At 68.8% G+C, this 114,982-nt stretch carries 104 protein-coding genes and 1 pseudogene (2 of these 105 cut by a window edge); 48 read left to right on the top strand and 57 right to left on the bottom strand.

Translation table 11 applies throughout. The features are described 5' to 3' along the window. Positions 1-87 carry the 3' portion of an arylamine N-acetyltransferase gene (locus tag AB0K11_RS14340; protein ID WP_364977492.1) on the top strand. Its footprint begins 780 nt before the window's first position, so only the last 87 of its 867 coding nucleotides appear in the window; its start codon lies off the left edge, out of view; its stop codon occupies positions 85-87. On the opposite strand, the gene AB0K11_RS14335 is transcribed toward AB0K11_RS14340, so the two are convergent. Both AB0K11_RS14335 and AB0K11_RS14330 read right to left on the bottom strand, forming a co-directional pair. After that, entirely contained in the window at positions 88-1,095 is a 1,008-nt protein-coding gene (locus AB0K11_RS14335) for an acyl-CoA dehydrogenase family protein (protein WP_364977490.1), read from the bottom strand. It abuts the gene before it with no gap. After that, on the bottom strand, positions 1,092-2,258 hold the full coding sequence (locus AB0K11_RS14330) for an acyl-CoA dehydrogenase family protein (RefSeq protein ID WP_364977488.1): 1,167 nt from the start codon (positions 2,256-2,258) through the stop codon (positions 1,092-1,094). The genes AB0K11_RS14335 and AB0K11_RS14330 overlap by 4 nt, the downstream gene beginning before the upstream one ends. Before the next feature lie 69 nt (positions 2,259-2,327). On the opposite strand from AB0K11_RS14330, the gene AB0K11_RS14325 reads away from it, so the two are divergent. Both AB0K11_RS14325 and AB0K11_RS14320 read left to right on the top strand, forming a co-directional pair. Then, positions 2,328-3,257 (top strand): helix-turn-helix domain-containing protein, encoded by a 930-nt coding sequence (locus AB0K11_RS14325; protein WP_364977486.1) that lies wholly within the window; start codon positions 2,328-2,330, stop codon positions 3,255-3,257. Next, entirely contained in the window at positions 3,257-3,778 is a 522-nt protein-coding gene (locus AB0K11_RS14320; protein ID WP_364978462.1) for a dihydrofolate reductase family protein, read from the top strand. Before AB0K11_RS14325 ends, AB0K11_RS14320 begins: the two co-directional genes overlap by 1 nt. Positions 3,779-3,861: 83 nt before the next feature. Here the strand turns inward: AB0K11_RS14320 and AB0K11_RS14315 are convergent, their stop codons facing one another. Then, the gene (locus tag AB0K11_RS14315; RefSeq protein WP_364977484.1) at positions 3,862-5,343 is read right to left on the bottom strand and encodes an aldehyde dehydrogenase; all 1,482 of its coding nucleotides are present in this window, start codon (positions 5,341-5,343) and stop codon (positions 3,862-3,864) included. 46 nt (positions 5,344-5,389) lie between these two features. Next, the gene (locus tag AB0K11_RS14310) at positions 5,390-6,181 is read right to left on the bottom strand and encodes a class I SAM-dependent methyltransferase (RefSeq protein ID WP_364977482.1); all 792 of its coding nucleotides are present in this window, start codon (positions 6,179-6,181) and stop codon (positions 5,390-5,392) included. Positions 6,182-6,308: 127 nt separating this feature from the next. On the opposite strand from AB0K11_RS14310, the gene AB0K11_RS14305 reads away from it, so the two are divergent. The 3 genes from AB0K11_RS14305 to AB0K11_RS14295 are packed head-to-tail and all read left to right on the top strand — an operon-like array spanning position 6,309 to position 8,750. Then, positions 6,309-7,118 carry a hypothetical protein gene (locus AB0K11_RS14305; protein WP_364977480.1) on the top strand — a complete coding sequence of 270 codons (810 nt, stop codon included), beginning with the start codon at positions 6,309-6,311 and terminating at the stop codon, positions 7,116-7,118. A gap of 11 nt (positions 7,119-7,129) precedes the next feature. Beyond that, a complete protein-coding gene (locus AB0K11_RS14300) occupies positions 7,130-8,287 on the top strand; it encodes a glycosyltransferase family 4 protein (RefSeq protein WP_364977478.1) in 1,158 nt (385 codons plus the stop codon). 43 nt (positions 8,288-8,330) lie between these two features. Beyond that, positions 8,331-8,750, top strand: coding sequence for a hypothetical protein (locus AB0K11_RS14295; protein ID WP_364977476.1), 420 nt, complete (start codon positions 8,331-8,333; stop codon positions 8,748-8,750). On the opposite strand, the gene AB0K11_RS14290 is transcribed toward AB0K11_RS14295, so the two are convergent. Next, a complete protein-coding gene (locus AB0K11_RS14290; RefSeq protein WP_364977474.1) occupies positions 8,747-10,390 on the bottom strand; it encodes a hypothetical protein in 1,644 nt (547 codons plus the stop codon). The two genes, AB0K11_RS14295 and AB0K11_RS14290, sit on opposite strands and share 4 nt — an antisense overlap. A gap of 11 nt (positions 10,391-10,401) precedes the next feature. Beyond that, a complete protein-coding gene (locus tag AB0K11_RS14285; RefSeq protein ID WP_364977472.1) occupies positions 10,402-11,598 on the bottom strand; it encodes a DUF3068 domain-containing protein in 1,197 nt (398 codons plus the stop codon). Positions 11,599-11,826: 228 nt separating this feature from the next. On the opposite strand from AB0K11_RS14285, the gene AB0K11_RS14280 reads away from it, so the two are divergent. Further along, a complete protein-coding gene (locus AB0K11_RS14280; RefSeq protein ID WP_364978459.1) occupies positions 11,827-12,939 on the top strand; it encodes an acyltransferase in 1,113 nt (370 codons plus the stop codon). A gap of 4 nt (positions 12,940-12,943) precedes the next feature. On the opposite strand, the gene bla is transcribed toward AB0K11_RS14280, so the two are convergent. Genes bla through AB0K11_RS14255 form a run of 5 tightly spaced genes read right to left on the bottom strand, consistent with a single transcriptional unit; the run spans position 12,944 to position 20,777 of the window. Then, positions 12,944-13,840, bottom strand: coding sequence for a class A beta-lactamase (gene bla, locus AB0K11_RS14275; protein ID WP_364977470.1), 897 nt, complete (start codon positions 13,838-13,840; stop codon positions 12,944-12,946). Between the two features lie 44 nt (positions 13,841-13,884). Continuing rightward, the gene (locus tag AB0K11_RS14270) at positions 13,885-15,348 is read right to left on the bottom strand and encodes an AMP-binding protein (protein ID WP_364977468.1); all 1,464 of its coding nucleotides are present in this window, start codon (positions 15,346-15,348) and stop codon (positions 13,885-13,887) included. Further along, the gene (locus AB0K11_RS14265) at positions 15,348-16,325 is read right to left on the bottom strand and encodes a phosphotriesterase-related protein (RefSeq protein ID WP_364977466.1); all 978 of its coding nucleotides are present in this window, start codon (positions 16,323-16,325) and stop codon (positions 15,348-15,350) included. Before AB0K11_RS14265 ends, AB0K11_RS14270 begins: the two co-directional genes overlap by 1 nt. Before the next feature lie 11 nt (positions 16,326-16,336). Further along, positions 16,337-20,548, bottom strand: a complete 4,212-nt coding sequence (locus AB0K11_RS14260; RefSeq protein WP_364978457.1) for a DUF3367 domain-containing protein — start codon at positions 20,546-20,548, stop codon at positions 16,337-16,339. 55 nt (positions 20,549-20,603) lie between these two features. Next, positions 20,604-20,777 (bottom strand): DUF2613 domain-containing protein, encoded by a 174-nt coding sequence (locus tag AB0K11_RS14255; RefSeq protein ID WP_264011484.1) that lies wholly within the window; start codon positions 20,775-20,777, stop codon positions 20,604-20,606. Positions 20,778-20,908: 131 nt separating this feature from the next. On the opposite strand from AB0K11_RS14255, the gene AB0K11_RS14250 reads away from it, so the two are divergent. Next, positions 20,909-22,090 (top strand): glycoside hydrolase family 3 N-terminal domain-containing protein, encoded by a 1,182-nt coding sequence (locus AB0K11_RS14250; RefSeq protein ID WP_364977464.1) that lies wholly within the window; start codon positions 20,909-20,911, stop codon positions 22,088-22,090. A 1-nt stretch (position 22,091) separates the two neighbouring features. On the opposite strand, the gene AB0K11_RS14245 is transcribed toward AB0K11_RS14250, so the two are convergent. After that, positions 22,092-23,258 carry an amidohydrolase family protein gene (locus AB0K11_RS14245; RefSeq protein WP_364977462.1) on the bottom strand — a complete coding sequence of 389 codons (1,167 nt, stop codon included), beginning with the start codon at positions 23,256-23,258 and terminating at the stop codon, positions 22,092-22,094. 67 nt (positions 23,259-23,325) lie between these two features. Here AB0K11_RS14245 and AB0K11_RS14240 point away from each other — a divergent pair, with 67 nt between their 5' ends. Beyond that, a complete protein-coding gene (locus tag AB0K11_RS14240) occupies positions 23,326-23,955 on the top strand; it encodes a TetR/AcrR family transcriptional regulator (protein ID WP_364977460.1) in 630 nt (209 codons plus the stop codon). Positions 23,956-24,027: 72 nt separating this feature from the next. Here the strand turns inward: AB0K11_RS14240 and AB0K11_RS14235 are convergent, their stop codons facing one another. After that, a complete protein-coding gene (locus tag AB0K11_RS14235) occupies positions 24,028-24,876 on the bottom strand; it encodes a MaoC/PaaZ C-terminal domain-containing protein (protein ID WP_364977458.1) in 849 nt (282 codons plus the stop codon). Positions 24,877-24,879: 3 nt separating this feature from the next. After that, on the bottom strand, positions 24,880-26,232 hold the full coding sequence (locus AB0K11_RS14230; RefSeq protein ID WP_364977456.1) for a 3-oxoacyl-ACP reductase: 1,353 nt from the start codon (positions 26,230-26,232) through the stop codon (positions 24,880-24,882). 87 nt (positions 26,233-26,319) lie between these two features. Between AB0K11_RS14230 and AB0K11_RS14225 the strand changes: the two genes are divergently transcribed. Next, positions 26,320-27,621 carry an acetyl-CoA C-acetyltransferase gene (locus AB0K11_RS14225; protein ID WP_364977454.1) on the top strand — a complete coding sequence of 434 codons (1,302 nt, stop codon included), beginning with the start codon at positions 26,320-26,322 and terminating at the stop codon, positions 27,619-27,621. A gap of 410 nt (positions 27,622-28,031) precedes the next feature. Here the strand turns inward: AB0K11_RS14225 and AB0K11_RS14220 are convergent, their stop codons facing one another. Continuing rightward, on the bottom strand, positions 28,032-29,867 hold the full coding sequence (locus tag AB0K11_RS14220; protein ID WP_364978454.1) for an acyl-CoA dehydrogenase: 1,836 nt from the start codon (positions 29,865-29,867) through the stop codon (positions 28,032-28,034). Positions 29,868-30,105: 238 nt separating this feature from the next. Between AB0K11_RS14220 and AB0K11_RS14215 the strand changes: the two genes are divergently transcribed. Further along, positions 30,106-31,188 (top strand): dihydrodipicolinate reductase, encoded by a 1,083-nt coding sequence (locus AB0K11_RS14215; protein ID WP_364977452.1) that lies wholly within the window; start codon positions 30,106-30,108, stop codon positions 31,186-31,188. 9 nt (positions 31,189-31,197) lie between these two features. Here the strand turns inward: AB0K11_RS14215 and AB0K11_RS14210 are convergent, their stop codons facing one another. Further along, positions 31,198-42,258: an SDR family NAD(P)-dependent oxidoreductase gene (locus AB0K11_RS14210; RefSeq protein WP_364977450.1), complete on the bottom strand. Its 11,061-nt coding sequence runs from the start codon at positions 42,256-42,258 to the stop codon at positions 31,198-31,200. Between the two features lie 262 nt (positions 42,259-42,520). On the opposite strand from AB0K11_RS14210, the gene AB0K11_RS14205 reads away from it, so the two are divergent. The 4 genes from AB0K11_RS14205 to pe all read left to right on the top strand — a co-directional run bounded on the left by AB0K11_RS14205 (position 42,521) and on the right by pe (position 50,074). Beyond that, positions 42,521-43,942: a condensation domain-containing protein gene (locus AB0K11_RS14205; protein WP_364977448.1), complete on the top strand. Its 1,422-nt coding sequence runs from the start codon at positions 42,521-42,523 to the stop codon at positions 43,940-43,942. 65 nt (positions 43,943-44,007) lie between these two features. Continuing rightward, a complete protein-coding gene (locus tag AB0K11_RS14200; protein WP_364977446.1) occupies positions 44,008-47,004 on the top strand; it encodes an RND family transporter in 2,997 nt (998 codons plus the stop codon). A gap of 71 nt (positions 47,005-47,075) precedes the next feature. Then, the gene (locus AB0K11_RS14195) at positions 47,076-48,851 is read left to right on the top strand and encodes an AMP-binding protein (RefSeq protein WP_364977444.1); all 1,776 of its coding nucleotides are present in this window, start codon (positions 47,076-47,078) and stop codon (positions 48,849-48,851) included. A gap of 53 nt (positions 48,852-48,904) precedes the next feature. After that, positions 48,905-50,074 (top strand): acyltransferase PE, encoded by a 1,170-nt coding sequence (gene pe / locus AB0K11_RS14190; protein WP_364978451.1) that lies wholly within the window; start codon positions 48,905-48,907, stop codon positions 50,072-50,074. A gap of 4 nt (positions 50,075-50,078) precedes the next feature. Here the strand turns inward: pe and AB0K11_RS14185 are convergent, their stop codons facing one another. Then, complete coding sequence (locus tag AB0K11_RS14185; RefSeq protein ID WP_364977442.1) at positions 50,079-50,744, bottom strand: GAP family protein; 666 nt, start codon at positions 50,742-50,744, stop codon at positions 50,079-50,081. A 143-nt stretch (positions 50,745-50,887) separates the two neighbouring features. On the opposite strand from AB0K11_RS14185, the gene AB0K11_RS14180 reads away from it, so the two are divergent. Continuing rightward, positions 50,888-51,373: a flavin reductase family protein gene (locus AB0K11_RS14180; RefSeq protein ID WP_364977440.1), complete on the top strand. Its 486-nt coding sequence runs from the start codon at positions 50,888-50,890 to the stop codon at positions 51,371-51,373. Between the two features lie 21 nt (positions 51,374-51,394). Here the strand turns inward: AB0K11_RS14180 and AB0K11_RS14175 are convergent, their stop codons facing one another. The 5 genes from AB0K11_RS14175 to AB0K11_RS14155 all read right to left on the bottom strand — a co-directional run bounded on the left by AB0K11_RS14175 (position 51,395) and on the right by AB0K11_RS14155 (position 55,710). After that, entirely contained in the window at positions 51,395-51,550 is a 156-nt protein-coding gene (locus tag AB0K11_RS14175) for a hypothetical protein (RefSeq protein ID WP_364977438.1), read from the bottom strand. 143 nt (positions 51,551-51,693) lie between these two features. Then, positions 51,694-52,446, bottom strand: a complete 753-nt coding sequence (locus tag AB0K11_RS14170) for a succinate dehydrogenase/fumarate reductase iron-sulfur subunit (protein ID WP_302913776.1) — start codon at positions 52,444-52,446, stop codon at positions 51,694-51,696. A 2-nt stretch (positions 52,447-52,448) separates the two neighbouring features. Then, a complete protein-coding gene (locus AB0K11_RS14165) occupies positions 52,449-54,434 on the bottom strand; it encodes a fumarate reductase/succinate dehydrogenase flavoprotein subunit (RefSeq protein WP_364977436.1) in 1,986 nt (661 codons plus the stop codon). 60 nt (positions 54,435-54,494) lie between these two features. Beyond that, on the bottom strand, positions 54,495-55,316 hold the full coding sequence (locus tag AB0K11_RS14160) for a hypothetical protein (protein WP_264011465.1): 822 nt from the start codon (positions 55,314-55,316) through the stop codon (positions 54,495-54,497). 97 nt (positions 55,317-55,413) lie between these two features. Beyond that, on the bottom strand, positions 55,414-55,710 hold the full coding sequence (locus AB0K11_RS14155; protein ID WP_264011464.1) for a hypothetical protein: 297 nt from the start codon (positions 55,708-55,710) through the stop codon (positions 55,414-55,416). A gap of 108 nt (positions 55,711-55,818) precedes the next feature. On the opposite strand from AB0K11_RS14155, the gene AB0K11_RS14150 reads away from it, so the two are divergent. From AB0K11_RS14150 to AB0K11_RS14135, 4 genes are all read left to right on the top strand, one after another. Continuing rightward, the gene (locus AB0K11_RS14150) at positions 55,819-56,577 is read left to right on the top strand and encodes an isocitrate lyase/phosphoenolpyruvate mutase family protein (RefSeq protein ID WP_364977433.1); all 759 of its coding nucleotides are present in this window, start codon (positions 55,819-55,821) and stop codon (positions 56,575-56,577) included. Positions 56,578-56,683: 106 nt separating this feature from the next. After that, on the top strand, positions 56,684-59,257 hold the full coding sequence (gene nirB / locus AB0K11_RS14145) for a nitrite reductase large subunit NirB (protein WP_364977431.1): 2,574 nt from the start codon (positions 56,684-56,686) through the stop codon (positions 59,255-59,257). Then, complete coding sequence (gene nirD / locus AB0K11_RS14140) at positions 59,254-59,628, top strand: nitrite reductase small subunit NirD (RefSeq protein ID WP_364977429.1); 375 nt, start codon at positions 59,254-59,256, stop codon at positions 59,626-59,628. Before nirB ends, nirD begins: the two co-directional genes overlap by 4 nt. Before the next feature lie 57 nt (positions 59,629-59,685). Further along, positions 59,686-60,414: an ANTAR domain-containing protein gene (locus AB0K11_RS14135; RefSeq protein ID WP_364977427.1), complete on the top strand. Its 729-nt coding sequence runs from the start codon at positions 59,686-59,688 to the stop codon at positions 60,412-60,414. A gap of 21 nt (positions 60,415-60,435) precedes the next feature. On the opposite strand, the gene AB0K11_RS14130 is transcribed toward AB0K11_RS14135, so the two are convergent. The 9 genes from AB0K11_RS14130 to AB0K11_RS14090 form a co-directional block, all read right to left on the bottom strand. Further along, positions 60,436-61,131 (bottom strand): sirohydrochlorin chelatase, encoded by a 696-nt coding sequence (locus tag AB0K11_RS14130; protein ID WP_364977425.1) that lies wholly within the window; start codon positions 61,129-61,131, stop codon positions 60,436-60,438. Beyond that, positions 61,128-62,276, bottom strand: a complete 1,149-nt coding sequence (locus AB0K11_RS14125) for a uroporphyrinogen-III synthase (RefSeq protein WP_364977423.1) — start codon at positions 62,274-62,276, stop codon at positions 61,128-61,130. The genes AB0K11_RS14130 and AB0K11_RS14125 overlap by 4 nt, the downstream gene beginning before the upstream one ends. A 34-nt stretch (positions 62,277-62,310) precedes the next feature. Then, positions 62,311-63,711, bottom strand: a complete 1,401-nt coding sequence (locus AB0K11_RS14120) for a nitrate/nitrite transporter (protein ID WP_364977421.1) — start codon at positions 63,709-63,711, stop codon at positions 62,311-62,313. A gap of 104 nt (positions 63,712-63,815) precedes the next feature. Then, on the bottom strand, positions 63,816-64,355 hold the full coding sequence (locus AB0K11_RS14115; RefSeq protein ID WP_364977419.1) for a GNAT family N-acetyltransferase: 540 nt from the start codon (positions 64,353-64,355) through the stop codon (positions 63,816-63,818). 50 nt (positions 64,356-64,405) lie between these two features. After that, the gene (locus tag AB0K11_RS14110) at positions 64,406-65,293 is read right to left on the bottom strand and encodes a biotin-dependent carboxyltransferase family protein (RefSeq protein ID WP_364977417.1); all 888 of its coding nucleotides are present in this window, start codon (positions 65,291-65,293) and stop codon (positions 64,406-64,408) included. A gap of 11 nt (positions 65,294-65,304) precedes the next feature. Continuing rightward, positions 65,305-65,976, bottom strand: coding sequence for an allophanate hydrolase subunit 1 (locus AB0K11_RS14105; protein ID WP_364977415.1), 672 nt, complete (start codon positions 65,974-65,976; stop codon positions 65,305-65,307). Between the two features lie 74 nt (positions 65,977-66,050). Beyond that, positions 66,051-66,731, bottom strand: a complete 681-nt coding sequence (locus AB0K11_RS14100; RefSeq protein WP_364977413.1) for a queuosine precursor transporter — start codon at positions 66,729-66,731, stop codon at positions 66,051-66,053. Between the two features lie 12 nt (positions 66,732-66,743). Further along, positions 66,744-67,694: an ABC transporter substrate-binding protein gene (locus AB0K11_RS14095; RefSeq protein ID WP_364977411.1), complete on the bottom strand. Its 951-nt coding sequence runs from the start codon at positions 67,692-67,694 to the stop codon at positions 66,744-66,746. Positions 67,695-67,710: 16 nt separating this feature from the next. After that, positions 67,711-68,835: a putative sulfate exporter family transporter gene (locus AB0K11_RS14090; RefSeq protein ID WP_364977409.1), complete on the bottom strand. Its 1,125-nt coding sequence runs from the start codon at positions 68,833-68,835 to the stop codon at positions 67,711-67,713. 450 nt (positions 68,836-69,285) lie between these two features. Between AB0K11_RS14090 and AB0K11_RS14085 the strand changes: the two genes are divergently transcribed. Then, positions 69,286-69,741, top strand: a complete 456-nt coding sequence (locus AB0K11_RS14085) for an STAS domain-containing protein (RefSeq protein WP_364977407.1) — start codon at positions 69,286-69,288, stop codon at positions 69,739-69,741. A gap of 10 nt (positions 69,742-69,751) precedes the next feature. Here AB0K11_RS14085 and AB0K11_RS14080 read toward each other — a convergent pair whose 3' ends face one another. The 3 genes from AB0K11_RS14080 to lysE form a co-directional block, all read right to left on the bottom strand. After that, positions 69,752-70,549, bottom strand: a complete 798-nt coding sequence (locus AB0K11_RS14080; protein WP_364977405.1) for an SDR family oxidoreductase — start codon at positions 70,547-70,549, stop codon at positions 69,752-69,754. Positions 70,550-70,721: 172 nt separating this feature from the next. Next, complete coding sequence (locus AB0K11_RS14075) at positions 70,722-71,654, bottom strand: LysR family transcriptional regulator (RefSeq protein WP_364977403.1); 933 nt, start codon at positions 71,652-71,654, stop codon at positions 70,722-70,724. Positions 71,655-71,826: 172 nt separating this feature from the next. Next, complete coding sequence (lysE, locus tag AB0K11_RS14070) at positions 71,827-72,426, bottom strand: L-lysine exporter (RefSeq protein WP_364977401.1); 600 nt, start codon at positions 72,424-72,426, stop codon at positions 71,827-71,829. 220 nt (positions 72,427-72,646) lie between these two features. Between lysE and AB0K11_RS14065 the strand changes: the two genes are divergently transcribed. Then, positions 72,647-72,952, top strand: coding sequence for a hypothetical protein (locus tag AB0K11_RS14065; protein ID WP_364977399.1), 306 nt, complete (start codon positions 72,647-72,649; stop codon positions 72,950-72,952). 66 nt (positions 72,953-73,018) lie between these two features. On the opposite strand, the gene AB0K11_RS14060 is transcribed toward AB0K11_RS14065, so the two are convergent. Then, complete coding sequence (locus tag AB0K11_RS14060; RefSeq protein WP_364977397.1) at positions 73,019-73,372, bottom strand: VOC family protein; 354 nt, start codon at positions 73,370-73,372, stop codon at positions 73,019-73,021. Positions 73,373-73,462: 90 nt separating this feature from the next. Then, positions 73,463-73,942, bottom strand: coding sequence for a DUF3237 domain-containing protein (locus AB0K11_RS14055; RefSeq protein WP_364977395.1), 480 nt, complete (start codon positions 73,940-73,942; stop codon positions 73,463-73,465). A gap of 128 nt (positions 73,943-74,070) precedes the next feature. Here AB0K11_RS14055 and AB0K11_RS14050 point away from each other — a divergent pair, with 128 nt between their 5' ends. Next, positions 74,071-74,697: a helix-turn-helix domain-containing protein gene (locus AB0K11_RS14050; protein ID WP_364977393.1), complete on the top strand. Its 627-nt coding sequence runs from the start codon at positions 74,071-74,073 to the stop codon at positions 74,695-74,697. 28 nt (positions 74,698-74,725) lie between these two features. Here AB0K11_RS14050 and AB0K11_RS14045 read toward each other — a convergent pair whose 3' ends face one another. From AB0K11_RS14045 to AB0K11_RS14035, 3 genes are all read right to left on the bottom strand, one after another. Then, the gene (locus tag AB0K11_RS14045; RefSeq protein ID WP_364977391.1) at positions 74,726-75,001 is read right to left on the bottom strand and encodes a hypothetical protein; all 276 of its coding nucleotides are present in this window, start codon (positions 74,999-75,001) and stop codon (positions 74,726-74,728) included. A 147-nt stretch (positions 75,002-75,148) separates the two neighbouring features. Next, entirely contained in the window at positions 75,149-75,643 is a 495-nt protein-coding gene (locus tag AB0K11_RS14040) for a nuclear transport factor 2 family protein (protein WP_364977389.1), read from the bottom strand. 48 nt (positions 75,644-75,691) lie between these two features. After that, a complete protein-coding gene (locus AB0K11_RS14035) occupies positions 75,692-76,249 on the bottom strand; it encodes a nuclear transport factor 2 family protein (protein WP_364978448.1) in 558 nt (185 codons plus the stop codon). Positions 76,250-76,269: 20 nt separating this feature from the next. Between AB0K11_RS14035 and AB0K11_RS14030 the strand changes: the two genes are divergently transcribed. The 4 genes from AB0K11_RS14030 (at position 76,270) to AB0K11_RS14015 (ending at position 79,969) form a co-directional block, all read left to right on the top strand. Further along, positions 76,270-77,205 (top strand): SDR family NAD(P)-dependent oxidoreductase, encoded by a 936-nt coding sequence (locus tag AB0K11_RS14030; RefSeq protein ID WP_364977387.1) that lies wholly within the window; start codon positions 76,270-76,272, stop codon positions 77,203-77,205. After that, positions 77,202-78,203 (top strand): helix-turn-helix domain-containing protein, encoded by a 1,002-nt coding sequence (locus tag AB0K11_RS14025; protein WP_364977385.1) that lies wholly within the window; start codon positions 77,202-77,204, stop codon positions 78,201-78,203. Before AB0K11_RS14030 ends, AB0K11_RS14025 begins: the two co-directional genes overlap by 4 nt. Before the next feature lie 215 nt (positions 78,204-78,418). Then, a complete protein-coding gene (locus AB0K11_RS14020; protein ID WP_364977383.1) occupies positions 78,419-79,126 on the top strand; it encodes a GAF and ANTAR domain-containing protein in 708 nt (235 codons plus the stop codon). Between the two features lie 156 nt (positions 79,127-79,282). Further along, on the top strand, positions 79,283-79,969 hold the full coding sequence (locus AB0K11_RS14015; RefSeq protein WP_364977381.1) for a GAF and ANTAR domain-containing protein: 687 nt from the start codon (positions 79,283-79,285) through the stop codon (positions 79,967-79,969). Between the two features lie 15 nt (positions 79,970-79,984). Here the strand turns inward: AB0K11_RS14015 and AB0K11_RS14010 are convergent, their stop codons facing one another. Beyond that, a complete protein-coding gene (locus tag AB0K11_RS14010; protein ID WP_364977379.1) occupies positions 79,985-81,109 on the bottom strand; it encodes a GGDEF domain-containing protein in 1,125 nt (374 codons plus the stop codon). A 178-nt stretch (positions 81,110-81,287) separates the two neighbouring features. Beyond that, positions 81,288-82,250, bottom strand: a complete 963-nt coding sequence (locus tag AB0K11_RS14005; protein WP_364977377.1) for a ferritin-like domain-containing protein — start codon at positions 82,248-82,250, stop codon at positions 81,288-81,290. 268 nt (positions 82,251-82,518) lie between these two features. Here AB0K11_RS14005 and AB0K11_RS14000 point away from each other — a divergent pair. Further along, positions 82,519-85,069 (top strand): annotated as a pseudogene (locus tag AB0K11_RS14000) (SpoIIE family protein phosphatase). Beyond that, positions 85,069-85,386 (top strand): STAS domain-containing protein, encoded by a 318-nt coding sequence (locus tag AB0K11_RS13995; protein WP_364977375.1) that lies wholly within the window; start codon positions 85,069-85,071, stop codon positions 85,384-85,386. The pseudogene AB0K11_RS14000 and the gene AB0K11_RS13995 overlap by 1 nt, the downstream one beginning before the upstream one ends. A 22-nt stretch (positions 85,387-85,408) precedes the next feature. Here AB0K11_RS13995 and arr read toward each other — a convergent pair whose 3' ends face one another. The 3 genes from arr to AB0K11_RS13980 all read right to left on the bottom strand — a co-directional run bounded on the left by arr (position 85,409) and on the right by AB0K11_RS13980 (position 87,756). Next, on the bottom strand, positions 85,409-85,831 hold the full coding sequence (arr, locus tag AB0K11_RS13990) for an NAD(+)--rifampin ADP-ribosyltransferase (protein WP_364978445.1): 423 nt from the start codon (positions 85,829-85,831) through the stop codon (positions 85,409-85,411). A 195-nt stretch (positions 85,832-86,026) separates the two neighbouring features. Continuing rightward, positions 86,027-86,971, bottom strand: a complete 945-nt coding sequence (locus AB0K11_RS13985) for a DUF5996 family protein (protein WP_364977373.1) — start codon at positions 86,969-86,971, stop codon at positions 86,027-86,029. 92 nt (positions 86,972-87,063) lie between these two features. After that, entirely contained in the window at positions 87,064-87,756 is a 693-nt protein-coding gene (locus tag AB0K11_RS13980) for a GntR family transcriptional regulator (RefSeq protein WP_364977371.1), read from the bottom strand. A 137-nt stretch (positions 87,757-87,893) separates the two neighbouring features. Here AB0K11_RS13980 and AB0K11_RS13975 point away from each other — a divergent pair, with 137 nt between their 5' ends. From AB0K11_RS13975 to AB0K11_RS13960, 4 genes are all read left to right on the top strand, one after another. Then, the gene (locus tag AB0K11_RS13975; protein WP_364977369.1) at positions 87,894-89,060 is read left to right on the top strand and encodes a mandelate racemase/muconate lactonizing enzyme family protein; all 1,167 of its coding nucleotides are present in this window, start codon (positions 87,894-87,896) and stop codon (positions 89,058-89,060) included. A gap of 100 nt (positions 89,061-89,160) precedes the next feature. After that, positions 89,161-90,591 carry a cation:dicarboxylase symporter family transporter gene (locus AB0K11_RS13970; RefSeq protein ID WP_364977367.1) on the top strand — a complete coding sequence of 477 codons (1,431 nt, stop codon included), beginning with the start codon at positions 89,161-89,163 and terminating at the stop codon, positions 90,589-90,591. Between the two features lie 5 nt (positions 90,592-90,596). After that, the gene (locus AB0K11_RS13965; RefSeq protein WP_364977365.1) at positions 90,597-91,538 is read left to right on the top strand and encodes a phosphoglycerate dehydrogenase; all 942 of its coding nucleotides are present in this window, start codon (positions 90,597-90,599) and stop codon (positions 91,536-91,538) included. A gap of 29 nt (positions 91,539-91,567) precedes the next feature. Further along, positions 91,568-92,647 (top strand): tartrate dehydrogenase, encoded by a 1,080-nt coding sequence (locus AB0K11_RS13960; RefSeq protein WP_364977363.1) that lies wholly within the window; start codon positions 91,568-91,570, stop codon positions 92,645-92,647. A 1-nt stretch (position 92,648) separates the two neighbouring features. Here AB0K11_RS13960 and AB0K11_RS13955 read toward each other — a convergent pair whose 3' ends face one another. From AB0K11_RS13955 to AB0K11_RS13945, 3 genes are read right to left on the bottom strand one after another with little or no spacing between them, the layout of a single operon-like run. After that, positions 92,649-93,548, bottom strand: a complete 900-nt coding sequence (locus AB0K11_RS13955; protein ID WP_364978442.1) for an LLM class F420-dependent oxidoreductase — start codon at positions 93,546-93,548, stop codon at positions 92,649-92,651. Between the two features lie 43 nt (positions 93,549-93,591). Next, entirely contained in the window at positions 93,592-94,338 is a 747-nt protein-coding gene (locus AB0K11_RS13950) for an NAD(P)-binding domain-containing protein (RefSeq protein WP_364977361.1), read from the bottom strand. Positions 94,339-94,362: 24 nt separating this feature from the next. After that, the gene (locus AB0K11_RS13945; protein WP_364977359.1) at positions 94,363-94,773 is read right to left on the bottom strand and encodes a MarR family transcriptional regulator; all 411 of its coding nucleotides are present in this window, start codon (positions 94,771-94,773) and stop codon (positions 94,363-94,365) included. Positions 94,774-94,956: 183 nt separating this feature from the next. Here AB0K11_RS13945 and AB0K11_RS13940 point away from each other — a divergent pair, with 183 nt between their 5' ends. Then, positions 94,957-95,892, top strand: a complete 936-nt coding sequence (locus AB0K11_RS13940) for a lysophospholipid acyltransferase family protein (protein WP_364977357.1) — start codon at positions 94,957-94,959, stop codon at positions 95,890-95,892. A 24-nt stretch (positions 95,893-95,916) separates the two neighbouring features. On the opposite strand, the gene AB0K11_RS13935 is transcribed toward AB0K11_RS13940, so the two are convergent. The 7 genes from AB0K11_RS13935 to AB0K11_RS13905 form a co-directional block, all read right to left on the bottom strand. Beyond that, a complete protein-coding gene (locus AB0K11_RS13935; protein ID WP_364977355.1) occupies positions 95,917-96,603 on the bottom strand; it encodes an alpha/beta hydrolase in 687 nt (228 codons plus the stop codon). 28 nt (positions 96,604-96,631) lie between these two features. Next, positions 96,632-97,078 carry a cupin domain-containing protein gene (locus AB0K11_RS13930; protein ID WP_364977353.1) on the bottom strand — a complete coding sequence of 149 codons (447 nt, stop codon included), beginning with the start codon at positions 97,076-97,078 and terminating at the stop codon, positions 96,632-96,634. Beyond that, the gene (locus AB0K11_RS13925; RefSeq protein ID WP_364977351.1) at positions 97,075-98,010 is read right to left on the bottom strand and encodes an NADP-dependent oxidoreductase; all 936 of its coding nucleotides are present in this window, start codon (positions 98,008-98,010) and stop codon (positions 97,075-97,077) included. Before AB0K11_RS13925 ends, AB0K11_RS13930 begins: the two co-directional genes overlap by 4 nt. Positions 98,011-98,024: 14 nt before the next feature. Next, positions 98,025-98,663 (bottom strand): HD domain-containing protein, encoded by a 639-nt coding sequence (locus AB0K11_RS13920; RefSeq protein ID WP_364977349.1) that lies wholly within the window; start codon positions 98,661-98,663, stop codon positions 98,025-98,027. A gap of 117 nt (positions 98,664-98,780) precedes the next feature. Further along, positions 98,781-99,698 carry an SDR family NAD(P)-dependent oxidoreductase gene (locus tag AB0K11_RS13915; RefSeq protein WP_364977347.1) on the bottom strand — a complete coding sequence of 306 codons (918 nt, stop codon included), beginning with the start codon at positions 99,696-99,698 and terminating at the stop codon, positions 98,781-98,783. 40 nt (positions 99,699-99,738) lie between these two features. Continuing rightward, positions 99,739-100,626, bottom strand: a complete 888-nt coding sequence (locus AB0K11_RS13910) for an alpha/beta hydrolase (RefSeq protein ID WP_364977345.1) — start codon at positions 100,624-100,626, stop codon at positions 99,739-99,741. Positions 100,627-100,772: 146 nt separating this feature from the next. Continuing rightward, entirely contained in the window at positions 100,773-101,297 is a 525-nt protein-coding gene (locus AB0K11_RS13905; protein ID WP_364977343.1) for a hemerythrin domain-containing protein, read from the bottom strand. Between the two features lie 159 nt (positions 101,298-101,456). Here AB0K11_RS13905 and AB0K11_RS13900 point away from each other — a divergent pair, with 159 nt between their 5' ends. Continuing rightward, positions 101,457-104,336 (top strand): AAA family ATPase, encoded by a 2,880-nt coding sequence (locus AB0K11_RS13900; protein WP_364977341.1) that lies wholly within the window; start codon positions 101,457-101,459, stop codon positions 104,334-104,336. Here AB0K11_RS13900 and AB0K11_RS13895 read toward each other — a convergent pair. After that, positions 104,273-104,743 (bottom strand): nuclear transport factor 2 family protein, encoded by a 471-nt coding sequence (locus AB0K11_RS13895; protein WP_364978439.1) that lies wholly within the window; start codon positions 104,741-104,743, stop codon positions 104,273-104,275. The two genes, AB0K11_RS13900 and AB0K11_RS13895, sit on opposite strands and share 64 nt — an antisense overlap. 224 nt (positions 104,744-104,967) lie before the next feature. Here AB0K11_RS13895 and AB0K11_RS13890 point away from each other — a divergent pair, with 224 nt between their 5' ends. The 3 genes from AB0K11_RS13890 (at position 104,968) to AB0K11_RS13880 (ending at position 106,445) form a co-directional block, all read left to right on the top strand. Next, positions 104,968-105,498, top strand: coding sequence for a hypothetical protein (locus AB0K11_RS13890; protein WP_364977339.1), 531 nt, complete (start codon positions 104,968-104,970; stop codon positions 105,496-105,498). Then, positions 105,498-105,737: a hypothetical protein gene (locus tag AB0K11_RS13885; protein ID WP_364977337.1), complete on the top strand. Its 240-nt coding sequence runs from the start codon at positions 105,498-105,500 to the stop codon at positions 105,735-105,737. Before AB0K11_RS13890 ends, AB0K11_RS13885 begins: the two co-directional genes overlap by 1 nt. A 258-nt stretch (positions 105,738-105,995) precedes the next feature. Further along, complete coding sequence (locus tag AB0K11_RS13880) at positions 105,996-106,445, top strand: TetR family transcriptional regulator C-terminal domain-containing protein (protein WP_364977336.1); 450 nt, start codon at positions 105,996-105,998, stop codon at positions 106,443-106,445. Here the strand turns inward: AB0K11_RS13880 and AB0K11_RS13875 are convergent. Then, on the bottom strand, positions 106,393-107,367 hold the full coding sequence (locus AB0K11_RS13875; protein WP_364977334.1) for an oxygenase MpaB family protein: 975 nt from the start codon (positions 107,365-107,367) through the stop codon (positions 106,393-106,395). The two genes, AB0K11_RS13880 and AB0K11_RS13875, sit on opposite strands and share 53 nt — an antisense overlap. A 178-nt stretch (positions 107,368-107,545) precedes the next feature. Between AB0K11_RS13875 and AB0K11_RS13870 the strand changes: the two genes are divergently transcribed. From AB0K11_RS13870 to AB0K11_RS13825, 10 genes are all read left to right on the top strand, one after another. Then, positions 107,546-108,298, top strand: a complete 753-nt coding sequence (locus AB0K11_RS13870; RefSeq protein WP_364977332.1) for a glycoside hydrolase family 16 protein — start codon at positions 107,546-107,548, stop codon at positions 108,296-108,298. Positions 108,299-108,390: 92 nt separating this feature from the next. Continuing rightward, complete coding sequence (locus tag AB0K11_RS13865) at positions 108,391-109,002, top strand: maleylpyruvate isomerase family mycothiol-dependent enzyme (RefSeq protein ID WP_364977330.1); 612 nt, start codon at positions 108,391-108,393, stop codon at positions 109,000-109,002. A gap of 52 nt (positions 109,003-109,054) precedes the next feature. Next, positions 109,055-109,873, top strand: a complete 819-nt coding sequence (locus tag AB0K11_RS13860; RefSeq protein WP_364977328.1) for an SDR family NAD(P)-dependent oxidoreductase — start codon at positions 109,055-109,057, stop codon at positions 109,871-109,873. Positions 109,874-109,913: 40 nt separating this feature from the next. After that, a complete protein-coding gene (locus AB0K11_RS13855; RefSeq protein WP_364977326.1) occupies positions 109,914-110,870 on the top strand; it encodes a hypothetical protein in 957 nt (318 codons plus the stop codon). 30 nt (positions 110,871-110,900) lie between these two features. Further along, positions 110,901-111,401, top strand: coding sequence for an SRPBCC family protein (locus tag AB0K11_RS13850; RefSeq protein ID WP_364977324.1), 501 nt, complete (start codon positions 110,901-110,903; stop codon positions 111,399-111,401). Beyond that, entirely contained in the window at positions 111,398-112,414 is a 1,017-nt protein-coding gene (locus tag AB0K11_RS13845; RefSeq protein WP_364977322.1) for an LLM class flavin-dependent oxidoreductase, read from the top strand. Before AB0K11_RS13850 ends, AB0K11_RS13845 begins: the two co-directional genes overlap by 4 nt. 234 nt (positions 112,415-112,648) lie before the next feature. Further along, the gene (locus AB0K11_RS13840) at positions 112,649-112,921 is read left to right on the top strand and encodes a WGxxGxxG family protein (RefSeq protein WP_364977320.1); all 273 of its coding nucleotides are present in this window, start codon (positions 112,649-112,651) and stop codon (positions 112,919-112,921) included. 153 nt (positions 112,922-113,074) lie between these two features. Beyond that, the gene (locus tag AB0K11_RS13835) at positions 113,075-113,926 is read left to right on the top strand and encodes an SDR family oxidoreductase (protein WP_364977318.1); all 852 of its coding nucleotides are present in this window, start codon (positions 113,075-113,077) and stop codon (positions 113,924-113,926) included. Positions 113,927-114,046: 120 nt separating this feature from the next. Next, the gene (locus tag AB0K11_RS13830; protein WP_364977316.1) at positions 114,047-114,304 is read left to right on the top strand and encodes a hypothetical protein; all 258 of its coding nucleotides are present in this window, start codon (positions 114,047-114,049) and stop codon (positions 114,302-114,304) included. A 162-nt stretch (positions 114,305-114,466) separates the two neighbouring features. Further along, the gene (locus AB0K11_RS13825) at positions 114,467-114,754 is read left to right on the top strand and encodes a hypothetical protein (protein ID WP_364977314.1); all 288 of its coding nucleotides are present in this window, start codon (positions 114,467-114,469) and stop codon (positions 114,752-114,754) included. 45 nt (positions 114,755-114,799) lie between these two features. On the opposite strand, the gene AB0K11_RS13820 is transcribed toward AB0K11_RS13825, so the two are convergent. Next, on the bottom strand, positions 114,800-114,982 hold the end of the coding sequence (locus AB0K11_RS13820; RefSeq protein WP_364977312.1) for a trypsin-like peptidase domain-containing protein. 1,260 nt of this gene lie beyond the right edge of the window; only the last 183 of its 1,443 coding nucleotides appear in the window; the start codon falls outside the window, past its right edge — the gene reads right to left on this strand; it ends in the stop codon at positions 114,800-114,802.

Genomic DNA, 114,982 nt, shown 5'->3' with positions numbered 1-114,982 from the left:
CTGACCGACCGCTTCGGCATCGACCTCGCCGATCTCGGCGACCGCGTCGACGTCGAGGCCCGTGTGCACGAGGTCCTCGACCGCTGATCAGGGACCGACGACGACGTCCCACGGGTCGCCGGTGAGCGCGGCGCGGCCCAGTTGCCTAGCGTACGAGGCGGTGTCGCCGAATTCGTCGGCCCAGCTGCGCGCCCGCATCGTGACCGACCACAGCGGGTGCTCGATCGTCACCCCGATCGCCCCGTGCAGCTGATGCGCGGTGGTGGTCACCGGCCCGACCGCGCGGCCGACGGTGACCTTGGCCACCGCCACCGCGTATTTCGTTGCGGCACTGTCGAAGCCGTGTTCCTGTGCGGCGGCGACGGCCAAAGTCACGGTGGCGCGCGCACGCTCGATCTCACCGGACATCCCGGCCAGCGCGTGCTGCACCGCCTGGAACGCACTCAGCGGCCTGCCGAACTGGACGCGACCGCGGGTGTGCTCGACGGTCAGGGCAGCGGCGGCGTCGAGGGCCCCGACGATCTGCACGCACCGCGCCCATGCGCCGCGCCGTACCAACTCCTCGCCGACCTCGGACGGCATCCGCAGGCAATCGGCTACCGCGACGTCCACAGCGACCGCGCCGCGGGGTTCGCCTGCGAGGTTCTGGCCGTCGGTCACCGATGTGTCCGTCAGGTGAGTCACGTACAGCGCGTCCGCGGTGCGCCCGGCCAGCACCATCGCCGCGTCATCGGGCCAGGGCACGTCACGCGCGACGCCGGTGATACGCCCGCCGGATACCCGCACGTCGGCCAGCGCCACGGTCATCGGGCCCGCCGCGGGCACCGGCACGCCGGCCCGGGCGGCCAGCCAGGCGGCCAGCAGGTCGGTCTCGGCGACGGGGACGGCGGCCGCATGCCGGGCCAGCCCGTCGAGCACGATCGCCGCGTCGGCGGGCCCGGCGTCCTCTGCGCTGGTCAGTCGGCTCAGCCCGGTCTCCTCAAGGTGGCGCCACAGCGCGCCGTCGAACCCGTCGGGGCGGCGACGCCTGCCTGCGCGCGCGTCGTGTGATCGCTGTCCGAGTTCGTCGACCAACTGCCGCAGTTCGTCGCTCATCGCACTCCCAGGCCCTTGGCGACGACGCCGCGCAGCACCTCGTTCGTCCCGCCGCGCAGCGTGAACAGCGGGGCCTGCAGTCGCGCCGTGGCCAGCATGGCGCGCAGCCGGGCGGCGTCAACACCCTCGGGATCGAGGCGGGTCAGCAGGTCGGCCACCAGGTCGACGGACTCCTGCTCGAACCGGGTGCCGAGGTCCTTGACCAGCGCGGCGCGGGAGTTGGCGTCCTCGCCTGCGGTGAGCGCGCGGGCGACCGAGATGGACAGCTGACGCAGGGCCGCGACACGGGCGATCAGCTCGCCGACCGCGGCGGCTGCGCTGTCGTCGGCGCCGGGGCCCAGCGCGCGGACCGCCGCGAAGATCAGCGTCGCGGTGGACAGGAACCGTTCGGGCCCACTGCGTTCGAAGCCCAGCTCGGCGGTCACCTGATGCCATCCGTCGCCGACCTTGCCGAGCACTGCGGTGTCGGGGACGGTGACGTCGTCGAAGAGCACCTCGTTGAAGTGGTGCTCGCCGTTCATCAGCACGATCGGACTGACGGTGATGCCGGGGGCGTCGGTGGGCACGATGAACTGGCTGAAGCCGGCGTGCCTGCGGTCCGGGTCGACCGGGCTGGTCCGGGCCAGCACGACGATCTGGTGGGCGACGTGCGCGCCGCTGGTCCACACCTTGGTGCCCGACAGCCTCCAGCCGGCGTCGGTACGGGTGGCACGCATCTGGGCCGCGGCCAGGTCGGACCCGGCGGCGTGCTCGCTCATCCCGATCCCCGAGTACAGCTGCCCTGCCGCGATCCGGGGCAGCAGGCGCCGCCGCTGCTCGTCGGTGCCGTAGACGAGCAGTGCGGGCGCCACCTGCCGGTCGGCGATCCAGTGCGCGGCCACCGGCGCGCCGTGCGCCAGCAGTTCCTCGGTGACGACGTAGCGGTGCAGGTGTCCTGATCCGGTGGGCGGCGCGTGGCCGCCGTATTCGGCCGGGATCGTCAGCCCGACGAAGCCGGCCGCGGCCAGTCGCGCACTGAAGTCCGGATCCCACCCCGTCAGCCAGCAGTCCACCGCCGGCGTCCAGCCGTGCTCGGCGCGGTCGTCGGCCAGGAAGCCGCGCACCTTCGCGCGCAGCGGGGCCAGGTCCCCGTCGTTGGCGCACAGCGCCTCGAATTCACCCACTGAGCAGGTGAGTCTAGTGAGCAGGAATCGTCATGTTCGCGGCGGCGGGTCGCGTCCATACTCGGTCGGGTGAGCGAGCAACCTCCGACGCCCGCGGGCAGGGACCGTCTACGCGAACTGCTCGACGCGGTGGTGGACGCGGACAACACCGGCGTGGGCGAGATGGCCCGCAGCAGCCACGCCTCGGAGTTCCACTTCTCGCGTGAGGTGCGGCGGCTGACCGGTGAGTCGCCTGCCGCGCTGCGGCGCCGCATCATGCTGGAACGGGCGGCCTGGCGACTGCGCGGCGGTGAAGGGGTGGCCGCCGTCGCCGCGGACGAGGGCTGGTCGTCGGCCGAAGTGTTCTCCCGGGCGTTCCGGAGGGCGTTCGGGGTGCCGCCGTCGCGCGCCGCCGACGTCGCCTTCCGGGTACCTGCGCCCAACGGTCTGCATTTCCATCCGCCGCAGTCGCTGTGGCTCGACGGCGACGGGGCGACGAAGGAGCCCGACATGTCCCAGCTGATGGTGGCGCACGACATCGCCGACACCGCCTACCTCATCGACCGGGCGGCCGAACTGTCGGCCGAGCAGTGGACCGCCGCGCTGACACCGGGGCAGGTGGTGCTCGACTGGGACGGTCCCGAGCCCAGCGTCGGCGCGGTGCTCGGCGCGATCGTGTGGGCCAAGGAGGTGTGGCTGGCCACCATCGAGGGCCGCGACATCCCCCGGCGCGACGCCACCGATCCGGCGTCGGTGCCGCCGGCCAGCCTGGCGGCCCATCACGCCGACATCGGAAACCGCTGGGCAGCAATGGTTTCGGAGTACAGCGCCGAGGGCCGGATGGGTGACACCGTGATCGACGCGCTCTGCGAACCGCCGGAGTCGTTCCAGCTGTACGGCATCGTCGCCCACGTGCTGGAGTACGCCGCGCTGCGCCGCGGCCTGGCCCGCGCGATGCTGACCCGCCTCGGCGTGACCACCCATCGCGGAGACCCGCTGGAATGGATGAGAGGGCACTGATGGCGACGATCTACTACACCGCGTCGAGTCTCGACGGCTACATCGTCGACGAGGCCGACAGCCTGGACTGGCTCACCTCGCGGGCGATCGACGCCGACGGACCGTTCCACTACGACGCCTTCATCGCGACGATCGGTGCGGTGGTGATGGGGTCGGCGACCTACGAGTGGATCGCGAAGAACCATCCGGGCGAGTGGATGTACTCCCAGCCGTCGTGGGTGCTGACCAGCCGGCCGGACGTCGTGGCGGGCGACCATCCGGTGCGGGTCTTCTCCGGCGCGGTCACCGAACTGCATCCCGAATTGGTGGCGGCCGCCGCGGGCAGGGACGTCTGGGTGGTGGGCGGCGGGCTGGTCGCGGCGCAGTTCGTCGAGGCCGGCCTGATCGACGAGATGATCGTCTCCTATGCGCCGTGTTCGCTCGGCGCCGGTTCCCGCGTGCTGCCGGTGCGCTCGGAGTGGGCGCTGGTCGAGTCGGCGGCGAACGCCGACTTCGTCTGCGCGCGCTGGCGAACGGCCTGACACAGCCATTCGGCGCGCGCTCGTGACGTGGCGGCGGTGGTCCGGCTCCGGAGCCGCCACCACGTCACGAGCGTGACCCCTCGTTACTCCGGGGTGTACCCGAACGGCAGCAGGGTGCTCTTGGCCTGGCAGTACTGCTCGATGCCCTCGGGCCCGTTCTCACGTCCGATGCCGGAGTTCTTGTAGCCGCCGAACGGCGCGCCCGGGTCGAACGCGTACATGTTGACCGCGTAGGTGCCGGTGCGGATCTTGGCGGCGATCTCCAGCGCCTTGCGGTTGTCGGTGGTCCACACGCTGCCTGCGAGTCCGTACACCGAGTCGTTGGCGATGCGCACCGCGTCGGCCTCGGTGTCGTAGGGAATGACCGCCAGCACCGGGCCGAAGATCTCCTCCTGGGCGATCGTCATCGAGTTGTCGACGTCGGCGAACACCGTCGGCTGCACGAACCAGCCGCTGTCGAGGCCCTCGGGCCTTCCGCCGCCGGTGACCACCCGGGCGCCCTCGTCGACGCCCTTCTTGATGTACTCCTCGACGCGCTCGCGCTGGCGCTCGCTGATCAGCGGGCCGATTGCGGCGTTCGGGTCGTCGGGCAGGCCGACCGGCATCGCGGCCACGAAGTTGGCGAGCTTCTCGACCACCTCGTCGTACCGCGACCGGGGCGCCAGGATCCGGGTCTGCGCGACGCAGGCCTGCCCGGAGTTCATCACCCCGGAGAACGCCAGCATCGGCAGCGACGATTCGAGGTCGGCGTCCTCCAGCACGATGGCCGCCGACTTGCCGCCGAGCTCCAGCGTGCAGGGCTTGAGCCGCTCGGCGGCCAGCTTGCCGATCTCCTTGCCCACCGCCGAACTGCCGGTGAAGGTGAACTTGTCCAGCTCGGGATTCGCGGTCAGCGCGCGGCCGGTCTCGGCGCCGCCCGGCACCACCGACAGCACGCCCTCGGGCAGGCCGGCCTCGGCGAACATCTGGGCCATCGCGAACACCGACAGCGGCGTCTCGGCGGCAGGCTTGAGCACCACTGTGCAGCCCGCCAGCAGCGCCGGGCCGAGCTTGTTGGCGGCCAGGAAGAACGGCACGTTCCACGCCGTGATCGCCCCGACCACGCCGATCGGCTCGCGGGTGACCAGCGTCTGCCCGTAGATGCCGTCGCGGATCTCGGACCACTCGAACTTGTCGGCGGCGCCGGCGAAGTAGCCGAAGGCCGACATCGCCGCGCCGTACTGCATCATGTCGACGATCGTGGCGGGCTGCCCCGTCTCGGCGGTGAGCAGGAACTTCAGCTCGTCGGCCCGTTCGCTCATCAGGTTGACCGCGGCGCCGAGGATCTCCGCTCGCTGCTGCGGGGTCATCGTCGGCCACGGGCCCTCGTCGAACGCCTTGCGCGCCGCGGCGCAGGCCGCGTCGACGTCGGCCGCGGCGGCCAGCGGCACCTGGCCGACCTTCTCGCCGGTCGCGGGGGAGTGCACCTCGATGACGTCGGAGGTCGACGGCGTCACCCAGGCGCCGCCGATGAACAGCTTGTCGTACTCGGTCTTGAAGGCAGCCGCCTGCACCGTCTGTGTCATGAGCGTCACACTACCGAAGGACGTGCCAAACGAGAACCTGTTCCAATCACGGCCTCAGGACGAGCACCAGGTTGCTCACCAGGAACTCCCGCAGCAGTGGCACCTCGGTGCACGACCATGCCCATCGTGGGTGGTAGCGAGGGAATGCGCCGATCAGCGCGCCGGTGCTGCGCGCCCACTGCAGGCCGTCGGCCGCCGACACCGCGAACAGTGACGACCCGTAGTCGTTCTTCGGTCGATGCCCGTGTCTTCGGGTGTACCGATCAGCCGCCCGCGCCCCACCGAGGTAGTGCGTCAGCCCCATCTCGTGACCGCCGAACGGCCCCAGCCACACCGTGTAGGACAGCACCACCAGCCCGCCGGGACGGGTGACCCGCAGCATCTCGTTGCCCAGCCGCCACGGTCGCGGCACGTGCTCGGCGACGTTGGACGACAGGCAGACGTCGACGGCGCCGTCGGCGAACGGCAACGCCATCCCGGATGCCCGCACATAGCGTCCGCTCGCCGCGCCGGTGTCCGGGCCTGTGTCCGATGTCGCCGCCAACGCGGCTCCGGCGTGCGCCTCGCGCGGATCGGGCTCGACACCGAGGTAGTCCATCCCCGCCCTGGCGAACGCCGCCGCGAAGTATCCGGGTCCGCCGCCGACGTCCAGCACCATCCGGCCCGCCGGCGAACCGCCCGCGCCTGCGCGCCACAGGTCGGCGACCATCGCGGCGGTGTCGTCGGCCAGGGCTCCGTAGAACCGCGCCGGGTCGGACTGCTCGAACCGGAACTCCGAGAGCAGCCGCACCGAACGGCGCAGCGTCGCCCGCCGCGCGAACAGGTCGGTGACGGCCACCGGGCCACCCTATGCAGCCGGGCGGGAATCTCGTGCGCCGCGGCGGGTCCGACGACAAATAGGATTCGAGTTCGCCCGACGTTGCCATCGACGGCGTATCCCGCCGGATCCCCGAGGAGGACTCGCTGTGAGTGTGCCGCCCCAAGGACCGCCGCCGGGATGGCCGCCCCCGCAGGGACCGCCGCGGTGGGGGCCGCCGCAGGGCCCTCCGCCGGGGGTTCCGCCGCGGTGGGGGCCGCCGCCGCAGGGCCCGCCGCAGTGGGGTGCGCCGCCGCCGCACTGGCCGCCCGGACAGTGGCAGCCGTGGCGACCGCCGACCGCACCGCCGCCGGCGAAGAAGACCGGGCTGATCATCGCCGTGGTGGCGGCGGTGCTCGTGGTCGTGGTGGTCGTCGTGCTGGCCGTCGTCGTCGTGGGCTCCGGCAGTGACGGCGTCAGCGACGAGCAGCGCTTGGCGAACGCCACCACCGCGACGGACGCGTCGGACTTCAACGTCGTGTGCGAGGACGGCTCGGTGAGCAACGCCGCCGCCTACCGGAAGCCGTACACGATCGCCGCGTTCCGCCAGACGACGGGCTTGATCGGAAGAGACGTGATCTGGACAGGTGTCACCCTGGACGGCTCGTACGCCGCGGACGACGCGAAGTGGTCGGCGATCAACGCGGTGGCCTGTGTGTCCCGTGTCGCTGGCAGCGAGGTGAAGTCCGGAACCTGCGAGTTCGACGACGGCGAGGTGGCCGACCACTATGCGGTCGAGTACGAGATCACGGTGCACGAGGCCAAGTCCGGCAGGGCCGTCGAGAACCTCGGCACGGTCAACGGACCCGCCACCGACTGCCCCTTCATGGCGACCGTCGAGAGCGACGATCCGAGGATCTACGGTCTGCCCGACGCCGCCGCCGTGGACGCCGAACTCGCCGAGTTCGCCGCCGGATAAGCTGGCGCCCGATGTCTGCCCCGGTCCGCTCCGTCCTGCTGCTGTGCTGGCGTGACACCGGGCACCCGCAGGGCGGCGGCAGCGAGACCTACCTGCAGCGGATCGGCGCTCACCTGGCCGCCGACGGGGTGGCGGTGACCCTGCGGACCGCCCGCTACCGCGGCGCGCCCCGGCGCGAGACCGTCGACGGCGTGCACCTCAGCCGCGCCGGTGGCCGCTACTCGGTGTACGTGTGGGCGGGCCTGGCGATGGTGCTCGCCCGGATCGGCCTCGGCCCGCTGCGGCACGTCCGGCCCGACGTCGTCGTCGACACCCAGAACGGAGTGCCGTTCCTGGCCCGGCTGGCCTACGGCAGGCGGGTCGCCGTGCTGGTGCACCACTGCCATCGCGAACAGTGGCCGGTGGCAGGCCCGCTGATGTCGCGTCTCGGCTGGTTCGTCGAGTCCACGGTGTCGCCGCGGGCGCACCGCCGCAACCAGTACGTCACGGTCTCGCTGCCCTCGGCCCGCGACCTCACCGACCTCGGCGTCGCCCCGGCCCGGGTCGCCGTGGTGCGCAACGGCGTCGACGCCGCGCCTGTGCACACCCTGAAGGCCCCGCGCGCCGAGCGGCCGCACGTCGTGGTGCTGTCCCGGCTGGTGCCCCACAAACAGATCGAGGACGCACTCGACGCCGTCGCCGCACTGCGGCCGCGCATCCCGCACCTGCACCTGGACATCCTCGGCGACGGCTGGTGGCGGCGGCGCCTCGTCGAGCACGCCGCACAGCTGGGCATCGCCGATGCGGTGACGTTCCACGGCCACGTCGACGATGAGACGAAACATGCTGCGCTGCAACGTGCCTGGGTGCACGTGCTGCCGTCGCGCAAAGAGGGCTGGGGACTCGCCGTGATCGAGGCCGCGCAGCACGGCGTGCCCACCATCGGCTACCGCGACTCCGGCGGGCTGATCGACTCGGTGGTCGACGGCGTCACCGGTCTGCTGGTCGACGACCTCACCGGGCTCGTCGACGGGCTCGACCGGCTGCTGACCGACCCGGTGCTGCGCGACCAGCTGGGCACCAAGGCCCAGACCCGCAGCGGCGAGTTCTCCTGGCGCCAGAGCGCCGACGCCATGCACCACGTGCTGCACGCGGTGCGCGACGGCCGGATGGTCAGCGGTCTGGTCTAGCAAAACCCCGGTGAACGACCGCGGGTGGGAGCACGATTGACGGATGACTCCGCCGCCGAAGGTCCCGGGCCCCAAAGAAGTGAAGGCCGCCGCGCAGTTCGCGGCCGAGACGGCGCAGGGAGCGGTGAACGACGCGGTGCGCGGCTCGCGCGCGTCCCTGGAGCTCGTCGGTCAGCTGCCGGACCTGATCGAGAACCTCGCCGCGGCGACCGAGCGACTGAACCAGGCGATCGACCGCGCCGAACGCTATCTCGCGCTGGCCGACCCGATGATCAGGACGATGGACGCGGTGCTGCCCCAGCTCGAATCGCTGGTGAACACCGGCAACGACGTCTTCAACGCCGTCTCCACGATGCCCGGGGTGTCGACCCTCGGGCGGTTCACCGGACGTGGCGGAGCGGCCGCCACACCCAAGACCCCACCGCCGTCACGCGGCCGTGGCGCACCGAAGAAGCCGCGCTAGGAACCCGCGCCCGCAACACGTCGCCGTCGCAGCGCCGTGACGGCCGTCCCGGTCGCTCCGCCCAGCAGCACCGCGAGCCATGCCAGGTGCACGCCGATCATCAGCGCGCGGTGCGGCGACGCGGACCCGGAGCCGCCCACCCGGTAGACCGTGAGATCGGCGTCGCGGAACGCCACGGGCAGCGCGAGGTCGCCCGAGCCCGACTCGACGACCACCCAGCCCACCCCCGCGGCGGCGAGCTCTTCGCGCGTCGCGCCGCGCAGCACCATGTCCTGCACCTCGCGGGCTCTGGCGCCCTCGCCGGGCACCGTCCGGCCGCCGATGACGAGGTCGCCCGTGCTCAACACCTCCGCGCGCACCCAGCGCGGCAGCGGATCGAGCACCGGGGCCGGTCCCGCCCAACCGAAGCGGCGCATGCTGTCCGGCGGCAGCACCGCCACCGGGCCGGGATCGGCGTCGATCAATGCGGCCGCCGAGCGCCAGCCCTCCGGGTAGGTCACCGCGGTCATCCGGCCGCCGACGCCCCACGCGAGGTCCGGCAGCGTCGCGATCAGGGCCGCGCAGCACACCGCCGCGACGGCCGCACCCGGCAGCCACCGCCGCAGCAGGATCACCGCACCGGCACCGGCCAGCGCGTAGCCGGGGACCGCCAGCGCCACCCATTTCTGGCCGTCACGCACCACTCCGAGACCGGGCAGCGCGTGCACCACCGCCTCCACCGCGGCAAGCCCGGGCCCGGTCGCCATCGCGGCGGGCACCATGACGGCGAGCGCCGCCAGCGCGAGCAGCGGGACGGCCGCCGGGCGGCGCACCACCACCGGCAGGCCGACGGCCACCACGGTCAGCAGCACCAGCGTGGCGACGAGCGCGAACACCGTTGTCCGCGAGCCGGGTACCGCGTCGGCGTTCCAGATGCCGCCGAGACCGGCGAGGCTGCCCAGCGTCGCGAGCCCGGGTTCGGCACGCGCGGCGAACGCGGGCACCCCTGCGGCCTGCGACACCGGCAACGAATCCGCCACCGCCGACGCCACCAACCACGGCGAGGCCACCAGCAGCGCCAGGCCGAGCGTCACGGCGGGCACCCGCCAGGACCGCACGCCAGGCGCGCACGCCGCCGCCAGCGCGACCGTCGCCGCCAGCATCAGACCGGTCGGTGTCAGGCCCGCCAGCGCCAGCCAGAACGCCAGCGGCCACCACCAGCCGCCCCCGTCGCGGCTGCGCAGCACCGCCGCCGCGACCCACGGCAGGCAGCCGTACCCGACCAGCAGGCTCCAATGCCCCTGCAGGAGGCGTTCGGCGACGTACGGATTCCAGATCGCCAGCGTGGTCGCGACGGCCTGCCCGGCGCGGCCGGCGTCGGGCAGCACCACCGCCGTCAGCCGCGCCGCACCCCAGCCCGCCAGCCACAGCCCGGCCACCAGCAGCGCCTTGACCACGACGCCACCGTCGACGACATGAGAGCCGAGCGCCACCGCGAAGTCCTGGGGCAGCGCCCGGGGTGCGGCGTCGGACAATCCGAGCGCGGCGTCGGTGAGGTGCGAGCGCGGGGTGGACACCGCGTCGCGCAGCAGCAGGTGACCCGGCGCCAGCAGCGGCCCGGTCACCACCAGCGCGAGTGCCAGCGCGTACGCCGGCAGCACGAGCGGCCCGATCAGACCGGTCTGTCGGGCGGCAGGTCGGTCGGCCGTTGCGCCGGGAGTTTCTCGGTCTTGGCCTCGGCGCCCGGCACCTGGATGCCCATCGTGTCGAAGAAGCCGTGGTCGGCCTCGTCGAGTCCGGGGTCGATCAGGGCCGACTCGGCGCGGATGCTGAACGAGCCGAGCAGTGCGCCGCCGACGAGGGCCACCAGGCCGATCGCGGTGAACGTGATCGGCAGGACGCGGCCCCACAGCGACACCCGGTCACGCTCACTGCGCGCCGCGGCGACCTGCGACTCGACGGTCTCGTCGTTGGACGTCACCTTGTAGTCGACGAAGGTGACCTCGGGCTCGAGGGCCTGCCGCGCGTAGTAGTGGTAGCTGTGCTCCTCGTTCTTCACGATGGAGCCCGACACCGGATCCACCCACAGCGTGCGCTGGGCCGCGTAGTAGCGGCTCATCGTGATCGGCTCTTCGGGGTCGCCGGGCACACCCCACAGGGCGGCCCGCGCGGTGACCTGGCTGTCGGCATCGTCCTCGTAGAGCGACGAGTACTTCACCGGCTCGACGAGCTTGCCCTCTTCGTCGTAGCCGACGTTCTGGGTGAACTTGTAGGTGGTGAGCCCGTTGACGTCCTCTTCGCCGTCGTAGTTGGCGTCGTAAGCCTTCTGCGCGATCGGGTCGAACAGCGGGTAGGTCTTCTTCTCGGTGTCGAACGGGAAGCGGTAGGTCAGCCCCTCGTGCGGCAGCGCGATGCTGGTCGGCGGCTGGTCGTCGTCGATGCCGCGGGGCTTCTGCACCGCGCCGCCGGGATTGCTCTCGCTGGAGACCGCCATCGCCGTGGACCGGTCGAGCGTCACGGTGTCCACCATCGCCAGCATCAGTCCGTTGTCCTGTTGCTTGTCGGTGCGCCGAAGCGTCGAGCCGACCTGCAGCGTCACCACGTCGGCGTTCGACGGGGCCTCGACGCTCACCTCCTGCTGCATGCTCAGCGGCACGTCGCGGTCGACGACGAAACGCTCGCCGAGCAGCGATGCCGGATCGAACGCCGTGCCCGACCCCTCGCTGACCAGAGTGGCGTCGATGTCGAGCGGGACCTTGGCCACCTTGCTCTTGGTGTAGGTCGACAGCAACAGCGCGGCGATCAGAAGGGCAGCTCCGAGCCCCATGAGTCCGCATGCCGCAATACGCAGCGCGACTGCGCGGTTCAAACCGTGCCTCCTTCGGCTTGGACTCCGGCCGGATGGCCTGAGGTCGCGGCAAAACCCGTCTGACCCTAACAGCAGACAATAAGGCGGGTACTTACTACGAGGTCGCGGCCAGGGGGCCGCTCGGGGGGTGGGGAGGTACTACCCGTTCGACCGCCCGGCACACTGGTCGCCGTGGCCGATGCGACCGGATCCGGAGGGCAGCGCGATTTCCTGCCCGCCGTCGAAGGCATGCGCGCCTGCGCGGCGATCGGCGTCGTCGTCACCCACGTGGCGTTCCAGACCGGGCACACCGGCGGTGTCGACGGCCGCCTGCTCGGCCGCTTCGACCTCGCGGTGGCGGTCTTCTTCGCGCTGTCGGGATTCCTGCTGTGGCGCGGTCACGCGGCGGCCGCCAGAGGTCTGCGGCCCGTCCCGCCGACCGGGCACTACCTGCGGTCGCGGATCGTCCGCATCATGCCGGGCTACCTGGTCGCGGTCGTCGTCATCCTCACCCTGCTGCCCGACGCCAGGGCCGACCTCACGGTGTGGCTGGCCAACCTGACGCTGACCCAGATCTACGTTCCGCTGACGCTGACCGCCGGGCTGACCCAGATGTGGAGCCTGTCGGTGGAGGTGAGCTTTTACCTGGTGCTGCCGCTCCTCGCGCTGCTGGCGCGGCGGCTGCCGGTGCGGGCGCGCATCCCGGCGATCGTGCTCGCAGCGCTCGCCAGCCTCGGCTGGGCGCTGATCCCGATCAGCACCCCCGTCGGCGTCAACGCCCTGAACTGGCCGCCGGCGTTCTTCTCGTGGTTCGCCGCCGGGATGCTGCTCGCCGAGCTGACGGTGTCCCCGGTGTCCTGGCCGCACCGCCTGGCGCGCAGGCGGATCGTGATGGCCTTCGTCGCCGTCGCGGCCTACCTCGTCGCGGCGTCGCCGGTGGCGGGTCCCGAAGGGCTGACGCCCGGCACCACCGACCAGTTCATGGTGAAGGCGGCGATGGGCGCGGTGCTGGCCGCGGCGCTGCTGGCCCCGCTGGTGCTCGACCGCCCGGACACCCCGCACCGCCTGCTGGGCAGCGCGGCGATGGTGACGCTGGGCCGGTGGTCCTACGGGCTGTTCGTCTGGCACCTCGCCGCACTGGCGATGGTGTTCCCGGTGATCGGCGAATTCGCCTTCACCGGGCACATGCCGGTGGTGCTTGCGCTGACACTGCTCTTCGGGTTCGCGATCGCGGCCGTCAGCTACGCGCTGGTCGAGTCACCGTGCCGAATGGCGCTGCGGCGCTGGGAGTACCGCAGGCAACGGCCGGTGCCGCCGCTCGACAGTTCGATCACCGATGCGGCGGAACCGATCTCGCACTGACGCGTCAGTGCCCGAGCCTGCGCAGCGTGACGCGGACGGTCTCGGCGACGGCGTCGTTCAGCGGCGGCACCTTCTCGCGTCCGTCGCGTGAGCGGGTCAGCACCGTCACCATCAGGCGCTGGCCGGCCGGGCCGATCAGCAGCCCGGAGTCGTTGGTGCTGCCGTAGTCGCCTGCGCCGGTCTTGTCGGCGCTGGTCCACCCCGCGGGCAGGGCCGCCCGGAACCGGGTGCCGGAGGTGACGTTGGCCAGCATCCAGTCCAGCAGCTGCTGCCGCGACGGCGGCAGCAGCACACCGCCGGTGAGCAGCTCGCGGTAGCCGCCGTTCAGCGCGCGGGGAGTGGTGGTGTCGCGGGGGTCGCCGGGCTCGGCGTCGTTGAGGTCGACTTCCCAGCGGTCGAGCCGGGTCTGGTCGTCACCGATCGAGCGGGCGAAGGCCGTGATCGCGGGCGGACCGCCGATCGCGCGGAGCAGCAGGTTGCCTGCGGTGTTGTCGCTGTTGATCAGCGCGGCGGCGCAGAGTTCGGCCAGCGTCATCGTGCTGCCGACGCGTTTCTCGGTGACCGGTGAGTTCGCGACGATGTCGCCCGCCGTGACCGGCACCGGGGTGGTCTCGAGCCGCGTCGCGCCCTGGTCGGCTTGCTGCAGCAACCGGCCCGCGGCATAGGCCTTGAACGTCGAGCACATCGCGAAGCGCTGATCCGGCCGGTGCATCAGGGTGGCCGACGACGCCAGATCCACCGCGTACAGTCCGATCTCGGCGTTGAAGCGGTCCTCGAGTCCCGCGATGTCGGCGTCGGCGACCGGGGGCATGGCCGCGGCGACGCCCGGACAGGCGGCGGCTCCGGCCGCGAGTGCGAGGGCCAGGCCGATCGCGCGGCGCCGGTTCAGTTCTGGGCTCATGGTGTGTACCGAACCATGCCTGGCGCGGCGGCCGGGTCACCGGGTCAGCGCCGCGACCTCGCGATGACGGCGTCGCGCACCGCCGACCGCCGGGCCTTGCCCGCGTCGTCGCGCAGCGGCTCGTCGGTGAACTCGACGGTGCGCGGCACCTTGTATCCGGCGAGGCGCTGCGCGACGAAATCCCGCACCGCCGCCTCGTCGAGCGTCGACTCCGGTGCGGGCTGCACCAGCGCGTGCGGCACCTGACCCAGGTCGTCGTCGGGGAGGCCGACCACGAGGCAGGACAACACATCCGGATGCGCCGACAGCGCCGACTCGATCTCGGCGGGATAGACGTTGCGGCCGCCGACGGTGAACATGTCGACCCGCCGGTCGTTGAGGTAGAGGAAGCCGTCGGAGTCGAAATAGCCGAGGTCGCCGAGTGATTCCCAGCCGTCGCGGCTCTTCGCGGTGCTGCCGATGTAGCGGTAGGTGGGGGCACTGCCCGGCGAACGCCGCATGTAGATCTCGCCGACGACGCCCGGCGCGCAGGTGTTCCCGTCGTCGTCGAGCACCGTCATCTCGCCGGCGACGACGGTGCCCACCGACCCCGGATGGCTGAGCCACTGCTCGCCGGAGATGAACGTCAGTGCCTGTAATTCGGTGCCGCCGTACAACTCCCACACCACCTCGGGGCCCAGCAGGTCGATCCATGCCCGCTTGACGGTCGGTGGGCACGGCGAGGCGAGATGCCAGAACCGCCGGATCGACGACAGGTCGTAGGCAGCGGAGTCGGCCCGGTACACCGGCAGCAGCCGCTGCATGATGGTCGGCACCGTGGTCAGGAACGTGACCCGGTGCTCGGTGACCAGGCGCAGGAACTCGTGCGGGTCGAACCGCGGCATCACCACCATGTGGTGGCCCATCAGCAGGCCGATCGCGAATGTGGTGAACCCGGTGTTGTGGCTCATCGGCACCGAGATCAGGTTGACGTCACCGTGCTCGGCGCCCAGCGGCACTCCGATGAACGCGGGCACCCGGCTGTCGTTGCCGGCTTCGATGAGCTTGGGCCTGCCGGTGCTGCCGCCCGAGGCCATCGACTTCCACACGGGTGAAACGGCTTCCGGCAGTCGGTCCGCCGACACTGTCGAGTGGGGCTCGAAGTCGGCCGCGACGCTGCGCGCCACCCCGTTGGGATCGGCCCTGCCGACCAGGAGCGCAGGCGTTCGCAGCGCGAGCAGCGCGGCCAGTTCGGCATCGGGCAGCCGCGCCGACAGCGGCTGCGGCACCGCGCCGAGCTTCCATGCGGCCAGCACGGCCTGCACCCAACCGATCGAGTTGGGTAGCACGATCGTCACGTAATCGCCCTGTCGCACACCGAGTTCGGCGTAGGCGCGGGCGAGCCGGTTGGTCGACGCGTCGAGCTCCGCCCGGCTGAGGGTGCGCCCGGCGCAGGTGAGCGCGGGTGCGCCGGGGTCCTGCGCCGCCAGCTGCGACACCTGCGTGCCGATCGGGTCGACCGGTGACATCAGTACCCGCCCCGGCGCTCGAAGATCCGGCGCGGATTGTCGACCAGCATCGTGGTGATCTGCTCCTCGGTCACACCCTGCCGGCGCAGCGCGGGCAGCACGTCGTTGTGGATGTGGAGATAGTGCCAGTTGGGCATCGCCACCGGCAGCGTCGCCTCGGGCAGCGCGTCGAAGTAGCAGGACGCGTCGTGCGACAGCACCAGTTGCCCGGCGTGGCCGCGCGCGCACAGTGTGGCGACGGTGGCGACGCGGTCCTCGAACGACAGGTAGGCGTCGACACCGAAGCGGTCCATCCCGAGATACGACCCCGCCGCCATGAGTTCCTCGAGGTAGGCCAGGTCGGTGGTGTCGCCGCAGTGGCCGATCACGACCCGCGACAGGTCCACGCCCTCCTCGGCAAAGACGCGCTGCTGGTCGAGCCCGCGGCGGCTGGCGGCGTGGGTGTGGGTGGAGATGGGGACACCGGTCTGCCGGTGTGCCTGCGCGACGGCGCGCAGCACCCGCTCCACGCCGCGGGTGAGACCGGGTTTGTCGGTCGCGCACTTGAGGATCGCGGCCTTGATACCGGTGTCGGCGATGCCGCGGGTGATGTCGCGGACGAACATCTCCGTCATCACCTCGGGGCCGCCCAGCGCCGTGCCCGGGCCCTGGAAGTGGAACCGGAACGGCACGTCGTTGTAGGTGTACAGGCCGGTGGCGACCACGATGTTGAGCTCGGTGGCCGCGGCGATGGTGGCGATGCGGGGCACGTAGCGGCCGAGGCCGACCACGGTGAGGTCGACGATGGTGTCCACCCCGCGCGACTTGAGCTCGTCGAGGCGCTCGATCGCGCGGGCGATGCGGGTGCGCTCGTCGCCCCAGGCCTCCGGGTAGTTCACCGCGATCTCGGTGGTCATGATGAACACGTGCTCGTGCATCAGCGTGACGCCCAGGTCGGCGGTATCGATCGCTCCGCGGGCGGTGTTGAGCTGCGGCATCATCGACGATGCTAGGGCTGTGCGGGTTGCGGCGGGCCCGGTTCGCGGCGATCCGGCACCGCCGAGGCGGCCAGCGACGCGACCGAGATCAGCGCCAGCAACTGCACACCCACCGAGTGTCCCGCGTACCCGTCGACCGAGCGCCAGGGCGTCTGGCTCAGCACGGCGCCCGCCGCGGTCAGGCCGGTGGCGACGGCGCCGACCGTGATCTTCTCGCGCAGTCGCGCACGGCTGCGCAACAGGTAGCGCACGCCCAGCGCGGCGCCGACGACCAGCGCGCCGACCGCACCGGCGACGACGGCGCCGACTCCCACCGCGGCTGCGCCCGCCGGCCACGGACCGGGCCGCCACGGCCGGGCCGGGTGGTCGGGGAGGGGGCGGCGTCGCGCAGGCAACCAGGCCAGCAGGGCCAGCAGCGGGAGCAGGCACAGCCCGCCGACCAGGCCGGCGCGGTACAGCGCGTTGGACGCGAAGCCCAGCGTGATCGTGCCCGACGTTCCGGCAGGCACCACCCAGCCCTGCTGCCAGCCGTTGACGATCACCGGGGTGAGCTCGTCGCCGGCTTCGGTGCGGGCGTGCCAGCCCGGGTTCACGCTCTCCGGCACCACCAGCACCCGGGATGCCTGCGCCCCGGGGACTTCGATTTCCCGCCGGTCGGCGCCCCACTGCCCGGTGTCGACGGGAGTCGTTGTCGCAGAACGTATCTCGCCGGCCTGCGGGCCTGCCAACTGCACGCCGTCCACCACGAACGTCGGCCCGGGACTGATCACCAGTTCCTGCTGGCCCGCGGGCAGCGGGATGGGATCGGGGCGGCACGTCTGCGCGGCGATCGGCTCGCCGTCGAGCAACGCTCCCACGGTGGTGCGTACGGACGTCGGCACGAACTGCCCTGCCACACCGATGACGGGGCCGCGCCCACAGGGCAGGACCACCGGACGCGACCGGTTGCCTGCGGCGTCGGCGGCCGCGATCGGCCTGCCCTTGCCGTCGAGCACCTCGATCTCGGCGAGGCCGGGCGGTTTGAGCTGATCGAATCCCAGTGCGGTGCGGTCGATCACGTCGTTCCAGTCCAGCAGTGACACGGTCACCGTGTCGGTGCGGTGCGGGTGTAGCTCGATGGTCTGCGACTCGTCCTTCCCGGACAGCCGGCGCACCTGCGGGCCGTCACCCAGATTGACCGCGACCATCGTGGGCCGGGCGGGCGGTTCCACCGCGCTCGGCGTGATGCGCAGCGCCGCAACGTCGGTCGCGGACGGCAGGCGCACGCTGAGGGTGGGTGGGGTGCGTTGCTGCACCACCCGCTGCGGCGCGATCCACGTCGTCCGAGGATCTCCGTCGGTCGCGGCGAACGCCGATCCCTGCACGTCGATCAGGTCGGCGTCCCCGGTGGCCCTCGTGGTGCCCGGCTGACCGACCAGGTCCGCCAGCTTCGGGCCCTGCCGGGCGCGCAACCACACCGTCGGCGTCACCGCGACGGCCTCCGGAACGGTCAGCGTGCGGCTGAGGTTCACCGGCTCTTCAGGCGCCAGCGCCATCGTCGCCGCACACCGCACGCCGTCGGGGGAGTCGACGCAGCCCGGCCGGCCCAGCAGTTCGGAGCCCAGATCCCACTGTCCGACCGTCGATCCGGCCGGCGGGCCGGGCACCTCGACGGTGTGGCGCACCGTGACCGGCGTCGCGAAACCCCCTGCGTCGTACTGGGTGACCGACAGATCTGTGATGCCGAACTGCACACCCCCCGACCCGTCGTCGGTGGCCGCGGCGGTGATCCGGACCCACGGCGTCTCCCCGTAGGGCAGCGCGACCGTCAGCGGCTCGCCGGCCTCCTCGAAACGCACCGAGCTGGTGCCGTTGACCGTCGACACCTCCAGCCGGCGTACCTGGGCGCCGACGGCGGTGGCGCTGGGGGTGATGGTCAGCGTGGCGTTGGTGACCGGGCGGTCGAAGTCGATCTGCAGCCACTGCCCGACGGCGGCCTGCAACGCGTTGGACACCCAGCTGGTCGAGGTGTCGGAGTCGACGGCCGACGCGGGCCCGGTGGCGGGTGCGACGTTGGGCAGCGCGGTCGAGTCCGCCGCCGAGCTCGACACGCTCACCCGCCCGCCGGTCCACCGGCCGTACACCGGATCGGCGCCGTCGACGGGATAGTCCGGGACGCGGTTGAACGTGTGCCGGGTGTCGTCGGGCGTCCGGATCGCCGAGGCGTGGTCGTCGACCCGGCCGTAGTCGATCTCGCGTGCGAGCGGCGTGTCGGTGACGGTCACCAGGGGAGCCGGGAGGCCCGCGCGCTCGGCATCGGCGGTCAGCAGCATCGGCCCCAGCGGCGGCCGGCCGGTCAGGCGGCGCCGCTCGTCGAGCCGCAGCAGCGCTTCGGGCGCACCGTCCACCCGGGCCATCGTGTCGGTGTCGACGAGGTAGGGCGCCGCCGGATTCGTCGCGCCTGTGCCTGCGTCCACCCGGTAGACCTCGACCGCCGGGTAGGGCGGGCGAAGACCGCTGTCGGTGACGAAGCCGTCGAGCGTGCCCGGCCCGACGGGGTCACCGAACTGGGCCACCCTGGTCAGCCCGGGGGAGCCGTCGACGGCCCGGTGCACCAGCACCGGCCGAGCCGACCGCGACGATTCCGGGTCCAGGTCGTTGCGGACCACGACATAGGAAATCCCCTGTCGGGCAAGGGTGTCGGCCAGTCCGGCGGACGGCCGTCCGGCAGCGAAGAGGCGTTGCACGGAGTCCAGTGCGCGGATCGTCTCCGGCGGCGTCAGTGGTATCGAGTCCCGCACGCCCCACGGGCTGCGGCCGAGCACCTGCAACGGCTCGTCATGGCTGCTGCCCCACACCTGGGTGGCGAACGGCGCACCGGGGGCCACCAGCACCCGCCCGGCGGTGGGGGTGCCGGTGTTGTGCTCGTCGAGCCAGTCGGCGGTCCGCTGCCAGTACGGCGGGATCTCGTCGAACGCGCCCGGCGGGGCGAGGCGGCCCGTCCATGCCAGCGACGTCCCCGCCGCCAGCGCCACCAGCACGACGATGCCCACCGCGACCCGCTTGTCGCGTTCGGGATGGCTGAACGCCTCGCGCACCACCGGACGTGGCGCGCTGCCCGGCAGGGGGATGCGGCCCAGGAGGTGGATCAGCCCGAGGGCGAGCGGCACCCGCAGCAGCGGGTCGAGCTTCTGCAGGTTGCGCAGCGGTGTGCCGTCGGCGTCGAGAAACGCCTGCACCGCATGTGCGACAGGGGATCCCAGTCCGCCGGAGTAGCCCGCGGCCAGCAGCACCACCCCGGTGAGCAGCACGGTGATGAGCCGGCCGCGCGCGGGCATCGACCGCATCGCCAGGCCGGCCATACCCGCAGCGGCCACCAGCGTCGTCGCGAGCACCGCGACCGAACCGGTGACCAGCGAACTGCCCGCGGTGGCGCCGGGCGCGACGAACGGCGTCCAGCTGCCGGTGCCGCGCAGCATCTCGGTCAGCGACATCCACTGGGTGGTGACGCCGGACGACTCGATGAAGTCGAGGAACGGCGGGCTGATGCGGCCCAGCAGCAGCAGCGGCACCACCCACCAGGCGACCGCGAGCGCCGCACAGCCGAACCACCACGCGGTGAACCGCCACCAGCGCCGGTTCGGCCGATGGCACGCCCACCAGATCACCGCGACCAGACACCCGGTCAGCGTCGCGACCGCATTGACCGCGCCCATCAGCGCGACCGCCACCGCCGAGCGGGCGGCGAGCAGCCGCACCGGCCCGGTGCCCCGCAGCGCCAGGATCACCGGCAGCAGCACCCACGGGGCCAGCATCATCGGCAGCGTCTCCGACGACAGCGCGCCGAGCGTGGTCAGCGCGCGCGGCGACAGCACGAACGCGACGGCGCCGAGGACGCGCGACGTCGGCGTGCCGATGCCCAGCGCCTCGGCGACGCGCAGCACACCCCAGAACCCGACGACGAGCAGTAGCGCCCACCACAGCCGCTGGGTCACCCAGCCGGGCAGGCCTACGAGGTCGCCGGCGAGGAAGAACGCGCCGTGCGGGAAAAGGTATCCGTAGGCCTGGTTCTGCGCCTGGCCGAACGGCAGCTCGCTGTTCCACAGGTTGGCCGCGCGGGCCAGGAAGCGCAGCGGGTTCGCGGTGAGGTCGAGTTTGGTGTCGGGCGAGACCTGGCCGGGCGACTGGGCGAACGTCAGGATCAGCGCCGCCGCGGCGGCCACCCACAACCAGCGCCGCGACAACGGCTCGAACCGCTCGGGGGGTGTGGGCGGCCCATCCTCCCGGGCCACCCGGGGGCTAGCTTCTGTCGCCGTACTCGACCCGGTTGAGCACCGATGACGCCGGATCGCCCGCCTGCAGCGGAGGCCTGTTGTCCTGCTGCACCATCAGTGTCACGCCGAACACGGCCGCCGCACCCAACAGCAGGCCGACGACGATACTGGCCGCGGAAGGCACGATGAACCTGTCCATGCCGTCAACGTAGCACGGGCAGGTCAGCGGCCCGGCGGCACGATGAGCACCGGCCGGTGACCGTGCCGGAGCACCTGGCGCGACGACCACGGGATCGATTCCGCGTCCACGTGCCGCTAGTGTCGGGCCCTATGGTCTTTTCCCGCGTGAGCGCGCTGGCGGCGATGGCCGGGCTGCTCGTAGCCTGTGCGCCGGCCGGTGAGCAGTCCACCTCGACACCGCAGCCGAGCCCCGTCAACAGCGTCGTGCCGCAGGCGGCGCCCAACGCGCCGCTCACGGGCCCGCTGCCCGCGGCGCCCCCTCCACCGGCCTGTGGCGACGTGCTGGCGGGCATGTCGGCCCGCGACAAGCTGGCTCAGCTGCTCATGGTCGGGGTGACCGGCGCCGCCGACGCCCGCGCGGTCGTCGACACCCACCACGTCGGCGGGATCATGATCGGCAGCTGGACCGACCTGTCGATCATGGGCGACCAGCTGCGCGACATCTCCGGCGCGGCGGGTCCGCTGCCGCTGGCGGTCAGCGTCGACGAGGAGGGCGGCCGGGTGTCGCGGCTGGCCGGGCTGATCGGAAGCCAGCCGTCGCCGCGCGAGCTGGCGGCCGGCCAGTCGCCCGAGCAGGTGTACGGCATCGCGCTCGACCGCGGTCGCAAGATGCGCGGCCTGGGCATCACCATCGACTTCGCGCCGGTCGTCGACGTCACCGAGGACGCCGACGACACCGTGATCGGCGACCGCTCGTTCGGGTCGGACCCGGTCACGGTCACCGACTACGCCGGCGCCTACGCCCGCGGGCTGCGCGACGCCGGCGTGCTCCCGGTGCTCAAGCACTTCCCGGGCCACGGGCACGGTTCGGGCGACTCGCACACCGGCAGCGTGACCACCCCGTCGCTGGCCGATCTGCAGGCCAACGACCTGGTGCCGTACCGGACGCTGACCACCCAGGCGCCGGTGGCCGTGATGGTCGGCCACATGCAGGTGCCCGGGCTGACCGGCAGCGACCCCGCCAGCCTCAGCCCGGCGGCCTACGCGCTGCTGCGTTCGGGCCAGTACGGCGGCCCGCCGTTCGGTGGCCCGGTGTTCACCGACGACCTGTCGTCGATGCAGGCGATCACCGACCGGTTCGGGGTCGCCGAGGCGGTGCTGCGCAGCCTGCAGGCCGGTGCCGACACCGCGCTGTGGGTGAGCACCGGCGAGGTTCCCGCGGTGCTCGACCGGCTGGAGAAGGCGCTGGCCGCCGGCGAGCTGACCCCGGCCGCGGTCGACGCGTCGGTGCTGCGGATGGCCGCGGTCAAGGGCCCCAACCCGCGCTGCTGAACTACAGCTCGTAGACGCGGGTGGCGTTGTCGACGCCGATCATGTCCACGATCCGCACCGCGTCGTCCACGCCGCAGTCGCCCGAGCGCACCCATTCGCCGAGCACCCGCCCCATCGCGCGGCGCCACAGCACCGAGCCCAGCACGTGCAGTTCGGGCGGGCCGAACGCGTCCGAGCTGTACAGCTGCTTGGCGAACGGCGCCGTCTCCAGCGCCTCGGCCACCAGTGCGGTCGACCGCACGCCGAGGAAGTTGATGCCCAGCCCGACGTCGAAGTGCACGTGGTCGAAGGCTTGGGCGAGGTAGCCGGCCTGGCGGTGGAACGGGTAGCAGTGCAGCAGCAGCACCGGGACCGGCGCCATCGTGCGCAGCAGCGGCAGCATCAGCAGCGGGTCGGTGCGGTGCAGGTCCAGATCCCGGTCACCGAAACCCACATGCACCTGCAGCGGCAGACCGTGTGCGGCCGCCTCGTGCACGCCGAACGCCGTCAGCACCGGGCTGTCGAGCCGCAGCGGCGCCGGACGGGCGGCCAGCTCACGGGCGGCGGCGGCGACGTCGGCGTCCGTCGGCCGGGTCCAGTCGATGTCGAATCCGGTGCGGTAGGCCGCGATCGTCTTGGCGCCGACGACGCCGTCGGTCCCGGCGGCCGTCGCCAGCGCCGCCCGCAGCGCCTCGGGGAACTGCTCGGGCGCGACGCCGCCGCTCAGCAGGTCCTCGGCGAGCGTCTCCAGCCGCACCACCTGCGACGCCGGCCTGCCGCTGAGCGCGGCGAGCGCCTCCGGCGTGGTGATCCGGTCGCCCTTGAAGCCGGGGTCGACGATCCACCGCGCCACCCTCGCGGCGGGCAACATCGTCGTGGCCAGTTCCTCGGCGGTGAACCCGCTTCTGCGCTGCCAGTACTCGTCGGCGCCCGCCAGCGGCGCCAGGCCGAGCAGCGGCGCACACCATCGCCGCACCGCAAGGCCCGGCGGTGAGTCGAACTGCGTCATGAACTCCGGCACCGGGTCGGGGGATCCCTCGTTCAGCGACGCCTCGAACTCCGGCCGGTCGACCGGCACGGCGTAGGCGCCGTGCACGTGGTGGTCGACGAGTTCGATCTCGCGCAGCCGGTCGGCCAGCGCCTGGGGCACGTCGGCCTCGACGCCGCGGAACACGTCGGGCAGCGGCATGGTGTGATTCTCGCTCAACCACCGCGCCGCGGACGCCGTCCGGTCACCCATTGCTTACCCTGAGGTCATGGCAGGCGGAACCAAGCGGTTGCCCCGGGCGGTCCGGGAGCAGCAGATGCTCGACGCCGCCGTGCAGATGTTCTCGGTGAACGGCTATCACGAGACGTCCATGGACGCGATCGCGGCCGAAGCGCAGATCTCCAAGCCGATGCTCTACCTGTACTACGGCTCGAAGGAGGAGCTCTTCGGCGCCTGCCTGTCCCGCGAGCTCACCCGGTTCGTCGACGAGGTGCGCAGCAAGATCGACTTCTCGCAGAGCCCGAAGGACCTGCTGCGCAACGCGGTGCTGTCGTTCCTGACCTACATCGACACCAACCGGGCGTCGTGGATGGTGCTCTACACGCAGGCCACCAGCTCACAGGCGTTCGCCCACACCGTGCGCGAGGGCCGCGACCGGATCGTCGACCTGGTCGGCAGGCTGCTGCGGTCGGGCACCCGGCACCCCGAACCGGACACCGACTTCGACATGATGGCCGTCGCGCTGGTGGGCGCCGGTGAGGCGGTGGCGGCCCGGGTCAGCACCGGCGACGCCGACGTCGACGAGGCCGCCGAGCTGATGATCAACCTGTTCTGGCGCGGCCTGAAGGGCACACCGGCCCACGAGGACGCCCCGTCGGTAGCCGACGCGCACACCTGACGTTGAGATTGCACTCAGATCGCGTCCAGGCGCGAAAACGCGATCTGAGCGCAGAGTCAACGCGCGGCGGGCCTACTTCAGCGCCGTGACCGTGCCCGTCAGATGCGGGTCGCCCTTGCTCAGGTGATGCAACGCCAACTGCCAGCCGCCGTCGTTCCCGCGGCTGACGTAGAGGCCCGCGCTGGCGGGCAGGACCACCGGCTTGGCGAACCGCACCGTGTACTCGACCGCGTCGGGCAGCTGTCCCTCGATGTTGGCCAGCACGGCTGCGGCGGTGAACATCCCGTGCGCGATGACGCTCGGGAAACCGAACAGCTTGGCGGCCACCGCGTTGGTGTGGATCGGGTTGTGGTCGCCGCCGACCGAGGCGTACTTGCGGATCTGCGCGGGAGTGATGCGCAGGACGGCGTTCGGCGGGCCCAGCTTGGGCTTCTTCTGCGGCGGAGGCTTGGGCTCGTCGGACAGGCTGGTGCGCTGCTGATGCAGGAACGTGGTGACCTGGTGCCAGGCGAGGTCGTTGCCCACCTTGACGTCGGTGACGATGTCCACCAGCAGTCCGCGCCGGTGCTCCCGCAGATCCTCCGCATGCACCGACACCCCGACGGTGTCGCTCACCAGGATCGGCCGGTGCTGGGTGATGCGATTCTCGATGTGCACCGAACCCATTGCGGCGAAGGGGAAGTCGAAACCGGTGACGAGTTCCATCACGGTGGGGAAAGTCAACGCGAATGGGTAGGTCAGCGGCACCCGGTCGCCGAACCGCAGCCCGGTGACAGCCGCGTAGGCGGCGACGTTGGCGGCGTCGATGCTCAACTCGTCGACGGTCAGCGTGCGGTCGGGCAGGGTGTCGCCACGCGGCACGAACGGCAGGGCGCCCGCGGCGGCACGCGCCAGATTGCGCAGCCCGGAGGGTTGTGTCACGTCTCAGGCCCCCAGCATCGCCTGGCCGCAGACCCGGATCGTGTTGCCCGTCACGGCATTCGAGGCCGGACTGGCGAAGTACGCGATGGTCTCGGCCACGTCGACGGGCTGGCCGCCCTGGTAGAGCGAGTTGAGCCGGCGACCCACCTCGCGGGTGGCCACGGGAATCGCCTCGGTCATCTTCGTCTCGATGAAGCCGGGCGCCACCGCGTTGATCGTGATGCCCTTGTCGGCCAGCTTCTCCGCCAGCGCGTCGGTCAGACCGATCATGCCGGCCTTGGTGGTCGCGTAGTTGGTCTGCCCGCGGTTGCCCGCGATGCCCGCCATCGAGGACAGGCCGATCACCCTGCCACCCTCGGCGAGTACGCCGTTCTCGGCGAGTCCTTCGGTGAGGTGAAGCGGCGCAAGCAGATTGACGGCCACCACCGAGTCCCAGCGGCCTTCGTCCATGTTGGCCAGCAGCTTGTCGCGGGTGATGCCCGCGTTGTTGACCAGGATGTCGAGGGTGCCGCCGTGGTTCTCGCGGAGGTGCTCGGCGATCTTGTCCACGGCGTCGGCCGCCGTCACGTCCAGCGTCAGGGCGGTGCCGTCGACCTTGTCCCGGACCTTCGCCAGGTCTTCTGCGGCGCCCTCGATGTCGACGACCACGACCGTGGCGCCGTCACGGGCGAACACCTCGGCGATGGTCGCGCCGATGCCTCGCGCCGCTCCGGTGACGAGCGCGACCTTGCCCGCGAGCGGCTTGTCCCAGTCCGACGGGGGCACGGCGTCTTCGGCGCCGACCCGGTAGACCTGGCCGTCGACGTAGGCGGACTTGCCGGAGAGGATGAACCGCATCGTCGACTCAAGGCCGGTGGCCGCGGGCTTGGCGTCGGGGGAGAGGTACACCAGCGACGCGGTCGCGCCGCCGCGCAACTCCTTGCCCAGCGAACGGGTGAAGCCCTCGAGCGCACGCTGCACGATCTGCTCGTGCGGGCTCGAGGTCGCGTCGGGGTCGGTGCCGATGACGACGAGGCGGGCGCTCGGCGTCAGGCTGCGCAGCACCGGGGTGAAGAACTCGTAGAGCCCCTTGAGGCCCTCGGGTTCGGTGATGCCGGTGGCGTCGTGCACCAGGCCGCCGAACTTGTCGGCCCAGCGGCCGCCGATGTTGTTGGACACCACGTCGTAGTCGTCGGCCAGTGCGGTGCGCAGCGGCTCGACGACTCGGCCCTCGCCGCCGATCAGCAGGGCGCCGGGCAGCGGCGGTTCGCCGGCCTTGTAGCGCCGCAGCGTCTCGGGCTGCGGGATGCCGAGCTGCTTGGCGAGGAACGATCCGGGTGCCGAGTGGACGATTTGGGAATACAGATCCGAAGGCATGGGTACGAACTTACTCCAGAGTAAGAAGCGTGGGTACTATGACCCTCATCGATAGCCCTGGATAACCGACAACGGAGGCAGACAAACGTGGCTGACACCAATTCCCGCCGGCGGGTCGCCGTCCTCGGCGGAAACCGGATCCCGTTCGCACGCTCGGACGGCGCGTACGCCAACGCCTCGAACCAGGACATGTTCACCGCCGCCCTGGGCGGGCTGATCGAGCGCTTCGACCTCGACGGCGAGCGGCTCGGCGCCGTGATCGGCGGCGCGGTGCTCAAGCACAGCCGCGACTTCAACCTGATGCGCGAGTGCGTGCTCGGCAGCGCGCTGTCGTCGTACACCCCGGCCTTCGACATCCAGCAGGCCTGCGGCACCGGGCTGCAGGCGGCGCTGGCCGCAGCGGACGGCATCGCGCTGGGCCGCTACGAGGCCGCCGCAGCGGGTGGGGTGGACACCACCTCGGACGCCCCGATCGCGTTCGGCGACAACCTGCGCAAGAACCTGCTCGGCCTGCGCCGCGCGAAGTCCAACGTCGACCGGCTCAAGCTGGTCGGCAAGCTGCCCGCGTCGGTGGGCATCGAGATCCCGGTCAACAGCGAGCCCCGCACCGGGATGTCCATGGGCGAGCACGCCGCCATCACCGCCAAGGAGATGGGCATCAAGCGCGTCGACCAGGACGAACTGGCCGCCGCCAGCCACCAGAACATGGCCGCCGCCTACGACCGCGGCTTCTTCGACGATCTGGTCAGCCCGTTCCTCGGCCTGTACCGCGACAACAACGTGCGGGCGGACTCGTCGGCGGAGAAGTTGGCCAAGCTCAAGCCGGTGTTCGGCGTCAAGTTCGGCGACGCGACGATGACGGCGGGCAACTCCACGCCGCTGACCGACGGCGCCTCGGTGGCGCTGCTGGCCAGCGAGGAGTGGGCGCAGCAGCACTCGATCGAGCCGCTGGCGTACTACGTCGACGGGGAGACCGCGGCGGTGGACTACGTCAACGGCGCCGACGGTCTCCTGATGGCGCCCACCTACGCGGTGCCGCGGCTGCTCGCACGCAACGGCCTGAGCCTGCAGGACTTCGACTTCTACGAGATCCACGAGGCGTTCGCGTCGGTGGTGCTGGCGCACCTGCAGGCGTGGGAGTCCGAGGAGTACTGCAAGGAGCGCCTCGGCCTGGACAATGCGCTGGGCTCGATCGACCGCTCCAAGCTCAACGTCAACGGGTCATCACTGGCCGCCGGGCATCCCTTCGCGGCCACCGGCGGGCGGATCATCGCCCAGCTGGCCAAGCAGCTGGCGGAGAAGAAGAAGCAGACCGGCCAGCCGGTGCGCGGGCTGATCTCCATCTGCGCCGCCGGAGGGCAGGGCGTCGCGGCGATTCTCGAGGCCTGAGCCCCGAATATCGACTCGTGAAAATTTCTTCGGCACGGCTGTAACGCCTCCGGCGAACCGTTCGATACAGGGGATAGCTCCGTGTTGCCGTCTGACCCCCCGACCCGACGGCAACACGGGGCCACTTACTTCGGTGCGACGTATTTCCTCTGGTACGAGGGGTGTCAGAGGCGTACAGTCGGCCGTACGACGGGTTCGGGAGTGACTGATCCGAACAGCCGGCGAGGGGTGAACAGCCGGCGGCGTGTATCTCGCGAGAGACGCCCCCATATGTCCTCCCGAACCCGCCCTCATGTCTTCTGCCGCCTGAATCGTTGCGGCGCACTCATATCTCGGTAGCCCCTCGTATTCGCGCTCGCCCCACGCAAAAGGCCCCCGGACGAATCCGGGGGCCTCTTGGTCGAATCAGATCAGAACGCAGCCTCGTCGAGTTCCATGATGTCGTTGTCGAGGTTCTCGACCACCTGACGGGTGCTCGTCAGCAGCGGCAGGAAGTTCTTCGCGAAGAACGACGCCACGGCGATCTTGCCCTCGTAGAAGGCCTTGTCGTCGCCGGTCGCGCCGGCGTCGAGCGCCTCGATGGCCACCGCCGCCTGCTTCTGCAGCAGCCAGCCGATCACCAGGTCGCCGACGCTCATCAGGAAGCGCACCGAACCCAGACCGACCTTGTACAGCTCCTTGGGATCTTCCTGCGCCGACATCAGGTAGCCGGTCAGCGAGGCCGCCATTGCCTGGACATCCGTCAGAGCGGTGGCCAACAGAGCGCGCTCGGCCTTGAGCCGGCCGTTGCCCGACTCGTTCTTGACGAACTCCTCCATCTGCCCGGCCACGTGGGCCAGCGCCACACCCTTGTCGCGGACGATCTTCCGGAAGAAGAAGTCCTGCGCCTGGATGGCGGTGGTGCCCTCGTAGAGCGAGTCGATCTTGGCGTCGCGGATGTACTGCTCGATCGGGTAGTCCTGCAGGAAGCCCGACCCACCGAACGTCTGCAGCGACTCGGTCAGCTTGGCGTAGGCCTGCTCGGAACCGACACCCTTGACGATCGGCAGCATCAGGTCGTTGACCCTCAGCGCCAGCTCGCCGTCGACACCGTGCACGGCCTGGGCCACCGCCGCGTCCTGGTAGGTGGCGGTGTACAGGTACAGCGCGCGCAGACCCTCCGCGTAGGCCTTCTGGGTCATCAGCGAACGGCGCACGTCCGGGTGATGGGTGATCGAGACGCGCGGGGCGGTCTTGTCGGTCATCTGCGTCATGTCGGCGCCCTGGATCCGCTCCTTGGCGTACTCGAGCGCGTTCAGGTAGCCGGTCGACAGCGTCGCGATGGCCTTGGTGCCGACCATCATGCGGGCCTGCTCGATGACGTCGAACATCTGCGCGATGCCGTTGTGCACCTCGCCGACCAGCCAGCCCTTGGCGGGCACGCCGTGCTGACCGAAGGTCAGCTCACAGGTGGCCGAGACCTTAAGGCCCATCTTGTGCTCGACGTTGGTGACGAAGGCGCCGTTGCGCTCGCCCAGCTCGCCGGTCTCGAAATCGAACAGGAACTTGGGCACGAAGAACAGCGAAAGACCCTTGGTGCCCGGGCCCGCGCCCTCGGGGCGGGCGAGCACCAGGTGGAAGATGTTCTCGAACAGGTCGTCGGAGTCGGCGGAGGTGATGAACCGCTTCACGCCGTCGATGTGCCACGAACCGTCGTCCTGCTTGACGGCCTTGGTGCGGCCTGCGCCCACGTCGGAACCGGCGTCGGGCTCGGTCAGCACCATGGTGGCGCCCCAGCCGCGCTCTGCGGCGAGCTGCGCCCACTTCTTCTGCTCGTCGGTGGCCTGCTTGTAGAAGATGCTGGCGAAGCCTGCGCCGCCGCCGTACATCCACACCGCAGGGTTCGCGCCGAGCAGGTGCTCGTGCAACGCCCACACCAGCGCGCGGGGCATCGGCATGCCGCCGAGTTCCTCTTCGACACCGACCTTGTCCCAGTCGTTGTCGATGACGGCACGCGCCGACTTCTTGAAGGACTCCGGCAACGTCACGGTGTGCGTTTTGGGGTCGAAGACCGGCGGATTGCGGTCGCCGTCCTCGAACGATGCGGCGATCGGACCTTCGGCCAGGCGGGCGATCTCGCCCAGCATCTCCTTGACCGTGTCGGCGTCGAGGTCGCTGTACACCCCCTCACCGAGGGCCTTGTCGACTTCGAGCACCTCGAACAGGTTGAATACCTGGTCCCGGACGTTGCTCTTGTAGTGGCTCACTATGTCCTCCTCGACGAGAATTGCCACCTGCGGTTGGGTACTTCGGTTAAGTTACCCACCAGTAACTAATGGTCACTATACCGCCCGGTAACTTCAACGCAAAGCGCGCGCGAGCAATTTCCACCGGCTAATCAACCAGGCGGTTGGCCGGACGCTGCCAGTCCTCGATTTCGCACCGCTGACCTGCGCAGATGACCCAGTGTGACGATGATCACGTTCGGCCCGCTAGGGTGTTTCAATGCTTCGCGTCGCAGTGTGGGGAACCGGCAACATGGGCTCGACCGCGATCCGGTCGGCCACGGCTTTTCCCGGCCTCCGGCTCGCCGCCGTCATCACCTCCACCGCCGAGAAGGTGGGCCGCGACGCCGCCGACTTCGCCGGGCTCGATGCGCCGACCCGGGTTGCGGCCACCGACGACGTCGACGGTGTCCTGACGGAGTGCGACGCCGTCGCGTACATGGCCTCCGGCGACATCCGCCCCGACGAGGCGATCGCCGACATCGAACGGTGCCTGCGCGCCGGCCTGCACGTGGTGACGCCGTCGCTGTACTCGCTCTACGACCCGGCGTCCGCCCCGCCGGAGTGGGTGCAGCGCCTGACCGCCGCCGCCGAGGAGGGCGGATCGACCCTGCTCGTCAGCGGCGTCGACCCGGGCTGGGGCAACGACGCCCTCGCGGTGACGGCCGCGAGCCTGTGCACCCGCATCGACACGATCACCTGCCAGGAGATCTTCGACTACTCCACCTACAACCAGCCGTTCGCGGTGAAGGTGTCCTGTGGGTTCGGCGGATCGATGGACGAGACCCCGATGATGCTGCTGCCGACCATCCCGACGATGGTGTGGGGCGGCAACGTCCGGCTCATCGGCCGCGGACTCGGCATCGAGATCGACGAGATCACCGAGGAGGTCGAGCGGCTGCCCCTCGAACAGTCGGTGGACACCGTGATGGGCCGCTTCGAAGAGGGCACGCAGGGCGCGTTCTTCCTCAAGGTCGTCGGCTGGTCCGGGGGCAGGCGGCGGATCGTCATCGAGCACATCACCCGCATCCATCCGTCCTGCGCGCCGGACTGGCCGCAGCCCGATCAGGGCGTCGGCGATCACCGCGTGATCATCGACGGCGACCCACAGCTGACGATCGTCACCCGCGCGGACGTGCCGGGTGGCACCCGCGCCGACGGCGGCAACACCACCGCCGCGAACCGGCTGCTCGGTGCCCTCAACTGGCTGGTCGAGCAGAAGCCCGGCATCTACGACGGTCTGCAGGTGCCGCTGCGCTCGGCACTGCCTGCCGACGCCGAAGCCGTCCGCTGGGCCCAGTAGCCCGGCGGGTCACTCCGGAGCGGACGCCGCGACAGCTGCAGCGACCGGTGCCTCCTCGGCCGCCGCCTCCGGCGTCGCCTCGGCGTCGGGCAGCTGGCCCACCAGGTACTCGGCGAGCCCCCCGATGGTCGGGTAGTCGAACACCGCTGTCGCATTGATGGTGAACGCGCCGCCGAACTGACTGTGCAGCCTGTTCCGCAGCTCGATCGCCATCAGTGAGTCCGTGCCGAGGTCCAGGAACCGGCTGGTCGGGGCGGGCGGCGACGCCAGCCGCAGGAAGTTCTGCACCTCCTTCTGCAGGAACTCGGTCACGAAGCCCGCACGCTGCGGCACCGGGATCTCCTGCAGCTGCTTGAGCAGCTCGCTGTCACCGGTCACCTCGCCCGCGGCACTCGGCAGCACCAGGTCGAGGATCGGTGGCCGGGAACTGCCCAGCACCTTCGCCGCACGCTGCCAGTTCGCCCTGATGACGGTCGCCTGGCCGGTCCCGTTCGCGACGACCTCGCCGAGCGCGCTCAGCGCGGCCGCCGGATCGAGCGGCACGAGGCCCTGGGCACTGATGTTGGCGGTCGCGGCCTCCGAGGACGCCATGCCGCCCTGGGCCCACGGGCCGAAGTTGATGCCCGTGGCGGGCAGGCCGCGGGACCGCCGCTGGGCGACCAGGCCGTCCAGCCAGGCGTTGGCGGTGGCGTAGTTCGACTGCCCGGGCGAGCCGAACAGGCTCGACACCGACGAGGACACGATGAAGAAGTCCAGGTCGTCGTCCGCTGTCAGACGGTCCAGGTGCCACGCGCCGTATGACTTGGGCGCCAGCGTGGTCCGGAACCGGTCGAGGCTCTGCTGCGACAGCAGCGCATCGTCCAGGACGCCCGCCAGATGCGCCACGCCGGCCAGCGGCGGCAACTCCGCGCGGATCCGGTCGAGCAGCGTCGCGACCTCGGACTCCTCACCGACATCGGCGGTGAAGACGTGGACGCGGGACTTGTAGCGTTCGGTGATCTCCTCGATCGCCTTCTGCGCGGCCGGATCCAGCGCACGCCGGCTGGTCAGCACGATGTCACCGGCGCCGAGCTGAGCCAGATGCGAGGCGGTGTGCAGACCGATCGCACCGAGGCCACCGGTGATCAGGTAGCTCCGATCGGGCCGTGGTGTGAGTGGATCGGGGATCTGCACGACGATCTTGCCGATGTGGCGCGCCTGCTGCATGCGCCGGAATGCCGCCCTCGACTCGTTCAGCGGGTAGATCTCGGCGGGCAGGGGCGTCCACTCCCCACCGGCGAGTCCATCCGACACCTCGGTGAGCAGGTCGCGGATGCGATCGGGTTCGGTGAGCATCACCGTGTCCAGTGCGACGATCTCGTAGGCGATGTCGGGGCGGGCCTCGGCCATCTGCTCATGCGGCCAGATGTCGCGCTTGGCGATCTCGGCGAAGCGCCCGTTACGGGCGGTGGCCTTCAGCGTCGCCTCGATGAACCCTTCGCTGGTCAGGCTGTTGAGCACCACGTCGACGCCGGCGCCGTCGGTGTCCGCCAGGATCTGATCGGCGAAATCGGTTGTGCGCGAGTCGTACACATACTCCACTCCGAGCTTGCGCAGCGTGGCGCGCTTGAAGGTGCTGGCCGTGGCGAAGACCGTGGCACCGCACCGCTGCGCCATCTGGACCGCCGCCAGACCTACGCCGCCGCTGGCCGCGTGGATAAGCACCTTGTCACCCGGCTTGAGCTGCGCCCAGTCGAAGGACAGCCGAACCGTCAGCGCCGCAGCGGGAATCGTCGCGGCCTCCACCGCGCTCACCCCGTCCGGGATCGGCGCCAGGAACTGCGACGGCACGTTGAACCGGCTGGAGAACGCACCCTGCATGGAGCCGTAGACGCGCTGTCCCACCTCGACGCCACTGACACCCTCGCCCAACTGGGTGACGACGCCGGCGAAGTCGCCGCCGATCGGTCCGGGATCACCCGGGTAGAGGCCCAGGACGTTCAGCACGTCGCGGAAGTTGAGGCCCGCGGCCTCCACCCGGACCTGAACGTAGCCCTCGTCCGGCGGCGGCACCTCCTTCTCGGTGATCCGCAGGTTGTCGATCGCACCGCGCTCGGTCGGCGCCAGCACATAGTCACTCCCGCGCGGCACGGTGAGATTGCCGCTGCGCGCCCACGGCACCAATCGGGACGCCAGCAGCTTGCCTTGGCGCAGTGCGATTTCCGGCTCCTCGACCGGCGTGGCCAACAGGCCGGCGAGCACCTGCACCGCCTCCGGTGATCCGTCGCAGTCGACGAGCCTGGCGCGCAGCGCGGGTTCCTCGTTGATCGTGGTGCGACCGAAGCCCCACAGCGCGGCCTGAACCGGGTCGACCGGTTCGCCGGACTCGGTGGCCACGGCCCGCTCGGTGACGATCCACAGTCCGCCGGGCAGTTTCACGCCGGCGTTCTGCACCGTGTGCACGGCGCTGAGCAGGTGGCCGATCTCGTCCTCGAGCCGCGCGGTCGCGGCTGCGCCCGACTCCTGCACGCCCGGTGCTGCGCTGCGCCAGACGACGCCGGAGAACGGCAGGCCGCGCTCGGCGGCCGCCGCCAGCAGTTGTCCCAGCGGCTCCGGATCGGTGTTCCGGTCGAACGGGATGCAGCCCGGCACCTTCGCGGCGAGTTCGTCGAACCCGGCGACCAGCCAGGTGCCACTGGGCGTGACGGCGTCATCGCCGGCCGGCGGTGTCGGCACCTCGTGCCAGCCGAGGGTGTAGAGCAGCCGGGTGGCGTCGCCGCCGAGGCCGCGCAGCAGCGCCTCACGCGGTGCGCGTTTGACGGTGAACTCGCGGATCCCGCCGAGCAGGCTGCCGTCCCGGTCGAGGAAGTCGAGATCGAAGACCTGCGTCTCGCTGTCGAGGCCGCTGTTGTGCCACCTCGCCCGGCAATAGAACCGCCGGGGCATCTTCTCCTTCAGCGTCACCTGCCCGTACCGCAGCGGCAGGAACAGGTCGTTGACGCCCTGCTCGGCCGCCAGCAGCGCCGGGAACGCCGGGAAGGCGACACCGGTGCACAGGTCCATCAGCACCGGGTGCATCGGCTCGGTCCCGAGGTGCTCGGCGAGTTCCTGTCCGACGAGGATGTCGCCGATCGCCTCGCCGTCGCCCAGCCACAGCGACTTCAGGGATCCCGACCAGGTCGGGCCCCAGGCCAGTTCCAGGTCGGCGAAGGTCTCGAACAGCTCCTGCGGACGCATGCGGGTGCACCGCTCGATGGCCTCGTCGACCGGATCCTGCTCGGGATCGGGGTCGTCTCCCGCGCCGGAGACACCGCTGACCACGAGGCCTTCGGCGTTCAGCGACCACTCGACGTCGCGCTCACCGTAGGGACGACTGTGCACCTGGAACTTCGACTCGCCGCCGTCACCCGCGGGGTGCAGTGTCAGCTGCACTTCACGGGAAGCCTTCTCCGGCAGGATGATCGGCTCGTAGAAGAACACCTCTTTGACCCGAGCCGGCGGGCCGACCGCGGCCAGCGCCATTGCCGCGTACGTCGCCCCGGGGACGACGACCGTGCCGTAGATGACGTGGTCGGACAGCCACGGCTGCGATCTGACCGACAACCTGCTCGTGTACACCACGTCACCGGAGGCCAGGTCCTTCGCGCTGCCCAGGATCCCCGAGACGCCTGCGCCGTTGCTGTCGGAGCCGGTGATCGCAGAGGTCTTGGGCCAGAAGCGGCGGTGCTGGAACGGATACGTGGGCAGTTCGAGTCGGCGGCGCGGCCCTGAGCGGAACGCCGCGAAATCGGGCTGGTGCCCGCCGACGTAGGCGGCGGCCACCGCGTCGGCGATCTGGCGCCGGTCGCCGACGCCCTTGCGGAGCGAGACGATCGCCCGCGGGGCGGGTAGGTGCTCCGGCCAGACCTGCACCGCGGCTCCGGTCAGCACCGGTTGCGGGCCGATCTCCATCAACACCGAGCAGCCGAGGGCGGCCACGGTGCGCACACTCTCGGCGAACTGCACCGGCTGGCGGGAATGCCGCCGCCAGTACTGCGCGTCGAGCGGGGTCTGGGCTGTCAGCACCGCGCCGGTGCGGTTGCAGACCAGCGGCAGGGTCGGCGCCGCGAATTCCAATTGCGCGGCGTACGACTCGAATTCATCGAGCACCGGATCCAGCAGCTCCGAGTGGAACGCGTGGCTGGTCTGCAGCCAGGTGCAGCGGATGGCGTCGTCGGTGAAGGTGGCGACGATCTTCTCGAGGTCCTCGCCCGGTCCGGAGAGAACAGTGTTGGGTCCGTTGTACGCGCCGACCGAGACGCGCGGGTACTCCGCGGCGACCTGCTCGACCCGCTTGGCGTCGGCGAACACCGCCACCATCCGGCCGCCTTCGGGCAGGCTGCCGAACATCCGGCCGCGCTGGGCCATCAGCCGTGCGCCGTCCTCGAGGCTGAAGACACCGGCCACACACGCCGCGGCATACTGGCCGACGCTGTGTCCGAGCACCACGTCGGGCTTGATCCCCCACGACTGCCACAGCCTGGCCAGGCCCATCTCGACGGCGAACAGCGCCGGCTGCGCAAAGGACGTGTGCCGCAACCTCTCCGAGACCTCCCGATCGGTGGCGAACAGCACATCGAGCAAGGGGTGGGGCAGCAGGTCGGCGACGGCGTCCGCGCAACGCGTCACGGTCTCGGCGAAGACGGGCTCGGTGTCGAACAACTCCCGCGCCATCCCGGGATACTGGCTGCCCTGCCCGGTGAACAACCACGCCGTCGTCGGGTTGTGCGTGTGCTCACCGCGGATGACGCCGGGTCGCAGGCGGTTCTGCACCAGTTCGGCCAGGCCGTCGCGCGCCCCGGCGACCGAGTCGACCACCAGGGCGGCACGGTGTTCGAAATGTGACCGCCCGGTGCCCGCGGTGACGCAGATGTCGGTGAGGTCGGCCTCAGGGTGGACGCTCAACCAGTCCTCGAACCGCTGCGCCAGTGCGGCAAGCGCTTCCGGTGACCGTGCGGACAGCGTCAGCACGTCGACGGGCGTCTCCTGAGGGGCCGGTTCGCCGTCGGCGGCGGCGACCTGCGGCGGCGCCTCCTCGATCAGCACGTGGGCGTTGGTGCCGGTGAATCCGAAGGAGCTCACCCCGGCGCGTCGCGGCCTGCCGTTGGCGTGCCACGGGGTCGCCTTGTCCACCACTCGCACGGGCAGTGAGGCCCACGGGATGTGCGGCGAGGGGTTGTCGAAGTGCAGGCTCTGTGGCAGCACGTCATGTTGCAGCGACAACACGACCTTGATCAGACCCGCTGCGCCAGAGGCGGATTCGAGGTGGCCGATGTTCGTCTTGACCGATCCCATCAGCAGTGGCCGGTCGGCGTCCCGCGAGCCGCCGTAGGCCGCCGCGGCGGCCTGGACCTCGATGGGGTCGCCGAGCGGAGTGCCGGTGCCGTGCGCCTCGAGGTAGTCGACGTCGCCGCCGGTCAGTCCGGCGCGGGTGAGCGCCGTCCCGATGAGCCGCTGCTGTGCGCCACCGTTGGGCACCGTCAGACCGCTGGACGCGCCGTCCTGGTTCACTGCGGTGGCGGGGATGACGGCGCAGACCCGATCGCCGTCGCGCACGGCGTCGCTCAGCCGCTTGAGCACGAGAACGCCGCAGCCCTCGCTGCGCACATAGCCGTCCGCGGAGGCGTCGAAGGTCTTGCACCGCCCGACGGGCGACAGCATCCTGGCGCGTGAGGCGGCAACCACCGTCACCGGGCTGATGAGGACGTTCACCCCGCCGGCCAGTGCGAGGTCGCAGTCGCCGGAGTGCAACGCCTGCACGGCCTGGTGGACGGCCACCAGCGACGAGCTGCACGCGGTGTCGACCGCCACCGCGGGTCCCTCGAGTCCCAGCGCGAACGCGACCCGGCCGGAGATCGCATTGAGCGCATTGCCGGTGATGAAGTGGGGCTCGATCTTGTCGATGGACTCCGACGACAGCAGATGCGCGTACTCGTTGGCGGCCACGCCGACGAAGACGCCGGTCTTGCTGCCGCGAAGCGCAGCCGGTGAGTACCCGGCGCGTTCCAGGCCCTCCCAGACGGTTTCGAGCATCAGCCGCTGCTGCGGCTCGATCCACACGGCCTCGCGCGGGGAGATGCCGAAGAACTCGGGGTCGAATCCGTCGATGCCGTCCAGGAATCCGCCGAAGCGCGTGTAGGTCTTGCCCGGGGCGTCCGGGTCCGGGTCGTAGAATTCGTCGATGTCGAACCGGTCCTCGGGGACCTCGCGGATCGCGTCGACACCGCCGGACAGCACCTCCCAGAAGGCTTCCGGGTTCGGCGCGCCGGGAAAGCGGCACGAGACGGCGACGATCGCGATCGGATCGTCGGCGGGCGCCGTGGTCGCGGGCTGACGTTCCGCGGGGGCCGCCGGCTGCTCGCTGAGGCCGAGCACGTCACCGAGCAGCCAGTCGGCCGCGTCGGAGAGCCGGGGGTGATCCATCACCAGGGTGACGGGAATGTCCTTGCCCACGCCCTGTTCGATGCGGCGCCGGAGTTCGACGGCCATCAGCGAGTCCATGCCGAGGTCGAAGAAGCCGGCGTCCTCGCGGATCTCGGCGGCGTCGACGCGCGTCACCTCGGCCACCGCGTCGCGCAGGTAGTCGGTCATCAGCCTCTTGCGCTGCTGCAGTGGTGCGCCGGTGAGCCGCTCGACCAGTGCGGTCTTCCCGGACGAGGTCACGGCCGGCGCCGCGGCGGCCGGCTGGGCGGGTACCTCGCGCTCCAGCTCCGCGAGGAACGCCCGCCGCCCCGCCTGCTGGTAGAGGGGCAGGAAGCGGGCCCAGTCGATGCGGGCCACCACTCCGTGGGCGGACCCGCCTGCCGACGAGGCCGCCACGACGTCGGCCAGACCCGCCAGCGCATCGGCGGGTGACAACGTCGCGATGCCGCGCTGCTCGAGCCGCGCGCGTGACTCGGCGTCGGCCATCCCCGCCGACCAGGGGCCGAAGTTGACGCTGGCCCCGGCGACGCCCTGCTCGCGCATCCGCCATGCCATTGCGTCGAGGAAGGCGTTGGCCGCGCCGTAGGCGGTCTGACCGAAGCCACCCCACACCGAGGCGATCGACGAGGTGCTGATGAAGAAGTCGAGCTTGAGGTCGGCGGCGGCCTCACTCAGATGCCATGCACCCCAGACTTTTCCGGCGAAGACGCGATCCACCTCGGCGTCGTCCAGGTCGCTCAGCGGGGTGGTGCCGATCTCGCCGGCGGCATGGACGATACCGGCCAGCGGCGGCAGGCCGTCCTGTACGCCCGCCAGCAGCCGGGCGACGTCGTGTGCGTCGGCGACGTCGGCGCTGACGACCCGCACCTCGCAGCCGTGTTGTGCGCCCAGTGCGTCGATCCGTTGCTGCGCGGCGTCGCTGGGCGTGCGTCGACTCGTCAGCACCAGGTGCCGGGCGCCGTTGGCGGCCAGATGTGCGGAGATCTCGAGGCCGATGGATCCCAGTCCGCCGGTCACCAGATAGCTGGCGTCACCGCGCAGCGGCAGCGGTGCGCCGCCGGCGGGCTCGGTCCGGCGGACCAGTCGGGGGACATGCAGCGTTCGATCGCGAAGTCCCAGTTGGTCGTCCCGGACCGCCGTGTCGTGCGTCGAGGTGATCCGGTCGATCAACCGGGACCATTCCTCGGTCTTGTCCCCGCTGCCGTCCGACAGGTCCGCGAGTCCACCCCACACGTGCGGGAGTTCCAGCGCCGCGGCACGGCCGAAGCCCCACAGGCACGTCTGGTCGGGCGACACGGTGTCGGTGTCGGTGATGCGCTGCGCGCCACGGGTCACCAGCCAGACGGGGCTGCGCAGTTCGGCGGCGGCCGCAGCGCGGAAGAGACGCCGCGTCCCCACCAGGATGCGATGCTGCATCCGCAGCAGTGACCGCATCGACGGCCCGGAGTTGGCGTGGGCGTCCGCGTCCAGCGCCGCGACGTTCAGGATGCGCAGCGTCGAATCATCCTCTGCCGCTGAGCGTAACGTCTCGACGAGCTGTTCGGAGTCGGCGTCGGAGACCGGCAGCCCGACGAGGCGATGCCGCTGACCGCGGGCGTCGAGGACGGCCACCAGCGGCGCGACGGCATCGGCCGAGTCGCCGACGAGGATCCAGGTGTGGTCGCCGCCGGCGACGGAGACCGAACCGGGGGATTCCTCCCAGCGGAACTCGTAGCGGCTGTCGGTGACGGACTGCGTCGATCGTTGCTGATTGTGTTGTGCGGCAAGTCTGGTGAGGACCTGCAGGGTCTGCTCGTCGCCGCCCGGGCCGTCGAGCAGGGCCGCCAGCTCGCCGATCCGGCCGTCCTCGAGAAGCCGGACGGCCTGCGTGCGTGCGGCGGGTGGCAGGTGCGTGCCTGCGCCGTCCCGGTCGTCGGCGCTGTTGTCGGGCCGATCGTCGGAGAACCAGTACTGGCGCCGCTCGAAGGGGTATGTGGGCAGATCGAGCTTTCGTGCGTGCGGCTCCCTCATGGCGGCGAAGTCAGGCAGGTGGCCAAGCACGTAGGAGTCCGCGACGGCCTCGGTGATCTGCCGGTGGTCGGCGGTGTTGCGGCGCAGCGAGGTGATCACCCGGGGCGCGGTGGCCGGGTCGGGCCAGGTGCTCAGTGCTGCGGCGGTGAGCACCGGCCGTGGGCCGATCTCCACCAGCAACTTGCAGTTCATGTCGGCCAGCGTGCGCACGCTCTTCGCGAACTCGACCGGCTGGCGTGCGTGGCGGCGCCAGTATGCGCCGTCGAGCTTGACGCTCCTGCCGAGCGCGGCGCCGGTCCGGTTGTCGATCAGGATCCGTTGCGGTGCCGCGAATGTGAACCGCTCCGCGTACGTCTCGAATTCGTCGAGGATCGGGTCGAGCAGCGCCGAGTGGAACGCGTGACTGGTGTCCAGCCAGTCGCATCGCACGTTGTCGGCCGCGAGTCCGGCGACCGCCTTCTCCAGATCCTGTGCGGGTCCGGACAGCACGGTGTTGGCGCCGTTGTAGGCGGCGACGGACAGTGTCGGGTATTCGTCGGTGAGGCCCTCGACGCGCTCGGCGGCGGCGAACACCGCGACCATCCGGCCGCCCGCGGGCAGGCTGCCGAACAGCCGGCCGCGTTCGGCCATCAGCTGCGCGCCGTCCTCGAGGCTGAAGACCCCGGCCACGCACGCCGCGGAGTACTGGCCGACGCTGTGCCCGAGCACCACGTCCGGGTCGAAGCCCCACGACTGCCACAGCCGGGCCAGACCCATCTCGACCGCGAACAGCGCGGGCTGCGCGTAGGAGGTCTGCCGCAGCGTCGCCTCCGGGCCGTCGAGGTCGAAGATCACGTCGAGCAGCGGCCTGTCGAGCGCGTCGCCGACTGCGGCCGCGCACCGGTTCAGCGTCTCGGCGAAAACCGGCTCGGTGTCGTACAACTCCCGGGCCATGCCGGGGTACTGGCTGCCCTGCCCCGTGAACAGCCATGCCGTCTTGGGGACGTCCTGGGTGTCCCCGCGCACCAGACCGGGCGCCGGGCGGTCGTCGGCCACGGCGCGAAGCAGTTCGACCGCGGATTCCCTCGAGTCGGCCACCAGCGCGGCGCGGTGCTTCAGGTGTGCCCGTCCGGCCCCTGCGGTGAAGCACACGTCGGCCAGGGTGGCCTCGGGATGTCCGCTCATCCATTCGCGGTACCGGTCGGCCAGCGCGGCCAGCGCGGCCGGGGTGTGCGCGGAGAGCGGCAGGATGCTGAACCGGGCCGCGTCGGCGGCGTCGTCGAGCACCGGGGCCGCACTCGCGGCGATCTGTGCCGCCTCTGCGGGCGCCTCCTCGAGGATCACGTGGGCGTTGGTGCCGGCGAACCCGAATGAGCTGACGCCCGCGATGCGCGACCTGCCGTTGCTCTTCCAGGGCATGGTCTCTGTGACCACCTGGACCGGGAGCCGGTCCCAGGGGATGTGCGGTGACGGGTTCTCGAAATGCAGGTGCTTCGGCAGGGTCTCGTTCTCGAGCGAGAGGATCACCTTGATGACACCGGCGATGCCTGCGGCGGCCTCCAGGTGGCCGATGTTCGTCTTCGCCGAACCGATCAGCAGCGGCCGGCCGGGATCACGTCCGGCGCCGAGCACCGCGCCTGCGGCCTGCGCTTCGATCGGGTCGCCCAGCGACGTCCCGGTGCCGTGCGCCTCCAGGTATCCGACGTCGCTGGGTTCGAGGTCGGCGCGCTTCAGCGCATCGGCGATGACCCGTTGCTGCGCAACGCCGTTCGGAACCGTCAACCCGCCCGATGCGCCGTCCTGGTTGATCGCGCTGCCGCGGATCACCGCACGGATGCGGTCACCGTCACGGATGGCGTCCTCGAGGCGCTTGATGACGATGACGCCGCAGCCCTCGCCGCGCACGTAGCCGTCGGCGGCGGCGTCGAAGGTCTTGCACCTGCCGTCGGGCGCGAGCATCTGGGCGTTGGAGAACGTGATCATCGTTGCCGGAGTGAGCAGCACGTTCGCACCGCCCGCCAGCGCGAGGTCGCACTCTCCCAGGCGCAGCGCCTGGCACGCCTGGTGGATCGCGACGAGCGACGAACTGCACGCGGTGTCGACGGCCACCGCGGGACCCTGCAGCCCCAGCCGGTAGCTGATCCGGCCTGCCGCCGCGGCGCTCGACGTGCCGATGGCCAGGTAGGCCTCGATCTCGGGATAGGTCAGTTGGTCGGATGCCATTCCCAGGTAGTCGTGGGTGGCCAGACCCACGAACACGCCGGTGTTGGACTCGGCGAGCGCGGTGGGCGCGGTGCCCGAGTGCTCCACCGCGCGCCACGCCGTCTCCAGCAGGATCCGATGCTGCGGGTCCATCATCCTGACCTCGCGCGTCGACATGCCGAAGAACGGCGCGTCGAAGCCCGTCACGTCGTCGACGAAACCCGCACGCCGGGTCACCACCTTGCCTGCGGCGCCGGGCTCGGGATCGAAGAACGCCTCGGCGTCCCAGCGATCGGCGGGGATCTCCGACACCGCGTCACGGCCGTCGCGCAACACGTCCCAGAAGCCGTCGGCATCCGCCGCACCGGGAAAACGCGCCGCATAGCCAACGATGGCAAACCGCTGGGCCGGCTCGGTCGGGTGTTGAGCAGATCCCATGCGGTTGTCTCCTTGGGGGGCCTTGCGGTAATTTACGCAGTAGTCAGGCTAACCTACTGGACAGTAGTAACGACCGCGTGAACCAAGATCGTGTGAACTCCGACGCACACTATGGCACGCCTGCCCGACGTATGCGCGCCTCCATGTCCCGGCTCCGGTCGTGCACGGCGGGTGCGGCCGAACCTCGGGTACGTTGATGCCGCGGCACGATTTGCCGGGTCCGGAAATCGGGCCGACGAGAAGTGAGCGAAGGGACCGGGTTTTGCGCATCGGGAAGATAACTGTTGGCGCACTTGGTGAATGGTCACTGACTCCGGGATCGGTCACTTCCTGGCATCCGACGGCCGCGGCTCAGGAAACAGCGAGCCGCGCTCCGGTCAGTTCTGTCCCGGTTAGCTACATGCAGAGCCAGCACCTTCGCAACTACTGCGAACGCGAGGCCGCAGGCCTCAACTTCTCGCGACAGATCATCGCCAGCTGCGAGGTGGCCGGTGTCTGTGACATAGCCGCCATGGACCACGCCGTCAACTCCTACATCCGCCGCCACGACACCTTCCGCAGCTGGTTCGAACAGACCGATCCTGGCAAATTCGTGAGGCACGCTATCGAAGATCCGGACGCCATCGAATTCGTCCCCGTCGACCAGGGGCGGATGACGGTCGACGAGATCCGGAACCACGTCGTGGCTATCCCCAGTCCGCTGGAGTGGGCCTGCTTCACCTTCGGGATCGTCCAGCACGAAGACCACTTCACGTTCTTCGCCGCCATGGATCACGTGCACGGGGATGCGACCTTGATCGGCACGACGATGATGGAAGCCAACGGCATGTATTCGGCCATGAGCGGCACCGGTCAGGCACTCGCGCTGCCCGACGCCGGGAGCTTCGACGAATTCTGTGTCCGCGAGCGTGAACACACCTCGACGTTGACCCTGGATTCGCCGGGGGTGCGTGCGTGGATCGAATTCGCCGAGAACAACAGTGACGGGTTCCCGGAATTCCCGTTGCCGCTTGGCAACCCGAATGAGGCCATGAGCAGCGCCTGGTCGTCTCAAGTCCTGATGGACACGGCGCAGACGGACCGGTTCGAATCTGCCTGCAGCGCCGCGGGCGCCCGCTTCGTCGGCGGCCTGTTCGCCTGCCTGGGTCTGGTGGAGCACGAGTTCACCGGTGCCCTGACGTACTACGGGCTCACCCCGAGGGACTCCCGCACCGGTGGCGACAACTTCATGACGCAGGGCTGGTTCACCGGCCTGATACCGATCACCGTGCCGATCGCGGCGACCTCGTTCAGCGATGCCGCGGGCGCGGCGCAGACGGCGTTCGATTCCGGCCTGGACATGGCGAGGGTGCCGTACTACCGGGTCCTGGAACTGGCGCCGTGGCTGAACTGGCCGCAGGCGAACTTCCCGGTGACGAACTTCCTGCACGGGGGCGCCGCACCGTTGAACGCCATTCTGGCGGCGGGCGAGATGGGCTTGGCGAACAACATCGGGATGTATCCCGACAACCGGTTCTCCTACCAGTTGACGATCTACATCTTCCGGTACGGCGAGGGCACGGTCATGGCGATCATGCATCCGGACAACGGTGTCGCCGAGAAGTCGGTCACCCGGTACATGGAGGCGATGAGTTCGGTCACGAGCCGGGTTGCTGACACCGGGCACTGGGGGCGCGTCGCGTAGCGGCGGGCAAAGGAATGGCCAGGGATCTCCGCGATGCGTGACTTCGGCGTGAATGTGAGTGCGATATGCGACGGCTAGCCGATCTGGTGGTGCGCTGGCCCTGGGCGGTGATCGGGGTGTGGATCGCCCTGCTGATCGCCCTGCCGCTGTCGTCGCCGTCCCTCGGCGAGATGGCCCAGAAGCATCCGCTGGCGATCCTGCCCAGTGACGCGCCGTCGAGCGTCACGGCCGCGAAGATGACCGAGGCCTTCCAGGAACCGGGCAACGACAACCTCCTGCTGGTGGCGTTGATCAACGAGAACGGCCTGGAACCCGCCGACGAGGCGACCTACCGCAAGCTCGTGGACGCCCTGCGTGACGACGTGACCGACGTCGTGTCGGTGCAGGACTTCGTCGGCACCCCCCAACTGCGGCAGTTCCTCACCAGCGAGGACAAGACGACGTGGGTCCTGCCGGTGGGCCTCGCGGGCGAGCTCGGCACGCCGCGGGCGTTCGAGTCGTTCAACCGGGTGGCCGACGTCATCAAGACCGCCGTCGCGGGCAGCACGGTCGACGTGCACCTCACCGGCCCCGCCGCCACGGTCGCCGACCTCACCGTCGCGGGGGAGAACGATCGGCTGCCCATCGAGATCGCCATCGCCGTCCTGGTGCTCGGCGTGCTGCTGCTGGTCTACCGCAGCGCGGTCACCATGCTGTTGCCGCTGGTGACCATCGGATCGTCCCTGCTGATCGCGCAGTCAGTGGTGGCGGCGTTCTCCGAGTTGACCGGTTGGGGTGTCTCCAACCAGTCCATCGTCTTCCTCAGCGCGATCATGGCCGGCGCCGGAACCGACTACGCGGTGTTCCTGATCAGCCGATACCACGACTACCTGCGGGCGGGTAAGGACTACGACCAGGCGGTCAAGGCGGCGATGATCTCGATCGGCAAGGTGATCACCGCGTCCGCCACCACGGTCGGCCTGACCTTCCTGCTGCTGAGCTTCACGCAGATGGGGGTGTTCCGGACGGTCGGGGTGTCGGCGGCGATCGGCATCGCCGTCGCGTTCCTCGCCGGCGTGACCCTGCTACCGGCGATCCTCGTGCTCGCCGGACCGCGCGGCTGGGTCAAACCACGGCGCGAACTGACCGCCGGCTTCTGGCGGCGCTCCGGGATCCGCATCGTGCGCAGGCCGGTGCCGCACCTCGTGGTGAGCGTGCTCGTGCTGGGCCTGCTGGCCGGCATCGCCGTCTTCGCGCGCTACAACTACGACGATCGCAAGGTGGTGCCCGCCTCGGCCGCCAGCTCGATCGGCTACACCGCGCTGGAACGGCACTTCCCCATCAGCCAGTCGATCCCCGAGTACATCCTCATCCAGTCACCGCACGACCTGCGCAACCCGCGGGCCCTCGCGGATCTGGAGCAGCTGGCGTCGCGCGTCGCACAGCTGCCGGACATCGGGCTGATCAGCGGTGTCACCCGGCCACTCGGCGACGTGCCGCCGGAGTTCAGGGCCACGTACCAGGCGGGCCTGGTCGGTGACCGGCTTGCCGACGGCTCGGCCCAGATCGGCCAGCGCACAGGCGATCTCAGCCGACTGACGGCCGGGGCGGACACGCTGGCCGACAGCCTCGCCGACGTGCGCGGCCAGATCAACCAGATCGCGCCGAGCATCCAGAGCCTGGTCGACACGTTCTCCTCGGTGCGCACCGAGTACGGCGGCGACAAGCTGGTGCGCGACGTGGAGGTGGCGGCCAAGCTCGTGCAGAGCGTCAACGCGCTCGCGAACTCGATGGGCGTCAACTTCCGCGCGGTCAAGGACATGTTCGCCTGGATCGGGCCGGTCCTCACGGCGTTGCAGGGCAACCAGATCTGCGATGCCAACCCCTCCTGCAGCGCCACCCGGATCCAGTTCCAGAAACTGGTCGACGCGGACAACGACGGCAGCCTCGACCAGATCAACGAGCTCGCGCACGAGCTGCAGGACGTCGACAACAAGCAGACCCTCAACGCGACGGTGAGCAAGCTCAACAAGGCGCTCGCCAACGTCACCAAGGCGGTAAACGCGATGGGGCTCAACGGGCCCGGCGGCCCCCAGCAGGGTCTGAAGGAGCTGCAGCGGGGCGCCAACCAGCTGGCCGGCGGAAGCCGCGAGGTGGCAGGCGGCGTGGACGAACTGGTCAAGCAGGTCAAGGTGATCGCCTCAGGACTGAACGAGGCGTCGACGTTCCTGCTGACGATGCGGAACAACGCCGCGGATCCCGCACAGGCGGGCTTCAACATCCCTGCCGAGGTGCTGGGTCTGGCGGACTTCCAGAAGGCCGCCAAGGCCTACATCTCGCCCGACGGCCGATCGGTGAGGTATCTCGTCCAGACCGAACTGAATCCGTTCAGCGCGGAGGCGATGGATCAGGTCAACCAGATCGCCGACATCGCCAGGGACGCCCAGCCGAACACCACCCTGGCCGACGCCACGATCTCGATGGGCGGATATCCCGTCGCCCTGCGGGACACGCGCGACTACTACCAGCAGGACATCCGGTTCATCATCGCCGCGACCATCATCGTGGTGCTGCTGACGCTGATGGTGCTGCTGCGTGCCGTCGTCGCACCGCTCTACCTGGTCGGGTCGGTGGTGCTGTCGTACTTCGCGGCGATCGGCGTCGGCGTGCTGACCTTCCAGTTCTTCCTCGACCAGCAACTGCACTGGAGCGTGCCACCTTTGGCGTTCGTGGTGCTGGTCGCGGTGGGCGCCGACTACAACATGCTGCTCGTCTCGCGAATGCGTGACGAGTCACCACACAGCATGCGGTACGGCATCATCCGGACCCTCGGTTCGACAGGCGGTGTGATCACCGCCGCGGGTCTGATCTTCGCGGCCTCGATGGCCGGCCTGTTGTTCTCCAGCATCGGCATCGTGATCCAGGGCGGTTTCGTGATCGGGGTGGGGATCCTGCTGGACACATTCGTGGTGCGCACCATCACGGTGCCCGCCATCGCCGCACTGCTCGGCCGGGCGAACTTCTGGCCGTCGCGGGTGGCGGCGCAACCGACGGTGTCGCGGACACCGGAACCGAGTGCCTAGCCATGGGCGGCGAGCGCACACACACGATGTATGCAAGGCTTCGGAACGAAGCGGAGCGATCAGGAGTACGGATGACGAAGCTCCCCACGGATTTCAGCGGTACGGATGTTCCCGCGTCGACGATCCTGTCGATGCTGCACGGGCGCGCCAGCATGCGGCCCGACGACGTCGCATTCACCTTCACCGAGTACGCCCAGGACCCGTCCGGGATCACCGAGACCGTGACCTGGTCGCAGCTCTCGCGCCGAACCATGAACGTGGCGCGCGAGATTCGGCTGCACGCCTCGGTGGGTGACCGGGCGGTGATCCTCGCCCCGCAGGGCATGGAGTACATCCTGGCCTTCCTGGGCTCCATGCAGGCCGGTCTGGTCGCGGTGCCGCTTCCGCTGCCGCATCGCGGATCGAGCCACGAGCGCGTGAGTTCGGTCTTCCTCGACACCAGGCCTGCGGTCGTGCTCACGACGTCGGCGGCCGCCGAGGACGTCGGCGACTACGTCGATCAGTCCCAGATGGACACCGCACCGAAGATCGTCGCGGTCGACGCGCTGAATCTCGACGTCGCCGCCGACGGGCCGGGCCTCGAGGCGGCCGGATATCCCAGCACGGCGTACCTGCAGTACAGCTCGGGCTCGACCCGGCTGCCGACCGGGGTCATCATCTCCCACCGCAACCTGCAGGTGAACTTCGAGCAGTTGATGCGCACCTTCTTCGCCGATGCGCGGGCGTCCGCGACCGGTGGCACGTTCGTGTCGTGGTTGCCCTTCTACCACGACATGGGTCTGGTTCTCGGCGTCTGCGCTCCCATCCTCAGCGGCTATCCCGGTGTGCTGATGAGCCCGGTCGCCTTCTTGGAGAAGCCTTCCCGATGGCTGCGGGCGCTGGCGGAGAACCCCCGCGCATTCTCTGCGGCGCCCAACTTCGCCTTCGACCTGGCCGCCCGCAAGACCAAGGACAGCGACCTCGACGGGCTGGACTTCGGCGGCGTGGTGGGCATCATCAACGGCGCCGAACGTGTCGAGCCGGCCACTCTGGAACGCTTCGCGGACCGGTTCGCGCACTTCGACTTCCGTGATCACATGCTGCGCCCGTCCTACGGGCTGGCCGAGGCGACGGTCTTCGTGGCCACCGGGACCTGGAGCGAATCGGCCGAGCCCGCCCATTTCGACGTCGACGAACTGTCGGCGGGCCGCGCCAGGCGGTGTGCGCCGAAGGCCGGCTCCGCGCTGGCGAAATATGTTCTGCCGCAATCACCCGTGGTGCGGATCGTCGACGTCGACACCTGCCGGGAATGCCCCCAGGATGTGGTCGGCGAGATCTGGGTGCACGGCGACAACGTCGCGGCAGGCTACTGGAGCAGGCCGCCCGAGGAGCAGCGCTGCTTCGGGGCGACGATCGTCGACCCGTCGCCGGGTACGGCCGAAGGGCCATGGCTGCGCACCGGCGACCTCGGATTCGTCTCCGAGGGTGAGCTGTTCATCGTCGGCCGCATCAAGGACCTGCTGATCATCCGGGGGCGCAACCACTATCCCGAGGACATCGAGGCGACGGTGCAGCAGATCACCGGCGGCAGGGTCGCGGCGATCGCGGTCCCGGTGAACAGCACCGAGAAGCTCGTCACCGTCATCGAGGTGAAGAAGCGCGGCGAGTCGACGGTCGAGGCGGGGCACTGGCTCAGCGGGGTCAAGAGCGATGTCACCTCGGCGATCTCCAACGCCCACGGCCTGAACGTCGGCGATCTCGTCCTGGTGCCTCCGGGTTCGATCCCCACGACGACGAGCGGCAAGATCCGGCGCGCGGCGTGCGTCGAGCAGTACCGGCAGGACGAGTTCGTCCGGTTGGACGCCTGATGCCGATGGTGAGACACGGTAGATTCGATTCAGTGGACCAGGCGGGAGTGATGATGCGCAGACTTCTCGTCTCGGTCACTGCGGTGGTGACGGTCAGTGCCACAGGGATTTTCGGCGGCGCCGGTACCGCGTCGGCCGAGGAACCGCAGCCCGGCTGGACGGCCGATCGTGGCGCCCCCGACACCTCACCTCCGCCGGGGATCGGGACGCCCGGCAAGGGCTACGCGCTCGGCGGTGCGCACGTGCTGGGCATCCCGTACGACCAATACATCATGGACACCGGCAAGAAGTGGTTCCCCGCCAACCAGGAACAGAAGCAGATCGTCCGCTACCCGGCGGGGCAGGTGCAGGGACACACGCTCGAGCGGTTCTTCCCGGGAATCGGCGCGGCCGGCGAGGAGATCCTGCCGGGGCTCGGTCTCGACGGCCCCAGCGTCGGTGAGTCGATCACCGTCGGGGCGCCGCAGACCGTCCAGGCGATCAAGGCGGGCGGCCCGGGCACCGTGATGGGGCTGTCCGAGGGCGCGATGGTGCTCAACGAGGTGCAGGCGCAGCTCGCGAACGACCCGAACGCGCCGCCGCGGGATCAGCTCAGCTTCGCGATGTTCGGCGACCCGGTGGGCAGGCACGCCTTCGGTGAGGGCTTCCTGACGCAGATGTTCCCGGTCGGCGCCGTGGTGCCGTCGCTGGACTATCGCATCCCGGCCCCGGTCGAAAGCCAGTACGACACTTACCAGTTCATCTCGCCCTACGACAGCATCGCCGACTGGCCGGATCAGCCGGACAACAACTGGATGAGCGTGGTGAACGCGATCGCGGGCCTGGCGACCGGACACACGGCGGTGGCGTTCACCGATCCGAGCAACATCAATGTGCCGGAGCGCAACATCCGGACCACGGTGAACTCCAAGGGTGCGAAGACCACGTCGTACATGGTGCCGGAGCAGCATCTGCCGCTGGTGATGGCGTTCAAGTACCTCGGCGTCGACGAGCCGACACTGAACAGGCTGGACGGTGTCCTGCTCCCGATGGTCGACGCCGGCTACTCGCGCAACAACGATCCGGCGACCGCGCCGATCACGGTCGATCCGGTGCACGGCTACGACCCGGCGGAGGTCACCGCGCCGTCCACCGACGCATCGTTCGGCGGCGGCGGCACCGATCCGATCTCGCAGTTGCTGTCCGGTGCGCAGTTCGTGCTGAACAATCCGCCGAAGCCGTAGCGGCCTACAGTCCCGAGAGCCCGGCGCCTACCAGCACGCAGCCGACCAGCGTCAGCAGGGCGGCGACGCCGAGGCGGCCGTGTGAGCGCAGCCAGTCGTACAGCGCAGCCAGCATGGCGCGGGTTTTGTCCGGAGCCACCACGTAGGCCAGCAGCGGGATCTCCACCAGTGCGAACGCCACGACGTTGAACAGCACCAGGGCGCTGACCTGAACGGAGGCGGTGGCGCCGGAGGCGACGATGAGCGCCAGCGCCGCGACGTAGTCGACCGACGGTAGCGCGATGCCGAGGCCCGCGACGCCCGCCGTCCACAGTGAACCGCCGGTGAGCAGTTGGCGTGCCCGGGTGGCCAGCGGCCCCTGGAGTCGGCCCGGTGTCCCGTCACCGCGCCTGCCGCCCCACAGGCCCGCCGCCACCAGCGCCGCGTTGGCCAGCAGCAGGGCGCCGACCACGATCTGCACCCGGGGCAGCGTGACATGCGCGGACCCCATCGCCGGCCGCAGCACGAACAGCACGATCACGCCCACCGCGGTGCCCATCGCGAAACCGCCGATGAGGAAGGTGACCAGTTGAAGAGCCGGTCTGGGCCGGTTGACCATCAGTACCGTCATGCCGATCCGGAACGGTTCGAGGCTGACCGCTACGGCCATCATCAGTAGCGGTATCCACATGGTCGGCGTCACGTTACCGGCCGCGCGAGAACTTCTCCCGGGTCCTCCGCCTGGCTTGCGTTCACGACGATCGCGACCGTGGCCGGCGGCGCCGATGACGGCCATCATGGACAGGTGACCCGCTGTGTGAAGATGGGAAGGACATGAGCGCCACAGACCTGAGTCCGGCCTCGCTGCGCGAAGCGTTCGGGCACTTTCCCACCGGTGTGATCGCGATCGCCGCCGAGGTGGACGGCATCCGGATCGGACTGGCGGCGAGCACCTTCGTGCCGGTGTCGCTGGATCCGCCGCTGGTCTCGTTCTGCGTTCAGAACAGCTCGACCACCTGGCCGAAGCTGAAGGATCTGCCGTCGCTGGGCATCAGTGTGCTGGGGGAGGCCCACGACGCCGCCGCGCGCAGCCTGGCTGCCAAGACCGGTGACCGCTTCGCGGGGTTACACACCGTCTCGACGGATTCCGGGGCGGTATTCATCGAGGGCACCAGCGTGTGGCTGGAGAGCGCCATCGACCAGTTGGTGGCCGCCGGCGATCACACGATCGTGGTGCTCCGCGTCAACGACATCCGGGTGCACGACAACGTGGCACCGATCGTCTTCCACCGCAGCGCCTTCCGGCGGCTGGGTGACTGACACCGGCTGGACGTGTCCCCGTCAGGGACGGGCGGCGAGCTCCTCGCGGTAGTGCTGGATCCGCTGCTCGATCTCGTCCGCGTCGCCGGGCCTACCCTCTTTGCGTGCCAGTGCGGCGCGGGTGGAAAGCTCGCGGATGGCGGTGCGGATGTCGTTGACGCTGACGATCTGAGACATGGACGGGCTGCCTTTCGTCGTTGATTGGCCGCTGTTGCCGAGGGTACGCCGATGAACCCCCGACGGTGGGCCCCGAAAGTGAAACGTGGGCGGAGATCCCTGAGGATCTCCGCCCACGTTTCATACTCGCGACGACGCTGGCATCAACTCCGCCGGAACAGCTTGTTGCCCAGCCACACCACCGGGTCGTACTTGCGGTCCGCGACGCGCTCCTTCATCGGGATCAGCGCGTTGTCGGTGATCTTGATGTGCTCGGGGCAGACCTCGGTGCAGCACTTGGTGATGTTGCAGTAGCCGAGGCCGTGCTCCTCCTGCGCCATGTTCTGGCGGTCGGCGACGTCGAGGGGATGCATGTCGAGCTCGGCGATGCGCATCAGGAATCGCGGCCCGGCGAACGCCTCCTTGTTCTCCTCGTGGTCGCGCACCACGTGACACACGTTCTGGCACAGGAAGCACTCGATGCACTTGCGGAACTCCTGGCTGCGGTTCACGTCTTCCTGCTGCATCCGGTACTCACCGGGCTGCAGGTCCTTCGGTGGCGTGAACGCCGGGATCTCGCGGGCCTTCTCGTAGTTGAAGTTCACGTCGGTGACGAGGTCGCGCATCACCGGGAACGTCCGCAGCGGCGTCACCGTGACGGTCTCGTCCTCCCCGAAGGTGGACATCCGGGTCATGCACAACAGCCGCGGCCTGCCGTTGATCTCCGCCGAGCACGACCCGCACTTGCCCGCCTTGCAGTTCCACCGCACGGCGAGGTCGGGGGTCTGGGTGGCCTGCAGGCGGTGGATGATGTCGAGCACCACCTCGCCCTCGTTCACCTCGACCTGGAAGTCGCGCAGCTCACCGCCGCTGACGTCGCCGCGCCAGACACGCAGGTTCGCGGTGTAGGCAGCCATCTTCAGCCCTTCCGTTCGGGATGCGCGGTGAGTTCACCGTCGGTGTAGTACTTCTCCAGCTCGGACAGTTCGAAGCAGCCCAGCAGGTCCTCCCGCATCGGCACCTGCTCCTCGGACTCCACCGTCACGCCCGGCACCATCTTGTCCACGGTCGCGACGTCGTCGGTGCGGCACACCAGCAGCGTGTTGCGCCACTTGGAGTCCATCTCCGGGAAGTCGTCGCGGGTGTGCCCGCCGCGGCTCTCCGTGCGCTGCAGCGCGGCCTTGGCCACGCATTCGCTGACCAGCAGCATGTTGCGCATGTCGATGGCCAGGTGCCACCCGGGGTTGAACGCCCGGCCGCCTTCGACGGTGACGTTCTGCACGCGGGCCCGCAGCTCGTCCAGCTTGTCGAGGGCGGACTGGATCTCGTCCTCCTTGCGGATGATGCCGACGAGGTCGTTCATCGACTCCTGCAGTTCGGCGTGCAGGGTGTACGGGTTCTCCGGATTCTCGTGCGTGTCGTACGGGGCCAGTGCCATCTTGACGGCCTCGTCGACCGCCTCCTGCGACACCTTCGGCCGGTCGTCGGACAGCGCCCGCACGTAGTCCGCGGCGCCGAGCCCGGCACGGCGGCCGAACACCAGCAGGTCCGACAGCGAGTTGCCGCCCAGGCGGTTGGAGCCGTGCATGCCGCCGGAGCACTCGCCCGCGGCGAAAAGCCCCGCGGTGGCGGCGCCCCCGGTGTCGGGATCGACCTCGATGCCGCCCATCACGTAGTGGCAGGTCGGCCCGACCTCCATCTCGTCCTTGGTGATGTCGACCTCGGCCAGCTCGATGAACTGGTGGTACATCGACGGCAGGCGCCGCTTGATCTCCTCGGTCGGCATGCGCGAGGCGATGTCGAGGTAGACGCCGCCGTGCGGTGTCCCGCGACCCGCCTTCACCTCGGAGTTGATGGCGCGCGCCACCTCGTCACGCGGAAGCAGGTCAGGGGTCCGGCGGGCCGAGTCGTTGTCCTTGAGCCACTGGTCGGCCTCTTCCTCGGACTCGGCGTACTGGCCCTTGAACACGTCCGGGATGTAGTCGAACATGAAGCGCTTGCCCTCGGAGTTCTTCAGCACTCCGCCGTCGCCGCGCACACCCTCGGTGACCAGGATGCCCTTGACGGACAGCGGCCAGACCATGCCGGTGGGGTGGAACTGGATGAACTCCATGTTGATCAGGCTCGAACCCGCCCGCAGTGCCAGCGCGTGACCGTCGCCGGTGTACTCCCAGGAGTTCGACGACACCTTGAACGACTTGCCGATGCCACCGGTCGCGAGCACCACGGCGGGCGCCTCGAACAGCACGAAGTTGCCGGTCTCGCGGTAGTAGCCGAACGCGCCGGCGATCCTGCCCTGGTTCTCGCCCTGCGCCCCGGTCGCCTCGTGTTCGGCGCTGGGGTCGTCGCTCGGCCCCTTGTCCAGGACGAGGTCGGTGATGGAGCACTCGTGGAAGACCCGGATGCGGGCCTCGTAGTCACCGAGTTCGCGCTTGTCCTCCTGCTGCAGCGACACGATCTTCTGCTGCAGGGTGCGGATGATCTCCAGGCCGGTGCGGTCGCCGACGTGCGCGAGCCGCGGGTAGGTGTGGCCGCCGAAGTTGCGCTGGCTGATCCGGCCGTCCTTGGTGCGGTCGAACAGTGCGCCGTAGGTCTCCAGCTCCCACACCCGGTCGGGCGCCTCCTGGGCGTGCAGCTCGGCCATCCGCCAGTTGTTCAGGAACTTGCCGCCGCGCATGGTGTCGGCGAAGTGGATCTGCCAGGTGTCCTTCGGGTTGGCGTTCTTCATCGCCGCCGCGCAGCCGCCTTCGGCCATCACGGTGTGCGCCTTGCCGAACAGCGACTTGGTCACCACGGCGACGCGCAGACCCCGTTCGCGGGCCTCGATCACCGCTCGCAGTCCTGCGCCACCGGCACCGATCACGACGACGTCGTACTCGTGCCGTTCCAGCTCGGCCTCAGCCATGTGTCCTCACTCGTCTTCCAATGTCCTGTTGTCTCGAATTGCGCTGTCGGTCGGGTGATCTCAGCCGATGAACCTCAGGTCCGAGATCGTGCCGCTGGCCACCAGCATGACGTAGAAGTCGGTGAGCATCAGCGTGCCGAGGGTGATCCAGGCGTACAGCTTGTGCCGGGTGTTGAGCACGCTGACCTTCGTCCAGAGCCAGTAGCGCACAGGGTGTTTCGAGAAGTGCTTGAGGCGTCCGCCCACGACGTGGCGGCAGGAGTGGCACGAGATCGTGTAGACCCACAGCATCACCACGTTGACCACGAGGATGATGTTGCCCAGGCCGAATCCGAAGCCGCTGGGCGAGTGGAAGGCGATGATCGCGTCGTAGGTGTTGATCACCGAGATCAGGGCCGCAATGTAGAAGAAGTAGCGGTGGGTGTTCTGGATGATCAGCGGGAAGCGGGTCTCACCGGTGTACTTGGCGTGCGGTTCGGCGACGGCGCAGGCGGTGGGGGCCTGCCACACCGACCGGTAGTAGGCGCCGCGGTAGTAGTAGCAGGTCAGCCGGAACAGCAGCAGGAACGGCAGCGACAGCAGCGCGTACGGGAAGATCGGCCAGTCCGGCACGAACTGCGGCCAGAAACCGCTAGCCTCCGGCAGGCAGCCGGTGCTGATGCACGGCGAGTAGAACGGCGTCAGGTAGTGGTACTCGGGGACGAAGTAGTCCCGCTGCAGGAATGCCCGCACCGTCGCATAGATGACGAATGCGGCGAAACCCAGGTCGACGACGAGCGGTGACTGCCACCAGCGATCGGTGCGCAGCGTGCGCTGCTTGATCTCCGCGCGTGTCGATGAGAAGACGCCGGTGCCGTCCCGGTCGGCGGTGGGTGCGCTCACTGTTGCCTTTCGCAGATCTGTCGAGGTCGACCAACCGGGCGGTTACCCGCGGCGGTGGGTTTCAAGCGGTGCGCGGGCAGACGTCACCCGCGCTCACTCATCGGGTGCCGCCGAGGCCCTCGTCGTCGACGCCGCGCCAGAACTCGGTGTCGTACTGGGTGTCGGGGATGGCGATCTTCTCTCCGATGTGGTGGTGGCGGCTCATCCCGCGACCGAGCTCGAGCTCCTCGGCGTCGATGTCGAGGCGGTCGACGTCGTTGAGGATGCGTTCGGCATCATTGACGATGCGACGCATCGCGGGCGAGTCGCCGTACTTCGACGCCAGCGAAGCGACGCATCGGCGCAGGCCGCCGATGAGTTCGTGCAGCTCGCTGAACTCGGTTGTGCTGGACAAGTGACCTCCTTGGGCTGAAGGGTGTCGTGAATCACATTACGCAATTGATGCTAGCCACATCACCGACTGCGGCGTGAGACAGATCACGTCAGATGGAGTGATTTCGTAATGGACAAGCAAATTCTGAAGAGCCGGGCGGACGAGTTGCTGGCGCTGCACCGCCCCGGTGACCCGGTCGTCCTGCCGACGGTCTGGGACGCGTGGTCGGCCAAATTGGCGGTCGACGCCGGGTTCGCGGCGTTGACCGTGGGCAGCCATCCGGTGGCCGACTCGATCGGCAGGGCCGACAACGAGGGCATGACGTTCGACGAACTGCTGACCCGCGTCGCGCAGATCACCGAAGCCGTCGACGTTCCGGTGTCGGTGGACATCGAGTCCGGTTACGGCGAGGCGCCGACGCGGCTGATCGAGGGCCTGCTCGGGGTGGGCGCGGTCGGGCTCAACATCGAAGACACCGTGCATGCCGAGGGTGGCCGCCTGCGGTCGTCGGCCGATCACGCCGAACTCGTCGGCGCGCTGCGCCGGGCCGCCGACGACGCGGGGGTGCACGTGGTGGTCAACGCCCGCACCGACCTCTTCCTGCGCAAGGACGGCGACGACGCCGATCGCGTCGACCGGGCCGTCGCCCGGTTGACCGAGGCCGCGCAGGCGGGCGCCGACGTGCTCTACCCGGTGGGCCGCCACGACGCGGACACGCTGCGCCGGCTGACCGCCGAACTGCCGCTGCCGATCAATGCGATCGGGCTGCCCGACGAGGACGACCCGGCGTCGTTCGGTCCGCTGGGCGTCGCCCGGATCAGCTTCGGGCCGTTCCTGCAGTTCGCGCTGGCGAAGCGGGCCACGGAGTTGCTCGACCGCTGGAAGTAGCCGGTCGAGCCGGCTCACACCCCCGCTCCGCCGCCCGTGAGCACACCGTGATGGCAGCGTCACACAGGGCGACATTTCGGCAATATCGGCTCCGTAGCCTCGGGCCATGCCGTCAACGAAGAACGTCGTGGTCGTCGGCCACGGCATGGTCGGACACCGGTTCGTCGAGGCCCTGAGGTCACGCGACGAGGCAGGCACCTGGCAGGTCACCGTGGTGGCCGAGGAGGCCGACGCCGCCTACGACCGGGTCGGGCTGACCGCCTACACCGAACACTGGGACCGCGCGCTGCTGGCGTTGCCCGGCAACGACTACGCCGGCGACGACCGCGTCACGCTCAAGCTCGGCAGCCCGGTTACCGCCATCGACCGGGACGCCCGGACGGTCACCACCGCCGACGGCACCACGATCGGCTACGACGCGCTTGTGCTCGCGACGGGTTCCTACGCGTTCGTGCCGCCGGTGCCCGGCCGCGACCTGCCCGCCTGCCACGTCTACCGCACCCTCGACGACCTCGACGCCATCCGCGCCGACGCCGTGCGGGCCCGCGAGACCGGCCGCACCCCGGTGGGTGTGGTGATCGGCGGCGGTCTGCTGGGCCTGGAGGCCGCCAACGCGCTGCGCGGCTTCGGACTGGACGCCCATGTCATCGAGCGGTCCCCGCGGCTGATGGCGCAGCAGCTCGACGAGGCGGGCGGCGCACTGCTGGGCAGGATGATCAGCGAGCTCGGCATCACGGTGCACACCGATGTCGGCACCGAGTCGATCAGGCCGGCGCAACGCAACCGGCCGCTGAAGCGGTCCGCGGAGGACGACTCGATGCGGGTGGCATTGAGCGACGGGTCGTTCATCGACGCCGCGGTGGTCATCTTCGCCGCGGGTGTGCGCCCCCGCGACGAACTGGCCCGCGACGCCGGGCTGGAACTCGCCGAGCGTGGTGGCGTGCTGACCGACCTGTCCTGCGCCACCCGCGATCCCGCGATCTTCGCGATCGGCGAGGTGGCCGCGATCGAGGGCCGCTGCTACGGGCTCGTCGGCCCCGGCTACACCAGCGCCGAGGTGGTCGCCGACCGGCTGCTCGGCGGTGCGGCCGAGTTCCCCGAGGCCGACCTGTCCACCAAGCTCAAGCTGCTCGGCGTCGACGTGGCGAGCTTCGGCGACGCGATGGGGCGCACCCCGAAGTCCCTCGAGGTCGTCGTCAACGACGCGGTGAATCAGACCTACGCGAAGCTGGTGCTCTCCGACGACGCCAAGACGCTGCTCGGCGGCATCCTGGTCGGCGACGCGTCGGCCTACGGGGTGCTGCGGCCGATGGTCGGCGAAGAGCTGCCCGGCGACCCGATGGCCCTGATCGCACCGGCCGGAAGCGAGGGTGGCGCAAGTCAACTCGGGGTCGGCGCACTGCCGCCCGCCGCGCAGATCTGCTCGTGCAACAACGTCACGAAGGGCGATCTCACCGATGCCATCGCCGGTGGCTGCTGCGACGTCGCCGGCCTGAAGGCGTGCACCAAGGCGGGCACGTCGTGCGGGTCGTGTGTGCCGCTGCTCAAGCAGCTGCTGGAGGCCGAAGGCGTCGAGCAGTCCAAGGCGCTGTGCGAGCACTTCAGCCAGTCGCGCAGCGAGCTGTTCGAGATCGTCTCCGCGACCTCGATCCGCACCTTCACCGGGTTGATCGAACGCTTCGGCACCGGAAGGGGTTGCGACATCTGCAAACCCACGGTTGCCTCAATCCTGGCGTCGACGAGTTCGGACCACATCCTCGACGGCGAGCAGGCGTCGCTGCAGGACTCCAACGACCACTTCCTGGCCAACATCCAGAAGAACGGCAGCTACTCGGTGGTGCCGCGGGTGCCGGGCGGCGACATCACGCCCGAGCACCTGATCCTGATCGGCGAGATCGCCCGCGACTTCGGCCTGTACACGAAGATCACCGGCGGTCAGCGCATCGACATGTTCGGCGCCAGGGTCGATCAGCTGCCCGAGATCTGGCGCCGGCTCGTCGAGGGCGGAATGGAGTCCGGCCAGGCCTACGGCAAGTCGCTGCGCACGGTGAAGAGCTGCGTGGGCAGCGACTGGTGCCGCTACGGCCAGCAGGATTCGGTGCAGATGGCCATAAACCTCGAACTCCGCTACCGCGGCTTGCGGTCCCCGCACAAGATCAAGATGGGCGTGTCGGGCTGTGCCCGGGAATGTGCGGAGGCGCGCGGTAAGGACGTCGGCGTCATCGCCACCGAGACAGGGTGGAACCTGTATGTCGGCGGCAACGGCGGGATGACGCCCAAGCACGCGCAGCTGCTGGCCGGCGACCTCGACGACGACACTCTGGTGCGCTACATCGACCGGTTCCTGATGTTCTACATCCGCACGGCCGACCGGCTGCAGCGCACCGCGCCCTGGGTCGACGCGCTCGACGGCGGGATGGACCACCTGCGTGAGGTGGTCTGCGAGGACTCGCTCGGCCTGGCCGCCGAGTTCGAGGAGGCCGTCACGCGTCACGTCGACGGCTATGCCTGCGAATGGAAGGGCGTCCTCGAGGACCCGGACAAGCTGTCGCGGTTCGTGTCGTTCGTCAATGCGCCCGACGTGCCCGACCCGACTGTCGAGTTCACCGAGAACGGCGGTCGCAAGGTGCCGGTGTCGATCGGAATGCCCACGATCAAGCCCATGCAGGAGACCACATGACGCTCGTCGACGATCGTAGAGAACGTGATCCGAAGCAGGACTCGGGCTGGACGCCCGCCTGCCGGTACGACTACCTGATCCCGAACCGCGGCGTGGGCGTGTTGCTCGCCGACGGCTCCCAGGTCGCTCTCTTCCGGCTGGACGACGGTTCGCTGGCCGCCGTCGGCAACATCGATCCGTTCTCCGGCGCCGCGGTGATGTCGCGGGGCATCGTCGGGGACCGCGCCGGCCGCGCCATCGTGCAGTCGCCGATCAAGAAGCAGGCTTTCGCGTTCGACGACGGCAGCTGCCTGGACGACTCGGCGGTCTCGGTGCCGGTGTACCGCGCCAGGGTCACCGCGGACGGGTTCGTGGAGGTCGCGCCGGCCTGACGGCCGCGAATCCGACAACACATGTTTGCCTGACCGCTGCGCGGGTACGCCCGCCGCATGTCGCCGGGTGGTGAATGCGTCGACGAACCTTCGCTGGAGCGCCGCGACATCGGTAGGCGTATCGATGACGCGATCGCGCTCATGGCGAACACCGGTCAGCGCCGCCCCAGCACCGAGCGATTGGGTGACATCACCATGCTGGCCGTGCGGCTGCTGCCGGGTGTCGACCACGCGGGCATCACCTGTGTCGGGGAAGGCGTCCTCATTCGGTCGATGGCCGCCACCGACGGCCATCCGCTCGTGCTGGACAACATCACCCGCCGCGTCTGCGAGGGCCCGAGTCTCAGTGCGGCCTACGACGGCAGGCCGTACCGCGCCGACGACCTGACCGACGACAGCCGGTGGCCGGCGTTCGCCCGGCAGGCGCTGGTGAGCACGCCGGTACGCGCGGTGGTGGCGGTGCCGGTGTGTCTCGGAGCCGAGGTCCGGGCGGCGCTGAACCTCTACGCGGACAACGCAGGCGCACTCGAGGACGGCGTCGAGGGAACCGCCGAACTGCTCGCGCGGCACATCGGGCTGCTGATGACGGGGCAGTCGCGTCGCGGGTCGGCCCGCAGGGACGTCATCAACCAGGCGAAGCTGCTGTTGATGGAGAAGTTCGGCGCCGACGTCGCGCAGGCGTACTCGCTGCTCGTCGCGATGGCCAAGGAGCAGCACGACTCGATCGAGTCGGTGGCCCGGCTTCTCGTCGCAGGCGGCCCGCAGGACGCCGACAACGTCAACTGACGACCGGTTCCCCGCTCAGGGCTACGCCGGCACCGTCACCCGCGCCCGCCGGAATCGGCTGGCGATCAGGCGCACCAGCCCCGGATGCGTGCCCAGCGGTGCGGTCACGACGTCGGCGCCGCTGTCGCGCAGTCGATCCTGGAAGAGTCCCTCGGACAGCAGGTAGGAGGCCACGACCACCCGCCGCCGGCCACGCCGGCGCAGATCGGCGACCGCGTCGGCCACCCGCGGCTCGCCCGTGGCGGCGAAGGCCAGCTCGACGCGTGATCCGGTCAGCGCCGAGAGCCACGTCGCGGTGGTGTGCAGATCGCGTTGCGCCACCGGATCGGAGGTACCCGCCGCGGCAAGGACCACCGAATCGCCCTGCTGCCAGCCGGATTCGACGAGCCGGTCGGCCAGCACCCGGATCAGCTGCGGATCGGGCCCCAGCGCGTCGGTGACCGTCACGTCGGGGTGACCGCTGGCGTCGACGTGTGCGGGGATGTCGACGCCCACGTGGTATCCCCGCGACAGGAAGGCGGGCACGACCAGGGCAGGCGCATCGGGCAACCCCCGGAGGACCTCGGCCGGCGTGGGCCCGAGCACGTCGACGAACGCGACGTGCACCTGACGCCCCAGCGTCGCGGCGACCTGTGCCGCGATGTCACCGACCAGTGCGACACCGCGCTGCTTGCGGGTGCCGTGCGCCACGAGCACCAGGTTGGCCGCGGGGTTCACCGGGCCGCCGCCAGTCCGTCGTCGACCGCCAGCCGGTATCCACGCTTGACCACGGTCGAGACGATGTGCTTGTCGCCCAACGCTGTTCGCAGTCGCAGCACGGCGGTCTCCACGGCGTGGGTGTCGGTGCCGCCGCCGGGCAGGGCATCGAGCAGGTCGGTGCGCGACACCACATCGCCCGGCCGGTGTGCCAGCGCGCGGATGGTCGCCATGGCGGCAGGCGAGAGCGACTTGACCACCCCGTCGACCATCACGCAGGTACCTCGGATCTCCAGGACATGCCCGGCGACCTTCACGGTGCGCGACTGCAGCAGCGGCAGCTCGTCGGTGATGTGGCGGGCCAGCGCTCCGAGGCGCATCCGTTCCGGCGCGGAGGTGGGCACGCCGAGGCGCACCAGGGGCCGCGCGGTGACGGGCCCGACGCACATCGCGTGCACGTCGGTGCGCAGCGCCGACAGCACCCGGTCGGCGATGCCCAGTTCCGTGGCCCGCATCAGCACCGACGCCACCGCAGGCGCCGAGGTGAAGCTGACCGCGTCGAACTTCTGGTCGGCGATGCCCGTCACCAGCTGGTCGAACTCACCGTCGCGTGGGGCGGGGTGCCAGCGGTACACCATGATCGGCACCACCTCGGCGCCTGCGGCACGCAGTTCGTCGAGAAATTCGGGGAACGGGTCCCAGTCGTTGGTGGCGCCGTGCAGCTGCACGGCGATGCGCATGCCGGCGATGCCACCCTCGACCAGGTAGTGCACCAGTTCGCGGGAGGACTCCGACTCCGGCGACCACTCCTCGGGCAGCCCGGCGGCGCGCAGGGCCCCGGTGGCCTTGGGCCCGCGGGACACGATGCGGGCCTTGCCGAGCGCGGTGATGAGCTCGCCTGCCAGCCCCCAGCCGTCGGCGGCGGCGACCCAGCCCCGGAAGCCGATGCCCGTGGTGGCGATGACGATGTTGGGCGGCAGGTCGATCAGCGCCTCGGTGTGCGAGCGCAGCTCGTCGTCGTCGGGCAGCGGCACCATCGTGATGGCGGCGGCACTGGTCACCGTGGCTCCTCGGCGCCGCAGCAGCGTGGCCAGTTCGTCGGCTCGGCGGGCGGACGTCACCGCTACCCGGAAGCCGGTGAGCGGCGCCCAGTCAGGCTCACTCATGCTCTCTGTCTATTCAGCTCGTGTTTCGGGACGGTTACCCGGCCATTGCCGAGGTATGTCGCTGGTCGCGGTCCGGGGTGATCTCAGCCATGCCGGGACGCCGCACGTAGCGCGCCCAGGTGACGACGGAGGCCACCACGTAGAACACCGCGAAGATCCAGAACGCCGAGGTCGCCGACCCGCTGCTGAGGTAGGACTGCCGCAGCGCGAGGTTGATGCCCACCCCGCCCAGCGCGCCGACCGCGCCGGCGAAGCCGATCAGTGCGCCCGACATCGCCCGTGACCAGTTCACCCGTTCGGCCTCGCTCAGATCGAGCGACCTGCTCCTGGCGTCGAAGATCGACGGGATCATCTTGTAGACCGACCCGTTGCCGAAGCCGGACAGCAGGAACAGTGCGATGAAGCCGACGACGTAGCCCGCCATGGTGGTCGCGGTGGCGGCGCCGACGCTGTGGTCGTCGAGCGTGCTGATCGCGACCAGCAGGCCGGCGGCCAGGATCATGCCGGCGAACACCACGAGGGTGACCCGTCCGCCGCCGATGCGGTCGGCGAGCTTGCCGCCGTAGACCCGCGCCAGCGAGCCGAGCAGCGGCCCGACGAACGCGATCTGTGCGGCGTGCAGCGAGGCCTCGGCAGGCGACTGCCCGCCCGCGGTGAAGTTGATCTGGAGCACCTGGCCGAATGCGAAGGCGAATCCGATGAACGAGCCGAAGGTGCCGATGTAGAGCAGCGAGATCACCCACGTATCCCGTTCGCGCAGAATGTCTTTCATCGCAGTGAAGTCGATCTTGTGTTGCTCGAGGTTGTCCATGTACTTCGCGGCGCCGATACCGGCGACGGCCAGCGCCACCAGGTACACCGCGCACACCCAGTACGGCTGGCGGTTTCCCGCGGCGGCGATGACGAGCAGACCCACCAGCTGGATCACCGGCACGCCGATGTTGCCGCCGCCGGCGTTGAGGCCGAGCGCCCAGCCCTTGAGCCGCTGGGGGTAGAACGCGTTGATGTTGGTCATCGAGGAGGCGAAGTTGCCGCCACCGAAGCCGGCCAGCGCCGCGCACAGCAGGTAGGGCCACAGCGGCAGGCCGGGATTGGCCAGCAGCAGCATCGTGCCGACCGTGGGAATGAGCAGCACGAAGGCGGAGAACACCGTCCAGTTGCGGCCGCCGAACGTCGAGGTGGCCAGCGTGTAGGGGATGCGCAGGCAGGCGCCGACCAGCGTGGCGGTCGCGCCGAGCAGGAACTTGTCGCCCGCCGAGAAGCCGTACACGCTCTCCGGCATGAACAGCACCATCACCGACCAGATCGACCAGATGGAGAAGCCGATGTGCTCGGCGGCGACGGACCAGATCAGGTTGCGGCGGGCGATGTGCTTGTTGCCGGCTTCCCAGGCGACGACGTCCTCGGGATCCCAGTCGGTGATGCGATGCGACATGACGCACACGCTAGGAATGCTGCGTTACCCCAAAGCGCTCGGCGATGACTCGTGCGTGAAATTCCACTCACCCGCCGCAACTCGGTCCTGTGAGGACCGCCCACTCACCAGACGTCGCCGGCGCGCCAGTCGCAGACCAGGTCGGCGGAGCGGTCCAGTTCGACGGACACCGGGAGTACGAACACGTCGTCGTCGGGTGTGCGGACGGTGCCGGTCGGTGTGAGCGCCGAGGTCTGGCCCTGCCACGGGAGCCAGCCGCGCGCGACGTACATCTCGCGGGCCATCTCCGAGGCGCCGAGCGCCCCGACCTGATAGGCGCCCCGGATCACCTGCTCGACGGCATCCATCACGGCACTGCCCAGCCCGCGACCCCGCCACTCCTCGTGTACCGCGACCCCTTCGACGTAGCCGCAGCGCAGCGCGGTGTCGCGGTGGATCAGCCGGCGCTGCACCACTGCGCCGTGCGCCACGATTGCGCCGTGGTGCCAGATGAGGGCGTGCATGCCGCCCAGCGCGTGCTCCCAGTCGTCGTCGTCGAAGTCACCGTCGAAGGCGTCGACCACCATGCGGTGCGCGCGCTCGCGCGTGTCGGCGTCGAGGTCGGCGGTGTGGACCAGGCGTGCGGTGTGGACCACGGTGTGCACACAGACGTTCTACCAGGATGTGCGCCGGCGCACACCCGGGCCGGTTGTCGTCAGCCGGCGCCGAACGGCAGGCGTGGCCGCGTCCAGTGCAGACGCACGGTCTGGCCCGGCCGGATCTGCGCCAGCCTGTCGATGTCGTCGCCGCAGACCACGCCGATGACGGGATAGCCGCCGGTCACGGGGTGGTCGGGACCGAGGATGACCGGGAATCCGTTCGGCGGCACCTGGATCGACCCGCGGGTGGCGCCCTCGCTGGGCAGCTGGCGGTCGGTGTTGCGGTAGTCGAGCGGCATGCCGACGAGCCGGATCCCGACCCGGTCGCTGTGGTTGGTGACCTTCCAGTTGGTGCGCACCAGCACGTCGGGGTTGGTGAACCAGTCGTCACGCGGCCCGGGGACCACCATCAGTTCGACCACGTCGTCGTCGATCGCGGCCACCGGCGCCTGGTCGAGTTTGGGGAAGTCCGCGGTGTGCTCGCCGACCGGCAGCACGTCACCGGGTTGCAGCGGTGTCGGCCCGATCGCCGACATCACGTCGTAGCTGCGTGACCCCAGCACAGGCGCCACGTCGATGCCGCCGCGGACGGCGAGATAACTCCGCAGGCCGGAGTGGGGAACCCCCAGTGAGATCACGTCGCCGTCGTGCGCGTAGCGGATACTGTTGGTGCCGAACGGCTTTCCATTCACCGACGGGTCGGCGTCGGCGCCCGTCACCGCGATGGCGACGTCGCCGCCGCGCACCCGGGCGGTGAGACCGCCGAGGGTGACCTCGACGGTGGCCCGGTCGTTGGGGTTGGCCACCAGGCGGTTGGCCAGCGTGTGGGAGCGGCGGTCGGCCGCGCCGGAGCGGGACACGCCGAGATGCGACATGCCGGGCCGGCCCAGATCCTCTACGAGCGCCAGCGGTCCGGTCCGCAGGATCTCCAGCGATGTGGTCATGGGTGCCTCCCTCAGTCGACGGACCGGAACTGGACCCACTTGCCTGGTGTCAGCAGGGCGGGTTCGTCGCGGGTGATGTCCCAGAGCGCGGCCTGACCGTCGGCGGTGCGGCCGATCAACTGCCAGCCGCCGGGGGACTGGCGCGGGTAGACGCCACTGAACTCGCCGGCCAGGCCGACGGATCCGGCGGGCACCTTGGTCCGCGGCTCGTCGCGGCGCGGCACATGGAGCCGGTCGTCCCCGCCGACGAGGTAGGCGAAGCCGGGCGCGAAGCCGCTGAACCCGACGCGCCACAGCGTGCCGGTGTGAGCCGCCACCACCTGCGCCGGGTCCAGTCCGGTCAGGCGCGCGACCTCCTCGAGATCGGCGCCGTCGTAGACGACCTCGATGACGACGTCGGCCTGCCGGTCCGCACTGGAATCCGCGGCGTCCGACTGGTCCGGCCGGATGGTCGAGAGGCGTTGCCGGGTGGGTGCCTGGTACCGCGGCCCAGCAAGCGTGACCAGCACGGTGCGCGCGCCGGGAACCACGTCGAGGACGCCGGGTAGATCGGCCTGGCGAATTGCCGCGGCCCACGCCAAAACCTCGGCGATATCGTCGAAGTCAAGTAAAATCGCCTGATCCCCGTAGTCGTGCACGGTGCCGAGGGTCATCTGCTGAGGTGACTCTGCTGCCACTGTCATCTGCACAAGCTACCGCCGAGTAGCCTCACGTGGGCGAACTTTGTAGAAGTTGCCAGAAGAGCCTTAACGCTCGCTCAGACGGCTGGCTGGTAGGTCGGCTCGCGGTGCTTGATGGCGGCGATGACACGGTAGGTGACGGGCAGCAGCGCCGCCTCCACCGCGGTCTTGTACAGCCAGCCCAGCGCCGCGTACACGGCGAACGAACTCATGTTCCCGAACCCGATGATCGGCGCCGCGATCGCGCAGAACACCAGGGTGTCGCAGAACTGGCCGACGACGGTCGAGCCGAGCAGCCGGGCCCACAGGTGGCTCTCCTTGGTGCGTTGCTTGATCCAGACGACGAGGTAGGCGTTGACCATCTGGCCGGCCAGGAAGCCGCCGAGGCCCGCGATCGCCAACCCCGTGATGGACGCGACGGTGCTGGCCAGCGCCTCCTGGTTGGCGTAGTCGGGCGCGCCGGGCAGCCGCACGGTGAGCCACAGCACCAACACCGCAAGGGCCTGCATCGCGAAGCCGACGAACACGGCGCGACGTGCCGCGCGGAAGCCGTACACCTCACTGAGGACGTCGCCGATCACGTAGGTGAGCGGGAAGACGAGGAAGCCCCCGTCGGTGAGCAGGGGCCCGAACGCCACACCCTTGGTGGCGGCGACGTTCGAGATCAGCACCAGTCCGGTGAAGACCGCCAGCAGCGTCGGGTAGTAGGCCGAGCCGATGCTGGCGGATCCGCGGTGGTCGAGGTCGGTGCTGGTCACCCGGACAGTGTCTCAGGACAGGGCGGCCGCCAGCCGCGGTGGGAGCTGGTCGGCGACCAGCGGGTAGGACAGCGGCGAGGCGAAGGCGATGGCGCCTGCGAGTTCCCGGCCGGTGAAGACGTGCCGGTTGCGGGTGGTCGCCGTCAGCCGCGCGATCGTGGGGTCGGCCAGCAGTGCGGCCTGCTCCTCGTCGCTCTCGGTCGTCCAGATCAGCACGTCCGCGGCGTCGAGAACAGCGGCCATCTGATCGCGGGCGATCAGCGCGGGCACCCCCGGAACGGTGAATCCGAGCGCGGTGAGGAATTCGGTGCGCCAGCCGGGCACGGTGGCCTGCGCGCTGTCGCGGTACAGCGTGCCGCGCAGCAGGATGGCCTTCTTGCCGCCGAACTCGGGATTGTTCTGCCCTGCGGCCGTGAACTTCTCGTCGACGGCACCGATCTGGCCGGCCATGTCGTCGGCCTTGAAGACCGCCTGACCGATGACGGTGGCCTGCTCCTTCCACGGCTCGAAGAAGGCAGGCCCGGATTGCGCGATGGTCGGCGCGATCTCCGACAGCCGGGTGTAGGTGTCGGCGTCGAGCCCGGCGTTGGTGGCCACGATCAGGTCGGGCTTCAGTGCCGCGATCGCCTCGATCTGCAGGCCGTCGGCGAGGCTGAGCACCACGGGCTGGGCGGCGCCGAGCCGGGGTCGGGCCCACGGCCAGACGGCGAACGGTTCCGCGCCGAACCACTCCGTCACCGCGACGGGCACCACGCCGACGGCGAGCAGGTCGTCCTGTTCGGTGAGGCCCGCGCTGACGACGCGGGTGGGCGGGGCCGGGATGCGGGTTTCACCGAAGGCGTGGGTGACGGTGACGGACCCGTCCTTCGCGACGGTGCCGGGTTTGTCGGATCCGCACGCGGCCACAAGTGCCGCGACCCCGGCTGAGGCCAGGAAGCCGCGCCTCGACCAGGCCGTGCGCACCGGCCGAGCGTAACCGCTAACCGACCGTGAAGTTGCCGAACAAGACCAGCGCCAGACCAAGTGCCACGACGATGTTCACCACGGTCGCCGAGGCGAACAGCACGACCGGCCGCCATCCGGCTTCCCGCAGGCCCTTCAGCGAGAACTCCAGGCCGATCGCGACGAACGCGAAGATGAGGAACCAGGTGCGCAGGTCGTTGACCGTGGTGATGGCGGCCTTGTCGCCGCCCCACTGCAGGTACAGCGTGCCGATCACCGACGCCGCGATGAAGCCGAGCACGAACTTGGGGAACCGCTCCCAGAACTGGCCGATGGTCGGCCGGGCGTCCTCGGCGCTGCGCCGCTCGACCTTGAGCGCGAAGTAGGCGGTCAGTGCGATCGCGACGACGCCGATGAGCGCGTTCTGTGTGGTCTTGACGATGGTCGCGATCTGCAGCGCGTCCTCACCGGCGATCGCGCCTGCGGCCGCCACGGCGGCCGTGGTGTCGATGTTTCCGCCGATCCACGCCCCGGCGACGGCGTCGGACAGCCCGAACTCGCCGGCCAGCCAGGGCAGCAGGAAGATCGAGGGCAGCGCGAAGGCGATGACGAGTGAGGCGGCGTAGGCGAGTTGCTCCCGCTTGGCCTGCACCGCACCCGCGGCCGCGATCGCCGCGCTCACTCCGCAGATGGAGACGGCAGACGCGAGCAGTGCCCGCAGCTTGTCCTCGAGTCCGAGCCGGCCGCCGAGCCACCAGGTGAAGCCGAAGACGATCGAGATCAGCAGCAGTGCCTGGATGATCGCCGGGCCGGCGGCGGTGACGAGCAGCTTGAGGTTGATCGACGCGCCGAGCAGCACCAGCCCGGTCTTGATGAAGAACTCGGTGCGGAAACCGGCCGACAGTGCGTCGCGCAGTGCCAGCCTGCTCAACACCGCGTTGCCCAGCAGGCCGAATGCGATGGCGTACACCGGGAATTCGATCGCCTTGGCGACCCGCTCGAACGGCGTGCCGTCCGCCCACTGGGGCACCTGTGTCTCGAAGAAGCGGGTCAGGGCGCCCAGCGCCAGCACCACGAGCACACCGGCGACGGCGTAGCCGATGCCCCGGTTGTCGCGGCGTTCCTCGCCCGCCTGACCCTCCTCGGTGGCCTGCTCGGTCACGGGATCACGCTGCCCGGGATCGCCCCGACGAGCACGAGCGCGAGCAGTGCCAGGCCGACGATGACGGCGAGCCAGTCCTCATTCATGGGTTGGCAACCTACCGGTGAGCCGGGCCGCCGATACCGGTTGCGATCAGCGCGAATCCAACACCGCGGGGTCGACGGTGCCCGGTGGTAGCCACATCGCGAAGCGGATCGTCGTCGGGTAGGTCATTGAGCGAACGATCGGGCCGGAGCAGAAGGTAGCCCACCGCGTCAATACCTCTGCCTCACAGCCTGACTCGCCGATCCCGCGGGGCGCGGCATCCACGCGTGGGGCTGCCGGCGCAGCCCTGATGAACTAAATTGACGCCAGGGAAGACGCAACCCTCGGTCTGCACCGGGTTGGTTCCCACCTCGCGACCCGCTGTCGTGCCGTGTGAGACATCGACGAGTGGATCAGGAGATCAGGGTGAGTGTCGACAGTGCGATGAGAACGGGTCCGATACTTCGGCAGCGGCAGGCGCACGTGCTCCACTGCGGCGGTGCGCGGCTGGAGTCGCAGGCGTCGAGTTCTGCGGTCGTCGTCAGGCTGGGCGGCTGGGTCGACGCCTCCAATCTCGACCAGGTCACCGCGACTCTGCGCAGGTTCACCTCCATGCGCACTCCGCTGATACTCGATCTGAGCAAGCTCGAGTTCCTCGGCGTCTCGGCATTCCGGGCGTTGTTCGCGGTCGCCGACCAGTACGGCGAAGCGGGTGTGCCGTGCGTGATGGTCGACGGCCCGGCGCTTCGGCCTTATATGAACCTCGGTGCACAGAGCCGGTCGGTGCCGGTCGTGGACTCGGCCGCGGCGGCGCTCACCCGGGCGGCGTGCGAAGCGCCTCGCCGCCAGCGCGTCGTTGCGCGCGACCGCACCCGCTGCTGACCCGCTCGCCTCAGGAGCCCGCCAGCCGCTTGTTCACCAGCCGCGTGAGCCACGCCGGGGAGAATCGGGCGCCCGTGGCGAGCACCTTGGTCTGCGACCCGACGGCGTAGTGCACCTGGTGGATCGCGCGCCGCAGCAGTGGTGGTTCGACGGCCGCCACGATCGAGTCGGCGATGTCCTGGGCGGTGAGCCGGATGCCGAGTGCGCGGGTGGTGCCGGTGGTCACGTCATCGGTCATCGCGGTCTGGACGTAGAGCGGCCACATCGCGATCACCCGGATGCCGTAGCGATTCCACTCCAGGTCGAGCGCCTCGGTCAGACCGCGGACGAAGAACTTGGTGGCGCTGTAGTTCGCCAGTTCGGCCTGCCCGTAGATCGCCGAGGCCGACGCGAGGTTGACGACCGTCGCCCCTGGCGTGAAGCGCAGGTACGGGAACGCCGCGTGCAGGCCGTTGACGACGCCCTTGGCGTTGATGTCGATCTCCTTGAGATGACGCGCGACGTCGATGTCCTCGAAGCGCCCGGCCGCCATCACGCCGGCGTTGTTGATCAGCACGTCGAGCCGGCCGCCCGCCGCGACGACGAATTCGCCGACCCGCTGCGCCATCTCGTCGAGATCGGTGACGTCGAGGTGACCAGTGACGACGGTCCCGCCAAGACCGTCGATCTCGTCGGCCAGCGACTCGAGGCCTGTCTCGTCGACGTCGTAGCCGCCGACGGTGTACCCGCGGGCGGCGAAGGTCAGCGCGGTGGTTCGTCCGATTCCCGCCGCGGCGCCGGTGATGAACACGGCTTTGTTGGTGCGCATACGAAATTGTGGCCCATGACGGGCGTTCGCAAACCTGGCACCCGGCGGCAGACAAGGGCCTGGAGCCCGTCTTCTCGGCGCTAGGGAGTACCGGTCGGAAGGGCTCCAGGTCACCTCCGAGGCTACGCCGCCGACCTGGGGTCAGCGAGGGTTTCTCGCATCCGGCGGGTGGTCACGACGCGGCGCTCAGCCCGGCAGCGGCGGGGGTGGGCAGGGCGGCGGCGGCGATCGACCGCAGAGCGCGCAGGACGGCCGCGACGTTCGGGTCGTACTGCCTGCCGTTGCGGACCACCGAGCTGATGGTGCGCCCGCCCAGATCCAGGTCGCCGACGACGAGCGGTCGCAACGACACGGGTACCGACAGCGCGGGCACCAGCGCCGACGTCGTCTCGGTCGCGGCCAGGTCGCAGATGTTCTGCGCGCCGACGAGGCGGTGTTCCACGTGTGGGGCGAAGCCGGCCGACTCGCATGCGCGCCGCAACGCGACGTCGAGTCCGGAGTCGCGCGGCCCGCTCACCCACGGGCCGTCCGCGAGGGCCGCGAGCCCGCCGGTGCGGATCCCGGCGTGATCCTCGGTCGGTGCCAGCAGCACCAGTGGCTCGAACAGCAGTGCCTCGGTGACGAGCCCGCCGGGAATCTGCTGCCCGACGAAGTCGTAGTGGCAGGTGATGGCGACGTCGATCTCGCCCTGGCGCAGCAGGCGCAGCGCGGCGGCACTGTCCTGCTGCTGCACCTGCACGGCCAACTCGGGTTCCTCCGCACTGATCCGCTGCATCATCGGTGCGGCGAGAGTCGGGACGCCCATGTTGAACGCGGCGACCGCGACGCGGCCGGACACGCGATCACGGCTCGCGGCGACGGCGCTCATCGCCTCGTCCACCGCGGCCACCACCCGCCGGACGTGTTCGGCCAGCACCTGACCGCTGCGGGTCAGGCCCAGCGTGCGGCCGTCGCGCCGGAACAGGGTGGCGCCGGCCTCCTCTTCGAGCACGCGGAGTTGTTGTGACACAGCGGAACTGGAGATGTGACGACGTTCGGCGACGGCGGCCACCGTGCCCAGGTCGGCGAGGTCGTTCAACAGCATCATCCGGCGTAGGTCGAGCATTGGGACCTCGTAGCGGTGAAGGGACGGCTGGGTTTCAGCGAATCTCATGCTGGCACAGGGGTCTTACCCAAGGAGTCCGCGATGTCGCCGTCGGCGTCGCGTCGGAGCTCTGGACTGCGGGGTTGAACGCAACCGCGCAAGAATCAGGGTGGTCGGAACGTCTGACGGTCGGTCAGCCGACGGCAACGGTGACGCCGAGCGCGATCATGACGACGGCGATCAGCCCGTCGAGGATGCGCCACGTCGCGGCCGAGGCGAACAGCCCCGCCAGCCGGCGGGCTCCGAGGCCGAGGCCGACGAACCACACAGCGCTGGCGGTGACGGCGCCGACGCCGAACAGCCAGCGGTCGTCACTGTGCTCGTTGGCCAGCGCGCCGAGCAGGACCACGGTGTCGAGATAGACGTGCGGGTTGAGCCATGTCATTGCGGCGCAGGTGATCAGGACGTCGACGAGTCGCGCCGGACCTTTCTCGGCGGGCGTGAGTCCTGACGGGCGCCAGGCGCGCCAGGCGGCGAGCATTCCGTAGCCGATGAGGAACAGGGCGCCACCGTAGCGGGCGACGTCGACTGCGGCGGGGTGGGCGTTGATCAGTGCGCCGAAGCCCGCGATGCCCGCGGCGATCAGCACGATGTCGGACACTGTGCACAGCGTCACCACGGCCGCGACGTGCTCGCGACGGATGCCCTGGCGCAGCACGAACGCGTTCTGCGCGCCGATGGCGGCGATCAGCGTGAACGATGCGAGGAATCCGACGACGACGGGAGTGGCCATGCGTGTGACGGTAGGCACTCGGGACATTGCAGTACAGCTAAAGATTCTTCGGCTGCATTAGGAGTGCTAAGGGACGCTGCTTGACGTCTCACTGGTGGAACCTGCGGCTGTAGGTTCCAATGCCAATCCTTCAGCGATGACTTGTTCGCAGCGGCGGTAGGTGGGCCAAAGTCGAGTGAGATCCTGCATGCCGAACCCGGCGAGCTGGTAGACAAAGTCGATGGCTCCAGCTCCGTCACGCTTTGAATACGCGGTCTGGTTCCGTAACCTCCGCCGAGCGCATGACGATCAAGACTACGAATGGCCTGCGGTGTTCGCCATTGAGGCCGACACGGCCGAAGCCGCGCAAGCCTGGGGCGACCATCTCGCCCGCTCCTTTGCTGCGCGAAGCGACGAAATTTTCCTCGGCTCGAAGATTAAGCCATTGTCTGATGAAAAGAAGTTGCTCGAGCGGATATGTGACCGCCCGGTGGTACCGCTGGTGGTGTGCGGCGAAGAAGTCGCCGACGACGAGATCGGTTGGTAACCGGTCCGATCGAGCCGAGCGCCGACCAGTCGCGACCGGTGTGGATTCGTGGAGCGCACCCGAATGTCAGGTGTACTCGACGAGGCAGAATTCGTTGCCCTCCGGGTCCTTGAGGACGACGACAATGCCCTCCGGATACTCGTAGCGCTGACCGGTCTCCTCACCGCCTAGAGCAAGTACACGTTGAATGGCCGGGGCCACACTGTCGACGGTGACATCGAGGTGTATGCGGACCTTTCCCTGTTTCGCTTCAGGAACCGGTTGAAAGTTGATCCGTGGCTCGTGGTCGTGCCGAGGTTTCAGTTGCACCCATCCCGGAAGCCCAGGCTCCTGATCTCGATCGAGCAGCGCTCCCCAAAACGCGGCCAACCTTTCCGGGGCGGCGCAGTCAATCGTCAAGCCGCTCAACTGAGTTCTCATCCGGAGATTGGACCGCGCTTCTGTGCCGCGTGGCAATAGATTTGCTGGGCCGAGAGCGCGAATCCTTGCCTCCGGCGACCGGACCGACGGTCAGCGAACTTCGAAGTATTCGTCGTAATAGATGCCCTCGCCCGCCGCGCCATCACCCACGACGACACCGCGGAACACCGCGTGCACCTTGTTGAGCCAGCGGTACTCGTCGCTGCCGGTCTCGAAATGCGCACATCCTCGCAGGACTGTCCCGCCTCCGAAACCCGCCGAGATGTCACAACGACCGTGACTATAGAGATAGATCGCCGCCCCATCCTCGGTTTCCACAGTGCCGCGGGCGTCTACCGTGCCCGTTCCATCCGGACCGATGACGAACCAGTCGGCGTTCGCGCCTCCCTTGGTTCGCGCGCAGATGCCGCGCCCCTCCAGCCTGCCGTCCGGCATTTCGACGACAGCCCGTGTACCGGCCGGCGTGTTGGGCATGATCACGTACGGAGCCAGCCGCCACGCGCCCGTGAAGAGTGGGACCAACGAGATGGCGTTCTCGATTCCTGGCAGTTGTTCTTTCACGCGCAGCATCAGTGGGTCTCCAATCGCGGTTCTAACCTTGCCGTGCCAAGGTAACGGCCATACATTGGGCCGTCAAGGTAAACTTCGCGTCCATGAGGCAGCCGCGAACCCGCCGACGTCCCGCTGAGGCGCAGTCATTGATCCTCGAAGCCGCGGAGGAATTACTGGTCGACGGCGGCCCGCACGCGGTCGAGGTACGCGCTGTCGCCGACCGCGTCGGCATGACCGACGCTGGTGTCGCCCATCACTTCAAGAGCCGCGACGGCCTGCTCGTGGCCCTGCTGCGTCATGGCGGTGGCCGGATCCGCGCCGCAGTCGAGCACGCCACGCAGGACTGGGTCACTCGTGGAGCCCGGGTGTCCGAGCTCGTGGAGTGCATCGCCGATGTCTACGCAGACGGCTACGGGGAGCTGGCGATCGCGCTTCATGCCGCCGGATGGCGCGACGACGGCCTCGGTCTTCTCGACCCAGTCGTCGACGCCCTGCACGCAGCCCGGAAACCATCCCGCGGTCGCCGTCCTCCGCGCAGCGATACCCGTCTTGCCGTCGCCGCGCTGCACCAGGCACTTGCCACCGAAGCCGCCTATGGGGCGGCGTTTCGCCGCAGCGCGGGCATTGTGGAACCGGAGGCAAGCCGGCACGGGCCACAACGGCGATGGTGGGCGCGCACCCTGGCGACCGTCCTCGATATCGACGAGCCGCCCACACGCGTGAAGGCAAGTCGCTCAAAGCAAAGCGGCGATCGCGGCCATCCGCCGAACTGAAAGGCGACGACGTACTGGCTGGTAGCCCTCAGCAGCCCGGTTCGAGACCGGGAGTCCCGTTCGCGTTGAGTGTGATGCGGCATCGGCCCAGGCGCAGTGCGTCAAGGACTTTCGTGACCGAATGACGATTACTGTCGGCAATTCTCGCCGGCTCGGTGATGAAGACGTGTCGCGCTCCGGCGGTCAAGCCGGCGAACTCTGGATCGGTAGCCGCCTGGAAGTGAAGCTCCCAGCCCAGCTTGTCTCCCACGTTGCGCGCCATCGACTCGAGCACGGCGATGTCGTCCCTCGTGAGCCCTGCCATGCGACTCACACTATCGCGTCCGCTGGCAGCGTTCGACCCCGAATGTATTGTCGGACTTGTCTATTTGGCTGACGATGACGAGGTGGCTGGTGTTGAGCTGCTCGTGCCAACCCCTCATACCCCGCGTCGTGCGCGCATATTCTCGGTTCAGAGGGCGGACCTCAGCAGTTGCGGCGGTATGCGGGCCACGATCCTCGATAGCCGCTCGAACCTTGCCGAGGGCAGGCCGAGTGCATCGCACATCTCGTAGCGGTCGAAGAAAAAGTGCTCGCTGGCGATCAACCCGTCTCTGATCGTGAACACGCAGACGAACGGAAGGGTCGCGGTGCGGTGAGTCGCGGGCCAGGGGCCCAGGCGCCCGCGCATGGTCATGCGCAACGTTCCCCAGCATGTGTAGCCGTAGCCACTGAGAGCGCTGTCGTCGAGGGTGACGTGGTAGTCGGGGAAGATGCCGAAGAAGGCGTCGAGCAGGCGGCGGACGTTTCGTTTACCCACCGTGGTGTTGTGCACCGCTTCGGTGTGGAGGAGAAAGCCGTCGGTGCACAGCCGCAATGCCGCCTGGGTGTCTTGGCGACTTTTCGCTTCGGCGTAGCGGCCCACCAAGTCGTGAACCGACTCTGCTGACACGAGATCTTCGTCCATGGACTTCTCCGTTCGGTTGCAGTGCGCGGCACAGGGCAAGGGGCGCCTTCAGCGGGTGATCCACCGCCACCACACCGAGGGGTGTCGCAGCAGCGTCGGCAGCACCTCGAGCGGGTCGAAGTAGGTCACGCGCTCGATCGCTTTGCCATCACGAAGGACGAGGCGGTTGACCGTCGGCCAGGTGAGGGTGTTCCTGCCGACGTTGGCGTGCAGGGTGAATTCGATGAACACGTGATCACCGTTGGCGACCCAGTGATCGATGCTCGCGCGCAGACCGGGCAGGCAGCGGCAGAAGCGCTCGAACTGCTGCTGGGCCTGTGTGATTCCGACCGTCGGTCGTGCCAGTGGTTGGCGCAATACGACATCCGGGTGCAGCAGTTCGGGCAGTCGTGCTGGGGACGGCGTGTCCCAGAAGTCGGCGAACCTCGCCACGAAGGCAAGTCCTGGCGGGCAGGTGTCCATGCTGTCGAGCCTGCTGGGTGACCCGGTTGGTGTCACTGCAATCTGCTGCCAAGTCCTGCCTGCCGGCGCGAACTGCGAGTTCATTGGCGCACTTTGCGAGCACGGCGCCGACTCCGTTGTCGTAGCTTGGAAATCACTGAGCATCGACGACACGAGGAACACCCATGAGCTGGTCAACGAAGAACATCCCTGATCTGCACGGCAAGGTCGCCGTCGTCACCGGAGCCAACGGCGGGCTGGGGCTCGCCTCCGCCAAGGCGCTCGCCGGTGGGGGCGCGCACGTGGTGATGGCGGTCCGCAACAAGGCCAAGGCAGCCGACGCACACGCAGAAATCCTCGCTGAGCACCCGGCCGCGTCACTCGAGATCGTCGACCTGGATCTCGGGTCGCTCGCCTCCGTCGCGGCCGCGGCGAAGACGATCGCCGCCGCGCACGACCGCATCGACATCCTGATGTGCAACGCCGGCGTCATGGCGCTGCCTCAGGGAACGACGGAGGACGGCTTCGACACCCAGATGGGCATCAACGTCCTCGGCCACTGGGCTTTGATCTCCCACCTGCTGCCCGTTCTCGTCACCACGCCCGGCGCACGAGTGGTGACCCTCTCGAGCACTGCGCAACACACCGGTCGCGCCGTCGATCCCGCCGACCCGCACATGCGCGAGAACTTCGACGAGTGGCGCATGTACGGCCAGACCAAGCTGGCGATGCGCCACCTGGCGGTCGGCCTACAGAGGCAGTTCGACGACGCGGGTATCGACGCGAAGGCGCTGTCCGCCCAGCCGGGTCTGACCAACTCCGATCTGCAGACCACCACGCAGGCCCACGGCAGCGCCGGCCTACTCGGCACCGTCTCCGAGAGGCTGGTCAAGGTGATCGGCATGTCGACCGACCGCGGCGCGCTCAGCCAACTGCGAGCAGCCGTCGATCCGGGCGCCCCCGGTGGCGGGTTCTACGGACCACTCTGGGGTACGAACGGCCCGCCGGTTCGCAAGCCGCTGGTACGGCCCGGCAGCGACGCCGCGATCGAGGCGCTGTGGCGCGCGGCCGAGAGTGAGACCGGCCTCCGAATCGACGTGGGCGCCGTCGTCGGAGCATGAGCACTCTGGTCGCGCCGTTCCGCCTGTCGCTGCCGTTCGTGCGGGTACTCCTCGCCGACCTCGGCGTGCGGGCGGCGGACCTGCTCGATGCGGCGGGGCTACCCGGAGACCTGCTGGGCCGCGAGGATGCGGCGCTGACCCCGCCGCAGTACTACGCCCTGTTCAGTGCTCTTGACCACCTCGTCGGTGATCGGGAGCTGGCGACGACGATCGCCGGCACGCTCAGCCCCGAGGTCTTCGACCCGCCGATCTTCGCGGCGATGTGCAGTCCCAATCTGCAGGTCGCGGCCGACCGCATCGCCGTGCACAAACGTCTGCTCGGGCCGATTCGCCTACGTGTCGACGCCGATGCCGACGGCGTGAGCCTCGAGTTCTGCTGGCCTGCAGGCATTTCGCCGCCCGCGGTGCTGCCGGCCGTCGAAGTCGCCTTCTTCACGGCTCTGGCTCGGCTCGGCACCCGTACCCGCGTCGTCCCTGCGCGCGTCGTGCTGCCGCAGCCGCCGCGCAACCTCGCAGCAGTCGAGGACTGGCTGCGCACGCGGGTGGAGCGGGGCGACACCACCCTCATCCGGTTCTCCCGCCTCGACGCCGGCCGCCCGTTCCTCACCGCCAACGCCGGGATGTGGGAGTTCTTCGAACCCGAGCTGCGGCGCCGCCTCGACGATTTCGCGACCGACGCCGCGCTCGGCACCAAGGTCCGCGCCATCCTGGTCGAACTACTGCCCGCCGGTGCCGGAACGACGCACGGCGTCGCACGCAACCTCGGCATCAGCACCCGCACACTGCAGCGCCGCCTGGGCGAGGAAGGCGCGACGTTCCAGGAAATCCTCGCTGACGTCCGCGTAGACCTGGCCCGCCACTACCTGACACAGTCCGCGCTGTCATTGACCGAGATCGCGTTCCTCCTGGGCTACGACGACCCGAACTCCTTCCACCGCGCCTTCAGCCGCAGGACCGGGCGCACCCCACTCGGAGTCAGAGTCACCGCGACCGGATGACGGCGCCCGAACCGTGTGTGTCCGGTGCCTCCGACCCAGTCCGGTGCGGATGATCGACGTCTCCCGCATCGACGCTCACAAGTGATGTTCCTCATTCGTGCGATCCAGACCATCGCCGGTTTCGAACGAATCACTGAGTGAAATATTGTAAGAGTCAGGAGGAGGGGTCCATGGATGCCGATCGACCCGATGTGCTGAACCGGTTGGATTCGACGATGGCCGCCCTGGCAGAGCTCAACGCCATCATCGCCGATGAGGAGTCACTGGACGCGGCGCTGTCGCGCATAGCCGCCAATGCGGTCTCGGCCGTTCCGGAAGCCGACATTGTCTCGATCACCGTCATCGGCAGCACGCCCCGCACCGCCGCACACACGGATGAGTCGGTACTGGAGCTGGATGCGGCGCAGTACGCGGAGGGGGACGGGCCATGCCTGGTGGCCGCGCAGACGCGGCAGCCGGTGCGTGTGGTGATCGACTCCGCCGAGCGGCGATGGCCGCGTTTTCTGGCTGCAGCGCAGGCTGAGGGCGTCCGCGCCACCTTGTCCATCCCGCTCATCGTCGGCGCTGTGGCCGGTGACGACGGCGAGCTCGTCGGATCGGTGAATGTCTACAGCCGAACGGTCTCGGCCTTCGACCTGGTCGACGAGAAGCTGCTGTGCCTGTACACCGACGCGGCGAGCCGGGCGGTCACCGACGCCCACCGCTGGCGGCGCACGCAGGAGACCGTCACTCAACTCGAGCAGGCATTGCGCTCCCGCTCCGCGATCGATCAAGCCAAGGGAGCGCTGCGCGTAGCGACGGCGTGCACCGCCGAGGAGGCGTTCGACCTGCTGGTTCGGCGATCTCAACGCGACAACGTCAAGCTCCGGGACGTCGCTCATCAGGTGATCGAGGACCTGTCGCGCAAGACGGCGTCAGACTAGATCGGGGCGGCCTCGCCGGCTCGTGGTCTGAACCGGCGTGGCCTGAGCGCATGTAGAAGTCGACCTCCACATTCGCCTGGGACACAGTTGCCCCACACACGGCCCCGCAAAACCATTGCGGCCCGCGATCCCGCACCCTGAGAGAGACTGACTGCGATGACGATGCACGCCGAGCAACCGGACCTGGCCGCACGGATGGCCGAACTGGCCCGCGCGTTGGCCAGCCCGAGCAGGATCGACGACGTGCTGTCGGGGGTCGCCACCGCCGCATTGGAGCTGATCCCAGGTGCGGACGTCGCAGGGATCCTGTTGATCGGCAAGGAGCGGTCCTTCGAGACGCTGCCGGGAGACAGCGATCTCGCGCACAAACTCCACGAGCTGCAGATGGCATTCGACGAGGGTCCCTGCGTTCAAGCAGCACTCGACGACGTGATCGTGCGCACCGACGATTTCCGGGACGAGACGCGGTGGCCGCAGTACGCGCCGGCGTGCGTGGAAATCGGCATCTACAGCGGTCTGTCGTTCAAGCTGTACACCGCGGACCGCACCGCGGGCGCGCTCAACCTGTTCAGCTTCCGCCCGCACGCCTGGAGCGTCGAGGCGGAGACCATCGGAATCGTTCTTGCTGCCCACGCGGCCGCCGCGGTTCTCGCCAGCAGGCAGAGTGAACAGCTGCAGTCCGCGTTGTCGAGCCGGGACCGGATCGGTCAGGCGAAGGGCGTCATCATGGAGCGCTACAAGGTCGACGATGTGGCGGCTTTCGAGATGATGCGCAGGCTCTCCCAGGAGAGCAATGTGCGGCTCGTCGACATCGCGCAGCAGGTCATCGACTCCCGCGAGTGACCGTGCACCCGAGCCTCAACGGGTGTCGTCGTCGGGCCACTCATCGGCCGGTGGCGCGTCGAGCACCGTCAACGCCGGGTCGTGCACATAGGTGACGCGGTTTCCCCCCGCTCGGCGGGCGTCGTACATGGCGTTGGTGGCGACGGCCAACAGCTCGTCGATCACGCCCGGAGCGGGCAGCTTCGCGACCGGCGCGAGCGGCGTGCAGACCACCCCGATGCTGGCAGTGAGTCGGGCTGACGCCGCGTTGATGGTGCTTTGTACCCGCTCGATCAATGGTGAGGTGTCGGGTTCGGTGAAGAGGTCGGCGATCACGAATTCCGAGTCACTGGGATGGGCGAGCACCGCATTGCTGCGGGCGGTCTCGCGCAATCGGCGCGCGACCTCGATCCGGGCCCGGTCGACTCCGGTCGTGCCGGCCAGGCTGCGCAGCAGTGAGTAACTGTCGAGATTGACGACTGCGACGACGAAGAAGCGGTCGTCGGTGCGGCTGCTCGAGGTCAACAGGGTGGCGGCCTTCTCGTGGAACCCGTCGTGGTTGAGCAGACCGGTGAGGGCGTCGAGGTTCGGGTGGAAGATGTCGGCGTCGAGCAGCCAGATGGTCATTCGGCCGGCGAAGGTCACAAAAACGACGACGAGGGCGACGAGCAGTGCCGAGGACACCACGAATGCGACGTCGTGGCGCGCCCACCGAACAGTCAGCACGGCCAACGTGACGGCTGCCGCGGTCCAGCACAGTGCCAGCAGGCGCGGGGTGTGGAAGAGGGCGGTGTAGGCGGACACCAGTCCGAAGGTGGCCGCCCCGAACAGGCCGGCTACCGGCTCGGACTGGATCAGGCATGACACCGCGATGCACACCGTCCCGATCACCACGGTCATCCGGGACTCCGTCGCCGACGGCCAGCGGCGGCGCAGCCACACCGCGCTCATCACCAGGCAGCACACACCAATCCCGACGGCGACCGCTCGATTCGCGCCGTGCGGTCCCAGTGGGCTCGCGATCAGTGCCACCGAGATGACGCCGAGGCCGATGATCATGGCCGCGACGACGCGACAACACAACGCCTGGACGTCCCGCGAAGCCAGGAACGCCGTCAGGAAGTAGTAGTGGTCGAGACGTCGCCACAAGTTCTCGGGCATCGTCATCAACGAATCTCCAACCGGGGAAACGATTCTTGCGCTGGCACCTCGCTACCGGCGCGCTTCGCTCCCGTCACGCTCATTCGAGCAGGCTAACAGCACCAGCAAACACCCATCGAGAGTTTTTGCAACGCCCCCGCGCCACGGCTGCGGGGGCGTTACATCGGAGCTACTTCGGTCAGCTGATGCCGACGACTTCCTGTGCGATCGCAGCAAGGCGGGTCTGCGCCGCGGACACGACGCGCGCACGGTTCTTGTGCGCTTCCTCCCAAGCCACGATGGCGCGGATGTCCGAGGGATCGTTGAGATCCTTCACCGCGGCGACTGCATCGGCGACAGTCAGCTCGTCATAACTCGAGATCGGCAGCTCGGACGGGTCCAGCACGCCGGTGGCGCTGCGCGCCGAATGCAGCGCGTCCGCTGCTTTGTCCACGCCTTCCTCGCGGGTGACCTGCTCGGCGGCAGCCAGCGCCGCGTCGCGCGATGCGCTCAGCGTCTTGGTGGCCACGTCGGTCACGCGCTGACCGCGGTTGACGAGTTCGGTGAACGCCGGGCCGGTACTGCGCAGGGCTTCGACGGTGCGGTCGACGCCGCGGGTGGTCCAGGTGATGGGCAGATTCACCGCGCGCACTGCGGCGCCGGTGGCGGCCTGCAGCGGCGTGCGGCGCAACGCGGCCGGTCCGCCCAGGGCATCCTCTGCGAGAACGGTGACCAGCCATTCGACTGTCGCCGTGTGCGCGATGATCAGCCGGTCGGCAAGCGACTGCACGTCGCTGTTCTTCGCCGCCACGGCGAGCGCCTTGAGATAGCGCGACCGTTGCAGGAGCTGGTCCTCGAGCGCGAGGTCACCCAGAAGTGCTTCGTCGAACGGCGACGCCTGCTCGGTCATCGCCTTGACTGCGGCGGCGGCGCGGCCGATGAACGGGCCGATGACGTCGGGGTAGCCGCCGAGGTCGCGAATGGCGGTCTCGATGGCCTCGGCGCGGGAGCGGCCGTTGGAGGCGTTCTGTTGCAGCTCGGTGCGGACGGCTTCGGTGCGCGCCTGGGCGATGCGGGTCTCGGCGATCTGGATCTCGGTGTTGGTCAGGTCGAGAATCGCTCTGAGCTGGGTGAGCACTTTTGCGGTGTCGATGGTGGACAAGATTGGAGCCCTTCTGGGTCGGATGACATTGTTCTGGCGCTGACGCGCTCGTGGTAGTGGAATTGCCGCCAACGTCACGGGCTAATCGCGGAATTGTGGAATGTGACGAATCACCCAAGATCAGCGTGGCACCCATGGCGCTCCGTATGTTGCGCAGCAACTGAGGACCATCGACCCTCACCGCAACCGCACACCCGCCGCGCTTTCGTCCGCGATCCGCTTTGGCGACACGGTGGGAGGTTGCTGACGTAGCGGGTAGCTTCGTTCCATGACCAGTGTCGAGGGGGAATCGGCGTTCACCTGGCCGGCCCGCCGCGAGCTCGTCACGCGGATGCATGAGCAACTCGACGAATTGGTCGCCGTCCGCGATGAGATGGAATTACTGGTGCGGGTCATCGTGGAGATCAGCTCCGATCTCGACCTCAAGGTGACATTGGATCGGATCGTCAACGGGCGCTGACACTGACCGGCGCCAGGTACGCAGCACTCGGGATCCGCGCCGTCGACGGCTCGCGGATGTCCTTCGTCGACGCCGGGATGCCCGATGCCGCGACGCGCCGACTCGGCGACATTCCGGTGGGCGACGGCCTACGCGTCGACGACCTTGCAGCTCACCCGGAGTTGGCCGGGCTGCCGATCCTGGCGCTCCTCGCCACGCCGATCACGGTCGGGGGGCCGCTTTCGGCAACCTGTACCTGGCCGACGACCGGCCTGGCTGGGCGTTCTCGGACATGCAGGAGAGCGCGGTGCGGGCGTTGGCCACGGCTGCGGCCGCCGCCATCGACAATGCGCGACTGTTCGAGCGTGAGCGCGAGTCGGCAAGGTGGACCAGGGCGAGCCGGGAGATCACCAGTGCGTTGCTCTCCGGCGATCCACAACTGGGCCCGCTCCAGTTGATCGTCAATCGGGCACTCGAACTGGCCGATGCCGAGCAGGCGATCCTGCTGGTTCCCAAGGAACCCGATGTGCCTGCTCACGAAGTCGACACGCTTGTGGTGGCCGCGACCGCAGGCCGTTACTCCACAGAGGTGATCGGTCAGCAGGTGCCCATGGATGCCTCCACCACGGGCGGCGTGGCCCGTCGCGGCTTACCGCTGATCACCGATTCGTTCCAGTACCCCATCGAGGGTTTCACCGACGTGGGCGAGCGCTCGGCGATCGTCATGCCGCTGGTCTCCGACGACGCGGTCCTCGGTGTCATCGCCGTCGCGCGTCGGCCTCATCAGCCGCCCTTCGACAACGACTACCTCGTGCTCGTCAGCGACTTCGCCCGCCACGCCGCCATCGCCCTGGCGCTGGCGGCTGGTCGTGAGCATGCGCTCAACCAGGAGCTCGCGCTGGCCAACACCGTCGACCAAGCCGTGCAGGCGGCCGCTGAGGAACTCCGGCGGCTGTGGCGGGCACGCCGCGTACTGGCGGTGACGTTCCTCGACCACCGTTCTCCGGCGCGCGGCAATTACCCAGGACCGCACGTGGTGGCGGTCGGCGAGTCGACGCAGTGGGCCGACCTGCCGGCCGACACCCGACAGGCGGTCATCGCGTTGCGCGACGGCGACCTGATGACGGCCAATGTCGTGCAGCCGGGCACGGCCGCAATTGCGTTGCGGCATCCCGAAGGCGTGCTCGTGGTCTGGATCGACCTCAACGAGGCGCGGTCGTTCACCCTGGAGGATCAGACGCTGCTGACCGTGCTTGCCGGCCGGCTGGGTCAGGGTTTGCAGCGCGTGCATCAGGTCGACCAGCAGCGCGAAACCGCACTGGCGCTGCAGCATGCGATCCTCGGTCCGGCTCAGCTACCCGACGGATTCGCCGCGTGCTATCAGGCCGCCAGTCCGCCGCTACAGGTGGGCGGTGACTGGTACGACATCGTCGACCTCGACGACGGACGCATCGCGTTGGTGGTCGGTGACTGCGTCGGCCACGGACTCACTGCGGCCACCGTGATGGGACAGGTGCGAAGCGCTTGTCGTGCCTTGCTTTTCGACCACCCGAGTCCCGCTGCCGCCCTCATAGGGCTGGATCGTTTCGCGGCCCGACTGCCCGGTGCCCGATGCTCCACTGCTGTCTGCGTGGTGCTCGATCCCAGTACCGGTGAGCTGGTGTACTCCAGTGCCGGGCACCCGCCGCCCCTCCTGATACACGCGGACGGAACCATCCGCATGCTCGACGACGCTCACACCATCGCGTTGGGGATGAGAGCCGGATGGCCGCGACCGGAGGCACAGGTGACGATGCCGACGGGCGCCACGCTGGCGCTCTACACCGACGGCCTCGTCGAACGCCGGCGCACCGCGCTGGAAGAGGGCATCGGCCGCCTCGCCGACCTGATCTCCGAGCGACGCGACACGACACTCGATGACCTTGTCGGCCAAGCCATGTCGAGTCTCGAGCCGCCCAGCGGCTACCAAGATGACGTCGTCCTGCTTCTCTACCGCCATCCCGCGCCGCTCGACCTGACATTCCCCGCCGACGCCGAACACCTCGCGCCGGCCCGCAGCGCACTGCGGACGTGGTTGAACAAGATTCGCGCCGATCCGGAGCAGACGATGAAAGTGCTTGTTGCCGTGGGCGAAGCTGTCGCGAACGCCGTCGAACACGGTCACCGCGCAGACCCGGGCGGAGCCATCACCCTGAACGCGACCGCGATCGGTGACGAAGTGCGGATCACCGTCTCCGACACCGGCACGTGGAAGGCGCCGCTCCCGACGAATTCCCTCCGGGGCAGGGGCACCACCCTGATGAGGTCGCTGATGCACCACGTCACCGTCGACACCGACGCCTCGGGAACGACCGTTCACCTGAAAGCGAGGATTGCCTGATGCCAACGCTTCTCACGCTCGACACTGCTCGCCGTGACGACGGCAGGCTGGTGCTCAGAGCCGCAGGCGAGATCGACTTGAGCAATATCGACGACTTCGATCGAGCGCTCTCCGCAGCGACCGGCGCTCTCGGGCAAGGTGATGAACGGCTGATCGTGGATCTCAGCGCACTGGAGTACCTGGACAGCGCCGCGATCAATGCGCTGTTCGTTCGCGGTGAGCAGATCCACGTCATCGCCCCACAGCTGCTGATGTCCACACTCGCCATGACCGGGCTCACCGAACTGGTTCCGGTGGAAGCCGCGCCGTCGGCTTGAGATCACGCGATGTTCGGCCGACTCAGTTGATGATCCCGCCACGATCGTCGGACCGGAGCACAGACAGCCGTTCCCGCCACGTGTGCAACTGCTCGGGTGTCAGTCGCGTCCACTCGGTGATCTCGCCGACGATCCGCAGGGGGGCCGCACTCCGGTAGGACCGCGTGGGGTTGCCGGGGAACTTCTTGTCGGTCACATTCGGGTCGTTCTCGAACTCTCCGGTTGGCTCTACTTCGTACACCCTCGGCAGGGCGTCGCCGTCGGCGAGCTCTGCGGCGATTTCCGCAGCAAGGCCGGCGCCATCGACGAGCGCGGTGAAGTAGATGTGGTTCATCACGACCTCGGGACGATAGTTCGATCGATGGCCCGCAGAGAGGAACTCGCCCACCCTCAGTTCCGCGATCGTGCCATGGAAGAACGGACCCTCATCAAGGGATGTGGACAACTGGCACCCTTCTGACGAAATGCTGGGGACGCGCAAGCATGCAGCACCACCCGGGCCTTGCGGCAAGCCCCCGGTCACGCCGTATTCTGAAGTGGGAAGTGGATCAAGCCCCCCACGTATGCGCGCCGCCAAAACACCCGTCGGCCAGGACATCCGCCGCTACGTCAGAGCTGACCACGGCCGCCGCTCGGGCGGTCACGAAGGCCGAGCTTTGTGCTCCCAGCGACTCGGGTCGGTTTCGAGGGCGCGCCGGTCCCATCCCATCAAGTCGGCGGCCGCGCCATAGGTGAACTCGAGGAAGTCCATCACCGCCTCGTCTGGGTCCTCGGCCTGGCGGGCAACCTCGTACGGCAACAGGTACTGCCGCAGGCCGGTGTCGTAGAACGCACCGGCGGGACCGTCCGCGGTGTCGGCGTAACCGGTCGGCTCTGGATAGGCGTAGGAGTAGAACGCCCCTTCGGCCGCACCGCCGGGCCAGAATCCGCAGCTACTCAGCTCGTGGGAGTACCCCTCCTCCATCACCCAGTCGCCGCAGTTCGGCGCACCTCCGGGATGCCGGGGAGCCAGGCCACCGGAGAATCGGGTGCACGCCAGGTCGAATGATCCCCAGAAGAAGTGGACAGGGCTGACCTTGCCGATGAACCGGGCACGGAACCGGCCGATCACCCGGTCGGCTTGCACCAGCTGCCGCCAGAACGCGTTGGCCGCTGCGGGGTCGTAGCCGACATGGGTGTCCTCCGCGAACGGGATGGCGGGGTCCACCTCGTTGGGTCCGTTCGAGATGTTCGCGTCGATGCCCAGTCCGCCCAGCGTGTCCAGCACTGCTCGGTGGAACTGCGCTACGGAGGTGTCGCGCAGATCGATGCTGGCAGCGCCGCCATCACTCACTCGCACCGCGAGTGCATGGTCGACGAAGTCGAACTCCATGTCGAACGATTCGGTGCCCACAGGGATCGCGGACGTCGTCAGGCCTCGCGGTGACACGTACAGCGGCACCTGCCACCAGTGGTTGAGCAGCGGCGCGTGCGCCAGCCGCACCTTGCCCACGATCTGGGTCCACATGTGCAGCGATCTGCGGGTCGGCTCCCAGTCGTCGACGCGTAATGCCGGCCAGCCCTCACCCGATCGGACCTCTGTCATGCGAACCCTCCTCAATCTTGTGAAAACTGAACGGCGCCCGTATCGGTGAAGCGGCCGACCCGGCGACCTGAGACCAGGATGCCCTCAGGCAGTTACAGACTCGGGTTGGGGAACTGCCCTTCGAGGGCGTCGATCGCCGAAGCGGTCAAGCTGTTCTCGATATGGATTCGCGCCAGGTCGTGCACCGCGGCGGCGTCACGGTCGACGACGAGTTCGAGCATCTGGTGGTGCTGGTTGAAGTCGATCATGCGGGGTTCGTCGCCCGCAGGCAGCATCAGGCCGAGGCGGCGGTAGCGGTCGGACTTGGCCCACAGGTCGTCGAGGGTCTTGATCATCACGGCGTTGTGTGCGGCGACATACAGTGCGCGGTGAAAGGCGCTGTGGGCGCACAACCCGTCTTCGCCCCATTCCCGGGTGACCGGGACCAGATCGGCCAGTCTCGTCCGCATGGCCGCGATGTCGTCGTTCGTGCGGCGTTCGGCTGCCAGCGCCACCGCCGCGGGTTCGAGGGCCAGCCGCACCTCGAACAGCTGGCGGGCCTCGTCGGCGCCGATGGATGAGACTCGGGCGTCCCGGTGATTGTCGAGTTCGATCAGGCCCTCGCCGCTGAGCCGGCGGATCGCCTCCCGCAGCGGCGTGATGCTCATTCTCATCTGCTCGGCGAGCTCGTACTGAGAGAGCCGCGAGCCCGCAGGTAGACCGCCACTGAGTATCAGCCGCCGCAGTTCTGCATAGGCCACGTCGCTCTTACTGGAGAAGACGTTGGTGACCTGCGGTGATGTCATGTGCGCCCAATCTCATCGATCCATCTGATGTGACCAGTGCCACAAATTGCCCCTTGTGCTCACGGTCACACCGAGTCTAGCATTGGCACTCATCAGTTACATCTCACATCTTATAAGTTACGAGAGAGGCGAACGGCATGAAGATCTTGTCCATCCACGAGGGCGTGGTCCCGATCAGTTCGTCGATCCGCAATGCCTGGATCGACTTCAGCTCAATGGACTGCTCCATCGTGGCGATCGTCAGCGATGTGGTCATCGACGGCGAGCCGGTGATCGGGTACGGGTTCAATTCCAACGGCCGCTACAGCGCGGGGGAGATCCTGCGCCGCCGCGCGATTCCGCGTCTGCTGGACGCCGCACCGGAGAGCCTGCTCGATGAGGCAGGCGACCTGGACCCGACGCTCGCGTGGCCGATCATGATGAACAACGAGAAGCCCGGCGGCCACGGAGAACGCTCGGTCGCGGTCGGAGTGCTGGACATGGCACTGTTCGACCTGGCCTCGAAGATCGCCGGTCAGCCGCTCTACCGCTATCTGTCCGACCGCTACGGCGACGGCCGGCCCGACGACTCGGTTTTCGTCTACGCCGCAGGCGGCTACTACGCCCCGGGCAAGACCCTGTCCGATCTGCAGGACGAGATGCGCCGCTTCCTCGACATGGGTTACTCGGTGGTGAAGATGAAGATCGGTGGCACCGATCTGGCCGATGACCTCGAGCGCATCGAGGCGGTTCTGGAGGTCCTCGACGGCGACGGCTCCCGCTTGGCGGTCGACGTCAACGGCCGCTTCGATCTCCAGACCGCCCTTGATTACGGCAAGGCCATCGAGCCCTACGGCTTGTTCTGGTACGAGGAGGTCGGCGATCCGCTCGACTACCGCCTGAACGCCATCCTCTCGGAGAACTACCGGGGCCCGATCGCCACCGGCGAGAACCTGTTCTCGGTCCAGGACGCCCGTAACCTGATCCGCTACGGCGGGATGCGCCCCGACCGCGACTACATCCAGGTCGACCCGGCGCTGGCCTACGGGCTCACCGAATACCTGCGCGTGCAGGAGATGTTGAAGGAGCACGGCTGGTCATCGCGCCGCTGCATCCCCCACGGCGGGCACCAGTTCTCCCTGCACATCGCCGCTGCCCTCAAGCTCGGCGGCAACGAGTCCTACCCCGGGGAGTTCCAGCCCACCGGCGGCTTCGCCGATGACGCGGTGGTCTCCAACAGCCAGGTCGGGCTCACCGAGATCCCCGGCATCGGCTTCGAAGCCAAGAGCGCGTTCTACAAGGTTCTGCGCGAGCTGCACCACTGACCGCTGTTCCGGTGCCACTCGGTGTTAGACCGCCGGGCGGCGCGCACGACATCTCGGCCGGCAAGACCTCAAAGCTGCATCGGATCAAAGGAGTTCCGCCATGTCCACGAGCACCGCCACCGCCCCACCCCGTCGATCCAGATTCGGCGCCCTGATACGCCAACTCTGGTTCCAGGTCGTCGTCGGGGCCGTCCTCGGCATCGCCGTCGGCATCCTGCTGCCCGACGTGGGCGCCGCAGTCACCCCGCTCAACGACTGGTTCATCGGACTGGTCAAGATGATCGTCGTACCCGTGGTCTTCTGCGTCGTCACGCTCGGCATCGCCACCATGGACAGCCTGCGCCGCGCGGGACGCATCGGCGTCAAAGCGCTCGGCTACTTCTTCGTTCTCTCGCTCGTGTCGATGTTGATCGGCCTGGTGGTCGCCAACATCTTCAAACCCGGTGCGGGAATGAACATCGACGTCAACAGCCTCGACGCCAGCACCATCCCCGGGGTCGATTCAGGCGAGAAGATCGGCTTCGTCGAGTTCGTCACGAACCTGATCCCCGAATCGCTGTTCGGCGCCATCACCGGCCACGCCATCTTGTCTGCGCTGCTGGTGTCACTGCTGATCGGCTGCGCGCTCAACGTCACGAAAGCCCACAGCGCTCCCATCACCACCATGATCGAGTCCCTGTCTCACGTCGTGTTCAAGATCGTCGGCTGGGTGATGCGACTCGCCCCGATCGGCACGTTCGGCGCCCTGGCCTCCGTCGTCGCCAAATACGGCGCATCCAGCCTGCAACAACTCGGCTTCCTGATCCTGTTGTTCACCGCCACCTGCGTCGTCTACGTCATCGTGCTGCTCGGACTGATCTCCAGAGCCTGCGGCATGAACGTCTTCACCCTGATGCGCTACCTGAAAACCGAACTGCTCATCGCGCTCAGCACCTGCTCCAGCGAGGCGATTCTGCCGCAGCTCGTCCGGAAACTCGAACACCTCGGCTGCGGCAAACCAGTTGTCGGCCTGGTCATCCCGGCGGGCTTCTCGTTCAATCTCGACGGCTCGGCGGTCTACCTCACCATGGCGTCGCTGTTCCTGGCGCAAGCCGTCGGCATCGACCTGTCCTGGCAGGAACAACTCATCATGGTGGGCGTGATGATGCTGACCAGCAAGGGTACCGCCGGCATCGCCGGAGGCGCATTCATCGTGCTGGCATCCACCATCACCGCCGTCGGCCACGTACCGCTGGCCGCTCTCGCCCTGATCGTGGGTATCGACCGCATTCTCAACGAGGGCCGCGTCTTCATCAACGTCCTCGGCAATGCCATCGGCACCATCGTCATCGCCAAGTGGGAGAACGACTTCGACGACGACCAGGCCCGCGAAGTACTCGCCGGGCGACGCGAGTTCCGTATCGAGGCCGACGATCACGATCAGGTGGTCGTGTCGGGTTCGCACGAGCAGGAGGCCATCGACGGGCCGGCCGGCGCGGTCGAGGACACCACAGTCGGCGGCAGCCGCCACACCGCCGCCGCGTCATCCTGACCGCCATGTCACGCGTTCTGGTGACCACCGACTACCTTGTTCCCGGCGACGAGGTGGACGACCTTCTGCGCCGCCACGGTCACGAGATCGTCTACCGGCCTGCGGTAGGGCCGCGTAGTCCCGAGGAAGCACACGCCCTGTTCGACGGTGTACACGGCGCCATCGTCGCCAGCGAACCCGTCACCGCCGGCATGATCGGGGCAGCGACCGAGTTGCGGGTGATCGCACGAAGCGGCGTGGGCTACGACTCCGTCGACGTGTCCGCCGCCTCCGCGCACGGAGTCCGGGTCTGCAACACCCCGGGCGTTAACCATGACGCCGTCGCGGAGATGACCATCGCTCTGATGCTCATGGCGGCGCGTCGGCTCACCGCCGTCATCGACGGTGTGCGGGCGGGCGGATGGCCCCGTCACGCCGGAAGTGAACTACGCGGGACCACGTTGGGAGTCATCGGATTCGGACCCAGTGGCCGCGCCGTCGCCGAACTCGCCACCGCGTTCGGGATGACCGTCCTGGTCCACACCGCACACCCGGACGGCACGGCAACCGGCGTGCAGTTCGTCGACCGGGACACCGTCATCGCCACCTCGGATTACCTCAGCCTGCACACCAGGACCGACGACCGCACCCGGCGGATGATCGACGCATCAACGTTGGCGGCGATGAAGCCCAGCGCAGTGCTGATCAACACCGCACGCGGATCGTTGGTGGACGAACATGCGCTCGCCGACGCATTGGACTCCGGCGAGATCGCCGGTGCAGCTCTCGACGTACTCGATACTGAACCGTTGCCGGCCAAAAGCCCCCTGAGGGGCCGCGACGACGTCATCGTCACGTCCCATCTCGCCGGGCAGACAATCGAAGCCCGACTGCGGGCCGGCCTCAGTGCCGCCGCCGACGTCATCGCCGTCCTCGACGGTCGCGAACCACTCCATCCCGTCAACTGACTCCCCAGCTGATCGAAAGGACCCTCCCCATGTCACGAGCCCACCGCATCGCGGTCATCCCCGGTGACGGTATCGGCTGCGAAGTGGTGCCCGAAGGACTGCGCGTCCTCGAGACCGCCGCCCACGCGTTCGACCTGAGATTTCGGTTCGAGCACTTCGACCACTCCAGCGCCGACTACTACCTCGAGCACGGAAAGATGCTTCCGGACAACTGGTTCGACGAGTTGCGTGGCTTCGACGCCATCTTCTTCGGCGCTGTCGGGTGGCCCGATGTGGTTCCGGACCACATCTCCCTGTGGGGGAGCCTGCTGCAGTTCCGTCGCGCCTTCGACCAGTACGTGAACCTCCGGCCGGTCAAGCTGATGCCGGGAGTACCCAGCCCCCTGGCCGGACGCAAGCCAGGAGACGTCGACTTCTACGTCGTGCGTGAGAACACCGAGGGCGAATACTCCAGCGTCGGAGGCAAGATCTTCGAAGGCACCGACCGCGAGATCGTCATGCAGGAAACCGTCATGACCCGTACCGGTGTCGACCGGATCCTGAAGTTCGCCTTCGACCTCGCGCAGTCCAGGCCGAAGAAGCACTTGACCTCGGCCACCAAGAGCAATGGCATATCTATCTCCATGCCCTACTGGGATGAGCGCGTGCAGGCGATAGCCGCCCACTACCCGGACATCGACGTCGACAAGTACCACATCGACATCCTCACGGCGAACTTCGTCATGCACCCCGACTGGTTCGACGTCGTGGTCGCCTCGAACCTGTTCGGCGACATCCTCTCCGACCTCGGGCCTGCCTGCACGGGCACCATCGGCATCGCGCCGAGCGCCAACATCAACCCGGAGCGCACGTTTCCGAGCCTGTTCGAGCCCGTCCACGGGTCGGCGCCGGACATTGCCGGCCGGGGGGTCGCCAACCCCGTCGGGCAGATCTGGTGCGCCTCGATGATGCTGGAGCATCTCGGCGAATCCGCCGCTGCCACCGCGGTGCTCGCGGCCGTCGAGACGGTACTGGCACGCGGCGGCGACGCGTTGACCCCGGACATGGGCGGCACGGCCACCACCGAGGCGCTCGGCAAGGCCGTCGCCGACGCTGTGACAGCGCCGTGAATCACGCCGACGACAGCTTTGGCGGCACACCTAGTGTCGGAGCCAAAGCCGAGAGCGCAGGCAGTGGGTCCCCGGTCCCGATGACCTGAACAGCGACGTGATCGGCACCCGCCGCGCTGTGCTGTAGAAGTCGTTGAGCTATCTGATCCACGGTGCCGTAGGCGATCACGGCATCGATGAGTGCGTCGCTGCCGGGTTTGGCGACATCGTCGTCGTGGAAACCGATTCGCTTCCAACTGTTGCGATAGTTCGCGAGTCCGAGATACAGATCGAGTGCCGCGCGCCCTGATGCGCGGGACTCTTCGGCGTCGTCGGACAGCACGATCTTCTGCTCCGGCGCCAAGAAGGCGGCCGGTCCCATCAGGCCGCGGGCTCGAGCGGTGTGCTCAGGAGTGGTGAGGTAAGGGTGTGCACCCGCCCCGCGCCGCGCGGACAACTTCAGAATCCCGTCGCCGAGCGCGGCAAGGATGCGGCGGTGAGCGGGCACGCCGTAACGGTCCAAGTCGTCAAGGTAGGCATTGAGTGCGTCGAAGGGCTTCTCCCACTGGGCGATGGCTTCGCGGTGGCCCGCACCGATGCCGAGCACGAACCGTCCGGGGTAACGGTGTTCGAGGCGGTGAAACGCCTCGGCCACTCGATCCGCCGGAGAGGTCCAGATGTTGATGATCCCGGTGGCCGCCCTCAACGAGCTGGTTCGTTCGAGAATCGGGTCGGCCCAGGACAGGTCATCGGGGGCAGCGCTGCTGACCCACACCGCCCCGTAGCCCAGTCTTTCGATCTCTACGGCGACCTCTGGGGTGACGGGTGTTGTCGTCCACACGCCGAACTTGCCGAGGTCGGGTTTGCCGGCCGCATCACGCGGTGCCGCCTGCGCTGTTGTGGTCTTTGGGTTGAGAATCATGATTTCCGTTCTGGATTCGTTGCGAAGGGCATCTCTGCGCCCGTCACATGTTGAGGGCGCGAGCCAGGCGAACGCCGTAGTCTTCGTCCGGGTTGGTGCCGTCCGCGCCGAACCGTTCAGCAACCGCTGCCATGCCGATGTCTCGGCGTATGGGTGATCGGGCAGCATCGGCCGTCGCGAGCGCGCCCGGCATCTCGTCGCTGGTGAGATCGGTGCAATATGCCGGTGCACCGGGTTGCTGGCGCCACGACTGATCCAGCGTTCCGGCGTCGTAACCGTCGAAACCGGTGTCCTCAACCAAGGCAAGTCCGACGGCCCGCGACGTCACGTCGTCAGCCGCGACGGGGATCGCGATGCGGCCCGGCGTTCCCGGCGGCATGCCTTTGTTCGCGAACGATCCTGATCCGATGGCGTTCCATGCCTTGACCACCGGACGTCCGAGCTGTTCGGCGACCCAGAGGCTTTCGACTTGGCCCTCCTCGATCGCCCGAATCCGGGAGTCCCGGGCCGGGTAATAGTTGGACGTGTCGATGACGACGGTCTCCGGCGCCGCCCGGCCCACGATCGCCGCGATGTCGGCAACGCGGTTGAGGGGGATGGAGAGGATCACGACGTCGACGCCCTCCACCGCCTCGGATGCCGGTACTGCCCGCGCTCCGGTCTGCAGCGCCTCGGCCACGATCGTTTCTGGGCCACGCGAGTTGGCCACCTTGACGTCGTGTCCGGCGGCGGCGAGCTTCTGGCTCAGGGTCTTGCCGATGTGTCCGACGCCGATGATTCCGATCTTCATGGTGTTCCCTTCGTAGTGCCTCGCCTAGTCGGCAGCGGGGTGTGCGAGTCCTTCAAGCGTGCGCCGGAGGTCGTCGATGCCCGTGTCGGTGAGCTGGCACGCTGTCTTGATCTGGTCGGTGATGCCCCGAACCTGGGATTCGAGCGCGCGGCCTCGGGCTGTCAGGTCGACGAACACTCTTCGCTCGTCGGCCATGTCCCGTGTCCGCGTCACCATCCCGATGGCTTCCAGCCGCTTCACCAACGGCGTGATCGTGCCCGTGTCCATGTCGAGGCGGGCGCCGAGAGTGCCGACTGGCAGCGGTGCGCCATCCAGCAGCGCCAGTACCGCGAGGTACTGCGGAAACGTCAAGCCCAGCGGTTCGAGGTACGGCTTGTGCAGGCGAACCATCCGGTTGGCGGCCCCGTACAACGCAAACGAAAGCTGCTGACCCAAGTGATCACGTGATGCCTGCGACACAGTCCGACCATTTCCTAGCAGACCATCTGCTATCGCACCAGAGTCTAGCACGCTAGATATATCCGCGCGGACGTCGACGCCCGCACGGCGCACCGATGCACAGCCGTCTCACAGGCTGCGGTGTGTGACGACGACCACAGCGGCGGGTACACGGTTGGCATGATCGAATCCGATTCCCGCCCCGCCGCCGTTCGTGAGCAAGCGCAGCAGCATGCTGAGCAGGCACGGCGCAAGATGGCCGAGCGGCGCAGCGGCGAGGACGGCGGGATCAGCGGCTGGCTCAGCGAACGGGCCGGGCAGTGGGATCTGGGCGGTCAAGACGAGGCGACCATGCAGCGCCAGAAGTACCTGTGGAACTTTCTGGTGGATCACTGGTTCCGGATGGAGTTCGACGGCTGGGAGAACCTGCCCGAGCCGCCGGTGCTGCTGGTCGGAATCCATTCGGGCGCCCCGTTCGTCTGGGATGCCTGGACGGTCGGCGTGCAGTGGTGGCGCCGGTTCGGTCAGGAACGCCCGCTGCACGGCACCGCCCATGACGCGTTGATGGCGATACCGGTGATCGGCCGGTACTTCCGCGCGATGGGGGTGCTGCCGGCCGCGCCCGACTCGATGGCCACAGCGCTCGCCGAGGGTCGCGACGTGGCGGTGTGGCCGGGCGGTGAGGTGGATTCGCTGCGGCCGTGGACCGAGCGCGACGTCGCGAACCTGGCGGGCCGCGCGGGTTTCGTTCGGATGGCTATCCGGGCGGGAGTGCCGATCGTGCCGATCGCGACGGTCGGCGGCGCCGACGCGATGCCGGTGCTGATCCGCGGTGACGGTCTGTCTCGGGCGCTGCGTCTGGACAAGTTGCTGCGACTCAAAGTCTTTCCGGTGGCGGTGTCGCTGCCATGGGGTATCGCGCCTGCGGCACTGCCTCAGCTGCCGCTGCCGGCGAAGATTCGTACCCGGTTGATGCCCGCCGTCGAGGTCGATCACGACCCGGCGCGCGCCGAGGATGACGACTACGTCGAGCAGAAGTACCGCGAGGTGGAGGACAGCATTCAGCGCGGCATGTCGGCGCTGGCGCGCAAGCGGGCGCTGCCACTGTTCGGCTGAAGGTCGAACAAGCGAGTGGTCGGATCAGAAGACGCAGGCCTGACGGATCATCGCTGCCGTCTGCGCCGGCTGTGACATGTAGACGGCGTGGCTGGCGGCGACTTCGACGCTGTCGGCACCGGCCCGCAGCGCCATGGCACGCTGCGCTGACGGCGCGATCATCTGGTCGCGAGTGGCGATCAGGAACGAGCTGCGCCTGCTTCTCCAGGCCGGGCTGGTGACCGGTTGTTCCATGGCTGCCAACGCGAATGGCACCTGTGCGTCGGCCAGGAAGGCGGCGTCAGCGGCAGGCAGGTCAGCGCCGAAAGACCTGTGGAAACCTGATCGGTCCTGAAACAGGAAGCCGCCCGAAGCTGACACCAGCGGTGAACCGGGCGCGTCGGGGTCGCCGTTGAGTGTCCTCACCGACTCGCCCTCGTCTGGTGCAAAGGCCGCGATGTAGGCCAGGGCGGCAACCTTCGGGTGAGTTCCCGCCGCGGTGATGACCGCTCCGCCGTAGGAATGCCCCACCAGCAGAACCGGTCCGCTCTGCGCGTCGATGATCTGTCGCGTCGCGGCAGCGTCACCGTCCAGTGACAGAGTGGGATTCTGGACCACGGCGACGTGGAACCCGTCCTGTGTGAGGAGCTCGTACACCGGCCGCCAGGTGGATCCGTCGACGAAAGCGCCGTGCACGAGAACGATGTTCGTCAGTGCCGAGCCGGTGACCATCGCTACCTCCTGTGTGATCCTCGCCCGCTCAACCGTGCGGATCGTCGACCTTGAGTGGCTGCCCGGTATCGGCGATGAAGACGACGAGGAGTTTCGCCGGGTCCGTCGGGCTCGTGTTCTCGGTGGCCAGGTGGTGGGCGCCGGGCTGCTCGGACCAGTTCTGTCCCGCGTGGTACACCTGCGCGGGCGCGCCCTCGAGCCGGCTGCGCACCGTCCCCTCGAGCACATAGGCGTAGACGAAAGCGTCGCCGTGTCGGTGCGGCACCGCGCGGGCGTCCGGCGGGAAGGTCACGATCGCCGAAGTGAAGGTCTTGCCCGCGACACCGGGGAGCGGCTGTTCGAACAGTGGAGCCAGGGTCTCCGACGGATACCTCGGAGTTGCGGCGGCCTGCGGCTCCGCCGACGACCCGCAGCCGGCGACCACGGCAGCGACCGCGGCTGCCAGCACGCCCTGGCCAAAATGACCTGCCCTCATGGACGTTCCTCTCTGTCGGTCGCCATCTGGATGATCGTCCGACCGTGCGTGCGCCGACGGTGGGCGAACGCGTCGGCCGTCTTCTCGAGGGGATACACGGCGCCCACCAGGAGCTCGAGCCGCCCCGTTCGCAAGCGCTGGGCCAGATCCGCCAGCTGCGCACGATCGGGTTCGACCACGAAGAACACGGCGCGTCCTTCCCTGGGCTGCACCGTCGGCGGCGCCGCGACGGTCACCAGCGTGCCGCCGGGACGGATCAGTGCCGCCGACTTCTCGAGGACATCGCCGCCGATGACGTCGAACACCACGTCGACGTGGCCGATGCCTTCCAGGGCCTCGTTGCCCAGGTCCAGGAACGCGTGTGCACCGAGGCCGAGCACCACATCGCGGTCGTTCGTCCGTCCGGTGCCGATCACCTGAGCACCCACCTCGCGCGCGAGCTGAACGGCGACGGACCCCACGGCACCGGCGGCACCGTGCACCACAACAGTCTGGCCTGCGGTGAGGCCGGCATGGACGAAAAGCCCTTGGTATGCCGTCAGACCCGAGATCGGCAGAGCAGCGGCCACGGTGTGGTCGATGTCGGCGGCGAGGGGAGCGAGATTGCGAGCCTCAACGGCCGTGTATTCCGCCAGCGTGCCGTTCCGTGCCCAGTCGGTGAGGCCGAAGACCCGTTGGCCGACGCTAAGGCCGGTGGTGCCGTACCCCAACTCGGCGACGACTCCGGACAGTTCGTGCCCGGGCACGCTGGGCGTGCGGTCACGGCCCGCCCGGTCGGTCCAGGTGCTGGGCCACTCGAGCTCTCCGGGCGTGAAGCCGGCGGCGTGTACGCGCACGACGACGTCGTTCTCCGCCGCATGCGGATAGGGCAGGTCGGTCAGGGTGAGCCCGCCGACTCCGGCGTCCCGGTCTCGTGTCGTGATGGCTTGCATGTCGCCTCTTCCCGTCAGCTCGGCCACGGCGAGCCGAGGATGCGCTCGACACTGCTCGTGCGCTGGAAACCTGGAATGAAGTGCTCCAGCACGTCGGAATTCACCGTTCCGTTGGTCGTCTCCGGTCGATGCTTCAGCCCGTCGAAATAGGCACTCAGGAACTCGTTCTTGAAGTCGCCCCGGGGATGAACGGCGATGATCTCGGCTACCTGGTCTGTGTTCAGCCCGTCGAGGCCGACGCCGCTCACGTCGGTCAGCACACCGAGGTGGGTGGCGGCGACCTCTGGCCCCATCCGTCCCGGGATGCCCGGTGTCGTGTGCAGCGCGATGGCCGTCCACACGGTTTCGGCGGCCGCAGTGGAGAATCCGCGTTCGAGCATGAACGTGCGCCCGTGGTCGGCCCCATCGACCTCGAAACGCTGTTCCGCATCGGAGAAAGGCGTCATGAGACCGGTGTCGTGGAACACGGCCGCCAGGTAGAGGAGTTCGGGATCCGGTGTCATGCCCAGCCGGAGAGCGTGGAGCCGGCCGAAGTAGTACACCCGGAGGGAGTGGTGATAGATGAGCGGACTGGTCGTCGCCTCGACGTAACGAGTCGCCTCGGCGACCGCTGCGGTCTCGGGCACCTCGACACCAGCGATGTTGCCTGACATGACCTCTTCCCTTCGCCGTCTCTGCTTGATTCCATGCTGGTCTCACCGTGCGCTGCGCGCCGGTGCTTTCCTGCCAGGAATCCCTCAATTGCGGACGCCGAAGAGTTGCCGTCGATGTCAGAGCTGCGTGAGCGCGGTTGCCTCCCGCCACAGACGTGCCGCGTTGTCGCCGTCGAGCGCGTAGATGGCGACCCCGCCTGCACGGCCGAGATCCTCGGCGCGTTCGGCGACCACCTCGGCTTCGTTGTTGTTCTCGAAGTACCGTCCGCCGATCCCGTCGACGAGCGGCGACGCCGCCAACAACACCGATGTCGACGCGCCCTGCTCGACGGTCTTGCGGAACTCCTCGGGAGTGCGCAACCCGCCGGTGTGCTTCTGCAGGCCCGTGGCGATCGCGCCCGGATTCAGTGCATTGGCGATGATTCCGTCACTCGCCCACCGCGCCGTCACCTCGACCGCCAGCAGTACGGTGGCCGTCTTCGACTGTCCGTACGCGGTCATCGGATCGTAGGGTCGGAAACGGTAGTGCAGGTCGTCGAACACCACGGGTGAGAACAGATGCCCGGTGGAGCTCACGGACACCACACGCGCGCCGCCGGCCGAGGCGAGGGGACGCCGCAACGCCACGACGAGCGCGAAGTGGCCGAGGAAGTTGCTTGCGAACTGCATCTCACAGCCCAGCGCACTGCGCTGCAGCTCGGGCAGGGCCATCACGCCGGCGTTGTTCACCAGAATGTGCAGCGGACCGTTCCATCCCTGCGCGAATGACGTGACCGACGCGAGATCGGACAGGTCGAGCGGCGCCGCCTCGATGGCGTCGTTGCCTGTGGCACTTCGTATCTCTTCTGCGATCTTCCGGCCCGCGTCGAGTCGGCGAACACCCAGCACGACCTCGGCGCCGGCCGCGGCCAACGCCCGCGCAGTCTCCACGCCCAGGCCGCTGGTCGCGCCCGTGACGACGGCCCGCTTGCCGCTGAGGTCGACGCCCCGTATCACCTCATCGGTGGTCGATTCGAAGCCGAACGGCGTCGTCACCGGCTGCAACTCGTCACGTCCTTCGATGCCGGCTGCTGTCTCAATTCGCCGGCCCGGTGGCCAATGCTCGCGGCATGAAGTCGCGGATGTACCCGCTGATCTCCTCGCCGTGGGTTTCCAGCGCGAAATGGCCGGCGTCGAGAAGGTGGAATTCGCCATTGGGGAAGTCGCGGCGGAACGCCTCCGCGCCGGCGGCTCCGAAGATCTCGTCGTTCTTGCCCCAGGTGACCAGCAGCGGGGGCTGGTGGGTGCGGAAGTACTCCTGGAACGCGGGATAGCCGTCGAGGTTGAACTGGTAGTCCCAGAACAGCTGCAACTGGATGGCGTCGTTGTCCTTGCGGTCCAGCCCGAGCTGGTCGAGCTGCCAGGTCTCGGGCGCGATCCGATCGAGACGGTCGACGGGTACGCCGTGGGTGTATTGCCAGTAGGTGGTTTCGGGAGTGAACTTCTCACGCACGCCGTCTTCGTTGGCGGCGCGGTCTTTGGCATGAGCGAACAGGATGTCCCAGAACGGGGTGAAGCCCTCCATGTAGGCGTTGCCGCTCTGGGTGATCAGGGCGGTGATCCGTTCGGGTCGCCGGCTGGCGATCCGCAGGCCGATCGGGGCGCCGTAGTCGTGGATGTAGAGCGCGAACCGGTCAAGGCCGAGATGAGTGATCAAGCCTTCGGTGATCTCGGTGAGGCGGTCGAAGCTGTACGTGAACTGGGTCGTTGTCGGCATCGCCGAGCGGCCGAATCCGATGTGATCGGGCGCCACCAGATGGTACTCATCGGCCAGGGAGTTGATCAGGTTGCGGAACATGTGCGAGCTGGACGGAAAGCCGTGCAGCAGAACCAATGTCGGGTTGGCCGGATCGCCGGCCTCGCGGTAGAACACCTCCAGTCCATCGATGGTCGCCGTGTTGTAGCGGGTGGCAAAAGCAGTCAAGGACGTCACCTGTTCGGAAGCAGTGGGCATGGTGTGCGTCGGCGCTGCCGACCCACTGGAGCCGACCACGGAAGCAGGCCGGCGCGAATCCAGGATGAACCCCAGTGATGCGGAGCGTCGCCCGAGACGGCACGACGTTCGGGCTGTCAGGAATGCCGTTCGATGTACTCGTCGGCATCCTTGTTGCGCTCGTCGATGCCTTTGACGGCTTCGTGCTCGGCATAGAATCGCATCCACTCCATGCCGAGTTGGTGCCGCAGTTCCAGGGAGGCGCTCTTGATGAAGTCGGGCATGGCCTCGCGTTCCTCTTCGTCGAGGTGCTCACCGTTCTCGGTGCGCGCCTTGAACACCGCCGCGAACCATTCCTCGCTGCCCGGCCGGTGATTGCGTGACGAACGCACCGCATCGCGGATCGCGTTGTGGTCGGTGATGGCGTCCTCGGTCTCCTCCTGCGGATCGCCCTCGGGATTCCCGGGGTCGTCACGACCACCCTGCTTCAGCAGCGCCGGGTAGAACACCGTCTCCTCCGCTTCGGCGTGGACATCGAGGCGAGCACTGAGGACGCCCCAGATCGCCGCAAGCTCCTCGTCGGACCGTGCGTCGTCGAGGCGGAAGAACTGTCGGCGCAGCCAGTCGTGATCGGCGTACACGAGCTCGATGATGTCTGCCATCTGTCACTCCGATTGCTCTGGCCCGTCCCGCGGCCAACCCGCGATGACGAAGGGGGTACCCGGGGCGGGCCTGTCCGAACACGGAGTCATGCCGAAGTGGCGCCACCGAGATTCGGCTAGCTTGGGTCTGGACAGGGGAGATGGCAGGCGTGAAGCACATTGAGCGATGAGCCGAAAGTCCCCGCCGGCCGGCCCCGCTCCCTCGTCGGCCGTGCCGCGGAGTGCGCGATGCTCGACAAGATCACTACCGACGTCCTGGAGGGCTTCAGCAGCTCCCTGGTGCTCATCGGCGAACCCGGCGTCGGCAAGACCCGGTTGTTGCAATACATGGCGGACTCGGCCACCGACGTGTCGATCCTGTGGATCGTCGGAGCGCAATCGGAGCTGCGGCTGGGCTTCGCCGCCCTGCACCGGCTCGTGCTGCCCTATCTCGATCGTCTGGACCGGCTGACCGGCCCGCACCGCGACGCGCTGGAGGTGACGTTCGGCCTCACCGGCGGCCCGCCGCCGAGCCGTTTCCTGGTGAGCCTGGCCGCCTTGGCGCTGCTGTCCGACGTCGCGGCCGAGCACCCGGTGGTCTGCCTGATCGACGATGCCCAGTGGCTGGATCAGGAATCGCTCAGTGTCCTTGGCTTCATCGCGCGGCGCCTGTACGCCGACCCCGTCGCGATGGTGTTCAGTGCCCGTGAGCATGCCGGAGATCTGACGCCGCTGGACGGATTGCCGACCCTGCGGATCGAGGCACTGGATCCGGAGTCGTCGCACACCATCCTCGACGAGGCGGTGTCCGGACCACTGGATCCACGGGTGTCAGCGCGCGTGATCGACGAAACCGGGGGCAACCCGTTGGCGATGCTCGAGCTGCTCGGGGAACTCACCGCCGAACAGCTGGCAGGGCGGTTCCCGCTACCGCGCCGCCTGCCGGTCGGTCGGCGGGTGGACGTGCACTTTCTGGCGCAGGTCGCCACGCTGTCACCGGAGGCACGCACCCTCCTGCTCGTCGCCGCGGCCTGTGCCGACGAGAAGCCGTCGACAGTGTGGCGAGCAGGCGCGCTGCTGGGGGTGGCCGCAGCGGCAGCCAATCATGCTGTGCAGCAGGGAATCATGTCCCTCGAGCCGCGCATCGCGTTCCGTCACCCGCTCATCCGGTCGGCGGTGTATGACGGTGCGACACCCGAGGAGCGTCAGCGCGTGCACAACGCGCTGGCCACGGTGGCTGATCGTGACGGTGATGACGACCAGGCGGCATGGCACAGGGCGGCCGCCGTGACGACGCCCGATGAGGCGATCGCCGCTGACCTGCAGGCCTCGGCGGAGCGCGCCCAGCGCCGGGGTGGCTACATCATGCAGGCCGCATTCTTGACGCGCGCTGCTGAGCTGTCACCCGACGCCCGAGGTGGCGCGCTGCGGTATCTGGCTGCCGCGCAGGCCTACTTGGCGGCCGGCGACGGTCGGCTCGCCGAGGCCCTGATGAATCTGGCGATGCCGGGGCTCGGCGGCGCAGGCATGGACGTCGCGGTGCAACGGCTGTCTGCAGCGATCTCGGTGTTCTTCTCCCGTCACAAGGACGCGCCCGCCGTGTTGTTGGATGCGGCGACGAGGGTCGATCCGGCTGACGTGTCACAGATCCGGCAGATCCTGTTCGACGCCATGCAAGCCGCGATCGTCGCCCGCCAGTACACCGTCGGCACCACGCTGGAAGAGGTGGCCCGCACGGCGCTGAGTGCCACTCGCGACCCGCGACGGCCCCCCAGCGGCAACGACCTACTCCTGGACGGCTTCGCGACCCGAATCGCCAGCGGTTACGCCGACGCGGTCCCGCTGCTGCGCTCTGCGGTGGCGATGATGTTCACCGACGAGACGGCCGCGCACGTCGACATCCCGTCGACGATCCTGGGATGGTTCGCCGCCGACGACGTGTGGGACGAGCTGGGCCGTCGCGCGATGTTCGAACGCGCCCAGGACATGGAGCGCCGAGCTGGGGCCTTGGGAGCGATGCGGATCACCCTGGCCGGACTCTCGACGTCCCAGGTCTGGGCTGGGGAGATGAAGGACGCCGAGAACAGCTATGGCGAGGCCGCCGAGATATCGGCGCTGATCGGTGTGCCGCCCCCCGCGACGACCGGGGTGCTCCTGGAGGTGCGCGCCTGGCAGGGCCGAGAGAGCGAGAGCCGAGCGGTGGCATCCTCGACCGCAGACTGGGGTCGTCAGAAGGGCGCTGCCGTCCTGGAAGTCTTCGCGTTGATGGGCCTGACCATCTTGGAACTCGGTCTGGGCCGCTATCCGGAGGCCCTCGTATGGGCCTTGCAGATATTTCACGACGACCCGCCAGGCTTCGGTAATCGGGTGCTGCCCGAGGTCGTGGAGGCCGGCGTGCGCGGCGGTGACCGGGCCGCCGCTGAGGCAGCGTTGACGCGGCTGGCCGAACGTGCCACCGCCTCGGCCACCCCGTGGGCTCTGGGTGTCTTGGCGAGGTCGCGGGCGCTGATGGCCGCCGACACCGACGCCGAGATGTTCTACCTGGAGGCGATCGGTCAACTGGCCGGCACCGCGGTGCGTACCGAACTCGCGCGGGCGCACCTGCTCTACGGGGAGTGGCTGCGCCGCAGGAAGCGTCGCCGCGACGCGGAGGCACAGCTGCGAACGGCGTACGACATGTTCACCGCGATGGGTGCCGCCGCGTTCGCCGGCCGCACGGGTGCGGAGCGGCGCGCCGCAGGCGGAGCCGCGGCAGACGCGCCGCGAGCGCACGACCCGTTCGGTCTCACACCGCAGGAGGCCCAGGTGGCGCGCCAGGCAAGTGTCGGCGCGACCAACGCCGAGATCGCGAGCCGACTGTTCGTGACGACGTCCACCGTCGAGTACCACCTCAGCAAGGTTTTTCGGAAACTGGGCGTGACGTCCCGCCGCCAACTCGCGTCCGCCCTCTCCGAGGACGGGCGTCCCGGCGAATCTGAACAGACGCTCAGGTGCGGTCAGAGATCCAGATCGCTGAGGCCGGGGTGGTCCTCGGGTCGAGGGCCGAGAAGCGCCCAATGAAACTTGCGGTCCTCGTCAGCAATGGGCAGATCGTTGATGCTGGCGTGACGGGCCCGCATCAGGCCGTCGGGGTCGAACTCCCAGTTCTCGTTGCCGTACGCGCGGAACCATTGACCGGTCACATCGTGGTACTCGTAGGCGAATCTGACTGCGATCCGGTCGCCGTCGTACGCCCAGAGTTCCTTGATCAACCGGTATTCGAGTTCCGTGGCCCATTTCGAGGTCAAGAATTCGACGATCTCCTCACGGCCCTGGAGAAAGGTCGAACGGTTGCGCCACCGGCTCTCTGTCGAGTAGGCCTCGGCGACCAGCTGGGGATTCCTTGTATTCCAACCGTTTTCAGCAGCACGCACCTTCTGGGTGGCGCTTTCGCGGTCGAACGGTGGGAGCGGGGGACGCGTCGTCATGTCGAGCGGCTCCGTCCGCTTGCCGGAAGTCTCATCGGTCCAGGGTTCCACATCGAAAATGATGCGGCGCCTGAGACCGATCCCGCATTTCTCTAGAAACGCAGAGAATGTCCGGCTAGGCTGACAGCATCGTTGCATCGAGTGTTTCCAGGTCTGTTCGCCGCTACCGGCTTCACGTCGTTGCCCGCGATGCCGTTGAGGTCGTCACTTCTATCGGGGGATGGGTGTTCGACCAGGCGATGGGTGGGTGGGATGTGCGCGCGAGCCTCACCGATCGGGGTGACGTCCGCGCGTTGCGCATTCTTGGTGTGCGAGTGATCGGCATCGGCCCGCCGGCGGTGGCGGACGACGCCCACGAAGACGCCGACGCCGACGCCGACGCGACGATCCTGGCGGTGTCGCGGGCGGTGTACGACACCGATCCTGCCGTGCGCGACATGGCGCGTGCCGCGTCGCGCGAAGGTCGTGCCGAGGTGGTCCTGTGGGGTGGCCGTCTTCCCGGCGAGCCGCAACTCGGCGCCCGCTGTCACACTGCGTGTTCGAGTGCTGCTGCCCGGGTGTACAAATCCCATGCGATCGCCGCGGCGCGCGGCCTGCGCCTCGCCCCGCGCGAGATGCACGGCGACGAACACTTGGAAGTCCTCGGGTGCCCGCCCGTTGAGGCTTCGCGCACCGGCGCCCGCACGAGCCCCACCATCGACGCGGCGATTCGGCCGGTCCTGCTGGATGCGTCGATCGAACGCAGGTCGCGGTGATGAGCGAGTGGAAACCGTTCGACATGGTGCTTCCTGCGCATTTGAGCCCGCGCGAGGCAGCCCGCCGGCTTTACGAGCAGGTTCGTCTCAACGCCACCGAGGCCGGTGATTTCGTCGATGCGATCCGCATGGAAGCCACCGGTGAAGAACGCGACGGCTGGCAGCGATGGCAGGTCGCCTACCGGCCGGGCCCGCCGTCGTCGTTCCCGGCGTTGCCGCGCGTCCTGCCGAGCGTGTAGCCGTTGTCGGCGCGCCGCCGTGCGCGAATCGGTGATCAGGCGCTTACCGGTATCTTCTGATTCATCAGCGAACGTCGAAAGTACAACGCTCCCGAACGGCGGCGGGAGCTGGCCGACGCTGCCATCGACCTCCTGGGCAGCCGCGGCGCCCGCGAGATCAGTCACGGCAAGGTCGACCGGCACGCCGGGGTCCCGCCCGGCACCACCTCGTTCTACTTCCGCACCCGTCGAGCGCTGCTCGGAGGGATCGCCGAGCGGATGACCGAACTCGACATCGCTGACCTGTCGAGAATGGCCGAACTCTCCGGTGACGCCGCAGGGGGGTTCACCGGCACCCGCGGTCTGGCGGCACTGGTGATGGCGTCCTACGCCGAGCCTTATCGCACCCGCACGCGCGCCCGCTACGAGCTGGCCCTGCATTCAAGTCGGGAACCCGAGTTGGCTGCGAGTCTCGCGCGGTTCACCGTGCGGGTCACCGACCTCATTCGCCGGGTCATCCGAGAGTGGCACGGCGACGACGGCGTGCCTGATCCCATCGTCGAGGAGCAGGCAGCCATGTTGATGACCTGTATCAACGGCGTGATGATGAGCTTCGCCCTCAGCACGCCGGTCGTCACCGATGCCGATCACCTCGACGCCTGGATCCAGACGATCCTCACCGGTGACGAACCGGCGGTGGTGCCGCCGCCACGACGTGGGAAGCGCTGAGCGGATCAGCTCTGACCGCGGCGGCGTCGATGTCGTTGTGAGAGTGAGCGTTCACTCGCCGGGTCGCCATCGCCACGTGTGGGGGAGTGTCGAACGCCCAGCGGGTCAGTTGGGCGGATCGATGCAGGTACGGCTGTGCGATCCACCGATTCACGGTGTCGGGCAGGGTCAATCCCGTCATTTCTCGCGCCCACCGCGGCGCCAGGGTCATCCCGGCGCGGAGGTAGAACTGGTGCGCCGCGACGTCCACCGGGCCGGGCAGTGGCGGTAGGAACGGCGCTGCGAGCAAGAAGTCGATGAACGCCCGGGTCTGCTCATTGACGGCCAGCTTCGGACGGACAGCAGCGACGAGTTCGGCCAGCTCGATGGCGGTCTCCGGGACGCGCTCGGCGCCACTCATGCGGCCGATCACGGCCTGCTCGGTCAGATACCGGTCGCGTTCGGCCGGGGTCAGCGGCCGGTTGAACCGCTCGAAGGCGGTCATCACCATCCACGGAATGCACGTGTGTACCCACGCCAGCAGATCCGGGTCCAGGGCGCGGTAGGCGACGCCGTCAGGCCGCGCCCCGGAGACCTGCGCGTGCCGGTTGCGCACTCCGGTGATGAGATTGGTTGCCGCGGTGGTGTTCCCGAAGGTGGTACCCAGGACGTAACCCATGGTGGTGCGGGCACGCCGGAAAGGGTCGCGCTGGTAACTGGAATGGTCTTGCACGCCGGCAATCACGGACGGATGCAGTATCTCCAACACGATCGCCGCCGCGCCGGCCGTGGCCACCGAGCCGATGTCGCCGTTGATCTTCCACGAGATGCTGCCGGGTCCGCCGCACAGACCGGGATCGCCGGCGGGGCCGCCGTAGAGGTCCGGCTGATCGTGGCGGCCACTGACGTCGTACACCGATTGGGTCAACCGTTCGCGCAACACCGCACCGCTCCCTCGCTCAGCCAAATGATACATATGAGGCCTCAGTCATACCACATGTCTCACACCTGGAGAAGTGCGATGTGGCTCAGGCCGGCGCACCACTGGCATCGAGTCATCAACTCGCGTATCACCAAAGGCGGCTGAGCCGCCGCAATGGGCGCGCCGTTACTCTGCCGGGGTGACGTCAGTGACGTTCGACGAAGCCTTCACCCATCTCGACCCGTTGATCTGGACGGCGGCTTACCTGCCGGCGTGGAGTTCACAGGTGGACGCGGCGGCAACCGTGCAGACCGGTCCGGCCGGGCTGGAGCTGTCAATCCCTGTGACACAGCCGCTGTGGTGTCCGGATCTGCATGATGGTCCGCTCCGGGTCTCAGCGATCCAGAGTGCCAATCGGTCCGGTCGGCTCGGGTCCTCCGACGCACCGCAGCCGTTCCGGGAGGACCTGATCGTCCGGGAGGAACAACCCACAGTGCTCGGATTCGTGCCGCACTTCGGCCGCATCGCCGTCACGTGCTCAGCCGAGCTGAGTTCGCGCTCGATGTTCTCGGCGTGGATGGTCGGACTCGAGGACGAGCCCGAGCGATGCGGCGAGATCTGCCTGGTGGAGGTCTTCGGCGACAGAGCGCCCGGCGGGCATGCCGACGTAGGACAGGGCATCCACTGCTTCCGCGATCCGGCCCTGCGCGAGGACTTCTCATCACAGTCATGTGCTCTCGATGTCGGAGAGCTGCACACCTACGGGGTGCACTGGCGACCCGGCGCAGTGGAATTCAGCATCGATGGTGTCACCACCCGCACGACGCAGCAGGCCCCCGACTATCCGATGTTCCTGATCCTCGGAGTGTTCGACTTCCCCGATCGCCCCGGCGATCCCGCCCACGTGCCGCGCCTGCGCGTGACGCGAGTGACGGCGAGCCCACTGACCTGAGGACGACGCGGTGCCGACCCCCATGACAATCCGCCTCGGGCCGATAGTGTGCACACGTGCGCCTGAGCCGAGGTGAACGTGACCAGATATTCATGGCGGTCGCCGCCGAGCGCCGGTCCATCGCCGAATTCGTCCGTGGTCTCGATGCCGAACAGTTGGCCACGGCGAGCCTGTGCGCGGGTTGGGACGTTAAAACCGTTGCCGCGCATCTTGTCAGCGACTTCGAGGACGGCTTCCGGGGGTTCTTGATCAGTGGCGTTCGCCATGGCGGCCTCGACCGCGGGATCGATGCGCTGGCCCGTCGTCGAGCACGCGGCTCGGCCGTCGACATCGCGCAGGCCCTCGAACGAGGGGCCGACTACCGGCTGAGCCCGCCCGTGGCCGGGCCGTTGTCGGGTTTGGCCGACGTGTTGGTGCACGGCGGTGACATGCGCATCCCCTTGGGTATCGAACACCGACCAGATCCTCTGCTGGTGGCCCGCGTCATCGACTTCCTGACGGGACCAACGCAGATCGGCTTCTTCCCCCGGCGTCGCCTCCGCGGTATCGCCCTTCTTGACGCGGACACCGGCCGGGCCTGGGGCGACGGCGCAGCGGTGCGTGGGCCCGGCGTCGCGGTCATGCTGGCGATCTGCGGGCGGACTGCGGCATTCGACATGCTGACCGGGTCAGGTGTCTCCGTTCTGCGGTCACGTCTCACATGACCGGCGGCCGCCGTGGTGACGTGGAGAGCAACAGCCAAAGGAGAGCGCGGACATGAGCGACGAATGGCGAGCGAAATATGGGCCGTGGGCGCTGGTTGCGGGCGCATCCGACGGAGTCGGTGCGGCCTTCGCCGAGGCGGCCGCCCAGCGGGGGGTGAACGTCGTTCTCCTGGCGCGTCGTGCGGAGGTGCTCGACGAGGTCGCCGACGGCATCCGTCGGCGCACCGGCGTCGCCACCCGGGTGCTGGTCACCGACCTGTCCGCGCCTGACGCGGTGCCGTCCATCGTGGATGCCACGTCCGACCTCGACATCGGATTGATGGTCTACTGCGCGGGGGCAGACGCCGACTTCGCGCCCTTCCTCGAGAACTCCGTCGCGGCGGCCGAGAGCATGCTGCGGCGGAACTGTCTGGTTCCCATGCAACTGGCGCATCATCTCGGCCGGTCGATGGTGCGACGTGGGCACGGCGGCATCGTCGTCCTCAGTTCGGGCGCGGGTTTCGTCGGCGCCCCGAACATGGTCACCTACGGCGCGACCAAGGCCTTCGACATGATCTTCGCCGAGGCGCTGTGGTGCGAGTTGAGACCGCAGGGTGTCGACGTCCTGGGTGTCATCCTGGGCGAGACCGACACGCCCTCACTGCGTCGTCTGCGCGCCGCTCGGGGCCTCGCCGAACCGGATGCCCCGGTGCCTGGCGCCACGACGGTCGACGAAGTCGTCGACGCGGCGTTCACGAATCTCGGCAAGGGTCCGACGTGCATGGCAGGCAGGCAGATGCGGTGGGGCGCTCGCCTCATCAACCCGATTCCTCGTGGTCTTCTCGTTCGACTGATGGTCCGAATGAGTCGCCGCACGATGGGATCCGCGTGATGAAGCGCCTGCTGCTGAGGCGGGGTCGGCGGTCCGCCCGATGACGATTCCGGCTCGAGTCGAAGTGCCTTTCACGCATCTGCTCGCGCTCAATCCGGGCGGCCAGTCACTCGTCAGAGTCGATGTGTCAGACGGCTCGGTGACCGAATTGGTCGGCGGGCTGTCCGCATTCCCCGACGGAATCGTGGTCGACCGGCGTCGTCAGCTCGTCTACTGGACGAACATGGGCGCGCCGACGCTGCCTGCCGGTCGCGCTCCATTGCAGGAGAGCGATCTCGACTTCTATGCCCGCAACGGCTCGATCGAGAGGGCCGCTCTGGACGGTTCCGGGCGGACGTGGCTTCTGCGGGAAGGAAGCTTCGTGACCGGCAAGCAGCTGGCCGCGGCATGGTCCAGAGGCCGTCTCTACTGGGCGGATCGGGAGGGCGCAGCAGTGCGGAGCGCTGCTCTCGACGGCACCGGCATGCGCGATGAAGTGCGTACTGCGGGAACGGATACCGAACGTCGCGTCGCACGAAATCAGTGTGTGGGGATCGCGGTCGACGAACAGCGCGGGCACCTCTACTGGACGCAGAAGGGGCCGTCCGACGGCGGCGACGGCCGGATTCTGCGCACACGCCTGGACATTCCCCCCCAAGCGAGGGCCGACGGTCGCGAGGTCGAGGTGCTCTGGGCCGGGCTACCCGAACCGATCGATCTCGAGATCGACTCCGGCGCAGGACTTCTCTACTGGACCGACCGCGGCGCGCCGCCGTCGGGGAACACCCTCAACCGAGCTGAACTCCCCGACGAAGGCCAGGTCGGTGGCGCCGTGGACATCGTGTCCTCGGGGTTCCGTGAGGCAATCGGGTTGGCGGTGGATTTCGGCGCCGGCATCGCCTACGTCAGCGACCTCTACGGGGACATTCGCGCCGTTCCCTTGGGCAAGGGCAGTGAGCGCGTGGTGACGCAAGTCGCGGGTGGCCTCACAGGGCTGGCCGGCGTCCATGCCGCGTAGGATCGTATGACCCTCGCAGACGAAGGATGCATGGTGCGATACCGCGATCAGCCCACCGTCGAAGTCACACAGATCGTGTCCTGCGACACCGGGACCGCTTGGCAGTACGTCACCGACATCGAACTGCCCGTGGGCCGTTCGGCTGAACTCAAGCGCGTCGAGTGGCTCGACGGTGCCGACCACGTCGAAGTCGGGGCCCGCTTCCGCGGGTGCAGCCAGCACGATGCCCTCGGCGACTGGCAGACCATCTGCGAAGTCACCGAAGTCGAACCCGGCCGGCGCTGGACCTGGAACGTCCACGGCGCCGAGGGTGTCACCGCTACGTGGGGTTTCGAAGTGGAGCCTTCCAGCCGGGGCGCCCTCGTCCGCCAGTGGGCGAGGATGGGCCCGGGTCCTTCGGGACTCACCTTCGCCATTTCCGCCACGCCGGAAAAGGAAGCCCGGATCGTCGCCCGACGCCTCGAGGAGTGGCAGCAGAACATGCGCGCCAATTTCACGTGGCTCGCCGAGCAATTCGGCCCTGCGTCGTGAAGGTCGGCCTCGTCGTCGAGCCCCGCTTGCCGGGCGCCGCGGACTTCGCCACCGAGGTCGAGCAACTGGGAGTGCACTCGCTGTGGGTGCCCGAAGTGTGGGGCTACGACGCCCTCACCGGCCTCGCCTACCTTGCCGCGCACACTGAACGCATCGGACTCGGCACCTTCGTCGTCCAGCTCGGTTCGCGCAGTCCCGCACTGCTCGCCACGTCCGCGCTGAGCCTGCAAGAACTCTCTCAGGGCCGATTCATGCTCGGTGTCGGAACCTCCGGGCCGCGGGTCATGGAGGGATGGCACGGCGTTCCGTTCCGCAAGCCCGTCCAAACCACCCGGGAGACAATCGAAATCCTCCGGATCGTCAGCCGCGGTGATCGGCTGGAGCACTCCGGTGAGATCTACCCCCTGCCGTTGCCCAACAGCAGCGGCGCTGCACTGCGGCCACTCGTGTCACCGCGCCACGTCCCCGTCTACATCGCCGCCATGGGCCCGCGGAACCTTCGACTGACCGGCGAGGTCGCCGACGGCTGGCTGGGAAACGCCTTCATTCCCGAGGCCGCAGAAGTCTTCCTCGGCCCGCTGCGGGAGGGTGCCGGCGCCGCAGGCCGCATCCTCGGCGACCTCGATCTGGTGGCGCCGGTCGCCCTCGAATTCCACAGCGACACAACGGCGGCCGACGCCGCGGCGCGCCGTCACGCCGACGGCTACGCGTTCACCATCGGCGCCATGGGGGATCGCGGCCGCAACTTCTACAACGACGCGTTCAACCGCCTCGGTTATGAACGCGAGGTCGCGCGCGTCATCGAACTCTGGCAGGAAGGGCGGCGGGACGAGGCCCGCGCCGCAGTCCCCCTCGACCTGGGCCGCCTCACCAACCTTCTCGGAACACCGGAGGCCGTCGCCGAGCGCATCGCCGCGTACCGCGACGCGTCCATCACCACCCTGTTGGTCAAACTCGACGGCGATCACGACCACCAATTGGCCACCTTGAAACGTCTGATGCCGATCGTGTGAGCCATGTCACCGTCGGATGCGGCGGTGAGCGGATTAGCTGTGCTAGATATTTGACGCGAACGGACATTATTCGAGGCCTCTGAGCTGGGTGTTCAGGTGCTCGAGGCGCGAATTCAAAAATCGGAGGTTTCGCTGCCCGGCCCTGGGGAATCTATGGGTCTGCGAGCCGGGGGGCGAGCACACGCTCGGGGTCATACGGCTCCAACCAACACCCACATTTGGAGGAGCACGCACATGCGCAGGACGATCGTCATCGGCACCACCACCCTCACCCTTCTGTTCGGCGGGGCCGGTGTCGCCCAGGCAACCGAACTGACCTCGCCGGCGCCGGCGAACACCACCACGGTGGCGCAGCAGGCCGAGGAAGAGGACGGCGACAACACCGGCCTGTGGGGCCTGGCCGGACTGCTCGGCCTGATCGGGCTCGCGGGCCTCAAGCGGCGCAAGGACGCCGACTTCCCGACCACGCGGGGAACCGCGGCCGGCCCCGGGACTCCGCGCACCTAGCGAGCAGGTGGCCACCCCCGCCGGTACAGCACCGGCGGGGGCGCCGTCGCGATCGCGCTGAATGCGTTGCGGCACAACCATACCCAGATTCGGATGCGCCGTGGGCCGACCTGGTGACCGGCACCTTGGACCGGCACCGTTACCGTCCCTGATATGGAATCAGTCTCGATCATCACGGGCGGCGCCGGCGGCATGGGCCTGGCCACGGCCAAGATCGTGGGACGGCAGCACCGCATCGTCCTCTGCGACGTCCGCGACGACCGTCTCGACGCCGCGACCGCAACGCTCGACGATCTCGATATCACCGTGACCGCGGTGCACTGCGACGTCACCGATGCGGACGCGGTTGCGGCACTACTGCAGACCGCGACCGATCTCGGTCCGATCGCCTCGGTGGTCCACACCGCAGGCGTGAGCCCCAGCATGGGCGACGCCGACTACGTGATCACGACGAATGCGATCGGCACGGTCAACGTCAACGAAGCCTTCTTCAGCGTCGCCGGCGAGGGCGCCGCCATCGTCAACGTGGCTTCGATGGCCGCACACATGTTGCCCGACACCCTGATTCCCACCGGACACTTCCCGCTCGCCGTCGCCGACCGGGATGCCTTCCTGGCCGAGATGGCAACGGCGTGCAGCATCGCGCCCGAGGAGTCACGCTCCGGACTGGCCTATGCGCTGAGCAAGAGCTTCGTCAAGTGGTACAGCATCGCGCAGGCCGAACGGTTCAACGGCCGCGGGCTGCGCATCGTCTCGGTGTCCCCGGGATCGGTCGACACCGAGATGGGCAGGCTCGAGGAGAAAGCCGGCGCCGGCGCCATGGTTGCCGACGCCGCCGTTCCGCGCTGGGGCACCGCGCAGGAGATGGCTGAACTGCTGGCCTTCTGTGTGAGCGACAAAGCGGGATACCTCACCGGCACCGACATCCTCAACGACGGCGGCGTGATCGCCTCCATCACCGAGCGGGCCAGGCGGAACGCCGAAACCGGATCAGCATCGCCGTAGTCGTCATCGACTTTGCGTTCAGATCGCAGAATGCGCGGTGGCGGCGCTCTGAGAACAAAGTCAACGCCGAAACCGGCCGAAACCGGCCGCCGGTAGCATCGTCGCGGCGAGGGGGTGGGCATGGCAGACGCGGACCGACCGGGAGTCCTGAAACAGATCCACGAGTACTTCATGGCGCTGTCCACCGCCGGACGGCTCATCCTTCTCATCTCTCTCGTCGCGGTGATCGGCCTGCTGGGCTTCGGGCTGGTGCAGTGCTCGAACGAGATGGCCTTCAACGACTGTGTCGACAGCAGGAGAGCCGAATACGGCATCGAGGGTGGTGGGGGCGTGATCGCCACACTCATCGAAGAGGATTGCCGCAAGATCACCAGCTGATCGCCGACGGCACTGTTAACGCTCCCGGGTAGCGGGGCGATAAACAGTGTGGGGGGTCGCGACAGGGTCCGTACCACTCGAGTTTGCGGTGGTGGGCCGCGTTCCTGCACAACGCGTGCGTTGTCTTCACGACACGGCTTCGCGCGAAGGAAAGGAAGAACAATGCGGAATTTCAAGAAAATCGCGGTCACCTCGATCGCTGCGGGCGCCATGGGCGCCGCCGCGCTGGGACTCGGCGCAGGCCTGGCTCAGGCCGAACACGACGACTACTGGGTGCCGGTGCCCGGTATCCCGCACGTTGACTTCCAGGCGCCGCCGGGACAGATCGGCCACGTGACGGGTATCCCGCCGGGTCAGTTCAAGAAGCTGCCCGGCCCCTTCAACGGGGTTCCGCCGGGTCACTGGGACGATGTCCGTCTGCCCCATTTCCCGGGACACATCGGCCGCTAGCACGGTTGAAGATGGCCGCCTCGCTCACCAGCGGGGCGGCCATCGTCAGTTCGTCGAGGGTTCGCCCGCGTCCGGCGCGATCGTCAACGTCACCGGTTTGCCGTCGCGTAGCACCTCGAGCGGGGCGTCCTTCCCGACCTCGAGCTGCCGCACGGCGACGATGAAGGAGTTCAGGTCGGAGATCTCGCGATCACCGAGCTTGACGGCGATGTCGTTCTGCTTCACCCC

Source organism: Mycobacterium sp. NPDC050551 (assembly GCF_040674075.1).
Lineage (GTDB): Bacteria > Actinomycetota > Actinomycetes > Mycobacteriales > Mycobacteriaceae > Mycobacterium.
This window is presented reverse-complemented; position numbering and strand designations above follow the sequence as displayed.

Bases quoted from the DNA above. Each gene is read 5' to 3' on its own strand.
- AB0K11_RS14335 (WP_364977490.1), bottom strand. From the start codon at position 1,095: ATGAGCGACGAACTGCGGCAGTTGGTCGACGAACTCGGACAGCGATCA.
- AB0K11_RS14320 (WP_364978462.1), top strand. From the start codon at position 3,257: ATGGCGACGATCTACTACACCGCGTCGAGTCTCGACGGCTACATCGTC.
- AB0K11_RS14315 (WP_364977484.1), bottom strand. From the start codon at position 5,343: ATGACACAGACGGTGCAGGCGGCTGCCTTCAAGACCGAGTACGACAAG.
- AB0K11_RS14300 (WP_364977478.1), top strand. From the start codon at position 7,130: ATGTCTGCCCCGGTCCGCTCCGTCCTGCTGCTGTGCTGGCGTGACACC.
- AB0K11_RS14295 (WP_364977476.1), top strand. From the start codon at position 8,331: ATGACTCCGCCGCCGAAGGTCCCGGGCCCCAAAGAAGTGAAGGCCGCC.
- AB0K11_RS14280 (WP_364978459.1), top strand. From the start codon at position 11,827: ATGCGCGCCTGCGCGGCGATCGGCGTCGTCGTCACCCACGTGGCGTTC.
- bla (WP_364977470.1), bottom strand. From the start codon at position 13,840: ATGAGCCCAGAACTGAACCGGCGCCGCGCGATCGGCCTGGCCCTCGCA.
- AB0K11_RS14270 (WP_364977468.1), bottom strand. From the start codon at position 15,348: ATGTCACCGGTCGACCCGATCGGCACGCAGGTGTCGCAGCTGGCGGCG.
- AB0K11_RS14265 (WP_364977466.1), bottom strand. From the start codon at position 16,325: ATGCCGCAGCTCAACACCGCCCGCGGAGCGATCGATACCGCCGACCTG.
- AB0K11_RS14255 (WP_264011484.1), bottom strand. From the start codon at position 20,777: ATGGACAGGTTCATCGTGCCTTCCGCGGCCAGTATCGTCGTCGGCCTG.
- AB0K11_RS14250 (WP_364977464.1), top strand. From the start codon at position 20,909: ATGGTCTTTTCCCGCGTGAGCGCGCTGGCGGCGATGGCCGGGCTGCTC.
- AB0K11_RS14245 (WP_364977462.1), bottom strand. From the start codon at position 23,258: ATGCCGCTGCCCGACGTGTTCCGCGGCGTCGAGGCCGACGTGCCCCAG.
- AB0K11_RS14240 (WP_364977460.1), top strand. From the start codon at position 23,326: ATGGCAGGCGGAACCAAGCGGTTGCCCCGGGCGGTCCGGGAGCAGCAG.
- AB0K11_RS14230 (WP_364977456.1), bottom strand. From the start codon at position 26,232: ATGCCTTCGGATCTGTATTCCCAAATCGTCCACTCGGCACCCGGATCG.
- AB0K11_RS14215 (WP_364977452.1), top strand. From the start codon at position 30,106: ATGCTTCGCGTCGCAGTGTGGGGAACCGGCAACATGGGCTCGACCGCG.
- AB0K11_RS14210 (WP_364977450.1), bottom strand. From the start codon at position 42,258: ATGGGATCTGCTCAACACCCGACCGAGCCGGCCCAGCGGTTTGCCATC.
- AB0K11_RS14200 (WP_364977446.1), top strand. From the start codon at position 44,008: ATGCGACGGCTAGCCGATCTGGTGGTGCGCTGGCCCTGGGCGGTGATC.
- AB0K11_RS14195 (WP_364977444.1), top strand. From the start codon at position 47,076: ATGACGAAGCTCCCCACGGATTTCAGCGGTACGGATGTTCCCGCGTCG.
- pe (WP_364978451.1), top strand. From the start codon at position 48,905: ATGCGCAGACTTCTCGTCTCGGTCACTGCGGTGGTGACGGTCAGTGCC.
- AB0K11_RS14185 (WP_364977442.1), bottom strand. From the start codon at position 50,744: ATGTGGATACCGCTACTGATGATGGCCGTAGCGGTCAGCCTCGAACCG.
- AB0K11_RS14180 (WP_364977440.1), top strand. From the start codon at position 50,888: ATGAGCGCCACAGACCTGAGTCCGGCCTCGCTGCGCGAAGCGTTCGGG.
- AB0K11_RS14175 (WP_364977438.1), bottom strand. From the start codon at position 51,550: ATGTCTCAGATCGTCAGCGTCAACGACATCCGCACCGCCATCCGCGAG.
- AB0K11_RS14170 (WP_302913776.1), bottom strand. From the start codon at position 52,446: ATGGCTGCCTACACCGCGAACCTGCGTGTCTGGCGCGGCGACGTCAGC.
- AB0K11_RS14165 (WP_364977436.1), bottom strand. From the start codon at position 54,434: ATGGCTGAGGCCGAGCTGGAACGGCACGAGTACGACGTCGTCGTGATC.
- AB0K11_RS14150 (WP_364977433.1), top strand. From the start codon at position 55,819: ATGGACAAGCAAATTCTGAAGAGCCGGGCGGACGAGTTGCTGGCGCTG.
- nirB (WP_364977431.1), top strand. From the start codon at position 56,684: ATGCCGTCAACGAAGAACGTCGTGGTCGTCGGCCACGGCATGGTCGGA.
- nirD (WP_364977429.1), top strand. From the start codon at position 59,254: ATGACGCTCGTCGACGATCGTAGAGAACGTGATCCGAAGCAGGACTCG.
- AB0K11_RS14135 (WP_364977427.1), top strand. From the start codon at position 59,686: ATGTCGCCGGGTGGTGAATGCGTCGACGAACCTTCGCTGGAGCGCCGC.
- AB0K11_RS14125 (WP_364977423.1), bottom strand. From the start codon at position 62,276: ATGAGTGAGCCTGACTGGGCGCCGCTCACCGGCTTCCGGGTAGCGGTG.
- AB0K11_RS14120 (WP_364977421.1), bottom strand. From the start codon at position 63,711: ATGTCGCATCGCATCACCGACTGGGATCCCGAGGACGTCGTCGCCTGG.
- AB0K11_RS14110 (WP_364977417.1), bottom strand. From the start codon at position 65,293: ATGACCACATCGCTGGAGATCCTGCGGACCGGACCGCTGGCGCTCGTA.
- AB0K11_RS14105 (WP_364977415.1), bottom strand. From the start codon at position 65,976: ATGACAGTGGCAGCAGAGTCACCTCAGCAGATGACCCTCGGCACCGTG.
- AB0K11_RS14080 (WP_364977405.1), bottom strand. From the start codon at position 70,549: ATGCGCACCAACAAAGCCGTGTTCATCACCGGCGCCGCGGCGGGAATC.
- AB0K11_RS14075 (WP_364977403.1), bottom strand. From the start codon at position 71,654: ATGCTCGACCTACGCCGGATGATGCTGTTGAACGACCTCGCCGACCTG.
- lysE (WP_364977401.1), bottom strand. From the start codon at position 72,426: ATGGCCACTCCCGTCGTCGTCGGATTCCTCGCATCGTTCACGCTGATC.
- AB0K11_RS14065 (WP_364977399.1), top strand. From the start codon at position 72,647: ATGGCTCCAGCTCCGTCACGCTTTGAATACGCGGTCTGGTTCCGTAAC.
- AB0K11_RS14060 (WP_364977397.1), bottom strand. From the start codon at position 73,372: ATGAGAACTCAGTTGAGCGGCTTGACGATTGACTGCGCCGCCCCGGAA.
- AB0K11_RS14055 (WP_364977395.1), bottom strand. From the start codon at position 73,942: ATGCTGCGCGTGAAAGAACAACTGCCAGGAATCGAGAACGCCATCTCG.
- AB0K11_RS14045 (WP_364977391.1), bottom strand. From the start codon at position 75,001: ATGGCAGGGCTCACGAGGGACGACATCGCCGTGCTCGAGTCGATGGCG.
- AB0K11_RS14040 (WP_364977389.1), bottom strand. From the start codon at position 75,643: ATGGACGAAGATCTCGTGTCAGCAGAGTCGGTTCACGACTTGGTGGGC.
- AB0K11_RS14035 (WP_364978448.1), bottom strand. From the start codon at position 76,249: ATGCTCAGTGATTTCCAAGCTACGACAACGGAGTCGGCGCCGTGCTCG.
- AB0K11_RS14030 (WP_364977387.1), top strand. From the start codon at position 76,270: ATGAGCTGGTCAACGAAGAACATCCCTGATCTGCACGGCAAGGTCGCC.
- AB0K11_RS14025 (WP_364977385.1), top strand. From the start codon at position 77,202: ATGAGCACTCTGGTCGCGCCGTTCCGCCTGTCGCTGCCGTTCGTGCGG.
- AB0K11_RS14020 (WP_364977383.1), top strand. From the start codon at position 78,419: ATGGCCGCCCTGGCAGAGCTCAACGCCATCATCGCCGATGAGGAGTCA.
- AB0K11_RS14015 (WP_364977381.1), top strand. From the start codon at position 79,283: ATGACGATGCACGCCGAGCAACCGGACCTGGCCGCACGGATGGCCGAA.
- AB0K11_RS14010 (WP_364977379.1), bottom strand. From the start codon at position 81,109: ATGCCCGAGAACTTGTGGCGACGTCTCGACCACTACTACTTCCTGACG.
- AB0K11_RS13995 (WP_364977375.1), top strand. From the start codon at position 85,069: ATGCCAACGCTTCTCACGCTCGACACTGCTCGCCGTGACGACGGCAGG.
- AB0K11_RS13985 (WP_364977373.1), bottom strand. From the start codon at position 86,971: ATGACAGAGGTCCGATCGGGTGAGGGCTGGCCGGCATTACGCGTCGAC.
- AB0K11_RS13980 (WP_364977371.1), bottom strand. From the start codon at position 87,756: ATGACATCACCGCAGGTCACCAACGTCTTCTCCAGTAAGAGCGACGTG.
- AB0K11_RS13975 (WP_364977369.1), top strand. From the start codon at position 87,894: ATGAAGATCTTGTCCATCCACGAGGGCGTGGTCCCGATCAGTTCGTCG.
- AB0K11_RS13970 (WP_364977367.1), top strand. From the start codon at position 89,161: ATGTCCACGAGCACCGCCACCGCCCCACCCCGTCGATCCAGATTCGGC.
- AB0K11_RS13965 (WP_364977365.1), top strand. From the start codon at position 90,597: ATGTCACGCGTTCTGGTGACCACCGACTACCTTGTTCCCGGCGACGAG.
- AB0K11_RS13960 (WP_364977363.1), top strand. From the start codon at position 91,568: ATGTCACGAGCCCACCGCATCGCGGTCATCCCCGGTGACGGTATCGGC.
- AB0K11_RS13955 (WP_364978442.1), bottom strand. From the start codon at position 93,548: ATGATTCTCAACCCAAAGACCACAACAGCGCAGGCGGCACCGCGTGAT.
- AB0K11_RS13950 (WP_364977361.1), bottom strand. From the start codon at position 94,338: ATGAAGATCGGAATCATCGGCGTCGGACACATCGGCAAGACCCTGAGC.
- AB0K11_RS13940 (WP_364977357.1), top strand. From the start codon at position 94,957: ATGATCGAATCCGATTCCCGCCCCGCCGCCGTTCGTGAGCAAGCGCAG.
- AB0K11_RS13935 (WP_364977355.1), bottom strand. From the start codon at position 96,603: ATGGTCACCGGCTCGGCACTGACGAACATCGTTCTCGTGCACGGCGCT.
- AB0K11_RS13930 (WP_364977353.1), bottom strand. From the start codon at position 97,078: ATGAGGGCAGGTCATTTTGGCCAGGGCGTGCTGGCAGCCGCGGTCGCT.
- AB0K11_RS13925 (WP_364977351.1), bottom strand. From the start codon at position 98,010: ATGCAAGCCATCACGACACGAGACCGGGACGCCGGAGTCGGCGGGCTC.
- AB0K11_RS13920 (WP_364977349.1), bottom strand. From the start codon at position 98,663: ATGTCAGGCAACATCGCTGGTGTCGAGGTGCCCGAGACCGCAGCGGTC.
- AB0K11_RS13905 (WP_364977343.1), bottom strand. From the start codon at position 101,297: ATGGCAGACATCATCGAGCTCGTGTACGCCGATCACGACTGGCTGCGC.
- AB0K11_RS13895 (WP_364978439.1), bottom strand. From the start codon at position 104,743: ATGACGACGCGTCCCCCGCTCCCACCGTTCGACCGCGAAAGCGCCACC.
- AB0K11_RS13885 (WP_364977337.1), top strand. From the start codon at position 105,498: ATGAGCGAGTGGAAACCGTTCGACATGGTGCTTCCTGCGCATTTGAGC.
- AB0K11_RS13880 (WP_364977336.1), top strand. From the start codon at position 105,996: ATGACCGAACTCGACATCGCTGACCTGTCGAGAATGGCCGAACTCTCC.
- AB0K11_RS13865 (WP_364977330.1), top strand. From the start codon at position 108,391: ATGGCGGTCGCCGCCGAGCGCCGGTCCATCGCCGAATTCGTCCGTGGT.
- AB0K11_RS13860 (WP_364977328.1), top strand. From the start codon at position 109,055: ATGAGCGACGAATGGCGAGCGAAATATGGGCCGTGGGCGCTGGTTGCG.
- AB0K11_RS13855 (WP_364977326.1), top strand. From the start codon at position 109,914: ATGACGATTCCGGCTCGAGTCGAAGTGCCTTTCACGCATCTGCTCGCG.
- AB0K11_RS13850 (WP_364977324.1), top strand. From the start codon at position 110,901: ATGGTGCGATACCGCGATCAGCCCACCGTCGAAGTCACACAGATCGTG.
- AB0K11_RS13840 (WP_364977320.1), top strand. From the start codon at position 112,649: ATGCGCAGGACGATCGTCATCGGCACCACCACCCTCACCCTTCTGTTC.
- AB0K11_RS13835 (WP_364977318.1), top strand. From the start codon at position 113,075: ATGGAATCAGTCTCGATCATCACGGGCGGCGCCGGCGGCATGGGCCTG.
- AB0K11_RS13830 (WP_364977316.1), top strand. From the start codon at position 114,047: ATGGCAGACGCGGACCGACCGGGAGTCCTGAAACAGATCCACGAGTAC.
- AB0K11_RS13825 (WP_364977314.1), top strand. From the start codon at position 114,467: ATGCGGAATTTCAAGAAAATCGCGGTCACCTCGATCGCTGCGGGCGCC.